The sequence below is a fragment of the Halomonas nitroreducens genome (genome assembly GCF_003966155.1).
Classification (GTDB): domain Bacteria; phylum Pseudomonadota; class Gammaproteobacteria; order Pseudomonadales; family Halomonadaceae; genus Halomonas; species Halomonas nitroreducens.
Genome location: NZ_RXNS01000020.1, coordinates 1 through 81940, shown reverse-complemented (window position 1 = coordinate 81940; position 81940 = coordinate 1). Strand labels below are relative to the sequence as shown.

Below are 81940 nucleotides of genomic sequence, written 5' to 3'. Positions count from 1 at the left end.
GGGATGGTCAGGCTCATCGGAGGTGCCATCTTCTGAAGGATGGCTTCCTTCCGCTCTGCGGGGTAACGCATGTTGATCACCTCTCAATCCGTTTAGGTGACAACTACGCTGACAGATAGGGGGGTTCAGCTAGCTTTAACACCTGACTCGTCCTGAGATTCTTTTCCACCTGATTTATCCTGAGACTCATTCCTACCTGATTTATCCTGAGGCTCAAAGAAGAGATTAACTGGAACATGGCGTATTTTTACAGGCTCACCAGAGGTGTAGTGAACATGCCGAGTAAAAAAACCTCGCATACCAGAATAAACACCACACTCGTAGTCATCCAGGCCAGAGAACCTAGAAGAAAATCTATCTTCTCGTGACTTTTTGAAAAAAAACTCCCTCCACTTATCTAACACAGCCCTAGCCATAGGCTTAAAACAAAGAACAATCAAGATACAATGATCATTTCCAGGAGAGCAGGTTGCATATCTAGTAACCAGCTGAAGAACACCCTCAAACAAATGCCCATTATCGTAATTGGCAGTACTACCAGGAGCACTACCAATAATCTTTGACTCGCAAATAATAGAAAATGGACCACCAATTTGCTCAATGGCTATATCGGTATTGCCTGACATCATTGCTGGACGAGCATAAAGGCCAGAGCTACATATATTATCAATTATTTTCGAGGTCCATCCATCTTCAGCGTTAGAAGTATCAAATACCAAATGGGATTGTTGCTCGACTCTCTGAACCGCATTATCAACCACTTCATGTACAGCTGAAACAAATTCCTCGTAGCTCTCAGCATGAGAACACTGAATCATCAGTTGAGCATGCCTTGGAAGACCGGCTTTGAATGCAGATAAATCAGTCATCACTCAAGGCCTCGCTGCTCAAATAATAAACAACAAAGATATGGTCCTTGGCATCTTCTAAACTCTCACCGGTAACAGGGCTGATTGAACAATCTTTAAAAAAGTATGAATAAACTTCCGACTCTTCTAGATCAACCACCTCATCATGATGCTCAAAATAATAGTTTGGCACTAACAACTGCGGCTTAGAGCTGCAAAGAGTATTTATAAGAAGTGATATGGAATTTTCGTCCTTAACATGCTTGCTAAAAATTTCAGCAAGCCGATAAGGTGTAAACTCTATCTCTTTGGGAGAAATAGAAGACTCTTCCAGAAAGCTATTTAAGCTTTGTAGAGCATGCACGTAATCAACCTGATCTACAAACCTGCTCTCTATAAGATCATTTATCGCTTGCATACCCCCTCCTTTCAAGAGGGAATGACTTGATTTAGAAGAAAATTATAGTCGCTATCAGAAAAACAGTCTAATAGAAAAATATGATCAATAGGCTGATTTCCTTTTCTCAGAAGATTTGCATTCCCAAGGATGTCAAGTGACAGCTTATACTTACCTCCTTGACGCTCAAACGACCATACCTTACGAATTCCAAACCCTTGAAATGCATACCCAATGGAGTTGGCCCCATTCTTGTGGTACTCAGCCTTTCTTATATCTTTTCTATCACCTCGACTTTTTTCTGTTCTTTCAATACCTTCATCCGTAAGAAAATCTAGCCTAGATACCAAGCCATTATCACTTTCAAGGAAGTAAAGAGGCCGAACCTTTGGCAAAAAGTCGTACGGATATCCAAGTTTCCCACTCAAGTGGCGCCGTGCAAAAGCGGCCAACTTAGCTTGAAACTTATCCCTGTACTTTCCAGATATACCCTTCGCCTTGGAAAGACGGAGCTCAAGTCTTTCACGGTTGTAGTCCAACACCAACACATCTAATGCTATTTCAGAAACCATGCCTTTCGCAGACACATTCTGAACATCTCTCACATCCTGTAATACTCCATCTTTTATATCGCTCTTATCAAGATGGAAGGTTTTATAGTAGTCTCTCCGACTAGCTACCACTATGGCTTTCACCCCTTCTTTCACATCAACCACTTCAACGGGGTGAAGGACATCAGGGATCAAATTAACATTAGTTGGGATTTTCGGATAATACGAAACCATCCCAATACCACCTTGCGAAGACACCTCATTAGCAATGCTAAGTTCGATCTTCTGAAGTCGCGAAGTATTCATTTCAAAAACTTGAACCACTTTATGGTGGTTTAAGATATAGCTCATGAGCTTTCGAGACAGAGAGTCATTCACAGAAGACAACTCATCATGACGCATAAGACGAGCATGAGCTAAAGAACTAGACTTATGATCATCAGTAATTTTAACTTTGGGAAAGTCAAGCTCATTAAAAACGCGAGTCCGAATAAGTGAAGGTCCCACGCCATGAGCTACTAGCAAATCATAATTTTCAACAAATCTTTGAAGCTCTACATCTTTCTGATTATTACTAGTCATCCTTCAGTTCCCAAACCTACATTTAATTAATTCTTCCAATCCGAATCTCACACCGCCCCAGGATCTCCACGTCCTTCATGTCCTGCGGCTTGATCAATTCCTTCTCATAACGCCTGTTGTCGCTGATCAGCAGCTATGCTCCACCGGCGACACGCTGCAGGCGCTTGATGCACCGCTCGCCGTGCACGAGCAGCGGGAACACGCAGTTCCCGGCCATCCTCACGCTCTAGGGGCTTGGCTTCCTACATCGTGGATGCATTTGAAGAAAAAGCTGACATCGCCAATTCCCGGACCTAGTCGTTCTCATAACACTTAGGTCGACACTACCTGAGAGAGGTACTGCCTGTCATGCCTGAATTAGGAGGCGACCGACCAAGGTGGGTGGCAGCAACCTCGAGAAAGAGGAAGGCGTGGGGCAGCAGAGGGACACACTGTCCAACAGTATCCTGAGAAGGCCAGTGGAAGCCAGACTCAAAGTATGGGCTGAGGTATGGGCTACAGGGGCATGGAAAAAGAAAAAGCCGCTGATCTCAGCGGCTTTTTCGCAGTTCTTGGCGGAGGGGGAGGGATTCGAACCCTCGAAGCCTTTCGACTTACACACTTTCCAGGCGTGCTCCTTCGACCACTCGGACACCCCTCCGCATTGTCATTCCCGAACCCTGGCGCGCGGCCTTTTGCTCAAGAACGGGGCGTATACTATCGACTTAAGTGCGCGAATGCAAGCCGGTTTTCGGCTTTTCCATCATGCCGGCAGATGGCCGCCTGGTCGAGGCGCGCGCCCTCACCTGGCCGGCAGCACGGCGTAGTCGCCGCGGGCCTCGAGGCAGAGGGTGTCGCCACACCACAGTTGCTGCATCAGGGCGATGCGCCCCTTGCCGCGCCGCTCCAGACGCTCGGCGAGGCGCTCGCCTCCCGCATCGGCCTCCGGTATGCAGACCATGCGGTAGTCGCCCGTCACCGGCGCCAGGAAGCGCTGGCCAGCCTCTGCCACCACCACGTCCCGGTCGTAGCCGTATCGACGCAGCCACAGCGTGGTCCAGCACCAGCCAAGCAAAGTGGTCTGGGCGGCCAGGGCGCCACCAAAGCCGGTGCCCTTGTCGTTGAGGCTGGGCTCCAGGGCCAGCGACCACTCGAGTGTGTCACCGTCCCGGCGCATCTCGCGGATGCCCAGTCGAGCGACCATGGGGATGGCCTCGCCGAGCCAGGCGAGGAAGGCCGCCGGGTCGTCGCCCTCGCCAACCGGTGGCAGCGGCAGCCGCGGGTGAGGAATGCCGATCTCGCGCATGCTCAGTCCCAGCGTTCCACGAAGTCGTCGATGTCGGGTTCCGGCAGCGGACGATGACGTCCGCCCAGCTGCCCCAGATAGAGGAAGGCCACCAACTCGTCGTCCTCGGCCAGGCCCAGCCCCTTGCGCACCGTGGGATCGAAGGCGTACTTGCCGGTACGCCACATCGCGCCGAGCCCCTGGGCGTGGGCGGCCAGCAGGATGCCGTGGGCGGCGCAGCCGGCGGAGAGCACCTGCTCCACCCGGGGCACCTTGGGCTCGTCCGGCGTCACCCTGGCGATCACGGCGATGATCATCGGCGCGCGCTTGGGCTTCTTGCGGGCGGCCTCCAGCACGGCATCCTCGGCATGGGGATCCTCGCGAAACTCGGCTTCGGCGAACAACTCGCCGAGGCGGTCGAGCCCCTCGCCGGAGAACTCGATGAAGCGCCAGGGCCGCAGCTCCTTGTGGTCCGGGGCGCGCAGAGCAGCGCGATACATGGCCGCCAGCTGCTCGGACGTCGGCGGCGGGCCCATCAGCTTGCCCATGGAACTGCGTTCATGCAGCAGCGTCATCGCGTCCATAAGGGTCTCCTTGCCAGGATTCAAACGAGAAAACTTCTCGTCACTCTATCAAGTCGCCGGATCACTGTCGTGCCAGGCGCAGTGGCGACGGGGGGCGCTCCCCTGGGGTGGCCCGCCAGGGACTGATATCGAGGCCGCCACGACGCACGTAGCGGGCCAGCACGAGCAGGCGCTCGGGCCGAGCCCGGGCCATCAGGTCCATGAAGATATGCTCGACACAGTGCTCATGGAAGTCCTGGTGCTGGCGATAACCGATCAAGTAACGCAGCAGGCCGTCCCGGTCGAGGCGAGGCCCCCGATAACGGACCAGCACGCTGCCCCAGTCGGGCTGGCCGGTCACCGGGCAGTTGGACTTAAGCAGGTGAGAGTGCAGGGTCTCCTCGACGACCTCCTCGCCCACTCTGAGATGCTCGGCGCTCGGCGTATAGTCATCGATCTCGATGTCACGATCATCAATGCACTCGCCAGGCAACCGCTTCGGGACGAGGACGGCGTCGTCCACCCCGAACAGCTCGACCCCAACAGCAGCCCTGGCAGCCTCGGCCAGGTCGCGCTCCAGGGTCGCCACCACTTCTTCCTGCGAGGCGAAGCGTGTCTGGTTGAAGCCGTTGAGGTAGAGCTTCCACGACTTGGACTCGATCAGCCGCGGCGAGTCCGCCGGCAGCCGGAAGCGGGCCACGGCGACGATGGGCTTGCCGCGCGCATTGAGCCAGGAGACCTCGAAGGCGTGCCACTCATCCTCGCCGACGAAGGGCAAGGCGCCTGCCTCGATGCCCAGCGGCGCGCGGTTGGCGGCCCGCTCGATGGGATACAGCAGACCCGCATCGTAGTCCTCGGGATAGGCGGACTCGCGTCCCAGAGGGGCGTGGACAAGGGTGTCGGGACGATGGTGTGACATGCGTTAGCTCCTGATGCCCTTGCCATTCTCGAGCATCCACAGGGCGATGCCAAAGAGTACCACGATGAAGGCCAGGATGGCGGCCAGCGCCCAGCCCACCGGGATGTCGGAGACCCCCAGGAAGCCATAGCGGAAGACGTTGACCATGTAGAGAATGGGATTGAGCATCGAGGCGCCCTGCCAGAACGCCGGCAGCAGCGAGATCGAGTAGAAGACCCCACCCAGGTAGGTCAGCGGCGTCAGCACGAAGGTCGGCACGATGGAGATGTCGTCGAACTTCTTGCCGAGCAGGGCGTTGATGAAGCCGCCGATGGCGAACAGCGCCGCCGTCAGCACCACCACGCCGAGGGTAAGCAGCGGATGGGCTACCTCCAGGCGAGTGAAGAACAGCGAGACGATCGTGACGATCACCCCGACGCCCAGCCCGCGGGCCATGCCGCCGAGCACGAAGCCGGAGAGGATTACCCAGTTGGGCATCGGCGAGACCATCATCTCCTCCACGCTGCGCTGGAACTTGTTGGAGAAGAAGCTCGAGGCCACGTTGGAGTAGCTGTTGGTGATCACAGACATCATGATCAGCCCGGGGACGATGAAGTCCATGTAGCTGTAGCCATCCATCTCACCGATGCGCGAGCCGATCAGGTTGCCGAAGATGATGAAGTACATGGTCATGGTGATCGACGGCGGCAGCAGGGTCTGCGGCCAGATCCGCGTGAAGCGCTTGATCTCCTTGACCACCAGGGTCCAGAGCGCGATGGCGATCTGCACGGGATTCATGCACGCACCTCCTGATCCTGGTCCAGAGCGCCCTGGCCGCCTTCGACCATGGACACGAACATCTCCTCGAGGCGGTTGGCGCGGTTGCGCATCGACATCACCTCGATGCCCTGCTCGCCCAGGCTCTCGAAGACATCGTTGAGTCGCTGGCCACGGTGGATCACCACCGCCAGCTGGGCATCATCGACCTGCCTGACCTCGAAGCCCGCCACCTCGGGAGGCGCCTGGACCGGATGCGCCAGGTCGAGCAGGAAGGTCTCGGTATCCAGCTCGGCGAGCAGCTCCCGAACGCTGGTGTTCCGGATGATCTTGCCGTGATTGATGATGCCGACGTGGCGGCACAGGCTCTCGGCTTCCTCGAGGTAGTGGGTGGTGAGGATGATGGTGGTGCCTTCCTCACGGTTGATGCGGCGCATGTACTCCCACATGCTGCGCCTGAGCTCGATATCGACCCCCGCGGTGGGCTCGTCGAGGATCAGCAGTTTCGGGCGGTGGATCAGCGCCCGGGCGATCATCAGCCGGCGCTTCATGCCGCCAGAGAGCATCCGCGCACTGCCGTTGCGCTTGTCCCACAGGCCCAGGTCGCGGAGCAGCTGCTCGGCTCGCGGCAGTGCCTCGCGACGCGACATGCCATAGTAGCCCGCCTGGGCCATGACGATGTCGAGAACCTTCTCGAACTGGTTGAAGTTGAACTCCTGGGGCACCACGCCGAGATGGTACTTGGCACGAGCGAAGTCGGTGTCGATGTCGATGCCGAAGATCGAGACCTTGCCGGCGGTCTTCTGCACCAGGGAGCAGACCACGCCGAGAGTGGTCGACTTTCCCGCCCCATTGGGGCCCAACAGGGCATAGAAGTCGCCCTGGGCGACATCGAGATCGATCCCCTTGAGGGCATGGAAACCATTGCCATAGACCTTGGTCAAGCCGCGAATGGACAGCGCCGGTTCGGCCATGAGCGATCCTGTGGAAGCTGGGTGAATGTCGTCGAAGCCCCACAACATGGGGGCATATCATCATCGGTTCAAGTTATCGACCCGCGAGCACGCTTTGACAGGGCCTGACGACTGGTCGATATCTACCTGTAGGCATGATCGCCAACGGGAGTGCCCCATGACCTTGACCACCCTGCTCGCCCTACCCTTCTCCACGCCAAGTTGGGCAGCGCTGCGCAAGCACCGCCCCTCGATCACCGCGCTGATCCTGTGGCTGGTGCTGCCGCTATCGCTGGTACCGCCGCTGATGCTCTACTATGCCGGTACCCACTATGGCGATGCCTTCCTCACCGGCTTCGGCGACAAGCAGTGGCGCTTCATCACGACCATCTTCTTTCTCGCCGAGCTGCTCACCTTTGCGGTGATGGGCTGGCTGATCCACGAGATCGCCAATGCCGGCACGCGGCGCATCGCCTTCCGGGACGCCTACCTGCTGGCCGCATTGGCCCCGGTGCCCCTATGGCTCTCCTCCCTCGGCCTGGTGGTGCCGAGCCTGACGGTCAACGTGGCGATCGCCCTGGGCGCCCTGGGGGTATCCTGCGGCATCGTCTACCACGGCCTGCAGGGGCTGTGCCGGATCCACGAGGACGTGGAGGCGATGTCGGCCACCTACACCATCATGGCCGTCAGCGTATTGGCCTGGGGGCTGCTGATCGCCCTGATCTGGGCCTTCTGAGCCCAATCGCGACACACCTGTGGCCCCGACCAGAGAAGCATTGCGGAGAGTCGAGGATGCAATGGAAGCGGCAAACGAGATCGACCGGGTGGCGGTCCACCGGGCTGGCGCACCAGCTCGTGACCCGAGCCTTAGCCATCAAGAGTACATCGTAAAAAAGAATGGAGCGGGAAACGAGATTCGAACTCGCGACCCTCGCCTTGGCAAGGCGATGCTCTACCACTGAGCTATTCCCGCTTGGCTTGGCGATGTCGACAGTGCGAAGTGGCGTCCCATAGGGGGTTCGAACCCCTGTTCCCGCCGTGAAAGGGCGGTGTCCTAGGCCACTAGACGAATGGGACGCATGGAGCGGGCAACGTGATTCGATCGGACCGGCGCACCGGCTCGCGACCCTCGCTCGCCAACTCTTGTTCCAGTCGACCCGAAGGGCGATTGGAGCGGGAAACGAGATTCGAACTCGCGACCCTCGCCTTGGCAAGGCGATGCTCTACCACTGAGCTATTCCCGCAGGTCTCGCATTGTCAAACCACCGGAAGGTGGCGTCCCATAGGGGGTTCGAACCCCTGTTCCCGCCGTGAAAGGGCGGTGTCCTGGACCACTAGACGAATGGGACGCATTGGACGGGCAACGTGATTCGATCGGACCGGCGTACCGGCTCGCGACCCTCGCGCACCTGACCTCCGAACCCAACTTCCCGAAGGAAGATTGGAGCGGGAAACGAGATTCGAACTCGCGACCCTCGCCTTGGCAAGGCGATGCTCTACCACTGAGCTATTCCCGCGCTCCGGTATCTTGATGAGTCGAGTGGCGTCCCATAGGGGGTTCGAACCCCTGTTCCCGCCGTGAAAGGGCGGTGTCCTGGACCACTAGACGAATGGGACGCAATTGCTCGCCTCGTCGAGATGGCGCGCATATTACGCATCGGCCCTGAAAGTGTCAAGCCCGCCCGTCCCAGCGGGATGTACCGGCCACGAAACGTTGGCGAGCAGGGGTGGAAAAAACGCCCACTCTGGATGTCACAATAAGGTGCAGGCTCCACCGTGACGAGGAGACAGGCCATGCGAAGGAAGATCGAGAAGAGCGACGCCGAGTGGCGTGAACAGCTCACCCCCGAGCAGTATCACGTGACCCGGGAGAAAGGTACCGAGCGGCCCTTCTCCGGCGACTACCAGGTCACCGATGAACACGGTATCTATCACTGCGTATGCTGCCATGCACCGCTATTCGAGAATGAGCACAAGTTCGATGCCGGCTGCGGCTGGCCGAGCTTCGACCGCCCCCTCTCCTCGGGCTGCGTCGAGCAACAGCCCGACGGCAGCCATGGCATGCAACGCACGGAGGTCATCTGCGCCCGCTGCAATGCCCACCTCGGCCATGTTTTCCCCGACGGGCCACAGCAAACCACCGGCCAGCGCTTCTGTATCAATTCGGTGGCCATCGATTTCCATGCCGGCGAGTAGGCGCCACGCCCTGCCCTGAGACGGCCGACCATCTGCTATGATGGTCGGCCGTTTCATATGGCAAGCAGGAGAGGCCGATGCTCGGCTGGTACCCGGGACACATGAACAAGGCGCGCCGCCAGATCCTCGAGGCGCTGCCGGAGATCGACGTGGTGATCGAGGTGCTCGATGCGCGTCTGCCCTACTCCAGCGCCAATCCCATGCTGGCGAGCCTCACGCGCCACAAGCCGGTGCTCAAGATCCTCTCCCGCGCCGACCTGGCCGACCCCGAGCGCACCCGGGAATGGACCGCCCATTTCGACGCCCAGCCCGACACCCGGGCTCTGGCGGTGACCACCACCAACGCCCGGGAACTCAAGCGCATTCCCAAGCTGTGCCACGAGCTGGCCGGCCACGTGCGCGTCGACCGGGATGTGCGGGTGATGGTCATGGGCATTCCCAACGTCGGCAAGTCGACGCTGATCAATGGCCTGGCCGGGCGCACCATCGCCAAGACGGGCAACGAGCCGGCCGTCACCAAGCGCCAGCAGAAGGTGCGCATCGCCGGCCAGGTGGCGCTGATCGACACCCCCGGGGTGCTGTGGCCGAAGATCGAGGACCAGGCCAGTGCCTACCGCCTGGCTGCCAGCGGCGCCATCCGCGACACGGCCATCGACTACGTGGAGGTGGCAGTGGTGGCCGCCGCCGAGCTGGCCCGGCGCTACCCCGACGCCCTCAGCGCCCGCTACAAGCTCAAGGAACTGCCGGCCTACCGGCCGAATCCCGCGGCCGATCGGGTCGACGCCGACGGCGACGCCCGCCCCGACCTGCTGGCGCTGGCCGGCTTCGACGGCCATGCCATCCTGACCACCATCGCCGGCAAGCGCGGCGGCCTGCGCGCCGGTGGCCAGGTGGACCTGCACCGCGGCGCCGAGGTGCTGCTCCACGAACTGCGCGACGGCAAGCTCGGCCGGCTCACCCTCGAGACTCCGGCCGACATCCCGGCGGAGGATGCGGCCGAGGCCGAAACCGAGGCCGGCGAAGACAGCGGTGACGCCGCCTCCTGACCCTCCGCGCCGATACCGACACCCGCCGCCCAAGCGGCACCTGGACACCACTGGACCCGACCCCATGGATACAGCCCCCCTCAGGAAATCGCACAAGCTCGACAACGTCTGCTACGACATCCGCGGCCCGGTGCTCGACCACGCCAAGCGGCTGGAAGAGGAAGGCCAGCGCATCCTCAAGCTGAACATCGGCAACCCCGCTCCGTTCGGCTTCGAGGCCCCCGAGGAGATCCTCCAGGACGTGATGCGCAACCTGCCCACCGCCCAGGGCTACTGCGATTCCAAGGGACTGTACTCGGCGCGCAAGGCGATCATGCAGGAATGCCAGCGCAAGGCGATCCCCGGCGTGGGCATCGAGGACATCTTCATCGGCAACGGCGTCTCCGAGCTGATCGTGATGGCCATGCAGGCCCTGCTCAACGACGGTGACGAGGTACTGATCCCGGCGCCGGACTACCCGCTGTGGACCGCCGCGGCCAACCTCTCCGGCGGGCGCGCCGTGCACTACCTGTGCGACGAGCAGGCCGACTGGGCCCCGGACATGGCCGATATCCGCGAGAAGGTCACCGGCCATACCCGGGCCATCGTGATCATCAACCCCAACAACCCCACCGGGGCCGTCTATCCGCCGGAAGTGGTCCGCGAGCTGCTCGACATCGCCCGCGAGCACGACCTGGTGGTGTTCTCCGACGAGATCTACGACAAGATCCTCTACGACGGTACCGAGCATGTGGCCACCGGCGCGCTGGCCGCCGAGGACCAGCTGGTGGTGACCATGAACGGGCTGTCCAAGAGCTATCGCTGCGCCGGTTTCCGCAGCGGCTGGATGACCTTCTCGGGCAATATCGCCAAGCAGCGTGCCGAGGACTTCCTGCAGGGCATCAACATGCTGGCCTCGATGCGCCTGTGCGCCAATGTTCCGGCCCAGCATGCCATCCAGACCGCGCTGGGCGGCTATCAGTCGATCAACGACCTGATCCTGCCCGGCGGCCGATTGCTGGCCCAGCGCGACATCACCTACGACAAGCTCAACGCCATCCCCGGCGTGTCCTGCGTCAAGCCCAAGGGAGCGCTCTACGCCTTCCCGCGGCTCGATCCCAAGGTGTTCAACATCGCCGACGACCAGCAGCTGGTGCTGGACCTGCTGCTCCAGGAGAAGATCCTGCTGGTCCAGGGCACCGCCTTCAACTGGCCGGACCCGGACCACGTGCGCATCGTCACCCTGCCGTGGGCCGACCAGCTCGAGGATGCGCTGGATCGGTTTGCCCGCTTCCTGTCACGCTATCGCCAATAATCCGCGTCAGGCTTGAAACCCGGCGCGAAAGGCCGTATCTAAGCATCTGCTTCTTCACGCCGCACCCCGCCGGTGCGGCCTCTGCGCGACAACCCCGACGGGAGACCTCCGGCAATGATGAGAATCCTGCTCTTCCTGGGCACCAACCTCGCGGTGATCCTGGTGGCCAGTATCACCCTGCGCCTGCTTGGCGTGGAGCCCTACCTGACCGCCCAGGGGATCAACTTCAATGGCCTGCTGATCTTCTGCTTCATCTTCGGCATGGCCGGCTCGATGGTCTCGCTGTTCATCTCCAAGTGGATGGCCAAGCGCACCACCGGCACGGTGATCATCGAGCAGCCATCCAACAGCAGCGAGAAGTGGCTGCTGGATACCGTGGCCGAGCTGGCCCGGGACGCCGGCATCAAGACGCCGGAGGTAGGCATCTTCCCCGCCCAGCAATCCAACGCCTTCGCCACCGGCTGGAACAAGGACGACGCCCTGGTGGCGGTCTCCGCCGGCCTGCTCAACCGCATGCGCCCGGAGGAGATTCGGGCAGTGCTGGCCCACGAGATCGGCCATGTGGCCAACGGTGACATGGTCACCCTGGCCCTGATCCAGGGGGTACTCAACACCTTCGTGATGTTCTTCGCCCGGGTGGTGGCTCAGCTGGTGGACAGCTTCCTGCGCCGGGACGACAGCGAGGGCCTGGGCTTCTTCGGCTACTTCGCGGTGGTGATCGTCGCCGAAATCGTCTTCGGCCTGATCGCCTCGGCCATCGTCGCCTGGTTCTCGCGCTTCCGCGAGTACCGCGCCGACGCTGCCGGCGCCCGGCTCGCCGGCAGCGGTGCCATGATCAATGCCCTGGCGCGGCTCAAGGCCGAGACCCAGATGCCCGACCAGATGCCGGACACCCTGACGGCCTTCGCCATCACCACCGGCCAGTCGCGCAAGCTGATGGAAAAGCTCTTCGCCAGTCACCCCCCGCTGGACGAGCGCATCCGCGCCCTCAAGGAAGCGGCCTACCGCGACTGAGCGACGCTTTCCCGCAGTGCAGGAAGGCCCGCCTATGGCGGGCCTTCTGCATATTGTGGCCAACCCGGCCTTGCGATCAGGGGGCGGTCGTCACCCGGAAGCCGGCGGCCTGCAGCGGTCCCGCCAGCCGTTCGGCACCCGGCCGCAGGGTCACCGCCAGGGTGGCGAATTCCCGGCGCAGCGGGTAGCTCGCTCGACAGGCATCGAAGCCCATCGCCACCCCCTGGCAGCGGCTCTCGCGGTTCAGGCTGTCGTGGTCCCGGCGCACGTCATAGACGGCGCGCATGCACAGCCGCAGGGCTTCCTCGACCTCGAGGCCAGCCTCCAGGGTGAGGCCCGACAGGGGGGGCGGCGGCGCCAGCATCTCGAAGGTCAGGCGGGCCGGCAGGCCCAGGCGATGAGCCAGTGCCTGGTAGATACGGTGGGTGCCGCGCAGCTTGCCGTCGAGGCTGTAGCCGGCGACATGCGGCGTGGCAATCGCCGCCAGGTCCCGCAGGGCCGCGTCGATGGCAGGCTCGCCTTCCCAGACATCCAGTACGGCGGTGATATCGCCCAGGGCGGAGAGCCGGCCCCGCAGGGCCTGACCGTCGAGACAGTCGCCGCGGCCGGCGTTCAGGACCACGCTCCCCGGCGCCAGCTCGGCGATGCGCTGGGCATCGAGCAGGTGGTGGGTGGCATGGGGCCCGTCACGCACCAGTGGGGTATGCAGGCACAGCACGTCGCAGGCCTCGACCAGGGTATCCAGGTCGACGAAGCCCTCGTGCCCCTCCCTCTCGGCCCGCGGGGGATCGCAGGCCAGGCAGTCGATGCCCAGCGCCTGGAGGTGCTCCAGCAGCCGCCCGCCGACATTGCCCACCCCGACGATGCCGACCCGTCGCTCGAGGAGCCGGAAGCCCTGTCGCTCGGCGAGGGTGGCCAGGCTCCCCAGCACATAGTCCACCACCGCATCGGCATTGCAGCCCGGGGCACTGGCGAAAGCGATGCCCCGCGCGGACAAGGCCGCCGGATCGACATGGTCGGTACCGATGGTGCAGGTGCCCACGAAACGCAGCCGCGACCCGGCCACCAAGGCCTCGTCGACCCGGGTGATGGAACGGACCACCAGCGCATCGGCCGAGCGTACCGTGTCAGCATCGATCTCGCGGCCCGGCACCCGCACGACCTCGCCCAGGGGGGCGAAGCATTCCATGGCGGCCGGGACATTGGCGTCGACGACGATTCGCATGATTCTCTCCTGCCACTAGGCCCGCATGGCTTGTTCAGCGGCCACGAGGGCTTACAATACCGGCCTATGTTACACGAGCGGCGCGTCCCTGCGCCGCCGCCGACACCGGGAGTCGCCGTGATCGTCCGCTGGGAAACCGACCATGACTACGTGCTGGTACATGTCCACCAGGACATGTTCGGCGACTGGATCTTCAGCCGCGCCTGGGGACAGATCGGCACCCAGTTCGGCGGCCTGAAGCATCAACTCGCCGATGACCACGCCCAGGCCATGATGTGGCTCGACGACGAGGCCACCATCCAGACCTCCCGCGGCTTTCGCAAGGTGCTCGAGGCCGATGACCACAGTCCCGAGGGGCGCGACGCGGTGAGCCAGCTCTCGCTGCTCGACAACGCCTGAACGGTCAGCCCAGGTAACGCCGTCCCCCGCGCATCTGTGCCCCCCGGGCCGTCGGACGGTCCGCGTCGTCCTGCTGTAGCTGCCGCCAAGCTGCCTCGTCCAGCCAGCCCCGGGCCGCCAGCCAGTCGGCCAACCGCGCCGGCTCGAAGCCGCGCTCCAGCTCGGCTCCCTCGGCGTCCCTCAGCACCGGGATACGCACCCCGTAGCGGGCCATCAGGGCCTCGTCGTCGCTGATCTCGACCCGCTCCAGCGTGACCTCGTCGCTGGCCAGCCGCCCCAGCCAGGCCTCGAGCGCCTCGCAGAGGTGGCAGCCCAAGGTGGTGTAGAGCGTCAGGTGAATCATGCCTCCTCCCCATCTTCCAGCTGACAGTGACGGATCAGGAAGCCATGCTGCTGGTCCGGGCGGCGTTTTGCAGATCGAGAGTGGGTCGCAGGTCTCATGCGCTCTGCCCCTCCCCGGTCTGAGGGTGACGGATCAGGAAGCAGTGGTGCAGGTCCGGGCGTCTCGAGAAATCCGGGTCGAAGGTCTTCGCCGAGATATCCTCCACGGCAAAGCTGGCAGCCAGGTCGGCATCCAGCGTGAAGCGTCGCTGGTTGTTGGAGAACACCAGGGTCCCGCCCGGGGCCAGGCGTGCCATGGCCAGGCGCACGAGCCGGCCATGGTCGCGCTGCACGTCCAGGGTATCGGCCATCTTCTTGGAGTTGGAGAAAGTCGGGGGGTCCAGGAAGATCAGGTCGAACTGCCCCCCGGCAGTCTCCAGCCAGTGCAGGCAGTCGTCCCGCACCACCCGGTGGCGCGACGGGTCCAGGCGGTTGAGGGCAAAATTGTCCCGCGCCCAGTCGAGGTAGGTGTTGGACAGGTCGACGCTGACGCTGTCGCTGGCGCCGCCGTCCCGCTCGGTGCCAAGCGCCGCCTGCACGGTGGCCGTGGCGGTATAGCAGAACAAGTTGAGGAAGCGCTGGCCCGGGGCCAGCTCGGCCAGCAGGCGACGTACCGGGCGATGGTCCAGGAAGAGTCCGGTGTCGAGGTAGTCGCGCAGATTCACCCACAGCCGCGCCCGCCCCTCGCGAACCTCGAAGCGCTCGCCGCTGGCCGCCTGCTTCTGGTACTGGGCCCGGCCACTCTGGCGCTCGCGGCGTTTGACCACCACCCGTGACGGATCGACCTCCAGCACCTCGGGGATCACCGCCAGGGCATCGAAGAGCCGCTTCTGGGCCTGGCCGGCATCCACGGACTTCGGGGCGGCGTATTCCTGGACATGCACCCGGTCACCGTAGACGTCGATCGCCAGGGCATACTCGGGCATGTCGGCGTCGTAGAGCCGGTAACAGGTCTCGCCGGAGCGCTTGAGCCACTTCTTCAGCCGCTTGCGGTTCTTCTCGAGGCGGTTGGCGAACATCTGCGCGCCTTCGGAGCGCGGCGCGGATGCCGGCGCCTGTGGCGTCTCCCCGGCATCGCCGGCCTCGCCTTCCGGCACGTCCATCAACAGCAGCCTGGCATCCAGGGGACCGTTCTTCAGCGAATAGTGCTTGTGGGCGCGCAGCCCCGTGCGATGGCCGAGGTCGGGATTGGCGGTAAAGATCGCCAGGCGCCAGCCGGGGAAGGCTTGGCGCGCCCGCTCACCGAGCGCCGCATAGAGGCCGACCAGTTCCGGCAGCTCGCCGAGACGCTCGCCATAGGGCGGGTTGGTGATCAGCAGCCCCCGGTCCTGCTCGCCGAGCGTCGCCGGCCGGGTCAGGTCGCTCACGCTGCCCCCCTGGAGCTCGATCAGCGCCGGGATGCCGGCGCGCATGGCGTTGGCCTTGGCCGCCGACAGCGCCGGCGGGCTCTGGTCGAAGCCGTAGAGGCGGCATCGGCAGCGCTTGCGGCCGATGCTCGCCCGGGCCTCGGCCTCGCGCCTGAGCTCGCGCCAGAGGGCCGGGTCGTGACCGGCCCAGCCGTGAAAGCCGAAACGCTCGCGGTGCAGGTTGGGCGCCATGTCGGCCGCGATCATCGCCGCCTCGATCAGCAGGGTCCCGGCCCCGCACAGGGGATCCACCAGCGGCGCGCCCTCACGGGCCAGCGCCGGCCAGCCGGCCCGCACCAGCAGCGCCGCCGCCAGGTTCTCCTTGAGCGGGGCATGGCCCACGTCGCGGCGATAGCCGCGGCGATGCAGGCTGTCGCCTGAGAGGTCCACCCCCAGGAGCAGGCGCCCCCGGTGCAGGTGGGCATAGAGGCGCAGGTCGGGCCGCCGGGTATCCACGTCGGGCCTGACCTGTCCCTCGGTGTGCAAGCGATCCACCACCCCGTCCTTGACCGTCTGGGCTCCGAATCGGGTGTGGCGGATCGCCTCGGAGCGACCGTGAAAGTCCACCGCCAGGGTCGCCCCGGGGGCCAGGTGGGCCCGCCAGTCCACCGCGGCGGTGGCCGCGCGAAGCTGCTCGGGCGTCTCGATGCCCTCCTCCCGGGCCAGGCAAAGCACCACGCGGTTGGCCAGGCGCGACCAGAGACAGGCGCGGTAGGCCCCAGCCAGGTCGGCACGGAAATGCACGCCGGCCACGGTGGTCTTGCCGGGCTCGGCGCCCAGGCCGGCCAACTCGTCGGCCAGCAGCAGCTCGAGGCCCTTGGGACAGGTGGCCAGGAAGGCGTGGGTATCAGGTTGTCGTGTAATGCTCATGGGATGTCCATCGGCGTGGCATCTAGCCGCCTCGTTAGCGTGACGACCGAGTGTACGTCTTGTTACAAATCAGTTGTCGACAGCGATGACCGGGTTGCGCTATCTATGAGTTGGTAGCTACCTGACAACGCATGCGTTCCTGTCAATGGGTCTTTCTCACTGGCGGCGTCTCACGCCGCCTCTCGGGACCCGACAACACGGGTTTGACGCCCTCTTGAGCGTCAAATTCCATCGGTACCTTAGCAAGAGGTAGTCCAATGAAACGACAGAAACGTGATCGCTTCCAGCGTGCCTATGTCCATGGGTACAAGGCAGGTCTCTCAGGTCGTTCCCGTGATGACTGTCCGAGTCAAGATATCAATCTACGCGAGTACTGGATGAGCGGTTGGCGTGAAGGTCGTGGAGATCAGTGGTCCGGCATGACGGGCGTCTCCGGTATTCACAAGAACCCCATGGTGATCTGACCCCCTAGCCCGGGTGGATCGCCGTTCGTCGACAGAACGAACCCCTCAAGCCCATGGCCGAGCCATGGGCTTTTTAGTGCCTCTCAGATCCAGTGCCGCGCCTGCAACGCTCGGGCGCACTCCCCCACCAGGCCCGGCCCGCGATAGATGAAGCCGGAATAGAGCTGTATCAGGTCGGCACCGGCCTCGACCTTGGCCAGCGCGGCCTGGCCGCTGTCGATGCCGCCCACCCCGATGATCGGCATGGTCGGCAGGTGGCGGCGCAGCTCGCGGATCACCGCGTTGGAAGGCTCGAACACCGGCCGCCCCGAGAGGCCGCCCTGCTCCTCGGCACCGGGTTGGCCCGCGACCGCCTCCCGGGAGATGGTGGTGTTGGTGGCGATCACCGCATCGATGCCATTGCTCGCGAGGCTCTTGGCGACCAGCCCCACCTCCTCGGCGTCCATGTCGGGGGCGATCTTCACCGCCAAGGGCACGCGGCGGCCGCTTTCACGATCGAGCCGACTCGCCTCCTCGCGCAGGGTCCCCAGCAGCTGGTCCAGGTGCTCGCCGAACTGCAGGTTGCGAAGCCCCGGGGTATTCGGCGAGGAGATGTTCACCGTGATGTAGTGGGCATGGGCATGCACCTTGCGCAGGCAGACGAGGTAGTCGTCCGCCGCATGCTCCACGGGCGTGGTCAGGTTCTTGCCGATATTGATGCCGATCACGCCCGCGTAGCGGGAGCGACGGACCTGCTCGACCAGATGGTCGACGCCGGCGTTGTTGAAGCCCATGCGATTGATGATGGCTCCGGCCTCGGGCAGGCGGAACAGTCGCGGCTTGGGGTTGCCATCCTGGGGCTTGGGCGTCACGGTGCCCACCTCGACGAAGCCGAAGCCCAGGGCCCCAAGGGCATCCAGATGATCGGCGTTCTTGTCGAGTCCCGCGGCCAGGCCGACGCGATTGGGGAAGCGCAGGCCCATCAGCTCCACCGGGTCCTCGACCCGCCCCCCGGCAAGCCGTCCCGACAACCCGAGGCGTTCAGCCAGGTCCAGCGTCGAGAGCGCGACCGAATGGGCCTTCTCGGCGTCGAGGCGGAACAGCAGCGAGCGGGCAAGCGAATACATGACATCTCCTGACGGGCGGCGGGGGGCACGGGGCCGAATCGGGGCGCGAGTATAGCGCAGCCGCCCCACGACGACGAACCCCGCCGAGGGGCGGGGTTCGTCGTTCGCTGGTCGTGCCGGGGTCAGTGGCCGATGTCACCTTCGCGGAACAGAAACGCCCGCAGGTGCTTGTCCAGGGTCGGGTCGCGGCGGCGCAACCACTCCAGGGTCATCGCTGCGTGCTCCTTCTCCTCGTCGCGGTTGTGCTCGAGAATCTTGCGCAATTCGTCATCCCGGCAGGCGTCCACCCGCTGGTTGTACCAGTCGACTGCCTCGAGCTCCTCCATCAACGAGACGATGGCCCGGTGGTAGTCGCGTGTCTCGCCGGTGAGTTCCTCGACCGGCTCATGATAGCCCTCGCTGGCACCTGCCATGTGACGCTCCTTTTGTGGTCTACTGAAGCACAGATCAGGGGTCCAACATAGGACACATCGAGGCCACCAGTCAGCCTCGATGACGCGTTGCCAGGGAGACGACATGACCGAGACAACCGAGACGCTGGAACACCGCCTGTCGCGCATTCACCTGGCCCTCGAACAAGAGCACCTGGAGCGGGTCGACGACGTCATCGCCGACCTGGAACCCGCGGAGGTCGCCCTGCTGCTGGAGTCGCTGCCGCCCAGCGAGCGGATCCGACTCTGGGAGCGTGTTCCCCAGGAAGTCGACGGCGAAGTGCTGCTGCATGTCCATGACGAGGTCCGCAGCACCCTGATCGACGACATGGACCATGCCGAGATCGTCGCGGCCACCTCGAGCCTCGACACCACCGACCTGGCCGAGATCTTCGAGGACCTGCCCCAGCTGGTCGCCGAGGACATGCTGCGCTCCATGGACGAGCTGCAGCGCACCCGCCTGCAGGAGACCCTGGCCTTCGAGGAGGACTCGGCCGGGCGCCTCATGCGCACCGACACCATCGCCGTGCGGGCCGACGTCAGCCTGGAGACGGTGCAACGCTTCCTGCGCTGGAAGGAGGCCGTGCCGGACAACACCCATTCGCTGATGGTGGTCGACCGCAACGGCCTGTTCATGGGCGTGCTGTCGCTGGCGAGACTGGTGGCCAACGACCCCGAGAGCGCGGTGGCCGACCTGATGGACCCGGAGGTGGACAGTATCCAGGTGACCATGAAGTCCCGGGACGTGGCCACCCTCTTCCAGACCCACGACCTGGTCTCGGCGCCGGTGGTCGACGACCAGGGACTGCTGCTCGGCCGCATCGTCATCGACGACATCGTCGACGTCATCCGCGAGCATTCCGAGCAGGCGCTGATGAACATGGCAGGCCTCGACGAGGAGGAGGACCTCTTCGCCCCGGTGCTGCCCAGCGCCAAGCGCCGGGCAGTGTGGCTAGGCATCAACCTACTCACGGCCTTCCTGGCCGCCTGGGTGATCGGGCGCTTCGAGGCGGCCCTCGACCAGCTGGTGGCCCTGGCGGTGCTGATGCCGATCGTCGCCAGCATGGGAGGGATCGCCGGCAGCCAGACCCTGACCCTGGCCATCCGCGGCCTGGCGCTGGGCCAGATCAGTCGTACCAACAGCAACTGGCTGCTGCGCAAGGAGGTCGGCATCGCCGCCCTGAATGGCCTGCTGTGGGCCCTGGTGGTGGCGGCCCTGGCGGTAGCCTGGTTCGGCAACCTCGGCATCGGCATGATCATCGCCGCGGCCCTGGTGATCAACATGCTGGCCGCCGGCGTGGCCGGCATCGTCATCCCGTTGCTGCTCAAGCGGGTGGGCATCGACCCGGCCCTGTCGGGCTCGGTGGTGCTGACCACGGTCACCGACGTGGTCGGCTTCATGTCCTTTTTGGGCCTGGCCACGCTCTTCCTGCTGTAACCCGTCCCCGCCATCCCGGCCTGGAACGACGAACCCCCGCCATCTGGCGGGGGTTCGCGTTTCCGGTACCGTCTGGGACCAAGGGATGAGCTCGTTCGGCGCCGGACCACCCGCGAGAGGCGCTGTAGGCCCGTCCCTGGGCGCTACTTTTGCCATTCCCGGTCAAAAGACCTGCGCTGCGGCTTGCCCCCGGAGCTCTTCTCGCATGCCGTTCGGCAACGAGCCCTAAGCCTCGCTGTTGCTCTCGGCCAGGTCCACCAGCTCGCGGACCGCGACGGCGAACAGCGGGAAGCCTCCCTGGCTGCCACTGCCGACCTCGTCGATCAGCCGGCACCAGCGGCCGTGCATGCTCTCGTGCAGCGACAGCCAGCGATCAACCCGCTCGGCGGTCTCGCGGGGCCCATCCTCCATGCCCAGCACGCTGGCCGTCAGCGCCAGCTGCTGGCGCTCGATGTCATCGCGGAAGGTCTCCCGGGCCTTGGCCTGCCAGCTGTCGGTGACTTCAAGGCGGGTGACCTGCTGCAGGATCCACGGCAACTCCAGACGCGCACCGACCTCGTAGAAGATCTCGGCGACCCGCTGGGGCTTGTCGCCGGTCTGCCGCGCGGTGTGGATGATGCCCAGCGCCGCATACAGGCTGTTCGCCGCGGCCACGGTGCTGGCCAGGGCCTCGGGCACACCGGCCTCGACCAGCTCGTCACGACGCTGCTGCCACTGGGTATGCTCCTCGCCACGCAGACGCTTGCCGATGTTCTCCTGCAGCTGGGCCAGGCGCGGGGCGAAGTAGTCGATGGCATCCCGGGTGGTCATGCCGCTGCGCTGGCGCAGGAACCAGCGGGTGGCCCGGCGCAGCATGCGCATCAGGTCGAGCATCATCGAATACTGCACCTGAGTCGGTACCTGATTGTCCAGCGCCTCGACCTGCTCCCAGGTGCGCGCCAGCTGGAAGCTGTCCCGAGCAATGACATAGGCCCGCGCGATGTCCGCGCGACCGGCCCCGGTGGAGTCGATCAGGCGGCGCACGAAGACCACCCCCATGTGGTCGATCATGTCGTTGGCCACCTGGGTCGCCACGATCTCGCGCTTCAGGCGGTGCTCGTACATCTCGTCGCGGTAGCGCTCGACCAGCACCGCGGGGAAGATACGCTCCACGTAACGCATGATGGTCGGGTCATCCGGCACGTCGGAGGCGATCAGGTCCCCCTTGAGCACGCTCTTGGCGTAGGAGATCAACACCGAGAGCTCCGGCAGGGTCATGCCCTGATGATGAAGGGTCCGCTCCTGCAGCTCCTCGTCGCTGGGCAGAAACTCCAGCTCACGGTCGATCTGGCCGGCGGCCTCGAGCTCGCTGATGAAGCGACGGAAGGGGCCGATGCCCTTCTGGGAGAGCCGCTCGGCAAGGTCCAGAGCCTGGGTCTGGCGATAATTGTCCAGCAGCACCAGGTCGGACACCTCCTCGGTCATCTCGGCGAGCAGCTGGTTGCGCTGCTTCTCGGTCATGTCGCCCCGAGCCACCACCTCGTCGATGAGGATCTTGATGTTGACCTCGTGGTCGGAGCAGTTGACCCCGCCGGCATTGTCGATGAAGTCGGTATTGACGCGTACGCCCTTGGCGGCGGCCTCCATCCGGCCACGCTGGGTCAGGCCGAGGTTGCCGCCCTCGCCGACCACGCGGCAATTGAGGTCCCGACCATCGATGCGCAGGGCGTCATTGGCCTTGTCGCCGACCTGGGCATCGGTCTCCTCGCTGCTCTTGACGTAGGTCCCGATCCCGCCGTTCCAGATCAGGTCGACCCGGGACACCAGCATGGCGCGAATCAGCTCGTTGGGCGAGAGCCGGTCCTCGCGGATGTCGAAGGCCTGCTTCATTTGCGGCGTGATGCGAATCGACTTGGCACTGCGCGGGAAGATGCCGCCGCCCTGGCTGATCAGCGAGGTGTCGTAGTCCTCCCAACTGGAGCGTGGCAGCGCGAACAGGCGCTGGCGCTCGGCGAAGCTGGCGGCGGCGTCCGGGGCTGGGTCGACGAAGATATGCAGGTGGTTGAAGGCCCCCACCAGGCGAATCTTGTCGGAGAGCAGCATGCCGTTGCCGAAGACATCGCCGGCCATGTCACCGATCCCCAGCACGCTGAACTCGTCCTGCTGGGTGTTCACCCCGAGGCCGCGGAAGTGGCGCTTGACCGACTCCCAGGCGCCCTTGGCGGTGATACCCATCTTCTTGTGGTCATAGCCGTTGGCCCCGCCGGAGGCGAAGGCATCCCCCAGCCAGTGGCCGTACTCGGTGGAGATCTCGTTGGCGATGTCGGAGAAGGTCGCGGTGCCCTTGTCCGCGGCCACGACCAGGTAGATGTCGTTGTCGTCATGGCGGACCACGTCGCGGGGCGGCATCACCTCGCCCCCCTTGAGGTTGTCGGTGACGTCGAGCAGGGCGCGGATGAAGGTCTTGTAGCAGGCGATGCCCTCCTGCTGCAGGGCATCACGGCCACCTCCCTCCGGCAGACGCTTGCAGACGAAGCCGCCCTTGGCGCCCACCGGCACGATCACCGCGTTCTTGACCTGCTGGGCCTTGACCAGGCCGAGCACCTCGGTGCGGAAGTCCTCGTGACGGTCGGACCAGCGCAGCCCCCCGCGGGCCACCTTGCCACCCCGCAGGTGAACGCCCTCTACCCGCGGCGAGCAGACGAAGATCTCGTAGGCAGGGCGAGGCTTGGGCATGCCGGAGACCCGCGAGGGCTCCATCTTGATGGCGATGTAGTCCTTGAAGCGCCCGTCGTCGGCCTTCTGGTAATAGTTGGTGCGCAGCGTCGCCTGGATCAGCTCCATGTAGCGACGCAGCAGCTGGTCGTCGTTGAGGCTCGGCACCTCGTCCAGCAGCGCCAGGATACGCGCCTCGCACTCGGTGATCTCGCTGGGCTCGGGACGGTCGGCGGGATCGAAGCGCAGCTCGAACAGGGTCACCAGCTCCCGGGTGATCTCGGGATGGTTGACCAGAGTGGTGGCGATGTAGTCCTGGGACATGCCGAAGCGGATCTGCTTGAGGTAGCGGGCATAGGCCCGCAGCATCGCCACTTCCCGCCAGTCCAGGTTGGCGCCGATGATCAGCCGGTTGAAGGCGTCGTTGTCGGCCTCGCCGGTCCAGATGCGCTGGAAGGCGTCGATGAACGGCTCGCGCATTTCCTGGAGGTTCACCTCGACGCTGGTATGGTGCTCCAGGGTGAAGTCATGCACCCAGTAGGACCGGTCGGTGGCCTGGACCTCGTAGGGCCGCTCGCCGAGCACCCGCAGTCCCAGGTTCTCCATCATGGGCAACACGTCGGAGAGCGGAATCGGGGCATCGGCATGAAAGAGCTTGAGGTTGACCCCGCTGCCTTCTTCCTCGATCAACCGGTAAAGCGACAGCGCCAGGGGAATGCCGTCGTCCAGTTCGCCGATGTGCTGCAGGTCATAGACCGCGGTGCGCGCGCTGAAGTCATCGCGGTAGCTGGCCGGGAAGGCGTCGCGGAAGCGGCTCATCAGCAGGTTGGCCTGCTCCTCGCCGAACCCCTCGATGGAAGCGTTGAGCAGGTCGTCGCGCCAGTTGCGGGCCAGCTTGACCAGCTTGTCTTCCAGGCGCTTGATATCGTAGTCCACCGGGCGCTGGTCGTTGAAGCGCAGGATGAACTGGATCCTCGCGAGGACCGACTCCGACAGGTAGGTGTTGAAGTCGCCGAAGGTGGCGTCGAGCTCCTCGCACAGCAGCTCCTGCAGGCGCAGGCGCAGCTCGGTGGAGAACACGTCGCGGGGCACGAACACCAGGCAGGAGTAGAACTTGCCGAAGCGGTCCTCGCGGATGAACAGCCGCACCCGACGGCGCTCGCGGATATCGAGGATGCCCAGTGCCGTCTGGGCCAGCTCCTCGATATCGATCTGGAAGAGATCGTCACGGGGATAGACCTCGAGGATCTGCAGCAGCTGCTTGCCGTTGTGGCCCTTCGGGTTGAAGCCGGAGATCTCCATGACCGACTGGAGCTTGCGCCTCAGGATCGGCACGTTGCGCGGCGACTCATTGTAGACGGTGGCGGTGAACAGGCCCAGGAAGCGCCGTTCACCGATCACATTGCCGTGCTCGTCGTAGCGGTCGATGGAGATGTAGTCGGGATAGGTCGGCCGGTGGATCCGGGCGTGATGGGCGCTCTTGGCGAAGGACAGCAGCTGGGGCACCAGCACGAAGTGGTCACCATCGACCCCCTGGTCGGTCCGGATCCGCTCGCGATAGCGGGGCTGGTCGAGGCGGAACACGCCGAGCTCGCTGCCGGGCACCTTGTCGAGGCGCTGGCGACTGCCGTCCGCCTGGACCTCGTACTCGTCATAGCCGAGGAAGGTGAAGTTGTCCTCGAGCAGCCAGTTCAGAAAGGCGATGGCCTCGCGATGGTCCTCGGGGTCGACCTGCTCGGGGCGGCAGGCCTCGAGCTCGGCGATGGCCGCCCGGGCCTGCTCGCACATGGTGTCGAAGTCGCGCACGGCGGTACGGACGTCACGCAGCACCTCCTGCAGGCTGGCCTCGATATCCTCCAGCTCGGCCGGGTCGGAGTGGCGATCCACCTCGATGGCGATCAGCGACTCCCGGGCCGCGGACGCCCCGGCGGCCTTGGGGGCCATCACGGTCTCCAGGTGATGTGCCTTGTCGCGCTCCACGGCCAGCACGGAGTTGTGGATGGCATGGACGGTCATGCCACGGCGGTTGAGCTCCACACGCACCGAGTCGACAAGGAACGGCATGTCCTCGTGGAGCACGGCGATGAAGGTGTGGGTCGACTGCCAGCCATGTTCCTCGAAGTCGGGGTTGAAGACCCGCACCTTGGGCGCCTCGGGGTCGAGCTGCTGGATGAAGTGCCACACCGACAGGGTCGCCCCGTAGAGATCGTCCAGCCGGCGGTCGGCGAGGTCCTCCAGCGGCACATTGGCATAGAAGAGCCGAGCGAAGGCATCGACCGCCGCGGCCTTGTCCTTGTCCAGACGGCTTTGCAGCCGTTCCTTGAGCTGCTTGAGCAGATCCTGACGGGTCTCCTCGTGTGCGACTTGTAGCATCCATCACCTCGACTGCCAGCGGCCGCGGTTCGCGGCCGGGATCACTTGACGTAGGAAAGCGGGCCTAGCCCCCATGGCTCAAGAGCTTACGTCAATCCCCGCACCATCCCTAACGACATGCCCCTTTGCTCATGATGCATGTCGGTTGCGCATCGCGCCTTGACAAGGCCGCCACGACTTGTCCTGCCCCTGGTCAGTCCCGTTTTGTCAGCAGCACCCCGCATTCGCAATGGTGGGTCCAGGGAAACTGGTCGAACAGGGCGAACCGTTGCACCTCATGGGTTCGGGTCAGGGTCTCCAGGTTGCGGGCCAATGTCTCGGGGTTGCACGAAATATAGACAATCCGCTGATACTCGCTGAGCTGGCGGCAGCTGGCCTCGTCCAGCCCGGCCCGGGGAGGATCCACCAGCACCGTGGAGAAATCGTAGTCGTCGAGGCCCATCTCCGCGACTCGCCGCCCGCCCTTCTCGCCCCGCAGGGCCTCGGCGAACTCCTCGGCGGACATGCGTCCCACCTCGGCATTGGCGATGCCGTTGGCCGCCAGGTTCTCCCTGGCACTGGCCACCGAGGTCCGCGAGATCTCGGTGGCCAGCACGCGGCGGAAGTTCTCGGCCAGGGCGACGGTGAAGTTGCCGTTGCCGCAATACAGTTCCACCAGGTCACGGTCCTGGCTGCCGGCAGTGACGTCCCGCGCCCAGGACAGCATGGACCGGCAGATCTCGGCATTGGGCTGAGTGAAGCTGTTCTCCACCTGCTGGTAGACGAACTCACGGCCATCGACGGCCAGGCGTTCCCACACATGGTCTCGGGTCAGCACTCGGCGCTGCTTGCGGGCCCGGCCGATGATCATGATGTCCAGCGCCCGTTCGAGGGCACGGGCCTCGATCTCCCAGGCCTCATCGAGCTGGCGGTGGTAGATCAGGGTGACCAGCGCCTCGCCGGACAGGGTGGTGAGGAACTCGACCTGGAAGAGCCGGTGGCGCAACACGGGCGCGTCACGCAGGGCCTCTCGCAGGCTGGGCATCAAGGCGTTGATGCGCCGGCTGGCCACCGGGAAGTTGTCCAGCCGGATCACCGTCTTCTGCTTGGGGTCCGCGAGGTCGACCTCGAACATGGCATAGAAGAGGTCATCACCCTCGTGCCACAGGCGGAACTCGCAGCGCTGGCGGTAGTGACTGGCCGGCGAGGGATAGACCTCCAGCGGCGGGGGCGAGAAGCGGGCGAAATCCGCGGTCAAGCGCTCGCGCTTGGCCGCGAGCTGCTCGTCATAGCGGTCGGGTTCGACAACGGGAATGGCCACGGCGGCTCCTGGATGGTGATCGAAGGGACACGAAAGGCATGAGAACGGGGCCTTGGCCCTCAGGCCAGGACGAGCCGGCGACTGTCGACGAAACCGAAGCCGGCGAGGCCGCGCGCGAGGGCCGGCGACGGCGCGGTCACCCAGCCGACCTCCGGCGCCGGCCGCCGCTGAGGGCCGACGACGACCTGCCCGGTGCGCCGGGCGATGGCATCGCCCGAATCCACCCAGCGCAGCGGTCTGGGAGCCGCCTCGACGAGCTGGTCCCGCAGCAGCGGGAAGTGGGTACACCCCAGGACCAGGGTGTCGAGGTCGGCCAGCGCCTCGAGCGGCGCGAGCACGCGGCGGATACGCTCGAGCTCGGGCGTCTCGCCGAGCACCAGGCGCTCGGCCTCCCCCACCAGAGGGTCGGCGGCAAGGCGCGTGACCCGGCAGTCCCGGGCGAAGTCCTGGATCAGTCGCAGGGTGTAGGGACGCGCCACGGTGGCACTGGTCGCCAGCAGTCCGATATGCCGGCTGTCGCTCAGCCCCGCGGCTGGCTTGATCGCCGGCACGGTACCGACCACGGGCACCGCCAGGCTCTCGCGCAGCGCCTCGAGGGCCAGGGTGCTGGCGGTATTGCAGGCCACCACCAGGCCACTGCAGCCACTGGCGGCCACCGCCGCCCGGCAAACGGTCAGGATGCGAGCCACCAGCCAGTCATCCTCGCGCACCCCGTAGGGCAGCATGGCATTGTCACAGGCATAGGCCAGGGCGACGTCGGGCAGCCGGCGGCGCAGGGCCGCGACCACCGAGAGCCCGCCCACCCCGGAATCAAAGACCAGGATCGGGCCCGCCATCAGCCCTCCCCCGACAGGCCGCTCGCCCACCCTCGCTCCCCCCGGAAGGGAAGGGTCGGCAGGAGAATGGCAAGGGAGGTATCCGGCATGGCGTCAGGCCCCGTCTCAGGATGCGGGGCATTCTACCTCAGCCGGGCGCGGACTCGAAGGTGCCGGGCATCATCCGGCGCCCCGCACGGTCCCACGGCACCGTGCGGGGCGATGAGCCGGTACGTCGGAGAACGGCGTCCCTCAGGTCGCGGGCTCGGGGGCATCCCGGAGTTCGGCATAGAGCTCCGGATAGGCCTCCTGCAGGCGCTCCAGCTTGGCAGCGGCACCTTCGGGAAGGGACTCGGCCAGGGTCTCGAGGTCGCCGTCCTTGAAATGTTCTCGGATCAACGGAAAGAGCAGCTCCCGCTCGTCTCGAAGATAGGCGCGATGCGCCTCCACGTAGGCCCGCAGATCGTCGGCGAAGCGATCCATGGGGATCACCGCATCCATGAGGATCATGTCGAGGTCGTCGGAGAGGCGCTTGAGCTGGGCCTTGAGCGACCGGTAGTCCTTGGCGAGCCGCCTGGTCACCTCCTCGGACTCGGGGGCCACCTGCTTCAGCCGCTCGGTGCAGACCTTCTCCAGGGGCTGGGTGAAGCCCTCCTGATAGTCGAGGATATAGTCCACGACTTCCCGGACCAGCTGGAAGTTTGGCCGCTCACCGGCCGCCAGGGTCTTCTGCTTGAGCTGCAGAACGTGCAATATGCGGGCCATATTGGCATGATCCTGGCGCAGTTGATTCAGCATGGGCATTGCGGAGGCCTCCTCTGTAATCAGGCACATGGACGCAAGGCACCTTGAGTTGACTCGCCTTGTCCCGTGGGGTTCCCGGTGGTGCGTGATGGAGTTATCACCCTAGCCCGCCACCGGGATGTTTGCTCGCCGTCCATGGTCGAATGTCCAGACTCGACGTATCCACTCTAGCAGCCGTCAGCGGAGGAGTCAGAAATGGACCTGTTCCAGCAGGCCACGTCCGAGGAAACCGCGCCCCTGGCCTGGCGCATGCGCCCGCGCCGGCTCGCCGACTATATCGGCCAGCAGGCCCTGGTGGGCCCCGGCAAGCCACTGCGCCGCATGGTCGAGAGCGGCGTGGTGCGCTCGATGATCCTGTGGGGGCCGCCGGGAACCGGCAAGACCACCCTGGCGGAGATCCTCGCCGAAGAGTCCGGTGCCCACCTGGAGCGCCTCTCGGCAGTGATGGCCGGCGTCAAGGACATCCGTGCCGCGGTGGATCGCGCCCGGACCGCCCAGGGCCAGGGGCGCGGCACCCTGCTGTTCCTCGACGAGATCCATCGGCTCAACAAGAGCCAGCAGGATGCCCTGCTGCCTCACGTGGAGTCCGGCCTGCTGACGCTGATCGGCGCCACCACCGAGAACCCCTCCTTCGAGGTCAATTCGGCGCTGCTGTCCCGGGCCCGGGTGCACGTGCTCAAGGCGCTGTCCGAGGAAGAACTGATGCGGGTGCTGCACCAGGCACTGGCCGATGAAACCCATGGTCTGGGCCGGCGCCGCATCGCCGCGGACGACGAGGTCCTCGCCCTGCTGGCACGCGCCGCCGCCGGCGATGCACGCCGCGCGCTGGGGCTGCTGGAGACCGCCTGCGACTTCACCGCCCCTGAGGGCGAGGGCGAACGCTTGCCCCGCGAGGCCCTGGAGGACGTGATAGGTCACACCGCCAGCGCCTTCGACAAGCAGGGCGACCACTACTACGACCTGCTTTCGGCCATCCACAAGTCGATTCGCTCGTCGCGGCAGGATGCCGCCCTGCTCTACATCGCCCGCTTCCTGCAGGGCGGCGGCGATCCCCTGGACGTGATCCGTCGCCTGGCAGCCATCGCCTCCGAGGACGTGGGCAATGCCGACCCCCGTGCCTTGCCGCTGGTCATGTCGGCCTGGGATGCCTACCTGCGCCTCGGCGACTACGAGGGCCAGCGGGCCATCGCCCATGCTGCCATCCACCTGGCGGTGGCGCCCAAGAGCAATGCCATCGACCAGGCCTGGAGTCGGGCCAAGGCCTTCGTCGCTGCCCAGCCGATGCTCGAGGTGCCGACCTACCTGCGCAACGCCCCGACCAAGCTGATGGAGTCGCTGGGCCACGGTACGGGCTACCGCTACGCGCACCGCGAGCCCCACGGCTATCCGTCAGGCAGCCGGCACGACTGCTGGCCCGAGGACGTCCCGGCCGAACGCTTCTACGTCCCCAGCGACTACGGCCAGGAAAAGCGCTTCAAGCAGATGCTGGAGTGGCGCGCCGGCCTGGATGCCCAGGCCGATGGCCGACGCCCCAACGACACGGGCCCCGGGTCACCCGAGGGGTGAACCGGGGCCCGGCGCCCATCACGAGGAGCGGGGAATCAGCCGCCCTCGCGGATCACATCGGTGCCCTCGGGCAGCTCTACGCGGAAGCGGCCATCGGAGACCTCGACGTTCTGCTGCACGTCACCGAACTCGATGGCGGTGCGCTGGCCAGTGCTGTCGGTCATCTGCAGAAAGCCCAGCCGCTCGCCGTGGAAGGTCAGCCTGAGCTCCTCGAACAGGGTATCGGCGCTCTTCGGGACGAGGGTGAAGGTCTCCGACGCCCCCTGTTGACTGCGCGACACCGCGTAGCTGTCGGTAAGCTCGTCGGCGCTGCCGGAGAGCAGCAGTGCGGGGGTGTGGGTGACCCGCTCGTCCAGCGCCTGGACCGTGGCCTGCTGCAGATCCGGGTCGTAGAGGGTCACCTGTTCGCCGTCGGAGACCACGATCTGCTCGTAGGGCGCCTCCACCTCCCAGCGGAAACGTCCCGGGCGGGACAGCCACATCCGCCCGCTGGCCTCCTGGAGGCGCTGGCCGCTGCTGTCGAGGATCTGCTGGTCGAAGTCGGCAACGTAGGTCTGTACCGGCTCCAGCATCCGGGCCAGCCGGTCGGCGCCGTCGCTGGCCAGCGCCGAGGCCGGGGCCAGCGCCGCCAGGGCCAGGGCGGCAAGGGTCGTCTTCACTGTCATTTCGCTGTCTCCCTGAGCGGGTCCATGGTCGCGTCCTGTGTCTCGGACCCGGGGGGCCGCGGCGGGTTGCATCCCGCCCGCGGCTTGCATGGTGGTTGCATGATCGGGGCCTTACTCGCCGGCCGGCGGCGGTGCCAGCACCTCGCGGGCCCCGTTGGTGCCCATGGTCGAGACCACGCCGGCCATCTCCATCGCCTCGACCAGGCGAGCGGCCCGGTTATAGCCGATCTTGAAGCGGCGCTGGACCGCCGAGATCGAGGCCCGGCGACTCTCGGTGACGAAGGCCACGGCCTCGTCATACAGGGCGTCCTGTTCGGCATCGTCGTCGCCGCCACCGCCGCCTTCCGCCTCGAGCCCGGCCAGGGCGTCGGCGGAGACGCCACCGGAGAGGATCTCGTCGATGTATTCCGGCTCGCCGCGACGCTTCCAGTCCTCGACCACACGGTGCACCTCGTCGTCATCGACGAAGGCCCCGTGCACGCGGGTCGGCATGCCGGAGCCGGCCGGGAGATAGAGCATGTCGCCATGCCCCAGCAGGTTCTCGGCACCACCCTGATCGAGGATCGTCCGGGAATCGACCCGGGACGACACCTGGAAAGCCATGCGAGTAGGGATGTTGGCCTTGATCAGGCCGGTCACCACGTCCACCGAGGGCCGCTGGGTGGCCAGTATCAGGTGGATGCCGGCAGCGCGGGCCTTCTGGGCCAGCCGCGCGATCAGCTCCTCGACCTTCTTGCCGACGATCATGAACATGTCGGCGAACTCGTCGATCACCACCACGATATAGGGCAGCTTCTCCAGCACCGGCGGGGCCTGGTGCATCTCCCAGGGCTGGGGTTCCCACAGCGGGTCGGCGACCTGGGCCCCCGCCCGCTCGGCCTCGTCGAGCTTGGCATTGAAGCCGGCGATATTACGCACGCCCATGGCGGCCATCAGCTTGTAGCGCCGCTCCATCTCGGCCACGCACCAGCGCAAGGCATTGGCCGCCTCCTTCATATCGGTGACCACCGGCGCCAGCAGGTGCGGGATGCCGTCGTAGACTGAGAGCTCCAGCATCTTGGGGTCGACCATGATCATGCGCACTTCATCGGGCGTGGCCTTGAGCAGCATGGAGATCAGCATGGCGTTGACCCCCACCGACTTGCCCGAGCCGGTGGTCCCGGCCACCAGCAGGTGCGGCATCTTGCCGAGGTTGGCCACCACCGGGCCGCCGCCGATGTCCTGGCCGAGCGCCAGGGTCAACGCCGAGGCCTCGTGCTGGTAGCGGTCGGAATCGATCACCTCGCGCAGACGGATCATCGCCCGATGGGGGTTGGGGATCTCGATGCCCACCGTGGGACGCCCGGGAATGACCTCCACCACCCGCACGCTCTTGACCATCAGCGAGCGCGCCAGGTCCTTGGCGAGGTTGCTGATCTTGGAGACCTTCACCCCCGCCGCCGGCTTGATCTCGAAGCGGGTGATGACCGGCCCCGGCCAGGTGTCGACCACCTCGGCCTTGACGCCATACTCGCGCAGCCGGGTCTCCAGCAGCTCGGCCATCTCGGCCAGCTGGGCGTCCGAATAGTTGGGCTGGTGCGCCTGAGGCGGGGTGAGCAGCCGCAGGCTGGGCAGCTCACCATCCGGCTCCGGCAGATCGTCGAACATGGGCCGCTGGCTCTGCAGGTGCTCCACGGTCCACAGCGTGGGCCCATCGTCCTGCGCCGCCTCCCGGGCCTGATCGGCGGTGGCCGGCCGAGACGCGTCGTCGTCCTCGCCCGCGGCCCCCTCGGCCGGGGTCGAGGCACCGGGCCGCGGGGACGCCTCGGGCGATGCCGGACGCGACGCCGCCGGCTCCCGGGGGACCGGCCGGGCGTCGGCCTGCCAGGACGCGAGGGGCTCGTCATCGTCCTCCGGCAGGATCGGCTCGGGTACCACCTCGGGCACCCGGCGCGGCGGGGTCGACGCGCGAGGCTCTCCGGCGTCCTCGCCGGCCGTCCCCGGGGCGCCCTCGCCGGGCCGCCGGACGCTCTCGCTGACCGTCGGGGGCGTCTCGGCACGCGCTTCGTCCTGCTCGGCCGGCACATCGCTCGGGGGCTCGTCCCGGGCAGACAGCGAGGGCTCACGCCGCGCGGGGTCGGCCGGGGGCGTGGCACTCGGCGTGACGAAGGCCGACGCCCGAGGGGCCGGGTCAGGCTGCGGGTCGTCGCGGGTTGCCCGCAGCGGCTCGGGCGCGTCGCGTCCCTCGGCCGGAGGCACCTCGCGGGTGGCGGGCGCGCCGGACGCCGCGCCCAGGGGCACGCTCGGCTCCAGCGACACCTTCGGCTCACGGGCGCTATAGGCAGCCTCGGGGCGCTTGGCGGACGGCGTGCGCTCGGGCACGTCCCAGGGGATCTCGGTCTCGCCGTCATCGCCGAAGCCGGGATCGCGACGCCCACCGGCCGCCTGCAGCGCCGGCACATCCGACACGCCCCGTCCCGGCAGCAGCCGCCGCCACCAGGCGGGACGCGACGCCGGATCAGGGTCGGCATCCGGCGCCTCGACCGGCTGCGGCGACGCCTCTCGGCGTGGGGCCGGCGCCTCGGGGGTTGCCGCATCCGCCTCGGCCTCCCGCCGGAAGGCAAAGCGCTCGGCGACCCAGCGCCAGCCCAGCAGGACCAGGCGACCCAGCTCGTCCATCACCGTCAGCCACGACAGCCCGGTAAACAGCGGCACACCGCACAGGATGGCGGCCAGTGCCAGCAGGGAGGTGCCACCGCTGCCCACCAGCGGCAGCAGGGCGCCGACCAGCCCCTCCCCGAGGATGCCCCCGGCGGCATACGGCAGGGTGCTCTCGGGATGGTAGAAATGCAGCGCGCCCAGCGTGGTGGTACCCAGCAGCAGCAGCACCAGCCCCCCGCAACGCACCGCCAGGGCGGTGGCATCCCACTCGAAGCGCACCTGCCGAGAGCGGATCAGCCACCAGGCGGCGAAGCCGAGCATGCCGGGCCACCACAGGGCACTGACACCGAACAGGGAATAGAGCACATCGGCCAGCCAGGCGCCGATGGCGCCCATCCAGTTGGCCACCTCGGTCTCCGGGCCGCTGCGCGACCAGCCCGGATCCTCCGGACGAAAGCTGTACAGCGCCAGCAACAGGAAGACGCAGGCCGCCAGCAACAGGATCACGACGCCTTCCCGCGCCGAGCCCTGCAGCCGAAGGCCGAAGCGTCTTGCCGTTTCCTTGGCGTTCGCCGCACGGCTGTGCGGCGCGGACTTCTTCTTGGCAGTCAAGCGGCCATCCCCCTTGCGCCACACGGCGTCTTCCAGATTCCACGGCCACCAATCATACCGAGCCGAGGCCGGCCATCACAGGGGCAAGCGATGACTTGAGCCCCGTCACCAGGCCCGTCACACTGGGGACTCATGTCATCCGGAAGACATCCCGCCATGCTGCCCTGGCTCCCCGAGCGTCCCGTCCGCTTCCCCCCGGTCTCCACCGCCCTCGCCGACCCCGGCGGATTGCTGGCCGCCGGCGGCGACCTCAGCCCGGCCTGGCTGCTCGCCGCCTACCGCCATGGCATCTTCCCCTGGTACAGCGCGGGACAGCCGATCCTGTGGTGGAGCCCCGACCCGCGCATGGTGCTGTTCCCCGAGGAGGTGCAGGTCCGCCGCAGCCTTGCCAAGCGCCTGCGCAACGGCGGCTTCCGGGTCACCGCCGACCGCGCCTTCGAGGCCGTGGTCGCAGCCTGCGCGGCCCCCCGTCACGACCAGCCCGAGACCTGGATCACCGCCGAGATGCAGGCCGCCTATGGCCGTCTCCACCACCTCGGTGCGGCCCACTCGGTGGAGGTCTGGCAGGACGAGCGTCTGGTGGGCGGCCTCTACGGCATCGCGCTGGGTCCGGTATTCTTCGGCGAGTCGATGTTCTCCCGGGTGGCGGACGCCTCAAAGGTCGCCCTGGTGACCCTGTCACGCACCATGGCCGCCGAGGGCGGCCGGTTGATCGACTGCCAGATGCACACCGCCCACCTGGCTAGCCTGGGGGCCCGGGACATCGCCCGGGAGGAGTTCATCGGCTATCTTGAACAGTGGCTGAGCGAGATGCCCGAGACCGCCGGGGTCGAGGAGGTCTGCACCCTCCTGGCGCCGGCATGGTCGTTCGCGAGACTCGACGCCGCACGATGAACGCGCCACGCATGCATAGGAGACGGCAGCCTTGAGCAGCAATACTCCCCGGCAGCCGATACGCGACCTGCGGTTCTTCCTGACCGTGCCGCACGCCTGCAGCTACCTGGAAGGACGCGAGGCGACGACCCTGTTCCTCGATCCCCAGGAGTCACCGGGCGTCGGCGTCTACGACGCCCTCGCCCTGCTGGGCTTCCGCCGCAGCGGCCGGCACCTCTACCGTCCCCACTGCGAGGGCTGCAGTGCCTGCATTTCCGTGCGCATCCCGGTGGCCGACTTCGCCCCCAGCCGTACCCAGCGCAAGCTGACCCGGCGCAATGCCGACCTCGAGCTGCGGGTACGCCCCGCCCTCTTCGATGCCGAGCACTATGCCCTCTATGCGCATTATATCCGCACCCGGCACAGCGACGGCGACATGTACCCGCCGAGCCATGAGCAGTACCGCACCTTCCTGACCCTTGACCAGGACTATGCGCGCCTGCTGGAGCTGCGCCTCGATGGCCGCCTGCTGGCCGTGTCGGCGTTCGACCAGTTGGAGCATGGCCTCTCGGCCATCTACACCTTCTTCGACCCTGCCGAGGCCTTCGAGCGTCGCTCTCTGGGCACCTTTGCCGTGCTCAGCCTGATCGAGCGCGCCCGCCGGCTGGGTCTGCCGCACGTCTACCTGGGCTACTGGATCCGCGAATGCCGCAAGATGGCCTACAAGCAGGCCTTCCAGCCGCTGGAAATGCTCGAGGGACGCCATTGGCGCCGGCTGGTTCCCACCTGAACGGGGCCGGCCCTTTTGCCTTGACGACCGGCATGCGGCACAATATCGCGCTATCCTGATCGGCACAGGCGCACAAGACGCATCACGTGCCGCTCGTTTTTTTCGTTATCACCAGCGAGGAATCGCCTATATGGCACGCGAAGACCATATCGAAATGGAAGGCGTCGTCGTCGACACGCTGCCCAACACCATGTTCCGGGTCGAACTCGAGAACGGCCACGTGGTGACCGCCCACATCTCGGGCAAGATGCGCAAGAACTACATCCGTATCCTCACCGGCGACAAGGTCAAGGTCGAGCTGACTCCCTATGACCTGTCCAAGGGCCGCATCGTCTACCGTTCCCGCTGAGCCCTGCCGGGCCAGCCGGCCCTCTTACCGATCGCGCCTCCCCAATGAACAACGCCCCGTCCGCAGACAGGGCGCTGTGTCGTGGGGAGCGGTTGACGCGCCGAATCAGGGCGCGTCGGCCAGCTCCGACTCCGAGGCCAGGTGCAACTCGCCGTCTTCGACGCTGACGTGCACCACCCCGCCATGCTCGGCCAGCTCACCGAACAGGATCAGCTCGGCCAGCGGCTTCTTGAGCTTCTCCTGGATCAGCCGCGCCATCGGCCTGGCCCCCATGTCCGGATCATAGCCCTTCTCGGCCAGCCAGTCGCGGGCGGCGTCGTCCACATCGAGCTGCACGCGCTTCTCGTCCAGCTGCGCCTGGAGCTCGATCAGGAACTTGTCGACCACGTTGCGCACCACCGCGGTGGGCAGGGCATGGAACTGGATGATGCCATCCAGGCGGTTGCGGAACTCCGGCGAGAAGGTCTTGCGGATGACCTCCATGGCATCGGTGGAGTGATCCTGGGTCTGGAAGCCGATGGAGCGCCGCGTGGCCTGCTCGACCCCGGCATTGGAGGTCATGATCAGGATCACGTGACGGAAATCCGCCTCGCGGCCATTGTTGTCGGTCAGGCGACCGTGGTCCATCACCTGCAACAGCAGGTTGAAGACCTCGGGATGGGCCTTCTCGATCTCGTCGAGCAGCAACACGCAGTGGGGCTGCTTGGTGATCGCCTCGGTGAGCAGGCCACCCTGGTCGTAGCCGACGTAGCCGGGAGGCGCCCCGATCAGCCGCGACACGGTGTGCCGTTCCATGTACTCCGACATGTCGAAGCGCACCAGGTCAATACCCATGATATGCGCCAACTGGCGGGCCACCTCGGTCTTGCCGACGCCGGTGGGACCGGCGAACAGGAAGCTGCCCACCGGCTTGTCCGGCGATTTGAGCCCCGCCCGGGACAGCTTGATGGCCGCCGCCAGGCTGTCGATGGCCTCGTCCTGGCCGAACACCAGCATCTTGAGGTCGCGGTCGATATTGGCCAGCAGCTTGCGGTCGGAGCTGGACACGCTCTTCGGCGGAATCCGCGCGATGGAGGCGACCACCGCCTCGACCTGGTCGACGTCGATGGTGTCGACCCGGACCTCCGGCGGCAGCAGCCGCTGGTGGGCCCCGGCCTCGTCGATCACGTCGATGGCCTTGTCGGGCAGGTGGCGGTCATTGATGTAGCGATCCGCCAGCCGCGAGGCGCTTTCCAGGGCCGCATCGGTGTACTTGAGGCGGTGGTGCTCCTCGAAGCGCGAGCGCAGCCCCTTGAGGATACGGATGGTGTCCTCCACCGAAGGCGCCATGACATCGACCTTCTGGAAGCGCCGGGCCAGCGCCCGATCCTTCTCGAAGATGCCACGGAACTCCTGGAAGGTGGTGGAGCCGATGCAGCGCAGCTCGCCGGAGGACAGCAGCGGCTTGAGCAGGTTGGAGGCGTCCATCACGCCACCGGAGGCGGCACCGGCGCCGATCACGGTATGGATCTCGTCGATGAACAGGATGGCATTGGGCTGCTTGCGCAGCTCGGCCAACAGGCTCTTGAGGCGTTTCTCGAAGTCGCCGCGGTACTTGGTGCCGGCCAGCAGGGCACCCATGTCCAGGGAGTAGACGACGGCGTCGCCGATCACCTCGGGCACATCCTCCTCGACGATACGCTTGGCCAACCCCTCGGCGATGGCGGTCTTGCCGACGCCGGCCTCGCCCACCAGCAGGGGATTGTTCTTGCGCCGACGCGCAAGGATCTGCACCACCCGCTCGAGCTCATGGTCACGCCCGATCAGCGGATCGATCTTGCCCATCCGCGCCTGCTCGTTGAGGTTGGTGGCGTAGCCGGTGAGCGGGTTACCGCCGGGCTCGCCGCCGGCTTCCTCGGCATCCTCGGCCTCTGGGGACGGGGAGCTGGGGCTGTGGCCATGGCCGGAGACCTTGGAGATGCCGTGGGCAATGTAGTTGACGGCGTCCACCCGAGCCACGTTTTGTTGCTTGAGGAAGTAGACGGCCTGGCTCTCCTGTTCGGAGAAGATCGCCACCAGCACGTTGGCCCCGGTGACCTCGCTCTTGCCGGAGGACTGCACGTGGAAGACGGCGCGCTGCAGGACGCGCTGGAAGCCCAGGGTCGGCTGGGTCTCGCGGTCGCCCTGATCCTCGGGAATCAGCGGCGTGGTGGAATTGATGAAGTCCTGCAGGTCGGACCGCAGCTTGTCGAGGTTGGCCCCGCAGGCACGCAGCACATCGGCCGCCGAGGCATTGTCGAGCAGCGCCAGCAGCAGGTGCTCCACGGTCATGAACTCGTGACGCTTGGAGCGCGCCACGGTGAAGGCCGTGTTCAGGGTCAGTTCAAGTTCTTTGCTCAGCATGGCAGTCCCCTTCTCGCCGCTTAGGGCTTGCGTCGGATCTATCTCGGTCCGGCATCATCAACATCGGGTACAAACGACGGCGTTGCAAGTCACCCCGCCAACGCACGCCACTCACCCTTCGACCATGCCGACGGTCAATCCGTTGCCTCGATGTCGCACAGCAACGGATGCTGGCACTCTCGCGCATATTGATTGACTTGATGACTCTTGGTTTCCGCAATGTCACGGGTGAAGACGCCACAGGTGGCCTTGCCCTGAGTATGCACGGCCAGCATCACCTGCACCGCGGTCTCGCTATCCATGTTGAAGAAACTCTGCAGGACCTCCACGACGAACTCCATGGGCGTGAAGTCATCGTTGTGCAGTACCACCTTGTACATCGGCGGCCGCGCCAGCTCGGGCTCCGACGCCTGGACCGCCAGGTCGTCGTCGCCTTCCTCCTCAGGCCCCGAGGGACGCGTCATCCCGGCTCGGGGCATAGCGAGACGGTCCACCATGCCCTCCTCCTTTCTCTTGAACATAAGCATCACTATCGATATCGACAAGCCGAGCGCCGCGGCGCGCCTCAACCGTGATTGGACGCCGCCGGGTCGGCAGGGTTCACGCCCGGGGCGGCCAGGACGCAAAAGGGCCCCCGTCCGCCAGGCGGACGGGGGCCCAGGTCGCGGCGCCGGACGTTACATGTTGTCGGCGACGGCCTGGCCGAACTCGGAGCACTTGAACAGGGTGGCGTTTTCCATCTGGCGATGGAAGTCGTAGGTGACCTCACCCTTGGAGATCGCCTTCTCCATGCCCTTGAGCACCAGATCGGCGGCCTCGACCCAGCCCATGTGACGCAGCATCATCTCGGCGGAGAGGATCAGCGAGCCCGGGTTGACCTTGTCCTGGCCGGCGTACTTGGGCGCGGTGCCATGGGTCGCCTCGAACATGGCCACGGCGTCGGAGAGGTTGGCGCCCGGTGCGATACCGATGCCGCCGACTTCCGCGGCCAGGGCGTCGGAGATGTAGTCACCGTTGAGGTTCAGGGTGGCGATGACCTCGTACTCGGCCGGACGCAGCAGGATCTGCTGCAGCATGGCGTCGGCGATCACGTCCTTGACCACGATGTCCTTGCCGGTCTTGGGGTTCTTGAAGGTCATCCAGGGACCGCCGTCGAGCAGCTCGGCACCGAACTCGTCCTTGGCGATCTCGTAGCCCCAGTCCTTGAAGGCCCCCTCGGTGAACTTCATGATGTTGCCCTTGTGCACCAGGGTCACCGAGGCGCGGTCGTTGTCCACCGCATACTGGATGGCCTGACGGACCAGGCGCTTGGTGCCTTCCTCGGAGACCGGCTTGACGCCGATACCGCACATCTCGGGGAAGCGGATGTTGGTGACACCCATTTCCTCGCGCAGGAACTTGATCACCTTGTCGGCTTCCGGGGTACCGGCCTTCCACTCGACGCCGGCGTAGATGTCCTCGGAGTTCTCGCGGAAGATCACCATGTCCACGTCACCGGGCTTCTTCACCGGGCTCGGCACGCCCTCGAACCAGCGCACCGGACGCTGGCAGACATAGAGGTCGAGCTTCTGGCGCAGGGCGACGTTCAGGGAGCGGATGCCTCCGCCCACCGGGGTGGTCAGCGGGCCCTTGATGGAGACCACGTAGTCCTTGACCGCTTCGAGGGTCTCTTCCGGCAGCCAGGTGTCGGCGTCGTAGACCTGGGTGGCCTTCTCGCCGGCATAGACCTCCATCCAGTGGATCTTGCGCTCGCCGTTGTAGGCCTTCTGCACGGCGGAATCGATGGCGATCTTCATGGCCGGCGTCACGTCGACACCGATACCGTCACCCTCGATGAACGGGATGATCGGATCATTCGGCACGTTCAGGGTGTTGTCGGCGTTGACGGTGATCTTGGTGCCGCCCTCGGGAACGACAATTTTCTGGAACCCCATTGAGAACTCCCCTGTCTGGTCTGTTCAGTGGAGCGCGGAGTATAGCATTCACCCCGTCGCTCGGAGTAGGCTTGGCCCCATATTTGTCGACAATCCATGGTAGCAAGACGTTGGTCGAATGAGCGCCCTCTATCTCCTGCACAAGCCCTATCGCATGCTCTCCCAGTTCACCGACCGCGCGTCGGACGAGGGCGAACGCCGGGCGACCCTGGCTGACGTCATCGACGTGCCGGGCATCTATCCCGCCGGACGTCTGGACCACGACTCGGAAGGCCTGCTGCTGCTTTCCGACGACGGCGAGCTGATCCACCGCATCAGCCATCCGCGCCACAAGCAGCCCAAGACCTACCGGGTCCAGGTGGAGGGCGTCCCCGACGAAACGGCCCTCAAGGCCCTACGCGGGGGCGTGGCGCTCAAGGACGGGCGAACCCGGCCGGCCAGAGTGCGCCGCCTGGCAACGAGCGACCTGCCGGAGCGCGACCCTCCGCTGGATCCCCGCCGCCACCCCGTCACCAGCTGGCTGGAGCTGACCATCGAGGAAGGGCGCAACCGCCAGGTCCGGCGCATGACCGCCCATGTCGGGCACCCCACTCTGCGCCTGGTGCGGGTGGCCATCGGTCCCTGGCGGCTCGATGGCCTGGCCCCCGGCGAGTGGCGCCGCGAGACCCTGCATGCACCCAAGCCGCCGGCCCAGCGCCGCCGCCCGCCGAGGAAACGCCCATGAGCCGCTGGCAACCCTTCGTCACCGTCGCCACCGTGGTCGAGCGCGCCGGGCGCTACCTGATGGTGGAGGAGGACCGCGGTGGTCCCCACACCCTGTTCAACCAGCCCGCCGGCCACCTGGAGCCCGGCGAGCGCATTCGCGACGCTGCCCTCCGCGAGTTGCGCGAGGAGACCGCCTGGCAGGTCGGCATCACCGACTATCTGGGCCTCTACGTCTTCGCGGCCCCGGACGGCAAGACCTTCCACAGTCACGCCTTCTTCGGCATGGCCCTGGCTCACCTGGGCAACGCCCTCGACCCGGCGATCCAGGCCGTGCACTGGTTGACCCTCGAGGAGCTGGAAGCCCTGGAGCGGCAAGGCCGGCTGCGCAGCCCCCTGGTCATGCGCCGGCTGCGCGACGCCCTGGCCGGACGCACCTTTCCCATGGACGTGCTTCACGAGCGGTAGGCCACGCCTTGCGAAGCCTGAAGCTCGAAGCTCGAAGCTCGAAGCTCGAAGCTCGAAGCTCGAAGCTCGAAGCTCGAAGCCAGTGTCGTGTATAATCCTGCCCCATTTGCGACCCATCCAATCCGAGAGCGCCATGACAGCCACCCAAGGCAAGGTCATCGTCGGCATGTCCGGCGGTGTCGACTCCTCCGTATCCGCCCTGCTGCTGCTGGAACAGGGCTACGAGGTCGAAGGCCTGTTCATGAAGAACTGGGACGAGGACGACGGCACCGAGTACTGTACCGCCAAGGAGGACCTGGCGGACGCCGAGGCCGTGTGCGCCAGGCTCGGCATTCCCCTGCACACCGCCAATTTCGCCGCCGAGTACTGGGACAATGTCTTCGAGCACTTCCTCGCCGAGTACCAGGCCGGTCGCACCCCGAACCCGGACATCCTTTGCAACCGCGAGATCAAGTTCAAGGTGTTCCTCGAGTATGCCGAGATGCTCGGCGCCGAGCGGATCGCCACCGGCCACTACGTGCGCGAGGCCGTGCGTGACGGCCGACCGCGGTTGCTCAAGGGGCACGATGCCAACAAGGACCAGAGTTACTTCCTGCACGCCGTCCCCGAGGCCGCCATCGCCCGCACCCTCTTCCCGGTGGGGGAACTCGAGAAGCCCGAGGTCCGGGCGCTGGCCGAGCGCCATGATCTGGTCACCGCACGCAAGAAGGACTCGACCGGCATCTGCTTTATCGGCGAGCGGCGCTTCCGCGACTTCCTGAAGCAGTACCTGCCGGCCCAGCCCGGCACCATCGAGACCCCCGACGGCGACACCATCGGCGAGCACATGGGACTGATGTACTACACCCTGGGCCAGCGCCAGGGGCTGGGCATCGGCGGCCTGGCCGACTACCCGGAGGACCCCTGGTACGTGGCCGGCAAGGACCTGGCGCGAAACGTGCTGGTCGCCGTCCAGGGCAAGCACCATCCCCTGCTCTACACCGACAGCCTGGTCACCGAGGCCATGGACTGGGTGGCCGGCGAGCCACCGGCCGGCGAGGCTCGCCTCACCGCCAAGACCCGCTACCGTCAGGCCGACGTGCCCTGCCACATGCGGGTCAATGCCGACGGCGGCGTCGAGGTCCGCTTCGACGCCGCCCAGCGGGCGGTGACGCCGGGCCAGTCGCTGGTGCTCTATGACGGCGACGTCTGTCTGGGCGGCGGCGTGATTCGCGACACCTGGAACGCCACGGAGACCCGTCGATGAACGGCACCACGCCGATCCACCGGGCCCCGGAAACCCCGGCGGCCCGCCAGACCCTGGCGCTGGCCGGGGTCTTCCAGGCCGCCAGCCTGGTCGACGAACTGGCCCGCACCGGCCAGGTCGACCAGCGCGCCTGGGAGACCCTGATCCACGCCACCCTGGACACCAACCCGTCGAGCTTCGAGGCCATCTACGGCGGCCACCCCAACAACCTGCGTCGTGGACTCGAGGTCCTGGAGAGCGTGCTGGGCCGCCGCCAGGCCAACCCGGTGGTGATGCGCTATGGCTTCTCGCTGCTGATGCTGATGAACAAGCTGCGCGGCAACGACGACATGATGGACGAGCTGGGCCGACGCCTGACGCGCATCCAGGGCCAGGCCGAGCATTTCGGCGAGACCCACGAGAACGTCATCGCCAGTCTCGGCGAGGCCTACCAGGACACTATCTCCACCTTCAAGACCCGCATCGTCGTCCAGGGCGACCCCTCGCTACTGCAGAGCCGCATGATGCCCGAGCGCGTGCGTGCCTGCCTGCTCGCCGGCATCCGCTTCGCCCTGCTCTGGCACCAGCAGGGAGGCCGCCGCTGGAAGCTGGTCTTCCAGCGCGGCAGCCTCAAGAAGACCCTCGACACCCTGAACTGAATCCTTATCCTCCACGCCCACCCGGAACACGATCCATGCAGCCTACGTCTCTCCCCCTGACCGCTCTCACCGCCCTTTCCCCCGTCGATGGCCGCTACGGCAGCAAGGCCGAGGCCCTGCGCGAGCACTTCAGCGAGTTCGGGCTGATCCGTGCCCGGGTCACCGTCGAGGCCCGCTGGCTGCAGCGCCTCGCCGGCCACCCCCAGATCACCGAGGTACCGCCGCTTTCCGCCGAGGCCACCGCGGTCCTGGATGCCCTGGTGCGGGACTTCTCGGTGGCCGATGCCGAGCGTATCAAGGACATCGAGCGCACCACCAACCATGACGTCAAGGCGGTGGAATACTTCATCAAGGAGCGCATCGCCGATACGCCGGAGCTGCATGCCATCACCGAGTTCGTACACTTCGCCTGCACCAGCGAGGACATCAACAACCTGTCCCACGGCCTGATGCTGCGCGAGGGTCTCGCCACGCTGCTGCCGATGATGCACCAGGTGGCCGACGAGGTGGCCCGCCTGGCCGAGGAACAGGCGGCCCAGCCGATGCTCTCGCGCACCCACGGCCAGACGGCGAGCCCCACCACCCTCGGCAAGGAAATGGCCAACGTGGCCTACCGCCTGCGCCGCCAGCTCAAGCAGATCGAGGCCGTGGAGATCCTCGGCAAGGTCAACGGTGCCGTGGGCAACTACAATGCCCATCTGGCCACCTACCCGGAAATCGACTGGGAGGCCAACGCCCGCACCTTCGTCGAGGGGCTGGGACTGACCTTCAACCCCTACACCACCCAGATCGAGCCCCACGACTACATCGCCGAGCTGTTCGACGCCATCTGCCGCTTCAATACCGTGCTGATCGACTTCGATCGCGACGTCTGGGGCTATATCTCGCTGAGCTACTTCAAGCAGCGCACCGTGGCCGGCGAGATCGGCTCCTCCACCATGCCCCACAAGGTCAACCCGATCGACTTCGAGAACTCCGAGGGCAACCTGGGACTCGCCAATGCCGTGCTCGGCCATCTGGCCGAGAAGCTGCCGATCTCCCGCTGGCAGCGCGACCTCACCGACTCCACCGTGCTGCGCAACCTGGGCGTCGGCCTGGCCTACGCCATGGTCGCCTACCAGGCCTCGCTGAAGGGCATCGGCAAGCTCGAGGCCAACCCGGCACGCCTGGCCGAGGATCTCGACAACAGCTGGGAGGTGCTGGCCGAGCCGATCCAGACGGTGATGCGCCGTTACGGCATCGAGAAACCCTACGAGAAGCTCAAGGAGCTGACCCGCGGCAAGCGTATCGACCAGGCCGGCTTCGCCGCCTTCATTGACTCCCTGGAGCTGCCTGCCGAGGTCAAGGACGAGCTCAAGGCGCTGACCCCGGCCCGCTATATCGGCAATGCCGAGGCCCAGGCGCGCAGGCTGTAAGCCGGAAGCTGACGGCGATGGTGAGCGGCGCCGGGGACAGGCCTGAAGAGGGTCCTTTGCCATGGGCGAGGCGGAAGGAGAAGAACATCCAGTGAATGTTCTTCCCGCCGAGCGGGTTGGCCAGGATGGCCAACCCAGGTCCTGCAAGCGGCGCAGGTTGCTTTAGTGCCGCAGGGCAAAGGTAGCGCCCAGGGAAGGGTTCACAGCGCCCTCGAGAGGTCCGGCTCTCCGGGACCTGTCCCCGGAACAGCCGTTCCCCCCGCTGCCCCGGCCAGCGACATGCTAGTATCCCGACAGGCGCCAGACGGCGCCTGTCGCCGTTTTACCCCTTCGCGAGCGCGAGACCATGTCACGAGACGAACCCCTCACCCTGCTCGGCGGCCTCTCCGCCACCGACTTCCTGCGCGACCACTGGCAGCGCAAACCGCTGCTGATCCGCGGCGCCTTCCCCGACTTCGAGAGCCCCCTCGAGCCCGACGAGCTGGCGGGGCTGGCCTGCGAGGACAACATCGAGGCCCGGCTGATCGAGGAGCGCGGCCTCGAGGGTCCCTGGCAGGTCAGCCACGGCCCATTCGATGAGGCCACCTTCGCCCGGCTGCCGGAGCGCGACTGGACCCTGCTCGTACAGGCGGTGGACCACTACGTGCCCGAGGTGGCCGCACTGCTCGAGCACTTCACCTTCCTGCCCCGCTGGCGGCTCGACGACATCATGGTCAGCTATGCGCCGCCCGGCGGCAGCGTCGGCCCCCACGTGGACCAGTACGACGTCTTCCTGCTCCAGGCCAGCGGCCAGCGGCGCTGGCAACTCGGCGGCAAGGTCCCCGACGAGGCCCCGATCCTCGACGGTATCGACCTGCGCATCCTCGAGCGCTTCGAGGTCGAGGCGGGCCAGGACTGGATCCTGGAGCCCGGCGACATGCTCTACCTGCCTCCGGCCTGGGCCCACCATGGTGTCAGCCAGTCCGCGGACTGCATGACCTTCTCGGTAGGCTTCCGCGCCCCCTCGGCCGACGAGGCCATCACCTCCTTCGCCGACTACATCGGCGAACAGCTGCCGGCCTCGCGGCGCTACGCCGACGCCGGCATGGCGCCGCCCGCCGACCCGGCCGAGCTCGACGATGCGGCGCTTGCCCGCATGCGGGCACTGATCCTCGAGGCCCTCGACGACCCGGACCAGCTGGCCCAGTGGTTCGGCCGGGTGATGACCCAGCCCAAGTACGTCGACCAGCTGGTGCCGGCCGAGACCCCCACCAGCCGGGATGCGCTTGTCGCGGCACTACAAGCAGGTGACGCCCTGGAGCGCAGCCCCGGCTCGCGCTTCGCCTGGCGCGACCTGGACGACGACCGGGCGACCTTGTTCGCCGACGGCGACGGCCTGCCCTGCTCCATCGGCCTGGCACGGGCCCTGGCCGATGGCGAGCCTGTCGACGCCGGCCTGCTGGTCCATGAGGATGCCCCCCGCATGCTCGCCCGCCTGCTCGACGCCGGCAGTCTGGCCTGGCCCTGGGACGAGGAGGAGTGAGCCCATGAACGCGACTACACGTATCGAGGTCGGTGACTGGGAGACCCTGGGCGAGGCTGCCTCAGAGATCCGCCGCCTTGTCTTTATCGAAGAGCAGCGGGTCCCCCTCGAGGAGGAATGGGACGGCCGCGACCCGGGCTGCACCCACTTCCTGGCCTGGCACGACGGCGCCGCGGTGGGCACCGCGCGCCTGCTGCCCGACGGCCATATCGGCCGCGTCGCCGTGCTGGAAGCCGCCCGCGGCCTGGGCATTGGCGTGGCGCTGATGGAGGCGGCCATCGAGGCCGCCCGCCGGCGCGGCTGCGCCGCCGTGGAACTGGCGGCCCAGACCCAGGCCCTCGCCTTCTATGAGCGGCTGGACTTTCAGGCCCATGGCGAGGTCTTTCTCGATGCCGGCATCCCGCATCGCAACATGGTCCGTCGGCTGCGCGACTGAGACCTCCCGCCCCCTAGCCGGGAAACCCGACTACAAGGAAGGCCCGTTGCCAGGCCTTCCTGTAGTCGGGCTACAACGCTGCCTGCCCCCAAGGATCAATTGTTCACGCCCGCCATGCCGGGTCATAGTGATCCCCAAGACGTGTGAGGGAGTCAGCGGAGCGGACCGCTCGCCTGTAGTCGAGGCCCCGCGTCCCCACTCGCCCGGGTTCGACCAAGGCCCTAGAGACAGGCCCTGTGAACTCTATGAACCTAACAGGACTTCGCAGGTGCAGCATAAGGCCATGCCGAATGGTGCAGCAGGCGATTCCAGCGGTGACGACGCCGCCCCCGGTGACGCCGTCGAGACGAGATACCCCAGCGATCGAGAGGATGGCCCCATGGCAGCATTCAAAGACGAACTCCAGGCACTGACCCAGCTTCGCGAGGCCCAGCGCGGCAAGTGGGACAACATCAACCCCGAGCATGCCGCCCGCCTGAGGCTGCAGAACCGCTTCCAGACCGGCCTCGATATCGCCCGCTACACCGCCAAGATCATGCGCGAGGACATGGCCGCCTATGACGCCGACAACGCCAAGTACACCCAGTCGCTGGGCTGCTGGCACGGCTTCATCGGCCAGCAGAAGCTGATCTCCATCAAGAAGCATTTCGGCGAGACCAAGGGCCGCTACCTCTACCTTTCCGGCTGGATGGTCGCCGCGCTGCGCAGCGAGTTCGGTCCCCTGCCCGACCAGTCCATGCACGAGAAGACCAGCGTGCCGAGCCTGATCGAAGAGCTCTACACCTTCCTGCGCCAGGCCGACGCCTGGGAGCTCAACCACCTGTTCCGCGAACTGGAAGAGGCCAGGAAGGCCGGTGACAGCGCCAAGGCCGACGAACTGGTCGCCAAGATCGACAACTTCGAGACCCACGTCGTGCCGATCATCGCCGACATCGATGCCGGTTTCGGCAACGCCGAGGCGACCTACCTGCTGTCCAAGAAGATGATCGAGGCAGGCGCCTGCTGCATCCAGATCGAGAACCAGGTCTCCGACGAGAAGCAGTGCGGCCACCAGGCCGGCAAGGTCACCGTGCCCCACGAGGACTTCATCGCCAAGATCAATGCCGTGCGCTACGCCTTCCTCGAGCTTGGCGTCGAAGACGGCGTGATCGTTGCCCGTACCGACTCCCTGGGCGCCGGCCTGACCCAGAAGATCGCCGTGACCAACGAGCCCGGCGACCTGGGCGACCAGTACAACAGCTACCTGGATGGCGACGAGATCGAGAAGGCCGAGGACATCAACAACGGCGACGTGGTGATCAAACAGAACGGCAAGCTGGTCAAGGTCAAGCGCCTCGCCTCTGGCCTCTACGAGTTCAAGCCGGGCACCGGCGAGGACCGGGTGGTGCTGGACTGCATCACCAGCCTGCAGAACGGCGCCGACCTGCTGTGGATCGAGACCGAGAAGCCCCACGTCGGCCAGATCGCCGGCATGGTCAACCGCATCCGCGAGGTCTGCCCGGACGCCAAGCTGGTCTACAACAACTCGCCTTCCTTCAACTGGACCCTGAACTTCCGCCAGCAGGTCTTCGATGCCTGGGAGCAGGAGGGCCGCGACCTCAGCGCCTACGACCGCGCCGACCTGATGAACGCCAAGTACGACGACACCGAGCTGGCGGCCCTGGCCGACGAGTGGACCCGCAACTTCCAGCGCGACGGGGCCCGCGAGGCCGGTATCTTCCACCACCTCATCACCCTGCCGACCTACCACACCGCGGCCCTGTCCACCGACAACCTGGCCAAGGGCTACTTCGGCGAGGAAGGCATGCTGGCCTACGTGGCGGGCGTCCAGCGTCGCGAGATCCGCGAGGGCATCGCCACCGTCAAGCATCAGGACATGGCCGGCTCCAACATCGGTGACGACCACAAGGAGTTTTTCCACGGCGAGGCGGCGCTCAAGGCCGGCGGCAAGGACAACACCATGAACCAGTTCGGCTGATCGGCGTCGAAGACGACAAGACTGGAACCCTTGGGGAGGCCCGGCCTCCCCTTTTTTCGTTCCGCGCTGCGTCCCGGGGCGAGCGGTTGGCCAATCCCGGTCACCTCGCTAGACTCGTGACTCCACCGGAAGGGCGCTCCACCGAGACGGTGCGCCCATGACGCCAAGGAGGTCCTGCATGAAACGTCTTCTTCCCGTCCTGGTCCTGGGCACCCTGACCCTGGCCGGCTGTGCCAACACGGCGCCCTATTCGGGCAACGTCTACACCGGCAACCAGGCCAAGGCCGCCCAGAGCGTGACCTTCGGCACCATCACCGCCCTGCGGCGGGTACAGATCCAGGCCGATAGCCGGGCCGGAGGCCTGCTCGGCGGCGGCGGCGGCGCGGTCATCGGCGGCCTGCTCGGCAACCAGGTCGGCGGCGGCTCGGGACGCCAGCTGGCGACCGTGGCGGGCGCACTGGGCGGTGCCGTGGCCGGCAGCAAGATCGAGGAGTCCAGCAATCGCATTCCCGCCTGGGAGATCGAGGTCCGCAAGGACAATGGCCAGAGCGTGGTGATCGTGCAGAAGGCCGACCAGGCCTTCCAGGTCGGCCAGCGGGTGCGGCTGGTCGGCAGCGGCACCAGCGTGAGCGTGGTGCCCTACTGATCCCTCACGGCGCTGCCCGGAGGGCATGATGGCAAGCAAAAGGCCCGCGGAACGCGTCCGCGGGCCTTCGCCGTTCGAGGCATCGCCGGAGGCAGCCTCAGTGCATGTCGACCTTGTTCATCGCCCAGCCGGCCAGCTTGGTGATGCCCCAGGTGATCAGGCCGATAAGGATCAGGGTCAGCAGCAGATCCACCGGCCGCACGATGGCGGTGGCCCCCAGCACGGCGATGGCCGGGCTCCACACCCAGCGATCATCCTCGCTGCGCAGCACGGCGGGCAGCAGCTTGCTCAGCAGCGCGCTGACGGAGGCCTCCCAGCGGGAAAGGCACAGGAAGAGGATCACGGCGAAGGCGATCAGCCAGATCAGGGTCACGGTCATGGCGGTCTCCAGCAGGGACATCAATGGCAGGTGGGGAAATCGAATCCTGCAAGGGTATCCCTGCCGGCAGGGCCACGCAACCACGCCGCGAAGACGTGAATGTCGCTCAGGATACCCCTTCCCAACCTGAAAATTGTCCCGCGCCCCTGACAGCTCCCCGGATGCCACGTTACCATGCTCCCTTACATGCACTCACCAAAGGTTCATCAATGCAGATTGCGCAGAATTCCGTTGTCGCCTTCCACTACACCCTGACCAACGATGCAGGTGAAGTGCTGGACAGCTCGGAAGGCCGCGAGCCGCTGACCTACCTCCACGGCGCCGGCAACATCATTCCGGGTCTCGAGAAGGAAATGGAAGGTCGTGCGGCAGGCGACACGCTCCAGGCCAAGGTCTCGCCGGAGGAAGGCTACGGTGAAGTCCAGCCGCAGCTGGTGCAGGAAGTGCCGCGCGATGCCTTCCAGGGTGTCGAGGACGTGGAGCCCGGCATGCAGTTCCAGGCCCAGACCCAGGGCGGACCGCTGATGGTCACCGTGACCCAGGTCGAGGGTGACACCGTCACCGTCGACGGCAACCACCCGCTGGCCGGCCAGACCCTCAACTTCGACGTCGAGATCGCCGAGGTTCGCGAAGCCAGCCAGGAAGAGATCGAGCACGGCCACGTCCATGGCGAGGGCGGTCACGAGCACTGATCGGTCGTCACGACACACGACGTGTGGCCTCGCCATGCGTCGCAGGAAAGGGGGCAAGCCGCTGGCTGCCCCCTTTTTGCGTGTACGCCTTGCTGGCCACCCCGTTCAGCCGGCCTTCCCTGTCAGGGCCTTGAGGGTGCCATAGCCGCCCCACAGGCGCATCGCGGTGGTGACCAGGCAGGCCGCCGCGAACGCCAGGGCCAGGAGGGGAAACTGACCTGGCCACAGACAGAAGGCCACCAGGGCGAGCACCGTCTCGGTACCCTCGGTGAGGCCATGCAGGTAGTAGAAGGCCTTCTGCTGGAAGTGCGGACGGTCCAGCCCGTGCCGGGCGGCCATGATCGCAAAGGCCAGGAAGGAGGTGCCGGTGCCGATGAAGGCGAACAGCAATACCGCCGCGGCGAGGGCGTTGGCGGCCGGATCGGCCAGGGCGAAGCCCAGCACCACGGCGGCATAAAAGACGAAGTCGAGGCCGATGTCCAGGAATCCCCCGGCGTCACTGGCACGATGCGTGAGCCGTGCCAGGGCGCCGTCCAGGCCGTCGCCGAGCCGGTTGACCAGCACTGCTACCAGGGCCCAGCCATAGGCTTCCCCGGCCAGCAGCGGCAGCGCCAGCATGCCGATCAGGAAGGCCAGGAGGGTGACCTGGTCCGGCCGAACGCCGGCGACGGCCAGCCAGCGGGCCAGGCGCAGCAGAGGTCTCTGGGTCAACGGCATGGTCCAGCGGTCGAGCATGGTGTCTCCTCGGTCTTGGCCGTGCCGGGGCTCAGCTCCGGCGCCAGGTGAAATAGCGCGCGAGCAGCGCCAGCAGGCGCTCAGGCTTGTGGGCGTTCTTCCAGGCGCCGGCGGTGGCCTTGACCGCCTCGGAGCGCGTCGGATAGGGGTGGATGGTCCCGAGCAGCTTGTTGAGACCGATGCCATGGGTCATGGCCAGGGTGAACTCGGCCAGCATCTCTCCCGCCCCCTCGCCGACCAGGGTGGCCCCCAGGATGCGATCCTTGCCGGGGACCGTCAGCACCTTGACAAAGCCCCCACGGTGGCCGTCGGCGATGGCGCGATCCAGCTCGGCGAGCGGGTAGCGGGTGATCTCGCAGGCAATGCCGCGCTCCAGGGCCTCGCGCTCGTTGAGGCCGACCCGGGCGACCTCCGGGTCGGTGAAGGTGACCGCCGGCAAGGCCCGGTAGCTGACCCGGAAGCGCTTGAGCTCGCCGAACAGGGCGTTGACCGTGGCGTGCCAGGCCTGGTGCGCACTGGCGTGGGTCAGTTGGTAGGGGCCGGTGACGTCGCCGCAGGCCCAGACGTTGGGCAGCACCGACTGCAGGGTCTCGTCCACCGCCAGGCTGCCGTCGGGTCGCGTCTCCACCCCCAGCGCCTCCAGGCCGAGGCCCTCGACGTTGGCCTGGCGACCCACGGCCACCAGCAGGCGATCGAAGGGAAGCGTCTGCGCCCCCGTCTCGTCCGCACCACCACCGGCGACCTCCAGCACGTGATCCTCCCCAGGCCCCCCGGTTCTGACACGAACCGCCCGGCAGCCCAGACGAACCTCGACGCCCGCCCTGCGCAGCCCGGCTTCGACCTCCTCGGCCACCTCCCGGTCCTCCCGCGGCAGCAGCTGGTCGCCCATCTCCACCAGGATGACGCGACTGCCCAGGCGCGCGAAGCTCTGGCCGAGCTCACAGCCGATCGGCCCGCCGCCGAGGACCACCAGGCGACCGGGCAGGGCCTCGAGCTGCCAGAGGTTGTCGGAGGTCAGCACCTCGATCTCTTCCAAGCCCGGCAGCGCCGGGACCCGTGGCCGGGCACCACTGGCGATGATCACGTGACGGGTGGACAGGACCCGCTCGCTTGCGCCCTCGCGGAGGCGGACCCGCCAGGGATCCTCGAGGCATGCCTCCCCCGCGATCACCTCCACGCCCAGGCCCTCGTAGCGCTCCCGGCTATCGTGGGGCTCGACCTCGCGGATGGCACCATGGACATGATTCATGACCGCCGCGAAGTCGATCGCCGGCTCCCCCGCCTGGAGACCGTAGCGTGGGGCCTCGCGGATCTCGTCGGCGACCCGGGCCGCGCGGATCAGCGCCTTGGAGGGCACGCAGCCGGTATTCAGGCAGTCGCCACCCAGCCTGTCGCGCTCCACCAGTGTCACTCGCGCCTTGACCGCGGCGGCGATGTAGCTTGCCACCAGCCCCGCCGAGCCCCCGCCGATCACCACGATGTCGCGATCGAAGTGCGCCGGCCGCTCGAAGCGCCGGGCCAGCCGGCGACGCTTGGCGATACCCACCAGGGCCCGTGCCCCCCAAGGGAAGAGCCCGACCAGCACGAAGGAGCCGATCAGCCCCGGCGAGAGGATGCCCGCCAGCGACTCCAGGTGGCCCAGCTCGCGTCCGGCGTTCACGTAGACGGCCGTGCCCGGCAGCATGCCCAGCTGACTGACCCAGTAGAAGGTGGTCAGAGGCATCCGCGTCAGGCCCATCACCAGGTTGATGACGAAGAACGGGAACAGCGGGATCAACCGCAGGGTGAACAGGTAGAAGGCCCCCTCGCGGCGGATGCCGGCATTGATGCGCTCGAGCTGGGGGGCGAAGCGCCGTTCCAGGGGCTCCTGGGCCAGGGTCCGGGCGATCAGCGCCGCCAGGGTGGCCCCCAGGCTGCTGGCGAAGGAGATGAGCAGCAGCCCCCAGCCAAAGCCGAAGAGGGCGCCGCCCAGCAGGGTCAGCAGAGTCGCCCCCGGCAGCGACAACGCCGCCATCACCACGTAGATGGCGAAGAAGCCACCGGCCACCGTGAGGGGATCCTCGGCCAGCCAGGCCTGGAAGCGGGCCTGCTCGGCCTTCAGGTTGTCCAGCGTCAGCAGCTGGTCGGCGCCACTGAGGAAGAACGCCACGAATGCAAGGGCGATCAGGCAAAGCAGTATCAGGCGTCGTTTGGTCAATTCGGTCACTCCCTGTGAAAGCCGGTCGCTGGTCAGGACAACGCTCTCGGTCGCGGCGACATCGGAATCCTTACACTCCGACTTGTAAGGATTCCCACTTCCATCGGACTATTGAATCTACATCCTTCAGACAGGGAGCAACACCATGACCAGCACGTCCACTGGCCGCCGCTTGGGTACAATCCTGCTCTTCGCCGCTCTGACATCCCCCGCCCTGGCCGCCGACACCGAGAGCGCCGTCTTCGGCGGTGGCTGCTTCTGGTGCATGGAAGAGGCCTACGACAAGGTCGAGGGCGTGGTCGAGACCACCTCCGGCTTCAGCGGGGGCCAGGAGGAGAACCCGACCTATGAGCAGGTCTCCGCCGGGGGCACCGGCCATATCGAGGTGGTGAAGGTCGACTACGACCCCGACGCGGTCGACTATGACACCCTGCTCCACGTCTTCTGGCGCAACATCGACCCCTTCGTCGAGGACCGCCAGTTCTGCGACGAGGGCCACACCTACCAGAGCGCCATCTTCCCCACGAATGCCGCCCAGCGCGAGCAGGCCGAGGCCAGTCGAGAGGCCGTGGCCGAGCGCTTCGGCCAGGACATCGCCACCGAGATCATCGCCTTCGAGGCCTTCTACCCGGCCGAGGATTACCACCAGAACTTCTACGAGGAGAATGCGATGCGCTACAACTACTACAAGTCGGCCTGCGGCCGCTCGGAGCGGCTCAAGGAGATCTGGGCCGACGAGGCCGAGGCCAGCGGTTCCCAGTGAGCCCCGCGTTCACTGCGACGTACAGCCGGCGAGCCCCTCGTCGCCATGTCGCTCGTGACGCCAGAGGCGCAGGGCGATCGACAGCGTCAGGCCCAGCACCAGCCAGGCGCCCAGCACTACCCCTGGCCAGCCGGCGCTGCGCCAGAACGGCTCGAGCCAGAGCCCACCGAGGCTCGCGCCCAAGTAGTAGAAGACCAGATAGAGGGCCGAGGCGCTGCCGCGCGCCCGCGTCGCCCGGCGCCCCACCCAGCTGGAGGCCATGGAGTGGGACAGGAAGAAGCCGAAGGCATTGACCGTCAACCCGGCCAGGATCACCGTCAGCGACCCTGACAGGGTCATCAGGGTCCCGCCCAGCAGTACCAGCGTGCCCAGGGCCATGCAGGCCGGCTGCGACAGCCGCCGCGATAGCCGGCCCGAGAGGCTCGAGCCCAGGGTGCCCCCCAGGTAGGTGAGAAACAGCAGCCCCAGCCAGCGCACCCCCAGCCCGAAGGGAGCCTCCGCCAGGCGGAAGGCGATGTAGCTGTACAGGTTGATGAACACCAGGAAGTTCAGCCCGCCGAGCAGGTAGGCCCCCCGGAGCCAGGGGTTGCGCAGGTGAGCGACCAGGCCCGCGGCGGCCTCGCCGAGGCGAAAGGGCCGTGGGGCGAAATGCCGTGCCGGGGGCAACAGCCGCCAGAACAGGGCCACCCCGGCCAGGGTCAGCCCGCCGACCGTCAGGAAACTCAACGAGACGCCGCCCGCCTCCGCGACCATGCCACCGATCACTCGCCCGCTGATGCCCCCCAGGGAGTTGGCACCGATGTAGAGGCCCACCGCCGAGAGCAGCGCAGGAGGCTCGAACTCGTCACCCATCCAGGCGATTGCCACCGCCGGCAGCCCGCCCAGCACGAAGCCCTGCACGGCGCGCAGCACCAGCAGGGCCTCGAAGCTCGGCGCCAGGGCCAGGCCCAGTGACAGGGCCCCGGCCAGCAGCAGGGTCACGCGCATGATCCCGGCCCGGCCGATGGCATCCGACAGGGGGCCGTAGACCAGCAGGGACGCCGCCAGGGCCAGGGTCGCGACCGCCATGACCAGGTTGGCCGCCAGGGTGGAGACGCCATGGGCCTCACGCAGGGACGGCAGCAGCGGCTGCGGCACGTAAAGGTTAATGAAGACAAGAAAGGAGCCGAGGCACAGCGCCAGGGTGGCGCGCCACCAGGAACGGCTATGGACAACGATCATGGTCACCTCCGGGTTGGAAGCGCATGATCGCCGGCGCACAATCATAAGCCAAACAGAAGATAGTGATAACAACCATCGGATTGACTTATGACTCTACCCTTCGACCTGCGGACCCTCGGCGTCTTCCTCGCGGTAGTGAACCGGGGCGGCTTCAGCGCGGCCGCCCGCGAGTTGCACGTGGCCCAGTCCGCGGTCAGCCAGACCATCGCCAACCTCGAGCATCGCCTGGGCCTGACGCTGTTCCAGCGCCACGAGCGCCGCATTGCCCTCACCCCGGAGGGCGAGGCCTTCGTCGACCAGGCCCGGGCGGTGGTCGAGCGGGCCGAGGCCGCCCACCTGGCAATGCGCGAGCTCCACGACCTGGTCAAGGGAGATCTGCGCATCGGCATCCCCTCGATGCTCGGTTCCTACTATTTCCCGCCGCTGCTGATGGGCTTCAAGTCACGCTACCCCGGCCTTCGCCTGACTGTCGTGGAGGCCGGGGCCCGCCGCCTACAGCAAATGATTGCCGCCGGCGAGCTGGACCTCGGTGTGGTCATCGACGACGGAGCCAGCCACCATCTGACACGCCGTCACCTGGTACGGGAGGAAATGGTGGTCTGCGTGCCCCGGGATCACGCCTACGCCGGCCGCACGAGCGTCACACCGGAGGCCTTCTTCGCCGAACCGCTGGTGCTCTTCCAGGACGGCTATTTCCACCGGGAGTTCGTCGACATCCTGGCCCGGGAGCGCGGCGCCGAGGCTGACGTCGCTTTCGAGTCGAACCTGATCCCGCTGACCAAGGCGATCGTCAGCCGCGGCTTCGGGATCACCACCTTCCTGCGCCGGGTGGTGGAGGAGCCGGAGCTGGCGGCGGTGTCCTTCGACCCCCCGGCCTGGCTCGACCTGTCCCTGGCCTGGGCCGAGGGGGCCTACCTGTCGCGGGCCGAGCAGGCCTTCGTCGACTTCGTGCTGGCCAATCGCTGAGGGCCCGGGCTCACCCCTCGCCGCTGAGCAGGGCGTGGGACTCGAGGCGCCTCGCCAGGCGGACGGTATCCAGCGGTCGGCGAGCCTGCCAGAAGTGGCGGCGCCAGTAGCGGTTCTCCAGGGAGGAGAGCTTGACGCCCCGCGAGGTGGAGGCATGCAGGAAGCGACCCTCGCCGACGTAGATGCCGACGTGGCGACTCACCCCGGGCGGGCGAAAGAATACCAGGTCCCCCGGCCGCAGCGCCTTGCGGGCCACCGGCTCGCCCTCGTGCACCTGCTGCAGGGTCGTGCGGGGCAACTCCAGGCGGAAGGTGTCGGCGAACACGTGCTGGACCAGGGCCGAGCAGTCGATGCCACGACGCGTGGTGCCGCCCAGCCGGTAGGGGGTGCCCAGCCAGCGCTGATGCTGGGCCAGCAGGGCACGCCGGATGAGCGCCGGGGGCGGGTTGCGCAGCCCCCGGGCGGCGAGGATGGGATTGTCGACCGGCGACATGCGTGGCCCGCGGTCGAGACCCGGCAGGTCCCGGGCAAAATAGTCCTCCACCGGCTCGGGGCCGCCCCCGGAGGCAGCGCACCCGGCCAGCAGGGCCAGTGACAGCACCGCCAGGAGGTGGCGACTTGATCTCGGGCCTCGCATCCCTGCTTGCACTCCTCTCTTCACGCTTCCTCGCGTTCGGGTCCCGCCGCCGGGCAGGCACGGGCCGCATGATAGCCATCCCGGCGCACGCTGGCGAGCCCTCTCAATGAAGCTGGCGGCCGTCCCCGGGCAGGGTGTCCACGTGCATCGGCGCCCAGTGCCGAGGCCGCGCCCCGGGAAAGTCGAGGCTCGCCCAGGGACCGGCCAGGGGCGGGGCGGCGGCCAGCCAGCTCACCAGGGCCTGGCGGAAGCCGGCCAGGAAGGCCTCGCGCTCCGCCGTCTCGCCCATGAAGAAGGAAAAGCCGGCGTAGAGTCCCCGGGCATATTCTGCCCAGCCGCCATAGTGCTGGGCGGCCAGGCCGTGGGCTCGCTCCAGCCACTTCAGGAACTCCCCCTCGCCGAGCCAGCCCAGCTGACGACCGGCAATCGCCAGGTCCACCGCCTGAGCCAGATCCCAGGCGGCCAGGTCCAGGTCGTTGCAGCCGTCCTCGTCATCGCGCACGCGCTGCAGGCGCAGCAGGTGATTGCGCTCGTCCTCGGCGCACTCGCCGGACTCCAGGGTGGCGATCTCGGAAGCCAGCCGCCCGTGGTTCAGGGTGTAGGGAGCGTAGTTGATCTGGTACTCCTGGCGATCCCCGACCTCCAGCAGGTAGCTGAGGAAATCGCCCAGCTCGGCGGGGCCATGGAGGCCATAGTGGCTGTCGACCCACTCGCGGATCGAGACACACTCCCGCTCGCTCTCCGGCTGGGGCAGGCTCCAGGCGGCACTGTTGAGCGGTCCCACCAGGGCCATGGCGGTGAAGTGCGTCAGGTTCGGACGGGGACCGGGCTCCTGCCATTCCCCGGGCTGCCAGTCCAGCCAGTGAAAGAGGCTGCCCGGGTCGTCCAGGTGCCAGCGGATCTCCGCGACCAGCGAGGGCTGGTCGGGCTCGGGCAGCAGCGCCTCCCAGTGGGCCCAGGCCGACAGCAGGCGACGGGCATCCGGGTAGAAGCGGCACAGCGAGCCATGCAGCGCCGTGGCCAGCGCCGACAGCCGCTGGGCGTCGAACAGCTCGCTGTCCATGGCCATCTGCAGGTGGAAGGCATACTTCTCGGCCATGTGGATGGTTGCGGCGTGGCGACTGCCGCGCCCCAGGGCATCGCGCCCGGCAAGATCGGCCGGAGCAGCGTGGCCGAAGGGCGTCTGGGCCGGCGGCAGGATGCCGTGGGCGGCGTCCGCAGCCAGCTGGTTGAGATGATGGGCCTGGGCCGGTAACCAGTAGCGCGCCAGGGCCTCGGCGCCCTCCTCGGCATGCAGGTCGAGCGTCTCGGCGAGATAGCCACGGGCATCCTCCCGGCGCGCCGAGGGCAGCATCGGAGCGACGCCCTGGCGCCCTGCCAGTTCGGGTTCACGCACGGCGGCCAGCGCCAGCACCCAGTGGCGGGGATCCCGGCGCCAGGCGCGCATGGCCGCCCGCGAGGCCTCCAGGATCGCCTCGTCGACCAGGCCCTGCAGGGGGGGCTTCCAGGGACTCACCGGGGACTGCAACAGCAGCGCCCAGTCGGCGGCAAGGTCGCCGAGCCGGTCATGGCCCTCGAAGAGACTGCGACCACGCTGGTAGGCCCGGGCCAGGGCCGACCAGTCGCTGTAGCGTCGCATTACCAGATCCGCCCCGTGCGCCGCGAAATCACGGGCCTCCGACTCGTCGAGCCAGCCCTGACAGGCACCGGCCCAGGCCAGGTCCACCAGTCGCAGCCAGTCCCAGGCGGCCCACTCCAGGGGCTCGCCACGCTCCACGAACCCGAGCAGCACGCGGCCTGCCGCGACCTCCTGGGGCGCGAGCCCCTCGAGCCAGGCCTGCCGCTGGGGGCCGTCGCCCTCCAGCAGGCGAGTGGCATCGAGGTCCCAGGCCTGCCGGTCCCCCTGGGCGGCCAGCCACAACAGCACCCGGATCAACTCGTCGCGACCGCTGACCCGCCAGTCCTCTGCCAGCCAGGTCGACAGCCCCTGCCAGTCCAGGGTCCCGGCCGGCAGCTCCAGCACCGGGGAAAAGGCCGCGCGCAGCCGCCAGGGCTGCTCCTCGGGCGCCTCGGGCCACAGCACGAGGGGACGGCGGTTGACCACCAGCCATTCCCGCAGCAGGTCCCAGGTCACGCCCTCTCCCTCGTGCTCGAGGGTCGCCAGGGCCTCGCAGGCCTCGCTGAAGCCGTCGTCGCCGCGCACCCAGCCCTCGACACTGCGCGCCCGGCACAGGGCCGCGAGCCAGTCGTCCAGTTCATGGTGATGGGCGCAGATCTCCTCGGCCAGGCACTGGGCCCAGTCGCGAGCCCGGGACTCGCTGAGCCATCCCGCCGCCCCGGCCAGCGCCGTGACCTCCAGCGCCGAGAGCAACCGCGCCGGGTCGGGGTCACCGATCTCCAGGGCCTCCAGCAGGCGCCAGCCCAGTTCACCGCGATCGACGACGCCCAGGCTCTTCAGGCGGGCGACGGCCACCTCGGCTTCCAGCGTCAGGGGGTCGGGCGCGAAGGCCCAGTCACACAGCACCAGCTGCTGGGCCCACCAGGCATTCAAGGGATCGACCAAGGCTCACCTCGCCATACTTCCGGATCGGGTAACGGACGCACGCGCCACGGGACGGCCTACGGGCGCCACACACAATAATTCGGCGACATAGTGTAACGGAATCCAGGCGCTCGCGCCGATGCCCTGGATCAGTCCAGGACGATAAGGTTGCACGCGCGGGCTTGGCGTTTTGTTTTAAATAATGCACACTCGTCAAACAACATAACCACCCCGAGTCGGAGAGCCCATGAACGCCGAATCCGAGCTGCTGATCGACAAGGCCTACGTCGCCGGCCAATGGCGCGACGCCGAGCGCCGCTTCCCTGTCACCGACCCGGCCACCGGCGAGGTCCTGGCCGAGGTCCCTGACCTCGGCGCCGAGGATGCCCGGGAGGCCGTAGCCGCCGCCGAGGCCGCCTGGCCGGCCTGGCGTCGCCGGACAGCCAAGGAGCGCGCCGTCCTGCTGCGCGGTTGGTTCGAGCGCATCATGGCCCACCAGGACGAGCTGGCCCGGCTGATGACCCGCGAGCAGGGCAAGCCCCTGGCCGAGTCCCGCGGCGAGGTGGCCTATGGCGCCAGCTTCGTCGAGTTCTACGCCGAGGAGGCCAAGCGCATGGCGGGCGAGACCCTGCCGAGCCACGGCGTGGACAAGCGCATCCTGGTGTTCCGCGAGCCGATCGGGGTGGTCGCGGCGATCACCCCCTGGAACTTCCCCCTGGCGATGATCACCCGCAAGTGCGCCCCGGCGCTGGCCGCCGGCTGCCCGGTGGTGATCAAGCCGGCCGAGGCCACGCCGCTGACCGCCCTGGCACTGGCCAGGCTGGCCGAGGACGCCGGTTTCCCCGCCGGGGTCATCAATGTGGTGACGGCCTCGCGTCCCGCCGAGATCGGCGAGGTGCTGACCACCGACCCGCGGGTGCGCAAGGTCTCCTTCACCGGCTCCACCGCGGTGGGCAAGCGGCTGCTGACCCAGTGTGCCGGCACCGTCAAGAAGGCCTCCATGGAGCTCGGCGGCAATGCGCCCTTCATCGTCTTCGATGATGCCGACCTGGACGCCGCGGTGGAAGGCGCCGTGGCCTCGAAATTCCGCAACTCCGGTCAGACCTGCGTGTGCACCAATCGCCTCCTGGTTCAGGCCGGCGTCTACGAGGCCTTCCTCGACAAGCTGGCGGCCCGGGCGGCCGAACTCCAGGTGGGCAACGGCCTCGACGAGGGCGTGGTCCAGGGGCCGCTGATCAACCAGGCGGCGGTGGACAAGGTCCGCGCCCATATCGCCGATGCCCTGGCCAAGGGTGGCCGGCTGGTCTGTGGTGGCGAACCCCATGCCCGGGGCGGAACCTTCTTCCAGCCCACCGTGATCGGCGAGGTGACCGACACCATGCGCGTCGCCAGCGAGGAGACCTTCGGCCCGCTGGCGCCGGTGTTCCGCTTCGAGCGGGACGAGGATGCCGTGGCCATGGCCAATGCCACCGAGTTCGGCCTGGCCGCCTACTTCTATGCCCGCGACTATCGCCGCATCTGGCGGGTCATGGAGGGCCTGGAATATGGCATGGTGGCGGTGAACGAGGGCATCCTGTCCACCGAACTCGCGCCGTTCGGCGGCGTCAAGGAATCGGGCCTGGGGCGTGAGGGATCGCACCACGGTCTGGACGAGTACACTGAACTAAAATACGTCTGTGTCGGCGGCCTGTAATCGCCCGCAACGCTTTTTCCAACTGGAGGCAACTCATGACTAACGCCCAACTCAACGAGCTCAAGCAGCGCTACGTCGCCAACGGCGCCGCGAGCCCGGCCACTCAATTTGCCGACCGGGCCGAGAATGCCCTGATCTGGGACGCCGACGGCAATCGCATCATCGACTTCGCCGGCGGCATCGGGGTGCTCAACATCGGCCATCGTCACCCCAAGGTGGTCCAGGCGGTCAAGGACCAGCTCGACAAGGTGATGCACACCTGCCAGACCGTGATGCCCTATGAGGGCTACGTGAAGGTGGCCGAGAAGCTCAGCCAGGTCACCCCGGTGCGCGGCCATGCCAAGGTGATGCTGGCCAATTCCGGGGCCGAGGCCCTGGAGAACGCGGTCAAGGTCGCCCGCGCGGCCACCGGCAAGAACAACGTCATCTGCTTCGACGGCGGTTACCACGGTCGCACCTTCATGACCATGGCCATGAACGGCAAGGTCGCACCCTACGCCACCGACTTCGGCAGCATGCCGGGCAATGTCTTCCGCGCGCCCTATCCCGTGCCCTACCACGGGGTCAGCGAGGACGAGGCGCTGCGCGGCCTGAAGATGGCCCTGAAGACCGACGCCAACCCCCGCGACACCGCGGCGATCGTGCTCGAGCCGGTGCTCGGCGAAGGCGGCTTCTACCCGGCGCCCGCCAGCTTCCTCAAGGCGATCCGCGAGCTCTGCGACGAGCACGGCATGCTGATGATCATCGACGAGGTGCAGTCCGGCTTCGGGCGCACCGGCAAGATGTTCGCCATCGAGCACAGCGGCGTGGAACCGGACATCATCACCATGGCCAAGAGCATGGCCGACGGCATGCCGATCTCCGCCGTGGTGGGTACCGACAAGCACATGGACGCCTCCGGCGGCAACTCGCTGGGTGGCACCTACACCGGCAGCCCGGTCTCCTGTGCCGCCACCCTGGCGGTGCTCGAGGTCTTCGAGCAGGAAGGCATCCTCGAGAAGAGCCAGGCCCTCGGCGACAAGCTGGCCCAGCGCTTCGCGAAGTGGGAGCAGGACTTCGCCTGCGTCGACAACGCCCGCAACATGGGGGCCATGGCCGCCATCGACCTGGTCGCCGACAAGGCCCACCACACCCCGGATGCGGACCTGGCCGGCGCCCTGTGCAAGAAGGCCCGCGAGAAGGGCCTGATCCTGCTGTCCTGCGGGCTCTACGGCAACACCATTCGCTTCCTGATGCCGGTCACCATCGAGGACGAGATCCTCGAGGAAGGCCTGGCGATCATCGAGGAGTCCCTCCAGGAGCTGGTGGGCAGCAAGAGCGCCGCCACCGCCTGACCCCCGCGCCGGGGCCTCGCCCCGGCGCCCTGCCCCACCGCCGGACGCGTTCAGGGCGCGTCCGGCTCCTCGCCGGCCAGATGCCCGGCCATCTCCGCCACGCCGATGCGCCGGCTTGCGATGTAGAAGACCTCGTCCCCGGGGTGCACCTGGACATCGTCGTCGGGGTTCAGCGTCGGATGCAGCTCTCCCGCCTGGCGAATGGCGATCAAGGCAGCGCGACAGCGCGCACGTAACCGAGCGGCCAGCCGGTCGACCCGCAGCGACCCCGTCACGCCGTCGAGCCGGGTCGAATACTGGGTCTGCGCCTGGTCGACATCGACCAGCTGGCGCAGGACCTCCTCGCTGCCCGGATCGATGGCGGCCTTCACCAGCATCTTCTGGTGGAGAGAAGGAATCACGTTAACCTTGGGGCAGTGGGTCTCGAGCAGGCGCCCCACCATCTGATTCTTCACGTAGGCCGTGATGATGCAGCGCTCGGCGACGATGGCCGCCAGGTGCATGCACACCAGGTTGGTCTCGCTGTCGTCCTCCACGTCGACCACCACCAGGGCGGCCTCCTTGACCGAGGCCCGCTCGTAGAGGCTCTCGTCGCTCAGGGTGGCGGCCCGGAAGTACTCTACCCCCTGCTCCAGGAAGGGGTTCTTGGCCGGCGCGGCATCGTCCACGCAGAGTGCCAGCAGCTGCCCTTCTCGGGCCTCCTCCCGGACCTGGGCGACCAGCGATTCGGTATAGGCGTTGAAGCCGACGATGACGATATGATCCTGCTGCATGATCGATTGCTCTCCGTAGAGCCGCTTGGTGAACTGGGAGATGACGGAGGCCGAGGCCTTGCCCAGCAGGGTGGCGAACAGCCCGATCCCCGCCGGGATGATGAACAGCGCGACCATCAGCTGCCCGGCCGGGGTCACCGGCGAGCTATCGCCGTAGCCGACCGTGGAGACCGTCACGATCATGTAGTAGAGGAAGCCCGTGGGAGAGGCGACCAGCGCCTGCTCGCCGGTGACCGACAGGCCGGCATAGGCCAGCATCAGGTAGGCGATCAGCAACAGCCCGAGCAACCCCCAGCCCATGTCGGCGATGCCACGTATCAGGGCCGTGCTGATTCGTTTCAACAGGTACATATGTTCCCCATGGCTCTCCCCTCGCCGGCCCCGGACGTCCACCGGCCGGGGCCATTCGCTCCACATCCTAACGCCCGCGACCGGGCTTGTCGCGCGGACCGGGACTGTCATTGCGGCGACCTCGAAGCGTCATCGGCCACCGGCAGGATAGCCGGCACATCCAGTGTGGAAAGGAGGACACCATGGACGTTACCCGCCGGCAGGTATTGGAACTCGGACTCAAGGGAGGCGCCGCCCTGGGCGCCGTGGCGACGGCGCCAGCGATCGTGATGGCGGATGGCCGACGGCCGGTCATGCCCTCGGGCGTGATGAGCGGCGACATGCTCGATGATCGCGTGATGCTCTGGTCGCGGGTCGACCGTCCCGCCCGGATGCTGCTCGAGATCGCCGACAACCCCGACTTCCACGGCGCCCGCTGGCTGCGCGGCCCGGACGCACTGCCCGCCTCCGGGCTCACTGCCAAGCTGGATGTCGACGGCCTCGCCGGCATGGACGAGGTCCACTACCGGGTACGCTTTGCCGCCCTGGGCGACCACCGTGCGCTCAGCGAGCCCGTCAGCGGACGACTTCGCCTGCCCGCGGCGCACCGCCGCGACGTGCGCTTCGTCTGGTCCGGCGATACCGCCGGCCAGGGCTGGGGCATCGACGAGGCCCGCGGCGGCATGTTCAGCTACGAGACGATGCGCCGACAGCGCCCCGATTTCTTTATCCATTCCGGCGATACCGTCTATGCCGATGGCCCCCTGGAGGAGACCGTGGCACTCCCCGACGGCGAGATCTGGCGCAATCTGGTCACCCCCGCCAAGCGCAAGGTGGCCGAGTCCCTCGACGAGTTTCGGGGCCAGCACGTCTACAACCTGAGGGACGCCAATCTGCGGCGCTTCAATGCCGAGGTCCCGATGCTCGCCCAGTGGGACGACCACGAGACGCTCAACAACTGGTATCCCGGCGAGTGGCTCGAGGATGGCCGCTACATGGAGCGCAACGTCCCCCTGCTCGCCGCCCGGGCCCGGCGCGCCTTCCTCGAGCATATGCCGCTGCGCCAACGCCCGGCGGCGCCCGGCCGCATCCATCGGCGCTTTGCCTACGGGCCGAGCCTGGAGGTGTTCATGCTGGACATGCGCTCCTTCCGCGACGCCAACGGCCGTAATCGGTCGGCGGCCGGCGGCGCGCTGCTCGGCGGCGAGCAGCTGGCCTGGCTGCAAGGAGCCCTGCGACGCTCCACGGCGACCTGGAAGATCATCGCCTCCGACATGCCCATCGGCCTGGTCGTGCGGGATGGCGACGCCTTCGAGGCGATGGCCAACGGCGCTCCAGGCGAGCCCTCGGGCCGCGAGGCCGAGCTGGCCGGCCTGCTCAGGACACTGCGCGACGAACGCATCCACAACGTGGTCTGGCTGACCGCCGATGTGCACTACACGGCCGCCCACCACTATGCCCCCGAGCGGGCCCGCTTCAAGGCGTTCGCCCCCTTCTGGGAGTTCGTCAGCGGCCCGCTGCACGCTGGCACCTTTGGTCCGGGCGAGCTGGACGACACCTTCGGGCCGCGGGTGGTCTTCCAGAAGGCGCCGCCCGAGGGACTCGCCAACCTGTCCCCCGCGGCGGGCTACCAGTTCTTCGGCCAGGTCGACCTGGACGGCGAGAGCGAGGCGTTGACCGTGACGCTGATGGATGCGGCAGGCCGGACCCTGCACCGACAGGTGCTCGAGCCGCAGCTCGCCTGATCCCCGCCCCCCGGCCCGCGGTCGGCGGGTCGGGGACGCCCGTCAGGCCTTCTTGGCCTTGGCGATCACCCAGAGCAGTACCACGGCCCCTACCACCGCGGTCACCAGCGAGCCGATGAAGCCCCCGGCCTGGAGGCCAAGAAGGTTGAAGAGGCCGCCGCCGACCACGGCGCCGACGATCCCCACTCCGATGTTGCCCAGCAGGCCGAAGCCGCCGCCGCGCATGATATGGCCGGCGATCCAGCCTGCCAGGCCGCCGATGATCAACCAGGCGATGATGCCCATGCCGTTCTCCTTTGCGGTTGGTGGTCCCATGGATGGTGCCCGCACTCGCGGTCAGAAGGAAGAGCCCGGCCCCTCCAGGAAGGCCAGCTCCTCCGGCGTGGAGGAGCGTCCCAGCACGGCGTTGCGATGGGGATAGCGGCCGAAGCGGGAGAGGATCTCCCGATGCCGCTGCTCGACGCGCAGGTTGTCCTCGAGGCCCGGCTGGTCGAACAGGCGCAGCGCCGCGTCGTGGATGACCAGCGACTCGCTGTGCATGTAGGGCATATAGAGGAAGGCTCGCTCCCGGACGGCGAGTTCGGCATCGACACCTCGGGCCACGGCTTCCTGGGCCAGCACCAGAGCCAGCGGATCGGCGGCAAAGGCCTCGCCGGTGTCGCGATGGATGTGCCGCGAGAACTGGTCGAGCACCAGCACCTCGGCCAGCCGCCCGTGGGCCGTGCAGCGCCACGCCCAGAGCTCCCCCCGACGTGCCGCCGCCAGGGTATCGCGGAAGCGCCGGGCGATCTCGGCGTCAAGCTCGGGATCCTTGCGAAACCACTGGCTCGGGGCGAGCTCACCGAACCAGAAGTCGAGTACCGTCGTGGGCTGCCTGCCGGCCATGGCGCCTCTGCCTCCCTGTCGAGTCGGGCCCCGGGCGGAGCCTGGCTGATATCATCCCCTGCATCGCATCCGCGACATCTCCCCATTCACCGGCAGAAGAGACCCATGACCGCCTATCAACTCCTTCAGATGCTCGGCTACGCCCTCAACATCGTCGGCCTGGTGGTCTGCATCGCCGGCCTGACCCTGGCCAGGCGCGAGCGGCATCGGCTGGTCGGCCGCCTGCTCGCCGTTGTCGGCTTCCTGGTCGCCGCCTCGCCGGTCCTCGTGCAACTACTGGGACTCGTCGAACCCGTGCCCGTGGGCATTGTCCCACCCTCCTGATGCTAGACGAAAGGTGTATAGCGTGCACGGGGCAGTCCTCTAGACTGCCCCGCTCACGTTGTAAACTTACATAAGTTTCAGCTGCATCACTGGACGACGCCGCAATTATTCGCAAAATGTAAGGATTTTTCCTATATGCATGCCCTGACTCTCGCCTCCTTCCTGTTCTTTACGGGGCTTGTCGCCTTCGTGACATGGCGAATCACCCGACGGGACGACCACTCGAGCACCAGCGGCCTGTTCCTGGCCGGGCGTAGCCTGACCTTCCCCTTGATCGCCGGCTCGCTGTTGATGACCAACCTCTCCACCGAGCAGATGGTGGGGCTCAACGGCTCGGCCTTCAACGACGGCCTGAGCGTGATGGCCTGGGAGGTGGTCGCCGTGATCGCCCTGGTCGCGCTGGCACTGTTCTTCCTGCCGCGCTTTCTCAAAAGCGGCATCGCCACCCTGCCGCAGCTGCTGGAGATCCGTTTCGACAAGGGCACCCAGCTGATCTGCAACGTGATCTTTTTGATCGCCTACGCGGTGGTCCTGCTGCCGATCATTCTCTATTCCGGCGCCATGGGCCTGCAGGGCATGCTCGACCTGCACAGCCTGACCGGCATCCAGTCCGATACTGCCCTGCTGTGGCTGACGGTCTGGGTCGTCGGCCTGATCGGCGCCGTCTACGCCCTGTTCGGCGGCCTGCGTACCGTGGCCGTCTCCGATACCCTGAACGGCGTGGGCCTGCTGATCGGCGGCTTCGTGATCGTCTACTTCGGCCTCCAGGCGATCAGCGACGGCAGCGGCGTCATGGCGGGTTGGGACATCCTCAAGCAATCCAATCCCGACAAGCTCGACTCCATCGGCCGGGCCGACCAGCAGGTCCCCTTCTTCACCCTGTTCACCGGGGTCTTTCTGATCAACGTCTTCTACTGGACCACCAACCAGCAGATCATCCAGCGGACCTTCGCCGCCAAGAACCTGGCCGAGGGCCAGAAGGGCGTGCTGCTGACCGGCCTGTTCAAGCTGCTGGGGCCGCTGTACCTGGTGCTGCCGGGCATCATCGCCTACCACCTGTATGCGGATCAGGGCATCGTCGCGGACGAGGCCTACGGCCACCTGGTCTTCAACGTGCTGCCCGCGCCGCTGACCGGCTTCTTCGCGGCGGTGATGGTCGGCGCCATCCTGTCGTCGTTCAACTCGGCCCTGAACTCCACCACCACCCTGTTCAGTCTGGGTCTCTACAAGGCCGTGCTGAACAAGGACGCCAGCGACGAGCAGGTCGTGCGCTCGAGCAAGGTGTTCGGCTGGCTCATGGCCATCGCGGCCATGATCATCGCCCCGCTGCTGGCCGGCCAGGAAAGCCTGTTCGGCTACCTGCAGAAGATGAACGCCATCTACTTCATCCCCATCCTCGCCGTGGTGGTGGTGGGCCTGCTGACCCGTCGCGTCCCGCCCATGGCGGCCAAGGTGGCGCTGGTCGGCGGCTGCCTGCTGATCTTCGCCGGCTACTTCATCCCGCCCTTCGACAAGCTGCCGGTGGTGCTGCACGAGTTCCACTTCGTGGGTCTGGTGTTCGCCCTGCTGGTGGCGGCAATGCTGGTCATCGGCAAGCTGCGGCCCCGGGAGACCCCCTGGGTGCACGAGGACAGCGGCGCGGTCGACCTGACGCCCTGGAAGGGCGCGGTCCCGGCCGGCATCGTGCTGCTGGTCCTGGTGGTCGCGATCTACATTGCCTTCGCCGGCTGACGCCGCCGCGCCCGACCGGCCCCCGCGACGCCCTGCCCCCTGGCAGGGCGTCGCGTTTGCGCCCGTTGCGGCACGGTGGGAAGATTCAGGCTCGTCATCCGCCGGGGAGCGCCAGCATGGGCCTCCCCCTGCCATGGAGGCCCGATGCCCCTCGCCGTGTCCCTGCTGTCGCTGTGCCAGGCCCTGCTGATCAGCGGCAACATCCTGCTGATCGCCGTCTCGCCGCTGATCGGCGCCCAGCTCGCGCCGGCGCCCGCCTGGTCCACCGCGCCGGTAGCGACCCAGTGGCTGGGCCTGATGTGCGCCACCATCCCGGCCTCGCTGATCATGGCACGATTGGGCCGGCGCCGCGGCTTCATGCTCGGCAACCTGCTGGGGCTGGCCGGGGTGGGCCTGGCGATACAGGCCCTGAGCGGCGAGCGCTTCCTGCTGTTCCTGGTGGCCACCTGGCTGATCGGCATCGGCATCGGCTTCGGCCAGCTCTACCGCTTCGCGGCGGTGGAGGCGGCGCCGGCCAGCCTGCGCGACCGCGCCATCGGCCTGGTGATGGGCGGCGGGGTGCTGGCCGCCTTCTTCGGCCCCTGGCTGGCCCGGCACAGCCGGGAGCTGACCGAGGTTCCCTTCCTGGGCAGCTTCCTGGGGCTCGGCGGCCTCTACCTGCTGGCCCTGGTGGTGCTGTCGCTGATCCGCCTGCCTTCGCCGGAGCGCACCCATGGCGGGGGCGAGGCCCGGCCCCTCGGCGAGATCCTGCGCCAGCCGGCCTTTATCGTCGCGGTGACGGCAGCGCTGATCGGCTACGGGGTGATGAACCTGGCGATGACCGCCACGCCCCTGGCGATGTCCGCCCAGGGCCTGCACTTCGATCATGTGGCCACCACCATCCAGTGGCACGTGGTGGCGATGTTCCTGCCCTCCTTCATCACCGGCCGGCTCACCGCCCGCTTCGGTGTCAGCCGCATGATCCTCGCCGGCTGCGCCCTGCTCGTCGCCAGTGCCCTGGTGGCCCACCTCGGGGCGGGGCTCGGCGGTTTCCATGCCGGTCTGATCCTGCTCGGCCTGGGCTGGAACTTCACCTTCCTGCCGGCTACCGGCCTGCTCACCGAGGCCTATCGCCCCGCCGAGAAGGCGCGTACCCAGGCCGCCAACGAGTTCCTGGTCTTCACCACCGTGACGCTGACCGCCCTGCTCGCCGGTCCACTCGTCACCGCGCTGGGCTGGGAGCGACTGAATGCGGTGCTGCTGCCGCTGTGCGTGCTGCCGGTCCTGGCCCTGGCCTGGCGGCACCTTGTGCTGCGCCGTCAGGGCCCCCAGATCACGCCCCATTGATTGCCGACACGGACGCCACACCATGCGCCAACCCCTGACCCGGGAACTGCACGATCTGCTGGAGCGTGGCCGGGACCGCCAGTTGCGCCTGGCGGTGACCGGCCTGTCGCGCTCGGGCAAGACCGCCTTTCTTACCTCGCTGGTCAACCAGCTGCGCCATGCCGGCCTCGAAGCCCGCCTGGACCTGCTGCCGGCCGCCCGGGACGGGCGCCTGCTCGGGGCCCGACGGGTCGAACAGCACGACCTCGGCGTCCCCCGCTTTCCCTTCGACCGGGCCATGTCGGCCCTGGACGACCACCCACCCCGCTGGCCCGAACCCACCCGCGGCATCAGCGAGCTGCGCCTGGTGCTGCGCTACCGGCCGCTCAGGCCCGGACTGATGAGCGGCGAGACCCGCCGCCTGACCCTGGACCTGTTCGACTATCCCGGCGAGTGGCTGCTCGACCTGCCGCTGCTGGGCCACGACTACCCGAGCTGGAGTCGCTCCCAGACCGGCCATGGCGACGCCCGCGAGGCCCTCTTCGCCGACTGGCACCGGGAGGTGGCGACCCTGGACCCCGCGCAGGAGGTCGACGAGGGACGCCTGGCCGAGATCGCCGAGCGCTATGCCGAGGGGCTCAGGGCGGCCCGGGAGGCCGGTTTCTCGGACCTCCAGCCGGGCCGCTTCCTGCTGCCGGGCGAACTCGAGGGGGCCCCGGTGCTGCAGTTCTTCCCCCTGCCGGGCATCGCCGATGCCGACCCCGCGCAGCTGGCCCAGCTGCCGCCGGAGAGTCTCTACGCCACCCTGGCGCGGCGCTTTCGCCACTACCAGCAGCATATCGTGCGGCCCTTCTACCGGGACCACTTCCGCCGCTTCGACCGCCAGATCGTCCTGGTCGACATCCTCGGCGCGCTGAATGCCGGTCCGGAACGCTTCGAGGACCTGTCCCGCGCACTGGGCCGGCTGATGCAGAGCTTCGACTATGGTCGACGCAGCCTGCTGTCGCGGCTGTTCGCCCCGCGGATCGACCGTCTGGCCATCGCCGCCACCAAGGCGGATCATGTCACCCCGGAGCAGCATGCGCGGATGACCGGGCTGCTCGAGACCCTGCTGGCCGAGCCGCTCAAGGACCTGCATTTCGCCAATGTCCCGGTGCGGGCCCTGTCGCTGGCCGCCATTCGCGCTACCGAGGCCCGGGAGGTCAACCACCAGGGCCAGCGGCAATCGGCCCTGCGCGGCACCACCCTGGCGGGCGAGGAAGCCCTGCTGTTCCCCGGTGAGGTGCCGAGCCGCCTGCCCGATGCCGACTTCTGGGCCCGCCAGGGCTTCACCTTCACCGCCTTCCGCCCGCTGCCCCGGGATGGTGGCGCCCTGCCGCACATCCGCATGGACGCCGCCCTGGACTGGCTGATCGGAGACAAGCTGCAATGACCACGTCCCGCGACAGCGACCCCCGTCCGGGTCAACGCTTCACCCTGGACGACCGCCCGGCGCCCGAGCCTCCGGCGCCTGGCCGGACCTTCGCCCCCGAACACGACAGCCGCCCTCTGGCCGTGACCAGCGAGGCCGGGAGCCACGCCGAACAGGCCGTGAGCGCGAGCCTCGCCGCTCCCCGGCGGCGCCGCTGGGGGCTGCTGGTACTGCTGGCCGCAGGGCTCGGGCTCGGCACGGCGGAGCTGCTCCTGTCCCTGCCGACGGCGCTGGCCGCGGACGACTGGCTGGGGCTCGGCTGGGGCCTGGTGGGCCTCGGCGCCATCGCCGTCGGGGCCGGTGCCCTGGGGCGGGAACTGTGGCGGCTGCGGCGACTGCGGCGGCACGAGCGACTGCGCGAGGCCCTGGCCGCCCTGCCCGAGGCCTCGCCGCGCCAGGCCATGGCCACCGCACAGGCCCTGCGCCGGCGCCTGTCCCTGGATGACGACCATCCCCACTGGCGGGGGTTCCTCGCGGCCTGTGAGGCCCATCATGACGGCAGCGACATCCAGGTCCTGCTGGCCCATCACCTGCTGGGGCCGCGGGACCGCGAGGCCCGCCGGCTGATCTCGCGGATGAGCGGCGAGACGGCGGTGATGGTGGCGGTCAGCCCGCTGACCCTGGTGGACATGGCGCTGGTGGCCTGGCGCCATCTGGCGCTCATCGACCGTCTGTGCCGGCTCTACGGGCTCGAGCTGGGCTATGCGGCACGCGTTCGCCTGCTGCGCATGGTGCTGCGCGACATGGCCTTCGCCGGGGCCAGCGAGATGGCCGGCGAGGCGGGCATGGAACTGCTGTCACTGAACCTGGCCGGCCGGCTGTCGACCCGGGCGGGCCAGGGCCTGGGGGTCGGCCTGCTCGGGGCTCGACTGGGCCTGCGGGCCCAGCGGCTGACCCGCCCCCTGGCCTTCGCCGAGGCGGATCGTCCGCGGCTTGCCGACCTGCGCCGGGAGCTATGGGGCCGGCTGCGACGCCTCGAGACTCCGCCGGAGCGGCCCGGAGCTTGATGCAAGTCACCACGGCGAGGCCAAGGACGGCTAGGCTGGAGGATACCCCTAAACGGCAACGCAAGGAGTCTCAGCCCATGTTCCAGTCCATTCTCGTCCCCATCGACGGCTCGGAACACTCGCGCCTGGCCCTCTGTGTGGCCTGCAAGCTGGCCCGCCAGGAAGACGGCCAACTCGTCCTGCTGCACATCCCCGAGGCCCTGGAGCACGAACCCCTGCTGATATGGGGGATCGGCGCGGTCCCCATGGAGGCGACCCTCGAGAAACGCGAGAAGGTCGGTCGGGAAATGCTCGACAAGGCCACCGAGGAGGCCCGCGCGCTCGGCGTCAAGGACGTCGAGACGGTGATCGGCAAGGGCAATCCCGCCCTGAGCATCCTCGACGAGGCCCGGCAGCGCGGGGTGGATGCCATCGTCATGGGCAGTCGCGGACTCGGTGACTTCAAGGGCCTGGTGGTGGGTAGCGTCTCCCACAAGGTCACCCACGGCGCCGAATGCCGCGTGATCACCGTCAACTGAGGCCGGCCGTCACGGCCGGTGACGCCACCGGTCGCAGCCACTAGGCTGACAGAGCAGGTGTCCGCCGCAGCGAGGAGGTGTCTGCCATGTTCCGCTCCATCCTGGTTCCCATCGACGGGTCGCCCCATGCCCGCAAGGCCCTCTCGCTGGCCTGCCAGCTGGCACGCCACCAGGAGGTCTACCTGCTGCTCCTGCACATTCCCGAGGCTCTGCCCCACAACCCGCCGCTGGTCTGGGGCGTCGGCACTCAGGCGGTGGAGGCCTCCCGGGAGGAACGCGCCCGTCACGCTCAACAGATGGTCGAGAAGGCCGCCGAGGAGGCGCGTGATCTGGGCGCTCTCCATGTCGAGATGCTGGTCCGTCAGGGCGACCCCACCCGCACCATCCTCGAGGTAGCCAAGGACCGGGATGTCGATGCCATCCTCATGGGCAGCCGCGGGCTGAGCGACCTGCGCGGGCTGCTCACCGGCAGCGTCTCCCACAAGGTCAGCCATGCCGCCGAGTGCAGCGTGATCACCATGCACTGAGGCCGGCTAGGCCAGGCGTCGTTCCGAGGCGGCATCGAAGAGCACCGCCCGGCGCATGTCCACCCGCAGGGCGATTCGTTCGCCGGGCGTCACTCGGCAGTGCGGGTCGACCCTTGCGGTGATCTCGCCTTCCCCCAGCGGCAGGCGCAGCAGGATGTCGGCCCCGGTTGGCTCGGCCACGCTGACCGTGGCGGCAAGCGGCGTCCCCTCGGCTCGCTCGCCGAGGCGGGCGTCCTCCTCGGTGAAGTGCTCCGGGCGCAGCCCCAGCACCAGCGACCGGCCGACCTGGTCGGCGAGGGCGTCGGTCTCGCGGCTGATCGGCCAGGGCAGCACCAGGTCGTCGGCTCCCGGCGTGGCGACGCGCAGCCGATAGTCACCCGCCTCCCCTTCCAGGGTGGCGGCGATGAAGTTCATCGACGGCGACCCCATGAAGCCGGCCACGAAGATGTCCACCGGATCGTTGTAGATCTCGTCGGGACTCCCCAGCTGGAGGATGCGCCCGTCGCGCATCACCGCGATGCAGTCGGCCAGGGTCATGGCCTCGATCTGGTCATGGGTCACATAGACGATGGTAGTGCCGAGACGCTGGTGGAGCTTCTTGATCTCGGTACGCATCTCCACCCGCAGCTTGGCGTCGAGGTTGGAGAGCGGCTCGTCGAACAGGTAGATCTGCGGCTCCCGGGCCAGGGCGCGGCCCATGGCCACCCGCTGGCGTTGCCCGCCGGAGAGCTGGGACGGCTTGCGCTCGAGCAGGTTCGAGATCTGCAGCAGGTCCGCGACCCGCTCCACCGCGGCCTCGCGCTCGGCCTTGGGGACCTTGCGCATCTCCAGGCCGAAGGCGATATTCTGGCGCACGGTCATGCTCGGGTAGAGGGCATAGGACTGGAAGACCATGGCGATGTCCCGCTCGGCGGGTGTCCGCCAGGTGATCTCCTCGCCGCCGATGTGAATCTCCCCGGAGGTCACCGGCTCGAGCCCGGCGATGGCGTTCATCAGCGTCGACTTGCCGCAGCCCGAGGGGCCGACCAGGATCAGGAACTCCCCGGAGTCGATGGCCAGGCTGACGTCCTTGAGCACCTGGGTGCTGCCGAAGTCCTTGCAGACATGCTGGATTTCCAAAGCTGACATGATGGTTACCTCGTTATTGTTCGACAGTTGATGGCCCAACGAAAAGGCATTGGCGACGGTGCGCAGTCCAGGGCTCGTAAATGCGCCGTTTGACCGGGCTCGCGCGCCAATGCCTGACGCCGTATGGCCGAGCGCAGCCAGTTTCGTCGGCCATTAGCCCTTGACCGAGCCGGCGGTTAGCCCCCGGACGAAATACTTGCCGGCCAGCACGTAGACCACCAGGGTCGGCAGGGCGGCGATCATGGCGGCGGCCATGTCAACGTTGTATTCCTTCACCCCCGTCGAGGTGTTGACCAGGTTGTTCAGGGCCACCGTGACCGGCTGGGTGTCGTGGCCGGAGAAGGCCACGCCGAACAGGAAATCGTTCCAGATCTGGGTGAACTGCCAGATCACCGAGACCACGATGATCGGCGTCGACACCGGCAGCAGGATGCGCCGGAAGATGCGGAAGAAGCCGGCTCCGTCCAGCTTGGCCGCCGACACCAGCTCGTCGGGGATCGACACGTAGAAATTGCGGAAGAACAGCGTCGTGAAGGCCACGCCGAAGATCACGTGGACCAGTATCAGGCCCGCCCGGGAGCTCGACAGCCCGAGCCAGCCGAGCGTCTGGGCCATGGGCAGCAGGATGACCTGGAAGGGGATGAAGCAGCCGAACAGCATCAGCGCGAACAGCAGCTCGGCGCCCTTGAAGCGCCACTTGGTCAGCGCATAGCCGTTGAGTGCCCCCAGCAGGGTGGAGATCGCCACCGCCGGGATGACGATGGCGAAGGAGTTCCAGAAGTAGCCGCCCATCCCTTCGCAGCGCATGCCGGTGCAGGCCTCGCCCCAGGCCTTGACCCAGGGGGCCAGGGTCGGGTTCTCGGGCAGCGTCAGCAGGGTACCGGCGGTGATCTCGTCGAGGGGCTTGAACGAGGTCAGCACCATCACCGCCAGCGGCAGCAGGTAGAACAGGGCCGCGACGCCGAGCGCGGCATAGACCAGGACGCGCAGCAGGCGCGCCATGGGGGTCTGGCGTCGAATCACGTTATCCATGCCGGCGACTCCGCAGTTCGGAATACAGGTAGGGGATGAGGATGGCCAGCACGCCCCCCAGCATCAGCACGGCGCTGGCGGAGCCGAGACCGATCTGGGCCCGGCTGAAGGAATGGGCATACATGAAGGTGGCCGGCAGGTCGGAGGCATAGCCGGGACCGCCGCCGGTCAGCGCCACCACCAGGTCGAAGCTCTTGATGGCGATGTGCGAGAGGATCATCACGGCGCTGAACACCACCGGCCGCAGGCAGGGCAGAATGACCCGCCAGTAGATCCGCGGCAGACTGGCGCCATCGAGCTGGGCGGCCTTGAAGATGCTGTCGTCGATGCCGCGCAACCCGGCCAGGAACAGCGCCATGACGAAGCCCGAGGCCTGCCACACCGCGGCGATGACCAGGGTGTAGACGGCCATGTCGGGATCTACGAGCCAGTCGAAGGTGAAGGTCTCGAAGCCCCAGCCCCGCACCATGGCCTGCAGGCCCAGACCGGGGTTGAGCAGCCATTTCCACACCACCCCGGTGACGATGAACGACAGCGCCATGGGGTAGAGGTAGATGGTGCGCAGCGCTCCCTCCTGGCGGATCCGCTGGTCGAGCAGGATCGCCAGTCCGGCGCCGAGCACCAGGCAGAGCCCGACGAAGAGCCCGCCGAACACCCCGAGGTTGGTGGCCGCCACCCACCAGCGATCGTTGGCCAGCAAGCGGGCGTACTGGGCGAAGCCGACGAAGTCGTAGCTGGGCAACAGCCGGGAATCGGTCAGCGAGAGCACGAAGGTCCACAGCATGAAGCCATAGACGAAGCACAGCGAGATCAGCACCGAGGGCGCCAGCACCAGCTTGGGCAGCCAGGCCTGGAGACGCGCCGTCATGCCGGGCTTGGAGGCAGCCGGACCGGCGCGGCCGGTCCCGGACGCAAGAGTCGAAGTGGTTGTCATGAGAACTTCCTCAGTCTCGAGGTGGAGGGCACCCGCCGAGCGGCGGGCGCCGGGGCGTCGTCACAGGGCCAGGCTGGCGGCCTGGGCCAGCCGCTCGGCGGCCTGGTCGGCGCTCATGTCGCTCGAGTTGAAGTAGTTGGTGATGATATCGAAGAAGGCTCCCTGGACGTCGCTGCGCATGGCCATGCGGTGTGCCATGCTGGGCACCAGTCCCCCCTGGTCGCGGGCGGCCTGGAAGTCGTCCATGGATTTCTGGGCGCAGGCGTCGAAGTCGCTCATGTCGAGGTCGGGGCGGGCCGGGATCGAGCCCTTGAGCTGGTTGAAGGCCTGCTGGAACTCGGGCTCCAGCACCAGGCGGGCCAGGGCGTCCTGGGCCTCCCGGGCAGACGGCTCGCTGAGGCGGAACATGGCGAAGCTGTCGATGTTGAAGGAGAACTCGTCGGCGGTGCCGGGGACGGGCGCACACAGATAGTCCTCGCCGGCCTCGAGGCCCGCGGCGGTGAACTCGCCCTTGGCCCAGTCGCCCATGATCTGCATCGCGGCGTCGCCCTCGATCACCATGGAGGTGGCCAGGTTCCAGTCGCGCCCCGGCATGCCCTCGTCCATCAGCTCGCGCAGGCGCTTGAAGGTGGTCAGGGCCTCGATCATGGTGTCGCTGGTGAGCGCCTCCGCGTCGAGCTCGACGAAGGCACGGCGATAGAAGTCACTGCCTCCCAGGCTCAGCACCACGGTCTCGAAGGTGGTGGCATCCTGCCAGGGCTGGCCGCCATGGGCCAGCGGCACGTACCCCGCCTCGTGCAGGGCCTCGCCGGCGGCGACAGCTCGTCCCAGGTGGTCGGCACCGCGACCCCGGCATCGGCCAGCACCTCGGGGTTGGCCCACAGCCAGTTGACCCGGTGGACGTTGACCGGCACCGCCACGTAGTGGCCGTCGTGGCGCATGATGTCGGCCACCACCTCGGGCAGCAGCGCGTCCCAGTTGCCTTCCTCGGCCACCGGGTCGAGGTTGCCGAGCAGGCCAAGCTCCCCCCACTCCTGGATCTCCGGGCCCTTGATCTGGGCCGCCGCCGGCGGATTGCCGGACATGGCCCGAGACTTGAGCACCGTCATGGCACTGTCGCCGCCCCCGCCGGCCACGGCGAAGTCCTTCCAATTGTGCCCCTCCGCCTCGAGCAGGTCGCGCAGTTCTCCCACCGCCTCGGCCTCCCCGCCGGACGTCCACCAGTGCAGGACCTCGACCTCGCCGGCCTGGACGTGACCGGCGCCCAGGGCACTGGCCATGGCCAGGCTCAGCAGCGACTGGCGAAGCGGGGAAGATCGCTTGAATGCGCGCATGTGACGTGCCTCCTGATTGTTGTTGTCGCGTGCCGCCCGCAACGGCGGCAAGCAACACGCTAGCGCATTCATCGCATCGACAGGGGTTACCTAATACTGGATAGTGTTGCCGGACTATTACGACGCTGAAACATTTCGCCGGGCCAGGGCGGCCATGACGTCGTGGCAGGCCCCCATGGTGTGGTAGTCGACCTTTCCCGCGGGGCTCTTGACGTCGGAGTAGCGACGGTTGTCCGGGGTCAGGATGCGGTACCAGGCGCCGTGGCGATGGTCGATCAGGTGGCGCCAGCTGTAGTCCCAGAGCCGCTCGTACCAGCGCCAGTAGGCGGGCCGTCGGGTGCGCACGCCGAGCAGTGCCGCCGCCGCCAGGCTCTCGGCCTGCACCCAGAAGTACTTGTCGCCGTCGCAGACGCGCTGCGCCGGATCGAGTCCGTAGACCAGACCGCCGTGGGTGCGATCCCAGCCCGCGGCCACGCTGGTCAGGAACAGCCGCTCGGCGGCGGGGATCAGCCACGGCTCGGGTCGATGGCGCTCGAGCATGACCAGCAGCTTGGCCCACTCCGTCTGGTGGCCGACCTGATAGCCCCAGGGGCGAAACAGGTGCGCCGGGGCGTCGCGGTTGTAGTCCCAGTCGGGCCGCCACTGGGCGTCGTAGTGTTCCCAGATCCAGCCGTGAGGATGGTCGCGATTGGCTGATGTGATGGCCCGGGCGATGGCCAGCGCCTGATCGAGGAAGGCGGCGTCGCCGGTGGCCTCGTGGGCGGCGATCAGCGCCTCGCAGCCATGCATGTTGGCGTTCTGGCCGCGATAGGCCGAGACCCGCCAGTGGCGGTCGGCCTCGTCGGCGAAGCGCTGCCAGCGGGGCTCCCAGAAGCGTTTCTGCAGCAGCCGATGGACGGCATGCAGGCCCGCCCGGGCCTCGTCGATGCCGGCCCGCAGCGCCTCGGCATAGGCGAGCAGCACGAAAGCCAGCCCATAGCAGTGGTTCGTGTCGTCCTCCACCACCCCGCCATCCAGGGTCCAGGCGTAGCCCTGGGTAGCGGTCTGGAAGTGCGCCGCCTCCAGGTAGGCCAGACCGTGTCGGGCCCAGTGACGGTACTCGTCGCCACCACCGTGACGGGCGTAACGGGCATAGGTCACCACGTAGCGGGCACTTGACACCAGGTGGCGATGCTCGCGCTCGAGGATGGTACCGTCGTCGAGCAGGTAGTGATAGAAGCCGCCCTGGGGGTCAATGGCGCGGGGATGATAGAAGGCCATGGTCTTGCGGACTTGGGCAGCCAGGAAGGCGGGATCGTAGACGTTCACGGGATTCTCCGGGATGGGTGTCGCGTCCAGCCTCGCGGGGCCGGAGCGATGCCGTGTTGCCGAGTGCTGCGAAGTATTACATGGGCTGAAGACCGGGTCGGGGCAGCTCGAGGCTCACGACCAGCCCACCATCGGGGTGATTGTGCAGGTACAGCCGGCCGCCGTGCGCCTGGAGAATATGCCGGGCGATGCCCAGCCCCAGGCCGCTGCCGCCGGTATGCCGGCTGCGCGAAGGCTCGAGACGCACGAAGGGCGCGAAGACCCGCTCGCGCTGGTGCGCCGGGATGCCCGGGCCATGGTCGCGGATGTCGAGCCTAAGCGCCTGCTCGCCGTCCGCCAGGCTCACCTCGGCGCGCCTGCCATAGAAGATGGCGTTCTCCATCAGGTTGGCCAGGCAGCGCTTGAACGCCAGCGGCTTGACGGCCAGCGGCGCCGCCTCGCCCTCGACCGTCACCTCGCCGCCCTGCAGGCGCAGCCCGTCGGCCAGCTCATCGACCAGCCGCCGGGGATCGACGTCGGCGACCTCCTCGTGCATGTCGAGTCCCTTGACCGAATCCAGGGCACCCCTCACCAGCCGGTCGAGCTCGTCGAGGGAGGCGCAGAAACGATCCCGCTGGGTAGGGTCGTCGAGCATCTCGGCACGCAGCCGCAGGCGCGTTATAGGTGTCTTGAGGTCATGGGAGATCGCCGAGAATAGCCGCTCGCGCTCTTCCAGCTGATGCCGAATGCGTCGCTGCATGCGGTTGAAGGCCGCCGCCGAGGCCGCCACCTCCCGCGGCCCCCTCTCGCCGAGCGGCGGGGCATCCAGGTCGTCACCGAGGCGACGGGCCGCCCCGGCCAGCCGAGCCAGGGTACGGGTGGCGCTGCGGATGCCGAGCCACGACAGGCCGATCACCGTGAGCAGCACCACCAGCAACACGAAGAGCCGGTCCGCCGACAGCCAGTGGCGCCCGTCCAGACCCTCCGGCACCGGCAGCAAGCTGGCCACGTAGAGCCATTGTCGGTCCTCCAGCGGCAGCTGCACCACCAGGATCGGCTGCGACGGAGGCGCCGTCAGCAGGCTGTGCTGGCCCCAGCGTGGTGGCAGGTCGCGCAGCGGCACCTCGTTATTGAGCAGGCGCAGGGTCTCGGGTCGCGAGAACGCCACCACGGCGTCGTTCGCGCCCAGCTCGGCGGCCAGCACCCGGTGGAAATTGTCGATCACCAGCGCCCGGGCGGCCCCCTTGCCCCCGCTCGTCACCGGCAGGCGGTGGTCATTGACGCTGACGAAGAAGCGCGTGCCCCCCATGTCGCGCAGCTGGTCGAGCACGATATGCCGGTAGTCGTAGGGCAGCGAGCGGAAGAACCGCACCGTGGAGGCCACACTGTAGGCCATTTCCCGCGACAGCTCGTCGAGGCGCGCCCGCTGGCTGGCCCTCTCCTGGACGGTCCAGATGGCGTGACTGGCCAGCTGCGCCCCCAGCACCCCCACCACCATGATCAGCAGGAAGCGACCCCGCAGGGTGACGGGCAGCCGGCGCGCCAGGCGACGGCGCCAGCGCGTGCCGAGGCTCACGCGATCACATCCACCCGCGAGGCCAGCACGTAGCCGGCGCCGCGCACGGTACGGATCAGCGGGGATTCCTGGGAATCCTCGCCCAGGCGCTGGCGCAGGCGGCAGACGTGGACATCGATGGAGCGGTCCAGGGGCGGTGCCGGCCGGCCGCGGCTCAACTCGAAGAGTCGGTCGCGTGAGAGCACTTGCTCGGCATGGTCCAGGAAGGCCTGGAGCAGCTGGAAGTCGGCTCCGGACAGGGCGCTGCGCCCTCCCCCCGCATCGATCAGCTCGCGGGTCACGCGATCCAGGCGCCAGTCGCCGAAGGCCACCAGCCGCGCCTGGTCGGGCGCCGCGACGCCAGGACGGCACCGGCGCAGCACGGCCTTGACCCGGGCCAGCAGTTCGCGGGGATTGAAGGGCTTGCCCAGGTAGTCGTCGGCCCCCAGTTCGAGGCCCAGGATGCGGTCGGTCTCGTCGGCACTGGCGGTCAACATGATGATCGGCACCTCGCTGTCCCGGCGCAGGCGACGACAGATGGCGAAGCCGTCGTCGCCGGGCAGCATCAGGTCGAGGATCAGCAGGTCGGGGGTCTCGTGGTCGAGCAGCACGGACAGCGCCGCGGCGTCCTCGGCGACCAGGGCTCGATAGCCATGGCGCCCCAGGTAGTCGGCGAGCAGTTCACGGATCTCGGGGTCGTCGTCGACCACGATCAGGGTGGCAGGAGGTGTCGTCATCGAGCGCCAGGTGATCGACGGCGCCCGGGCGCCGTCGGCAAATGTTGTACTTGTGATCCCAGCATAGCGAGCCCCCCCGCGCCGGACGATACCACCAAGGTGGCAGAGGGGTCAGAGGGCGAAGCGCTCGGCCAGGTGCCGGGCCACTGCGGCCTGGTCATGATGGCCGATCCGCCGGGCCCCGGGGACGGCGTGGTCCAGGGCCGGGTGGCCGTTGGCCGTGATATGGGCTTCGCCGGCCAGGGCCAGCATCTCGGTATCGTTGAGATTGTCGCCGAAGGCCAGACAGCGCTCGGCCGGCACGCCGAGACGCGCCAGCAGCGCCGCCAGGGCCGTGCCCTTGTTGACCCCGGCAGCCATCAGCTCCAGGGATTGGTCCGTGGAGTAGGTGATATGCAGGGCGTCTCCGGCCAGCCGGCGCACCTCGGCCTCCAGCCCGTCCAGGGCCTCGGGTTCCCCGATGTAGAGCACCTTGCCCACCCGCTCGCCATCCAGGGACGCCGGCGGGACGACCCGGTAGGCGAAGCCGGTATGGGCGTGCAGGGCCAACAGCTGAGGCGCCTCGGCGTCGATGACCCACTCATGGTCATGATAGAGGTTGAGCCGGATGTCGTCGGGCCGCGGCAGCGCGATCAGGCGGCGGGCCAGCGCCGCAGGCAGGTGGCGGGCGGCCACCAGGGTCCCGTCGGGCTCATGGGTATAGGCACCGTTGGTGCTGACGAGATGAGCCGCGATATCGAGGCGGTCGCGATACGCCAGCATGTCGCGGTAATGGCGTCCCGAGGCCAGGGCGATATGGTGGCCCCGGGCCGCCAGGGCCCGCAGGGTCTCGACGGTGACATCCGCCAGGGCGTGGTCCGCCCCGAGCAGGGTGCCGTCGAGGTCGCTGACGATAAGATGGGCCGACATGGGCGGTGCTCTCCGCTGGCAAGGGTGTCCGCCCATTCTATCAGTCCTGGGAATGCCCCAGGCCCTCGGGGCGCCGCTCAACCACCGGCGTTGAGGGCATGGGCCAGCGGTGCGGCCCGGTCACCGACCACCAGGTGCCGGACGCCCTCGCCCACCGCCTGGATGCCCTGGCAGCCCAGGGCCGCGAGGGCCTGGTCATCCAGGCGCGTGATGTCGGCCAGTTCGACCCGAAGCCGGGTGCTGGCGCGTGCCTCCAGGCACCGCAAGTTGTCCGCGCCGCCCAGGGCCGCGAGCCAGC

The 81940-nt window shown here is 67.2% G+C and carries 73 protein-coding genes, 7 tRNA genes and 1 pseudogene; 34 read left to right on the top strand and 47 right to left on the bottom strand.

Translation table 11 applies throughout. The annotated features are described in order from the left end of the window. Positions 1–125: 125 nt before the first annotated feature. The 9 genes from EKG36_RS17880 to EKG36_RS17840 all read right to left on the bottom strand — a co-directional run bounded on the left by EKG36_RS17880 (position 126) and on the right by EKG36_RS17840 (position 6854). Positions 126–869: a hypothetical protein gene (locus tag EKG36_RS17880; RefSeq protein WP_126486574.1), complete on the bottom strand. Its 744-nt coding sequence runs from the start codon at positions 867–869 to the stop codon at positions 126–128. Further along, positions 862–1266, bottom strand: a complete 405-nt coding sequence (locus EKG36_RS17875) for a hypothetical protein (protein ID WP_126486573.1) — start codon at positions 1264–1266, stop codon at positions 862–864. The genes EKG36_RS17880 and EKG36_RS17875 overlap by 8 nt, the downstream gene beginning before the upstream one ends. 11 nt (positions 1267–1277) lie before the next feature. Next, positions 1278–2378, bottom strand: a complete 1101-nt coding sequence (locus EKG36_RS17870; protein ID WP_126486572.1) for a hypothetical protein — start codon at positions 2376–2378, stop codon at positions 1278–1280. Between the two features lie 552 nt (positions 2379–2930). Beyond that, a tRNA-Ser gene (locus EKG36_RS17865) sits at positions 2931–3018 on the bottom strand. Positions 3019–3159: 141 nt separating this feature from the next. After that, a complete protein-coding gene (locus EKG36_RS17860) occupies positions 3160–3663 on the bottom strand; it encodes a YiiD C-terminal domain-containing protein (protein ID WP_126486571.1) in 504 nt (167 codons plus the stop codon). A 2-nt stretch (positions 3664–3665) separates the two neighbouring features. Further along, complete coding sequence (locus tag EKG36_RS17855; RefSeq protein WP_126486570.1) at positions 3666–4226, bottom strand: nitroreductase family protein; 561 nt, start codon at positions 4224–4226, stop codon at positions 3666–3668. Between the two features lie 61 nt (positions 4227–4287). Beyond that, positions 4288–5124 carry an NADPH-dependent 7-cyano-7-deazaguanine reductase QueF gene (gene queF, locus EKG36_RS17850; RefSeq protein ID WP_126486569.1) on the bottom strand — a complete coding sequence of 279 codons (837 nt, stop codon included), beginning with the start codon at positions 5122–5124 and terminating at the stop codon, positions 4288–4290. Positions 5125–5127: 3 nt separating this feature from the next. Beyond that, a complete protein-coding gene (locus EKG36_RS17845; RefSeq protein WP_126486568.1) occupies positions 5128–5901 on the bottom strand; it encodes an ABC transporter permease in 774 nt (257 codons plus the stop codon). Then, on the bottom strand, positions 5898–6854 hold the full coding sequence (locus EKG36_RS17840; protein ID WP_126486567.1) for an ABC transporter ATP-binding protein: 957 nt from the start codon (positions 6852–6854) through the stop codon (positions 5898–5900). Before EKG36_RS17840 ends, EKG36_RS17845 begins: the two co-directional genes overlap by 4 nt. A 157-nt stretch (positions 6855–7011) precedes the next feature. Between EKG36_RS17840 and EKG36_RS17835 the strand changes: the two genes are divergently transcribed. Continuing rightward, positions 7012–7569: a Yip1 family protein gene (locus tag EKG36_RS17835; protein ID WP_126486566.1), complete on the top strand. Its 558-nt coding sequence runs from the start codon at positions 7012–7014 to the stop codon at positions 7567–7569. 162 nt (positions 7570–7731) lie between these two features. Here the strand turns inward: EKG36_RS17835 and EKG36_RS17830 are convergent. The 6 genes from EKG36_RS17830 to EKG36_RS17805 all read right to left on the bottom strand — a co-directional run bounded on the left by EKG36_RS17830 (position 7732) and on the right by EKG36_RS17805 (position 8450). Beyond that, positions 7732–7806: transfer RNA gene (locus EKG36_RS17830), tRNA-Gly, on the bottom strand. Positions 7807–7834: 28 nt separating this feature from the next. Further along, positions 7835–7910: transfer RNA gene (locus EKG36_RS17825), tRNA-Glu, on the bottom strand. 92 nt (positions 7911–8002) lie between these two features. After that, positions 8003–8077: transfer RNA gene (locus tag EKG36_RS17820), tRNA-Gly, on the bottom strand. A gap of 29 nt (positions 8078–8106) precedes the next feature. Next, positions 8107–8182 (bottom strand) — tRNA-Glu (locus EKG36_RS17815). A gap of 93 nt (positions 8183–8275) precedes the next feature. After that, positions 8276–8350, bottom strand: a tRNA-Gly gene (locus EKG36_RS17810). A gap of 24 nt (positions 8351–8374) precedes the next feature. Beyond that, positions 8375–8450 (bottom strand) — tRNA-Glu (locus tag EKG36_RS17805). A gap of 177 nt (positions 8451–8627) precedes the next feature. On the opposite strand from EKG36_RS17805, the gene msrB reads away from it, so the two are divergent. From msrB to htpX, 4 genes are all read left to right on the top strand, one after another. Beyond that, positions 8628–9029: a peptide-methionine (R)-S-oxide reductase MsrB gene (gene msrB, locus EKG36_RS17800; protein WP_126486564.1), complete on the top strand. Its 402-nt coding sequence runs from the start codon at positions 8628–8630 to the stop codon at positions 9027–9029. Positions 9030–9106: 77 nt separating this feature from the next. Next, positions 9107–10075, top strand: a complete 969-nt coding sequence (ylqF, locus tag EKG36_RS17795; protein ID WP_126486562.1) for a ribosome biogenesis GTPase YlqF — start codon at positions 9107–9109, stop codon at positions 10073–10075. A gap of 64 nt (positions 10076–10139) precedes the next feature. Next, entirely contained in the window at positions 10140–11369 is a 1230-nt protein-coding gene (locus tag EKG36_RS17790) for a pyridoxal phosphate-dependent aminotransferase (RefSeq protein WP_126486560.1), read from the top strand. 114 nt (positions 11370–11483) lie between these two features. Beyond that, the gene (gene htpX / locus EKG36_RS17785; RefSeq protein WP_126486558.1) at positions 11484–12383 is read left to right on the top strand and encodes a protease HtpX; all 900 of its coding nucleotides are present in this window, start codon (positions 11484–11486) and stop codon (positions 12381–12383) included. Between the two features lie 76 nt (positions 12384–12459). On the opposite strand, the gene pdxB is transcribed toward htpX, so the two are convergent. Further along, positions 12460–13608 (bottom strand): 4-phosphoerythronate dehydrogenase PdxB, encoded by a 1149-nt coding sequence (pdxB, locus tag EKG36_RS17780; protein ID WP_126486556.1) that lies wholly within the window; start codon positions 13606–13608, stop codon positions 12460–12462. Between the two features lie 117 nt (positions 13609–13725). Between pdxB and EKG36_RS17775 the strand changes: the two genes are divergently transcribed. After that, positions 13726–14007 (top strand): hypothetical protein, encoded by a 282-nt coding sequence (locus tag EKG36_RS17775; protein WP_126486554.1) that lies wholly within the window; start codon positions 13726–13728, stop codon positions 14005–14007. A gap of 4 nt (positions 14008–14011) precedes the next feature. Here the strand turns inward: EKG36_RS17775 and EKG36_RS17770 are convergent, their stop codons facing one another. Together EKG36_RS17770 and rlmKL are read right to left on the bottom strand one after the other, a co-directional pair. After that, complete coding sequence (locus EKG36_RS17770) at positions 14012–14350, bottom strand: glutaredoxin family protein (RefSeq protein ID WP_126486552.1); 339 nt, start codon at positions 14348–14350, stop codon at positions 14012–14014. A 94-nt stretch (positions 14351–14444) separates the two neighbouring features. Next, positions 14445–16664: a bifunctional 23S rRNA (guanine(2069)-N(7))-methyltransferase RlmK/23S rRNA (guanine(2445)-N(2))-methyltransferase RlmL gene (gene rlmKL, locus EKG36_RS17765; RefSeq protein ID WP_126486550.1), complete on the bottom strand. Its 2220-nt coding sequence runs from the start codon at positions 16662–16664 to the stop codon at positions 14445–14447. Positions 16665–16921: 257 nt separating this feature from the next. On the opposite strand from rlmKL, the gene rmf reads away from it, so the two are divergent. Then, positions 16922–17128 carry a ribosome modulation factor gene (gene rmf / locus EKG36_RS17760; protein WP_126486548.1) on the top strand — a complete coding sequence of 69 codons (207 nt, stop codon included), beginning with the start codon at positions 16922–16924 and terminating at the stop codon, positions 17126–17128. An 83-nt stretch (positions 17129–17211) separates the two neighbouring features. Here the strand turns inward: rmf and EKG36_RS17755 are convergent, their stop codons facing one another. Beyond that, on the bottom strand, positions 17212–18234 hold the full coding sequence (locus tag EKG36_RS17755) for a quinone-dependent dihydroorotate dehydrogenase (RefSeq protein ID WP_126486546.1): 1023 nt from the start codon (positions 18232–18234) through the stop codon (positions 17212–17214). 122 nt (positions 18235–18356) lie between these two features. After that, the gene (locus tag EKG36_RS17750; protein ID WP_126486544.1) at positions 18357–18647 is read right to left on the bottom strand and encodes an encapsulin-associated ferritin-like protein; all 291 of its coding nucleotides are present in this window, start codon (positions 18645–18647) and stop codon (positions 18357–18359) included. Positions 18648–18750: 103 nt separating this feature from the next. On the opposite strand from EKG36_RS17750, the gene mgtE reads away from it, so the two are divergent. Continuing rightward, positions 18751–20103: a magnesium transporter gene (mgtE, locus tag EKG36_RS17745; protein ID WP_126486542.1), complete on the top strand. Its 1353-nt coding sequence runs from the start codon at positions 18751–18753 to the stop codon at positions 20101–20103. A gap of 225 nt (positions 20104–20328) precedes the next feature. On the opposite strand, the gene EKG36_RS17740 is transcribed toward mgtE, so the two are convergent. The 4 genes from EKG36_RS17740 to EKG36_RS17725 all read right to left on the bottom strand — a co-directional run bounded on the left by EKG36_RS17740 (position 20329) and on the right by EKG36_RS17725 (position 28083). Next, the gene (locus EKG36_RS17740) at positions 20329–25170 is read right to left on the bottom strand and encodes an NAD-glutamate dehydrogenase (RefSeq protein ID WP_126486540.1); all 4842 of its coding nucleotides are present in this window, start codon (positions 25168–25170) and stop codon (positions 20329–20331) included. Positions 25171–25363: 193 nt separating this feature from the next. Beyond that, on the bottom strand, positions 25364–26470 hold the full coding sequence (gene trmA / locus EKG36_RS17735; protein ID WP_126486538.1) for a tRNA (uridine(54)-C5)-methyltransferase TrmA: 1107 nt from the start codon (positions 26468–26470) through the stop codon (positions 25364–25366). Between the two features lie 59 nt (positions 26471–26529). Next, entirely contained in the window at positions 26530–27306 is a 777-nt protein-coding gene (gene murI / locus EKG36_RS17730) for a glutamate racemase (RefSeq protein ID WP_126486536.1), read from the bottom strand. Between the two features lie 231 nt (positions 27307–27537). Beyond that, complete coding sequence (locus EKG36_RS17725) at positions 27538–28083, bottom strand: hemerythrin domain-containing protein (protein ID WP_126486578.1); 546 nt, start codon at positions 28081–28083, stop codon at positions 27538–27540. 201 nt (positions 28084–28284) lie between these two features. On the opposite strand from EKG36_RS17725, the gene EKG36_RS17720 reads away from it, so the two are divergent. Then, positions 28285–29655 carry a replication-associated recombination protein A gene (locus tag EKG36_RS17720; protein ID WP_126486534.1) on the top strand — a complete coding sequence of 457 codons (1371 nt, stop codon included), beginning with the start codon at positions 28285–28287 and terminating at the stop codon, positions 29653–29655. 35 nt (positions 29656–29690) lie between these two features. Here EKG36_RS17720 and lolA read toward each other — a convergent pair whose 3' ends face one another. After that, entirely contained in the window at positions 29691–30320 is a 630-nt protein-coding gene (gene lolA, locus EKG36_RS17715; RefSeq protein WP_126486532.1) for an outer membrane lipoprotein periplasmic chaperone LolA, read from the bottom strand. A 111-nt stretch (positions 30321–30431) separates the two neighbouring features. After that, entirely contained in the window at positions 30432–33572 is a 3141-nt protein-coding gene (locus tag EKG36_RS17710) for a DNA translocase FtsK (RefSeq protein ID WP_126486531.1), read from the bottom strand. Between the two features lie 156 nt (positions 33573–33728). On the opposite strand from EKG36_RS17710, the gene aat reads away from it, so the two are divergent. From aat to infA, 3 genes are all read left to right on the top strand, one after another. After that, positions 33729–34466 carry a leucyl/phenylalanyl-tRNA--protein transferase gene (gene aat, locus EKG36_RS17705; protein ID WP_126486529.1) on the top strand — a complete coding sequence of 246 codons (738 nt, stop codon included), beginning with the start codon at positions 33729–33731 and terminating at the stop codon, positions 34464–34466. Between the two features lie 31 nt (positions 34467–34497). Then, positions 34498–35235 carry an arginyltransferase gene (locus EKG36_RS17700; protein ID WP_126486527.1) on the top strand — a complete coding sequence of 246 codons (738 nt, stop codon included), beginning with the start codon at positions 34498–34500 and terminating at the stop codon, positions 35233–35235. Between the two features lie 130 nt (positions 35236–35365). Beyond that, the gene (infA, locus tag EKG36_RS17695; protein ID WP_013332816.1) at positions 35366–35584 is read left to right on the top strand and encodes a translation initiation factor IF-1; all 219 of its coding nucleotides are present in this window, start codon (positions 35366–35368) and stop codon (positions 35582–35584) included. 105 nt (positions 35585–35689) lie between these two features. Here infA and clpA read toward each other — a convergent pair whose 3' ends face one another. From clpA to icd, 3 genes are all read right to left on the bottom strand, one after another. After that, entirely contained in the window at positions 35690–37966 is a 2277-nt protein-coding gene (clpA, locus tag EKG36_RS17690; RefSeq protein WP_126486525.1) for an ATP-dependent Clp protease ATP-binding subunit ClpA, read from the bottom strand. A gap of 134 nt (positions 37967–38100) precedes the next feature. Then, positions 38101–38463: an ATP-dependent Clp protease adapter ClpS gene (clpS, locus tag EKG36_RS17685; protein WP_185827604.1), complete on the bottom strand. Its 363-nt coding sequence runs from the start codon at positions 38461–38463 to the stop codon at positions 38101–38103. A 180-nt stretch (positions 38464–38643) separates the two neighbouring features. After that, positions 38644–39900, bottom strand: coding sequence for an NADP-dependent isocitrate dehydrogenase (icd, locus tag EKG36_RS17680; protein ID WP_126486523.1), 1257 nt, complete (start codon positions 39898–39900; stop codon positions 38644–38646). Positions 39901–40018: 118 nt separating this feature from the next. Here icd and EKG36_RS17675 point away from each other — a divergent pair, with 118 nt between their 5' ends. The 9 genes from EKG36_RS17675 to EKG36_RS17635 all read left to right on the top strand — a co-directional run bounded on the left by EKG36_RS17675 (position 40019) and on the right by EKG36_RS17635 (position 48951). Continuing rightward, on the top strand, positions 40019–40624 hold the full coding sequence (locus EKG36_RS17675; protein ID WP_126486521.1) for a pseudouridine synthase: 606 nt from the start codon (positions 40019–40021) through the stop codon (positions 40622–40624). Next, positions 40621–41070 carry an NUDIX domain-containing protein gene (locus EKG36_RS17670; RefSeq protein ID WP_126486519.1) on the top strand — a complete coding sequence of 150 codons (450 nt, stop codon included), beginning with the start codon at positions 40621–40623 and terminating at the stop codon, positions 41068–41070. The genes EKG36_RS17675 and EKG36_RS17670 overlap by 4 nt, the downstream gene beginning before the upstream one ends. Positions 41071–41203: 133 nt before the next feature. Beyond that, entirely contained in the window at positions 41204–42316 is a 1113-nt protein-coding gene (gene mnmA / locus EKG36_RS17665) for a tRNA 2-thiouridine(34) synthase MnmA (protein ID WP_126486517.1), read from the top strand. Beyond that, positions 42313–42954, top strand: coding sequence for a high frequency lysogenization protein HflD (hflD, locus tag EKG36_RS17660; protein ID WP_126486515.1), 642 nt, complete (start codon positions 42313–42315; stop codon positions 42952–42954). Before mnmA ends, hflD begins: the two co-directional genes overlap by 4 nt. A gap of 35 nt (positions 42955–42989) precedes the next feature. Then, a complete protein-coding gene (gene purB, locus EKG36_RS17655) occupies positions 42990–44369 on the top strand; it encodes an adenylosuccinate lyase (RefSeq protein ID WP_126486513.1) in 1380 nt (459 codons plus the stop codon). Between the two features lie 346 nt (positions 44370–44715). After that, on the top strand, positions 44716–45891 hold the full coding sequence (locus EKG36_RS17650; protein WP_126486511.1) for a cupin domain-containing protein: 1176 nt from the start codon (positions 44716–44718) through the stop codon (positions 45889–45891). A gap of 4 nt (positions 45892–45895) precedes the next feature. Beyond that, positions 45896–46327 carry a GNAT family N-acetyltransferase gene (locus EKG36_RS17645; RefSeq protein ID WP_126486509.1) on the top strand — a complete coding sequence of 144 codons (432 nt, stop codon included), beginning with the start codon at positions 45896–45898 and terminating at the stop codon, positions 46325–46327. Positions 46328–46706: 379 nt separating this feature from the next. After that, on the top strand, positions 46707–48305 hold the full coding sequence (locus tag EKG36_RS17640) for an isocitrate lyase (RefSeq protein ID WP_126486507.1): 1599 nt from the start codon (positions 46707–46709) through the stop codon (positions 48303–48305). 178 nt (positions 48306–48483) lie between these two features. After that, positions 48484–48951, top strand: coding sequence for an outer membrane lipoprotein (locus EKG36_RS17635; protein ID WP_126486505.1), 468 nt, complete (start codon positions 48484–48486; stop codon positions 48949–48951). A 97-nt stretch (positions 48952–49048) separates the two neighbouring features. On the opposite strand, the gene EKG36_RS17630 is transcribed toward EKG36_RS17635, so the two are convergent. Beyond that, positions 49049–49330 carry a hypothetical protein gene (locus EKG36_RS17630; protein ID WP_126486503.1) on the bottom strand — a complete coding sequence of 94 codons (282 nt, stop codon included), beginning with the start codon at positions 49328–49330 and terminating at the stop codon, positions 49049–49051. A gap of 209 nt (positions 49331–49539) precedes the next feature. Between EKG36_RS17630 and EKG36_RS17625 the strand changes: the two genes are divergently transcribed. Then, entirely contained in the window at positions 49540–50022 is a 483-nt protein-coding gene (locus EKG36_RS17625; protein ID WP_126486501.1) for an FKBP-type peptidyl-prolyl cis-trans isomerase, read from the top strand. 105 nt (positions 50023–50127) lie between these two features. On the opposite strand, the gene EKG36_RS17620 is transcribed toward EKG36_RS17625, so the two are convergent. Further along, entirely contained in the window at positions 50128–50757 is a 630-nt protein-coding gene (locus tag EKG36_RS17620; RefSeq protein ID WP_126486499.1) for a CDP-alcohol phosphatidyltransferase family protein, read from the bottom strand. A 31-nt stretch (positions 50758–50788) separates the two neighbouring features. Continuing rightward, complete coding sequence (locus EKG36_RS17615; protein ID WP_126486497.1) at positions 50789–52954, bottom strand: FAD-dependent oxidoreductase; 2166 nt, start codon at positions 52952–52954, stop codon at positions 50789–50791. A gap of 145 nt (positions 52955–53099) precedes the next feature. Here EKG36_RS17615 and msrA point away from each other — a divergent pair, with 145 nt between their 5' ends. Next, positions 53100–53717, top strand: a complete 618-nt coding sequence (gene msrA, locus EKG36_RS17610; protein ID WP_126486495.1) for a peptide-methionine (S)-S-oxide reductase MsrA — start codon at positions 53100–53102, stop codon at positions 53715–53717. A gap of 9 nt (positions 53718–53726) precedes the next feature. Here msrA and EKG36_RS17605 read toward each other — a convergent pair whose 3' ends face one another. Then, positions 53727–54938: an MFS transporter gene (locus EKG36_RS17605; protein ID WP_126486493.1), complete on the bottom strand. Its 1212-nt coding sequence runs from the start codon at positions 54936–54938 to the stop codon at positions 53727–53729. An 87-nt stretch (positions 54939–55025) separates the two neighbouring features. Between EKG36_RS17605 and EKG36_RS17600 the strand changes: the two genes are divergently transcribed. Continuing rightward, positions 55026–55904, top strand: a complete 879-nt coding sequence (locus EKG36_RS17600; protein WP_126486491.1) for a LysR family transcriptional regulator — start codon at positions 55026–55028, stop codon at positions 55902–55904. Between the two features lie 10 nt (positions 55905–55914). Here EKG36_RS17600 and EKG36_RS17595 read toward each other — a convergent pair whose 3' ends face one another. Together EKG36_RS17595 and EKG36_RS17590 are read right to left on the bottom strand one after the other, a co-directional pair. Next, positions 55915–56541 (bottom strand): C40 family peptidase, encoded by a 627-nt coding sequence (locus EKG36_RS17595; RefSeq protein WP_126486489.1) that lies wholly within the window; start codon positions 56539–56541, stop codon positions 55915–55917. Between the two features lie 103 nt (positions 56542–56644). Next, positions 56645–59104, bottom strand: a complete 2460-nt coding sequence (locus tag EKG36_RS17590; RefSeq protein WP_126486487.1) for a DUF1266 domain-containing protein — start codon at positions 59102–59104, stop codon at positions 56645–56647. Positions 59105–59330: 226 nt separating this feature from the next. Here EKG36_RS17590 and EKG36_RS17585 point away from each other — a divergent pair, with 226 nt between their 5' ends. Both EKG36_RS17585 and gabT read left to right on the top strand, forming a co-directional pair. Further along, positions 59331–60776, top strand: coding sequence for an NAD-dependent succinate-semialdehyde dehydrogenase (locus tag EKG36_RS17585; protein WP_126486485.1), 1446 nt, complete (start codon positions 59331–59333; stop codon positions 60774–60776). A gap of 35 nt (positions 60777–60811) precedes the next feature. Beyond that, positions 60812–62110, top strand: coding sequence for a 4-aminobutyrate--2-oxoglutarate transaminase (gabT, locus tag EKG36_RS17580; protein WP_126486483.1), 1299 nt, complete (start codon positions 60812–60814; stop codon positions 62108–62110). A 50-nt stretch (positions 62111–62160) separates the two neighbouring features. Here gabT and EKG36_RS17575 read toward each other — a convergent pair whose 3' ends face one another. After that, complete coding sequence (locus EKG36_RS17575; protein WP_185827603.1) at positions 62161–63225, bottom strand: potassium channel family protein; 1065 nt, start codon at positions 63223–63225, stop codon at positions 62161–62163. A 191-nt stretch (positions 63226–63416) separates the two neighbouring features. Between EKG36_RS17575 and EKG36_RS17570 the strand changes: the two genes are divergently transcribed. Then, a complete protein-coding gene (locus EKG36_RS17570) occupies positions 63417–64958 on the top strand; it encodes an alkaline phosphatase D family protein (protein WP_126486479.1) in 1542 nt (513 codons plus the stop codon). Between the two features lie 42 nt (positions 64959–65000). Here the strand turns inward: EKG36_RS17570 and EKG36_RS17565 are convergent, their stop codons facing one another. Further along, positions 65001–65243, bottom strand: a complete 243-nt coding sequence (locus EKG36_RS17565; RefSeq protein WP_097789775.1) for a GlsB/YeaQ/YmgE family stress response membrane protein — start codon at positions 65241–65243, stop codon at positions 65001–65003. 51 nt (positions 65244–65294) lie between these two features. Next, positions 65295–65843: a DUF924 family protein gene (locus EKG36_RS17560; RefSeq protein WP_126486477.1), complete on the bottom strand. Its 549-nt coding sequence runs from the start codon at positions 65841–65843 to the stop codon at positions 65295–65297. A gap of 105 nt (positions 65844–65948) precedes the next feature. Here EKG36_RS17560 and EKG36_RS17555 point away from each other — a divergent pair, with 105 nt between their 5' ends. The 7 genes from EKG36_RS17555 to EKG36_RS17525 all read left to right on the top strand — a co-directional run bounded on the left by EKG36_RS17555 (position 65949) and on the right by EKG36_RS17525 (position 72726). Further along, on the top strand, positions 65949–66167 hold the full coding sequence (locus EKG36_RS17555; RefSeq protein WP_126486475.1) for a hypothetical protein: 219 nt from the start codon (positions 65949–65951) through the stop codon (positions 66165–66167). A 135-nt stretch (positions 66168–66302) separates the two neighbouring features. Then, a complete protein-coding gene (locus EKG36_RS17550; RefSeq protein ID WP_126486473.1) occupies positions 66303–67898 on the top strand; it encodes a solute:sodium symporter family transporter in 1596 nt (531 codons plus the stop codon). Positions 67899–68042: 144 nt separating this feature from the next. Next, a complete protein-coding gene (locus EKG36_RS17545) occupies positions 68043–69224 on the top strand; it encodes an MFS transporter (protein ID WP_126486471.1) in 1182 nt (393 codons plus the stop codon). Between the two features lie 22 nt (positions 69225–69246). Further along, entirely contained in the window at positions 69247–70635 is a 1389-nt protein-coding gene (locus tag EKG36_RS17540) for a YcjX family GTP-binding protein (RefSeq protein WP_126486469.1), read from the top strand. Further along, positions 70632–71681: a TIGR01620 family protein gene (locus EKG36_RS17535; protein WP_126486467.1), complete on the top strand. Its 1050-nt coding sequence runs from the start codon at positions 70632–70634 to the stop codon at positions 71679–71681. Before EKG36_RS17540 ends, EKG36_RS17535 begins: the two co-directional genes overlap by 4 nt. A gap of 77 nt (positions 71682–71758) precedes the next feature. Next, positions 71759–72199 (top strand): universal stress protein, encoded by a 441-nt coding sequence (locus EKG36_RS17530; protein WP_126486465.1) that lies wholly within the window; start codon positions 71759–71761, stop codon positions 72197–72199. Positions 72200–72285: 86 nt separating this feature from the next. Beyond that, positions 72286–72726, top strand: a complete 441-nt coding sequence (locus EKG36_RS17525; RefSeq protein WP_126486463.1) for a universal stress protein — start codon at positions 72286–72288, stop codon at positions 72724–72726. A gap of 6 nt (positions 72727–72732) precedes the next feature. Here the strand turns inward: EKG36_RS17525 and EKG36_RS17520 are convergent, their stop codons facing one another. The 9 genes and pseudogenes from EKG36_RS17520 to EKG36_RS17480 all read right to left on the bottom strand — a co-directional run. Beyond that, positions 72733–73854 carry an ABC transporter ATP-binding protein gene (locus EKG36_RS17520; RefSeq protein ID WP_126486461.1) on the bottom strand — a complete coding sequence of 374 codons (1122 nt, stop codon included), beginning with the start codon at positions 73852–73854 and terminating at the stop codon, positions 72733–72735. A gap of 153 nt (positions 73855–74007) precedes the next feature. Further along, positions 74008–74886 carry a carbohydrate ABC transporter permease gene (locus EKG36_RS17515; protein ID WP_126486459.1) on the bottom strand — a complete coding sequence of 293 codons (879 nt, stop codon included), beginning with the start codon at positions 74884–74886 and terminating at the stop codon, positions 74008–74010. Beyond that, the gene (locus tag EKG36_RS17510; protein WP_126486576.1) at positions 74879–75754 is read right to left on the bottom strand and encodes a carbohydrate ABC transporter permease; all 876 of its coding nucleotides are present in this window, start codon (positions 75752–75754) and stop codon (positions 74879–74881) included. The genes EKG36_RS17515 and EKG36_RS17510 overlap by 8 nt, the downstream gene beginning before the upstream one ends. 126 nt (positions 75755–75880) lie before the next feature. Continuing rightward, positions 75881–77154: pseudogene (locus tag EKG36_RS17505) on the bottom strand (ABC transporter substrate-binding protein). Positions 77155–77271: 117 nt separating this feature from the next. Beyond that, entirely contained in the window at positions 77272–78462 is a 1191-nt protein-coding gene (locus EKG36_RS17500) for an AGE family epimerase/isomerase (RefSeq protein ID WP_126486457.1), read from the bottom strand. Positions 78463–78538: 76 nt separating this feature from the next. After that, positions 78539–79939, bottom strand: a complete 1401-nt coding sequence (locus EKG36_RS17495; protein WP_126486575.1) for an ATP-binding protein — start codon at positions 79937–79939, stop codon at positions 78539–78541. Positions 79940–80013: 74 nt separating this feature from the next. Continuing rightward, positions 80014–80733 (bottom strand): response regulator, encoded by a 720-nt coding sequence (locus EKG36_RS17490; RefSeq protein WP_126486455.1) that lies wholly within the window; start codon positions 80731–80733, stop codon positions 80014–80016. Between the two features lie 111 nt (positions 80734–80844). Next, complete coding sequence (locus EKG36_RS17485; RefSeq protein WP_126486453.1) at positions 80845–81642, bottom strand: Cof-type HAD-IIB family hydrolase; 798 nt, start codon at positions 81640–81642, stop codon at positions 80845–80847. Between the two features lie 77 nt (positions 81643–81719). After that, positions 81720–81940: PTS sugar transporter subunit IIB (locus EKG36_RS17480; protein ID WP_185827601.1), on the bottom strand; the 221-nt coding region annotated here is incomplete at its 5' end.

Coding starts and splice junctions, on each gene's coding strand:
- EKG36_RS17880 (WP_126486574.1), bottom strand. CDS start 869: ATGACTGATTTATCTGCATTCAAAGCCGGTCTTCCAAGGCATGCTCAA.
- EKG36_RS17875 (WP_126486573.1), bottom strand. CDS start 1,266: ATGCAAGCGATAAATGATCTTATAGAGAGCAGGTTTGTAGATCAGGTT.
- EKG36_RS17870 (WP_126486572.1), bottom strand. CDS start 2,378: ATGACTAGTAATAATCAGAAAGATGTAGAGCTTCAAAGATTTGTTGAA.
- EKG36_RS17860 (WP_126486571.1), bottom strand. CDS start 3,663: ATGCGCGAGATCGGCATTCCTCACCCGCGGCTGCCGCTGCCACCGGTT.
- EKG36_RS17855 (WP_126486570.1), bottom strand. CDS start 4,226: ATGGACGCGATGACGCTGCTGCATGAACGCAGTTCCATGGGCAAGCTG.
- queF (WP_126486569.1), bottom strand. CDS start 5,124: ATGTCACACCATCGTCCCGACACCCTTGTCCACGCCCCTCTGGGACGC.
- EKG36_RS17845 (WP_126486568.1), bottom strand. CDS start 5,901: ATGAATCCCGTGCAGATCGCCATCGCGCTCTGGACCCTGGTGGTCAAG.
- EKG36_RS17840 (WP_126486567.1), bottom strand. CDS start 6,854: ATGGCCGAACCGGCGCTGTCCATTCGCGGCTTGACCAAGGTCTATGGC.
- EKG36_RS17835 (WP_126486566.1), top strand. CDS start 7,012: ATGACCTTGACCACCCTGCTCGCCCTACCCTTCTCCACGCCAAGTTGG.
- msrB (WP_126486564.1), top strand. CDS start 8,628: ATGCGAAGGAAGATCGAGAAGAGCGACGCCGAGTGGCGTGAACAGCTC.
- ylqF (WP_126486562.1), top strand. CDS start 9,107: ATGCTCGGCTGGTACCCGGGACACATGAACAAGGCGCGCCGCCAGATC.
- EKG36_RS17790 (WP_126486560.1), top strand. CDS start 10,140: ATGGATACAGCCCCCCTCAGGAAATCGCACAAGCTCGACAACGTCTGC.
- htpX (WP_126486558.1), top strand. CDS start 11,484: ATGATGAGAATCCTGCTCTTCCTGGGCACCAACCTCGCGGTGATCCTG.
- pdxB (WP_126486556.1), bottom strand. CDS start 13,608: ATGCGAATCGTCGTCGACGCCAATGTCCCGGCCGCCATGGAATGCTTC.
- EKG36_RS17770 (WP_126486552.1), bottom strand. CDS start 14,350: ATGATTCACCTGACGCTCTACACCACCTTGGGCTGCCACCTCTGCGAG.
- rlmKL (WP_126486550.1), bottom strand. CDS start 16,664: ATGAGCATTACACGACAACCTGATACCCACGCCTTCCTGGCCACCTGT.
- rmf (WP_126486548.1), top strand. CDS start 16,922: ATGAAACGACAGAAACGTGATCGCTTCCAGCGTGCCTATGTCCATGGG.
- EKG36_RS17755 (WP_126486546.1), bottom strand. CDS start 18,234: ATGTATTCGCTTGCCCGCTCGCTGCTGTTCCGCCTCGACGCCGAGAAG.
- EKG36_RS17750 (WP_126486544.1), bottom strand. CDS start 18,647: ATGGCAGGTGCCAGCGAGGGCTATCATGAGCCGGTCGAGGAACTCACC.
- mgtE (WP_126486542.1), top strand. CDS start 18,751: ATGACCGAGACAACCGAGACGCTGGAACACCGCCTGTCGCGCATTCAC.
- EKG36_RS17740 (WP_126486540.1), bottom strand. CDS start 25,170: ATGCTACAAGTCGCACACGAGGAGACCCGTCAGGATCTGCTCAAGCAG.
- murI (WP_126486536.1), bottom strand. CDS start 27,306: ATGGCGGGCCCGATCCTGGTCTTTGATTCCGGGGTGGGCGGGCTCTCG.
- EKG36_RS17725 (WP_126486578.1), bottom strand. CDS start 28,083: ATGCTGAATCAACTGCGCCAGGATCATGCCAATATGGCCCGCATATTG.
- EKG36_RS17720 (WP_126486534.1), top strand. CDS start 28,285: ATGGACCTGTTCCAGCAGGCCACGTCCGAGGAAACCGCGCCCCTGGCC.
- lolA (WP_126486532.1), bottom strand. CDS start 30,320: ATGACAGTGAAGACGACCCTTGCCGCCCTGGCCCTGGCGGCGCTGGCC.
- aat (WP_126486529.1), top strand. CDS start 33,729: ATGCTGCCCTGGCTCCCCGAGCGTCCCGTCCGCTTCCCCCCGGTCTCC.
- infA (WP_013332816.1), top strand. CDS start 35,366: ATGGCACGCGAAGACCATATCGAAATGGAAGGCGTCGTCGTCGACACG.
- clpA (WP_126486525.1), bottom strand. CDS start 37,966: ATGCTGAGCAAAGAACTTGAACTGACCCTGAACACGGCCTTCACCGTG.
- clpS (WP_185827604.1), bottom strand. CDS start 38,463: ATGGTGGACCGTCTCGCTATGCCCCGAGCCGGGATGACGCGTCCCTCG.
- icd (WP_126486523.1), bottom strand. CDS start 39,900: ATGGGGTTCCAGAAAATTGTCGTTCCCGAGGGCGGCACCAAGATCACC.
- EKG36_RS17675 (WP_126486521.1), top strand. CDS start 40,019: ATGAGCGCCCTCTATCTCCTGCACAAGCCCTATCGCATGCTCTCCCAG.
- EKG36_RS17670 (WP_126486519.1), top strand. CDS start 40,621: ATGAGCCGCTGGCAACCCTTCGTCACCGTCGCCACCGTGGTCGAGCGC.
- mnmA (WP_126486517.1), top strand. CDS start 41,204: ATGACAGCCACCCAAGGCAAGGTCATCGTCGGCATGTCCGGCGGTGTC.
- hflD (WP_126486515.1), top strand. CDS start 42,313: ATGAACGGCACCACGCCGATCCACCGGGCCCCGGAAACCCCGGCGGCC.
- purB (WP_126486513.1), top strand. CDS start 42,990: ATGCAGCCTACGTCTCTCCCCCTGACCGCTCTCACCGCCCTTTCCCCC.
- EKG36_RS17650 (WP_126486511.1), top strand. CDS start 44,716: ATGTCACGAGACGAACCCCTCACCCTGCTCGGCGGCCTCTCCGCCACC.
- EKG36_RS17645 (WP_126486509.1), top strand. CDS start 45,896: ATGAACGCGACTACACGTATCGAGGTCGGTGACTGGGAGACCCTGGGC.
- EKG36_RS17640 (WP_126486507.1), top strand. CDS start 46,707: ATGGCAGCATTCAAAGACGAACTCCAGGCACTGACCCAGCTTCGCGAG.
- EKG36_RS17635 (WP_126486505.1), top strand. CDS start 48,484: ATGAAACGTCTTCTTCCCGTCCTGGTCCTGGGCACCCTGACCCTGGCC.
- EKG36_RS17630 (WP_126486503.1), bottom strand. CDS start 49,330: ATGACCGTGACCCTGATCTGGCTGATCGCCTTCGCCGTGATCCTCTTC.
- EKG36_RS17625 (WP_126486501.1), top strand. CDS start 49,540: ATGCAGATTGCGCAGAATTCCGTTGTCGCCTTCCACTACACCCTGACC.
- EKG36_RS17620 (WP_126486499.1), bottom strand. CDS start 50,757: ATGCTCGACCGCTGGACCATGCCGTTGACCCAGAGACCTCTGCTGCGC.
- msrA (WP_126486495.1), top strand. CDS start 53,100: ATGACCAGCACGTCCACTGGCCGCCGCTTGGGTACAATCCTGCTCTTC.
- EKG36_RS17605 (WP_126486493.1), bottom strand. CDS start 54,938: ATGATCGTTGTCCATAGCCGTTCCTGGTGGCGCGCCACCCTGGCGCTG.
- EKG36_RS17600 (WP_126486491.1), top strand. CDS start 55,026: ATGACTCTACCCTTCGACCTGCGGACCCTCGGCGTCTTCCTCGCGGTA.
- EKG36_RS17595 (WP_126486489.1), bottom strand. CDS start 56,541: ATGCGAGGCCCGAGATCAAGTCGCCACCTCCTGGCGGTGCTGTCACTG.
- EKG36_RS17585 (WP_126486485.1), top strand. CDS start 59,331: ATGAACGCCGAATCCGAGCTGCTGATCGACAAGGCCTACGTCGCCGGC.
- gabT (WP_126486483.1), top strand. CDS start 60,812: ATGACTAACGCCCAACTCAACGAGCTCAAGCAGCGCTACGTCGCCAAC.
- EKG36_RS17570 (WP_126486479.1), top strand. CDS start 63,417: ATGGACGTTACCCGCCGGCAGGTATTGGAACTCGGACTCAAGGGAGGC.
- EKG36_RS17565 (WP_097789775.1), bottom strand. CDS start 65,243: ATGGGCATCATCGCCTGGTTGATCATCGGCGGCCTGGCAGGCTGGATC.
- EKG36_RS17560 (WP_126486477.1), bottom strand. CDS start 65,843: ATGGCCGGCAGGCAGCCCACGACGGTACTCGACTTCTGGTTCGGTGAG.
- EKG36_RS17555 (WP_126486475.1), top strand. CDS start 65,949: ATGACCGCCTATCAACTCCTTCAGATGCTCGGCTACGCCCTCAACATC.
- EKG36_RS17550 (WP_126486473.1), top strand. CDS start 66,303: ATGCATGCCCTGACTCTCGCCTCCTTCCTGTTCTTTACGGGGCTTGTC.
- EKG36_RS17545 (WP_126486471.1), top strand. CDS start 68,043: ATGCCCCTCGCCGTGTCCCTGCTGTCGCTGTGCCAGGCCCTGCTGATC.
- EKG36_RS17540 (WP_126486469.1), top strand. CDS start 69,247: ATGCGCCAACCCCTGACCCGGGAACTGCACGATCTGCTGGAGCGTGGC.
- EKG36_RS17535 (WP_126486467.1), top strand. CDS start 70,632: ATGACCACGTCCCGCGACAGCGACCCCCGTCCGGGTCAACGCTTCACC.
- EKG36_RS17530 (WP_126486465.1), top strand. CDS start 71,759: ATGTTCCAGTCCATTCTCGTCCCCATCGACGGCTCGGAACACTCGCGC.
- EKG36_RS17525 (WP_126486463.1), top strand. CDS start 72,286: ATGTTCCGCTCCATCCTGGTTCCCATCGACGGGTCGCCCCATGCCCGC.
- EKG36_RS17520 (WP_126486461.1), bottom strand. CDS start 73,854: ATGTCAGCTTTGGAAATCCAGCATGTCTGCAAGGACTTCGGCAGCACC.
- EKG36_RS17515 (WP_126486459.1), bottom strand. CDS start 74,886: ATGGATAACGTGATTCGACGCCAGACCCCCATGGCGCGCCTGCTGCGC.
- EKG36_RS17510 (WP_126486576.1), bottom strand. CDS start 75,754: ATGACGGCGCGTCTCCAGGCCTGGCTGCCCAAGCTGGTGCTGGCGCCC.
- EKG36_RS17495 (WP_126486575.1), bottom strand. CDS start 79,939: ATGGTGGTGGGGGTGCTGGGGGCGCAGCTGGCCAGTCACGCCATCTGG.
- EKG36_RS17490 (WP_126486455.1), bottom strand. CDS start 80,733: ATGACGACACCTCCTGCCACCCTGATCGTGGTCGACGACGACCCCGAG.
- EKG36_RS17485 (WP_126486453.1), bottom strand. CDS start 81,642: ATGTCGGCCCATCTTATCGTCAGCGACCTCGACGGCACCCTGCTCGGG.